The sequence below is a fragment of the Methylobacterium sp. Leaf112 genome (genome assembly GCF_001423295.1).
Lineage (GTDB): Bacteria > Pseudomonadota > Alphaproteobacteria > Rhizobiales > Beijerinckiaceae > Methylobacterium.
The window spans coordinates 1-95,323 of the sequence record NZ_LMNG01000011.1; the positions used below are offsets into that span (position 1 = coordinate 1).

Consider the following 95,323-nt stretch of genomic DNA (forward strand, 5'->3'; position numbering starts at 1 on the left):
GGCCGCCGCCGATGAACAGGCTTCTACGGGCCCATAGCCCAACCGTCAACGGCCAAATGACCGAACGATGCGATTTTCGCGACAGATCAACGACACCCTGCCCAAAGGCCCTTTGACGCCTCTCAATGGGCATTTAGAACGGTCAGGGTGCGGCGCCGCCCGCGCAATTCATCCAACAAACTCGCGGTCACGGAAACGCAAAACGGGGGCGCCACGGCTTGAACCGTAGCGCCCCCACCTGCCGTTCGAATCTTCATCCAGGCTGGACGAACTTCGATTGCTCGATCAGCAATCGTTGCCTTGCTGAGCCGCCGTGGGCTTGCCCTCGGCCTGCTTGGCGACATCGCTCGGTGACGTGGCCGTGTTCGAACCGGCGTTGTTCATCGCCCCAACCGTTCCGGGGGACTCGGCCTTTGCGCCCGGGCTAACGTTGCCTGTGCTGGCGCCATCGACCTTCGAGCTTTTCTCCGAGGCGGCGGATTTGCCGGCCGTGCCAGTGGCGCACGGCGCCGCGAAGACCGCGGTGGACGACAGCATCAGGAGAGCGGCAGCGCCAGCGAACTTGGTCGAACGTAGCATGTGTTCCTCCAAAACGTTTCTTGTGAAGCTGAAACGTCGTGCTGTGTGACTGGTTCCTGAGGAAGTTCTGAGAAGAAGTGGATTTTCGTGGTGCACTGCAGTATCCGCCAGTCATTGGAGGATGGCTCGACCGCAGGGGATACGGAGAAGCGCTGTTTTCGGTGGCGGAACCTGCCGCATATGCCCTTTTACCCAAATTCGAATTTTTGACTGGGACGTTCGCCATTGGTGTCCGCCATCGTACGTCCGTCCGAAGAAGCACCTTGGATCAGTCCCCTTGCGGACGGGAGTCCAGCGTGTCCGCCTACCGGGGCTGATCCGAAGTCAGGGATCGTTCAGACAAACTATGGATAAGGCTCACCTACTCGGATTCCAGCGGACCGGATCGCCAACGTGACTGCAGCGACCTCCAAGCACTCGTTTGACACTTTGATCGGGCCCGCGACCGGTCTCGATCCCATTCGCCGGCAACTTGGCGCTACTCAGCCGAAAAGCTCCGTGCTCGGCCGAACCATAGCAAAACCCTCGCTTCACGCCGGGTTCGCACCTTCTTCGAGCAGGGATGTCGCGAACCCCGTCAAGATCGCGATCATCGCGCATCTCAAGTACCCCATCGCCCAGCCCTTCTCGGGCGGCTTGGAGATGCATACGCATTTCCTCGCAAGTGCCTTGCGGGCGCGCGGACACCAAGTGACGCTCTTTGCCTCCGAGGGCTCGCAGGCGGATCTCGGCCTCGTGGCTGTCTGTGCGCCAACGGGCAGCACCTTCGACGAGGCGTCCTCGGCTCGAATCGACCTCCTCGAGGCTCACGCCTACGACCGCATCATGGATGCGGTCGCAAAAGGCGGCTTCGATATCGTCCACAACAACAGTCTGCATCCCCTGCCGTTGCTGCGTGCCCGCGAGGTCGCGGCGCCCATGGTCACGGCGCTGCACACGCCGCCCTTCGAGCCCTTCGTGCAGGGCGTGGTCGCGCGCGCGCATGACATGACGTTCGCCGCCGTTTCCAAATCCCTGGCCGAGGAGTGGTGCGCCGTGCTTCCGCGCCCGCTCGTCATCGGCAACGGTATCGATCTCGAAGCCTTCGCGTTCAATGCCCAGCCGGCGGGCCCGCCGCACGCCATCTGGACCGGACGCATCGTGCCCGAGAAGGGGCCGCATCTCGCCATCGATGCCGCGCGTGCGGCCGGCCTGCCTCTCGTCTTCGCGGGGCCGCAGAGTGATCCGGCCTACTGGGACAGCATGATCGCTCCGCGCCTCGGAGCGGACGTGACCTATCTCGGACACCTTTCGCATGCCGACCTCGCCCGGCGGGTCGGAGAGGCCCACGTCACCCTGTGCAGCCCCCGCTGGGAGGAGCCGTTCGGCCTGGTGGTGGCGGAATCGCTGGCATGCGGCACGCCCGTGGCGGCCTTCGGGCGCGGTGCGATTCCGGATATCCTCGACGCGTCCTGCGGCGTGCTGGCACGTGCCGACGACGTCGCCGACCTCGGCCGGGCGGTCTCCGAGGCTGTCGGGCTTGAACGTCTTGCGTGCCGTCGCCGGGCCGAGCACCTCTTCGATGCCAACGTGATGACGGATCGCTACGAGACGCTCTACCGTGCGGAGATGCGTCACGCCGCGCCGACGGTCCTGCACGCCCGCGCGCTCGGCGAGGCTTGAGCCGGTGATGCGCGATCACGGGGCCCTCGCGCGGGCCGTCGTTTGCGTGCCCGCCCGCAACGAGGCCGGCACCCTGCCTCGGCTGATCCGGTCCCTCGACGCCCAGGCCGGGGCCGGTCCCGACGCGCCGTTGCGGGTCGTGGTTCTCGCCAACAACTGCACCGACGACACCGTATCGATTCTGTCGGCCCTTGCAGGCGAGGGTAGCTGCGCGAACCTGCGGTTGCGGGTCGTGGAGGCACGGATCGCGCCCCGCGACGCGCATGTCGGCACCGCCCGGCGCATGGCGTTGGAAGCCGGTGTCGTCTGGCTGCGCGAGGAAGGTGTCGAAGACGGCGTTCTCCTAAGCACCGATGCGGATGCGGTGGCCCCGACCGACTGGGCGCTTGCCAACCTGCGGGCCCTCGACGGCGCCGACCTCGTCGGTGGTCGCTTGGTGATCGATCCGGAAATCGAACGACCCGATCCGGCCCTGAGCGATCTCCATGCCCGGATCGAGCGCTACTGGAGCGGGGTGCGGGCCCTAGAGGACATCCTCGATCCGCCGTCGCACGACCCCGCGCCGCGCCACGGCGACCATGTCGCGGCGAGCCTCGCCCTGCGCGTCGATCTGTACGAATCCGTCGGCGGGCTACCAGCCATCGCCTGTGGTGAAGACAACGCACTCGTCAGCCGCGTCCGCCGCGTCGGCGGGAGGGTGCGCCACTGCCCAGCCGTGTCGATCGGGGTGTCCGATCGTGCCACCGGGCGCGTCGAGGGCGGCATGGCGACGGAAATGCTCCGTCGTGCCCGGATCGCCGAAGGCCAGGGGAGCTACCGGTTGCCGCCCGCCGCCCATTGGCGCGCGCTCATCGAGCGCCGCCGCGACTGGCGCCTCGCCTGGGAGACCGGCCCCGACTGGCCCGCTGCCCTGCGCCGGCTCGGCATCGCGGAAGGCACCATCGACGCGATGGCCGCCGAGATCGCGGCCGAACCGTGCTCCAACGCCATCGCGTTCGTCGAGCGACTCGCTGCGCGGATCGGCGAGCCCGGGCCGGAGCCTGAGGCGCAGCCGCTCGACGACGTTCTCTCCGACCTCGAAACGCTTCGGCGAGAACTTGGTGCGCAACGGGCCGACGGAGCGGCGATGGCGCCGGCCGCATGAATCGGCGGCCCATCGGCTATTACGTCCACCACCAGGGCGCGGGGCACGCAACGCGGGCGCGCCTCATCGCGCGGACCCTCGCCCGGCCCTGTACCCTGATTGGGACGTTCGACGGGGCCGACCCCGGGGTCGACTCGTTCATCGATCTGCCCGACGATCGCATCGCCGCTGGCTTCGACGGTCGCGACAATGCGGCGACCCGGCCCATGGCCCTGCATTACGCGCCGTTGGGCGTCGATGGACTCCGCGACCGCATGGCCCAGATTGCCGCTTGGGTCGCGTCGGCCGATCCTGTTCTGATGATCGTCGACGTCTCTGCGGAAGTGGCCTTGTTCTCCAGACTTCTCTCGGTGCCGACCCTGGTAGTGCGGCTGCCCGGCGACCGCACGGACCCGCCCCATCTCGAGGCGTTTCGCAGTGCCGAACGCCTGCTCGCGTTCTTTCCTCGCGCGCTCGACGGTGCAGCGAACCCCGAATGGGTCCGATCCAAGACCGCGTATGTCGGCTATTTGAGCGCCGCTCCGAAAGCGGATCCCATCGGGGAAGACGGCTCGATCGTCGTCGTCTACGGGCGCGGTGGAGCGGGTGGATCGTTCGCCGATCTCGCCGCCGCGGCCCGCGCGGTGCCGGAGCGCCAGTGGCAGGTGGTCGGCCCGGTCACCGACGAGGGCGGTGAGTGCCCGGAGAACCTCCGTCTGCACGGATGGATCCCGGATATCGGACCGTACCTCGACAGCGCGGCCCTGGTCATCGGGACAGGCGGCGATGGCGTCGTCTCGGGTGTCGTGGCACGGGGCAAGCGCTTCGTCTGCATTCCCGAGCCTCGCGCGTTCGACGAGCAGGCCGCCACCGCGCGGGCGCTTCAGGCGCATGGGGCGGCGATTCATCGGGCGGACTGGCCGCCCCCCGGGGATTGGCCGGCCTTGGTTCGGGCTGGTCTGGCACTCGATCCGGCGCTCATGACGTCTCTCGACCAGCCCGACGCCCTGACGCGGGCCGCACGCCTGATCGGAGATTTCGCCGACAGGCTTGATCCGCAGTCCAGCGCACCGAAGTCCGTCGGCCCAGGCGTGGCGCCATATTCGAACGGACGACGCGCGTGACATCCCCGCTCCAGCCCCGAACCGTCGCGCGGTGCCCACTCGACGGGGTCGCGGCGGCGGCGGGAACCGTCGGCGAACTCTGCGCCGGTCCGGCCATTGGTATCCGATACCATGAGTTCGCCGCACCGTACGATCAGGTAGTGCAACCCCTGTGTTGGCTCGGACCGGGCGACCGCGCGACGTATGACCTCCACACCGCCTCGGTCCCCCCCGTCCGGCTGTACCGCATGGGGGGCGGCACGCACATCTTCGGCAAGGGGCTCCTTGTCCGCGACGACGCGCTGATCGAACTCGACCGCTATGGGTTCCACGAACTCGGACGCTTCGACTATCCGTTCAACGCCGGGTTCCTCCAACTCGACGGAACGATGGCCCGCATCGCGCCGCCTGCGCGGGTGCGGGTCATCGACGAACCCTGCATCCTTCTCTCACAGGGCGGTGAAGCGGTTTGGGGACATTGGCTCCTGGACCTCTGGCCACGGCTGATCATGGCTCTTTCGGCGCCCATGCGGGTGCGGATCATTCTTGATGCCGATGTCGCGCCATGGGTCGCGGGGATGCTGCGAAACGCGGGGATCGGTCCCGATCGCGTCATCTGGCACGACAAGGGCCGCGAAACCCTCCTCGCAGACGACGTCTACGTGCCTGGCTTCCTGCGCTGGCGCAGCGCGGTCTCGCCCTGGGTCAACTTGGCTTGGAATCTGTTCCCCGCTGCGCCCGGAGCGGGACCGCAGCGCCTCTACGTCAGCCGGACCCGAACCGGTGCGGGGTCGTCGTTGAGCAACGCCGCCGAGATCGAAGCCATGGCCGTGCGGCGCGGCTACACGTTGGTCCACCCCGAATCCCTTCCCCTCGATCGACAGGTAGCCCTGTTCGCGGGAGCGACCCACGTCGTTGGCGAGGCCGGATCGGCTCTGCACAATACAGCGTTCAGCCCTGCCGGAACACGCGTCGGCGTGATGCTGTCGCCCACCGGCTTCATTCGCATTCTGCAAGCGGGTATCGGCCATGTCCGGGCGCAGCCGACGGGCTTCGCGTTCGGAGACCCTGCCGGCGACGCCCGTCGGATCACCATGCCGGGTGCCCTCGCAACCGAGCTGCTCGATGCCATGGATGCGGTTTCCTGAATCGACGCCCCGACGAAGAATTCCCATCGCCCATCGGCACCATCGCCACGCTCGCGGCGTTTGGTCGAACTTGGCCTTGACCGGTCTGGAGTTGCGGAGGCGCGGGCGTGGCGGGATCGGCTTGGATATGGGCTCTCAAGGGAGCCGGCTGGTTCCTCGTGGCTTCCACCCTCATCCCGTTCATCCGCAGCGACGCAGGGTTCATCCGGACCTTCGACTTCCCGCGCCTTCAGGTGGCGGTGGCCAGCGTCCCGATCCTCATCCTGCTCCTTATCTTTGCCCGTGACAGAACCGGGTTGGCCTTGTTCGCCGCACTCCTCGCCTGCTTCGCCTACCAGGCCTACCGGATCTTCCCGTTCACGCCCCTGCACGCACCACAGGCCGTGGCCGCGACGGCGGCGACCTGCCGCCAAGAAGCCGAGGTCTCGCTTCTGGTCGCCAACGTCCTGCAGGACAACACCGATCACCAGAGCCTGCTGCGCCTCGTGGACCGGCACGATCCCGACCTCCTGCTCGTCCTGGAGACCGATGCGCGCTGGCGTGACGCGCTCATTTCCCTCAGAGCGCGCTATCCGAGCGTCATCGAGCAGCCTCAGCCCAACACCTACGGGCTTTTGTTCTACGCCAAGCTCCCGCTCGAAAACCCGCAGGTGCGGTTCCTGCTCCAAGACGACGTGCCGTCGATCCGCACCGTCGTGGTCCTCCCGTCTGGCGAGCGCTTCACCCTGTTCGGCGTGCACCCGCGCCCTCCCCATCCGGGTCACAGCTCCGCTCCGCGGGACGCCGAGCTTGTCATGGTCGCCCGCGAGGTGCGGGATTTGGACGGGCCGGCAGTGGTGGCCGGCGACCTCAACGACGTCGCCTGGTCGCGTACCACCACCCTGTTCCAGAAGATCAGCGGCCTCCTCGATCCGCGGATCGGACGGGGCCTGTACCCGACCTTCAACGCCAAATGGCCCCTGCTGCGCTGGCCCCTCGACCACATCTTCTTCAGCGACGATTTCCTTCTCGGACGCCTGGAGCGGCTGCCGTATATCGGCTCGGACCATTTCCCGATCCTGATCTCCCTGTGCCGCACTGCGGTCGCGCCGAGGGTGCAGGACGCGCCCGAGGCGACCGCCTCGGACATGGAAGCAGGGCGCGAGGCCATCGAGGCCGTGAAGTAGGTCGCGGCGGCTTGATCTCCCCGACCACATCGGTGATGCCGAAGCCCGTCTCCCACCGATCCACGAGGACCACATGAACCTCGAAGCGTTCCTCGCCGCCGCCGGGCGCCTGCCCGTCGCCTCCCTCGACACCATTCTCGGAGAGGCGGGCTCGCAGAAGGGACTGGTGGTGGTCGCTCCCCATCCCGACGACGAGAGCCTCGGATGCGGCGGACTCATCGCGGAGGCCTGCCGCCTCGGCCGCGCCGTGCGTCTCGTCGTCGTCACCGACGGGTGCGGCTCGCACACCCACTCCGCCATGTATCCGCCCGAGCGTCTCCGGACGCTGCGCGAGGACGAGACCCGCACGGCCGTGGCCGAACTCGGCCTCGCCCCGGAATATGTGCGCTTCCTGCGTCTGCCCGATGCGCATGCGCCGAGTGCCGGCCCGGAGGCGGAGGCCGCCGCCGCCGCGATTTTGGATGACGCCGCATCTTGCAACGCCGGCGCCCTGTTCGTCACCTGGGGTCACGATCCGCATTGCGACCACAAAGCCTCGGCTGCCATCGTCGCCCTGGCCCAGGTCCAGCGGCCGGCCCTGCCGGCCTATGCCTATCCGGTCTGGGGGTTCACCCTGCCGCCGGAGACCGAGGTGGGCGACCCCCCCGAGGGCTACCGCCTCGACATCGCCGCGCATCTCCCGGCGAAGGCCAGGGCGGTGGCCGCCCACCGCTCGCAGACCACGGACCTTATCGCCGACGATCCCACGGGGTTTCGCCTCGCGCCCGACATGCTGGCCAATTTCGCGAAACCGCACGAGATCTTTCTGCGAATGGGTCCGGTGGTCTCCGAGGCATCCCCATCGTGAGCGCCAGCGTCGTCACCTTGAACAAGGGCCGGGATGCCCATCTCGCCCGCCTCCTCGAAGGCCTGGCGCGCGGAACGCCGCCTGCCGAATGCGTGGTGGTGGAGATGGGGGCGGAGCCCCCTCCCCTGCCGGATTACGGGTTTCCCGTCCGCCGCATCGTCCTCGGCGCCGACGGGCTCCCCCTGGCGCGGGCCCGCAACGCCGGACGGCGGGTCGCGTCGGGCGATCATCTCGTCTACCTCGACGTCGATTGCATCCCGTCCCCGGATCTCGTCGAGAGCCTCGACGCCGATCTGGCCGAGGCCGATGGTTTGATCTGCTGCGAAGTCCGCTACCTCCCATTCGGGGCTGTCTCGGACGGCTGGACACCGGCCGGCCTGCATGCGGCCGGACAACCGCATCCGGTCCGGGTGTTTCCCGAGGCGGGGCGGGAACCGACGAACAATCCGGGCCTGTTCTGGTCCCTTGCCTTCGGTGTGCGTACGGCCACCTTCGACCGCCTCGGGGGATTCGACGAGGCCTTCGACGGCTACGGTGCGGAGGACACCGACCTCGCTTTCCGCGCCGCTGCCGCCGGGGTGCCGGTGCTGCTGACGGCGCGCGGCGAAGCCTACCACCAGCACCACCTCGCCTGCGACCCGCCCCTTCAGCACTTCGACAGCATCGTCCGCAACGCCCGTCGCTTCCATGCCCGCCACGGCCTTTGGCCCATGGACGGCTGGCTCGACGCCTTCGCCCGCCTCGGCCACGTTTCGGCGACCTGGCGCGACGATGACCTGACTGTCCTGCGCGCACCCTTTCACGCCGAGGTCGCGGCGGTACGGGTGGCGTCGGAGGATCCGTTCTGAAAGGCCTTCGAAGGTCCTGATGAACCGGGCCGACGTCGTTTCGCATCGGCGGCGCAGGACGGGGCGACGAACGTCATCCACCCACAAGCGTCGCCATTGTTCCGCTTCGCCGACCTGCTAGGGACGCTTTCTGCCGCGCCGTCGAACGCCGGCCGCCAGGAGACCCGTCGTGCCGTCTGCCGTTCCCAACACCGTCATCGCGATTCCAGTCCGCAACGAGGCCGAACGGATCGAGGCTTGCCTGCGGGCCATCGACGCTCAAACGGGACTCGCACCCGGCAGCCTCGCACTCGTGCTGTTCCTCAACAACTGCACGGACGGGACGGAGGCCATCGTCGAAGCCCTGCGGCCGAGCCTGTCGCTGCCGATGCGGGTCAGCCACGTCACGTATGCGCAAGCCCATGCCGGATGGGCCCGACGCGAAGCCATGAACGCCGCCGTCGATTGGATCGGGGCGGCATCCGGCGGCGCCATTCTGTCCACGGATGCCGACAGCCGGGTCCCGCCGGATTGGGTCCTGCGCAATCTCGCCGCATTACGGGCCGGAGCCGATGCGGTCGCGGGGCGGATCGAACTCGATGCCGACGAGGCCGCGTTGCTGCCGCCCTCCCTGCATGAACGCGGCCGCCTGGAGGATGCCTACAGCGCCGTCCTGACGGAGATCGAGGCGCGGATCGACCCCGATCCCCACGACCCTTGGCCGTGCCACCGTACGACCATCGGGGCCACCCTGGCGGTGACCCGGGAAGCCTACGTGGCCGTGGGCGGCATGCCCGCCATCGCGCTCGGCGAGGACGGTGCCTTCGTCGCCGCCCTGCTGCGGCAGGGCTACCACGTGCGGCATGCCCCCGAGGTGGTGGTGACCGTGTCCGGCCGCCTCGTCGGCCGGGCGCCCGGCGGCGTCGCCGACACCATTCGGGCCCGCTGCGAGAAGCCCGAGAGCCTGTGTGACGCCCGCCTCGAGGCGGTGCCGCACGCGGTGTTCCGCTACCTGTGCCGACGGCACCTGCGGCGGCTGCACGGCGAGGGACGCCTTAAGGGGACGCGGGGTTGGGCGCGCTTCCTCAAGATTTCAGAGACGGATGCCGTCCGCATCGCCGCCCTGCCGCTTCCCGGCCTCGCCGTGGCCGAGGCCGAGCGGGTGAGTCCGCGCCTCGTCTACCGGCCGCTGGGGCCGTTCGAACTGGCGCACCACACTCGACTCGCCCGCCTTGCGCTGGTGCCGATCCGGGCGCTGACCCGGATCGCCAACCGCCGCGTCACCACCCCGCCGCCACGGCCCGTTGCGGTGGGGTTGGAGGCACCCTAGCGGCCCTTGAGGAACGCCTCGGCCGTACGCAGGCTCAGCGCCATGATGGTCAGGGCCGGGTTCGCCGCGAGCGAACTCGGAAAGGTCGACCCGTCGCTGATCCAGAGGTTCGGCACCTCGAAGCTGCGCCCGAACGGATCCACGACGGCCGTGTCGCCGTCCCGGCCCATGCGGCAGGTGCCGAGGGTGTGGGCCACCCGCTCCAGGACCCAGATGTCGCTGGCCCCGGCCGCTTCCCAGATCGCCTTCATGGTCCGGGTGGCGTGGGCGTTGAGACGGTGCTCGTTGGTGCCGTAACCGAAGCTGATCTGCGCCTTCGGCACCCCGAACGCGTCGACCTCACCCGACAAAGTGAGCACATTGGCATCGCACGGCAGGGTCTCGCCGTTGATCCCGATCCCCGCGAAGTGGTTGTAGCGGCCGAGGTAGTCGGTCAGGGCCCGACCCCAGAGACCGCGGCCCCGCGCCACGGAATTGCCGAAGGTCAGCGGCAGGACACCGAGGCTCTGCATGAGGTAGCCGCCCGCGAAATCGGCATCCGCTGGCCGCACCATGTCCTCGCTGATGAGGGAGGACGGATAGCCCCGGTTCATCCGGACCTCGCCATCGAAGGTGCCCCAGACCTGGGTCGCGACGTGCCCCATGTAGTTGCGCCCGACCTGACCGCTGCCGTTGGCGAGGCCAAGATGCAGTAGGAGTCGGGGGCTCTCCACAGCACCGGCACACAGAAACACCGCCGCGCATCGTTGCCGATGGTCCGTTCCATCCTTGCGGTACGTCACGGCCGTGATGCGTCCCATCCCATCGTGCTCCGTTCCATGGACGCGGCACAGGGAACGGATCTCGGCACCGTGCGCAACGGCCAGGGGCAGGTAGGTCACGTCCATGCTGGTCTTGGCGCCGTTGCGGCAGCCCTGGTGGCAGAAGCCGCAATTGATACAGGCGTTTCGGGTCCCCCCGCCCTCCTGGGCGAAGTCCCTCGACACCACGGCCGCCGGCGCATCCGTGGCGCGAATGCCCAACCCCTCGCAGGCCTGAGCCATGATTCCGGCCGGACCATTGCGTGGAACCGGACCCAGCGGGTAGCGCCGCTCTGAATCCCACGGGTAGGCCTGCGGTCCCGAAACTCCGATGAAGCTCTCAACCCGCTCGTAGAACGGACGCAGGTCCTCGTAGTCGAGCGGCCAGTCGACGCCCTCTCCAGTCTCCGTGAAGAGCTTCAGGTCACGCTGGTCCGCCCGGGGTGTGAACGCCCCCCAATGCAAGGTCGAGCCTCCGACCCCGGTACCGCTGTTGTTGGCCCCGAACGCCTCAGGCGTGGAGCCGCCGCTCAGTCGTTCGTCCGTCCAATAGATCTCGTCGGCCAAGGTTTCGTCGAAAGCGAACCGGGACGGATCGAAGTTCGGCCCCGCCTCTAGGGCGACCACCTTCAGGCCCGCCGCGGCCAGTCTGGCGAGGAGGGGGGCTCCGCCGGCGCCGGTCCCGATCACAACGGCATCGACAGCATCGTCGAGGGCGTAGCGGCGCATGGAATCGAGATTCATCGAGCCTCTCCCGCCTGGGCCACGGGTTCCCAAGATTCGCGGGCATCGATCCCGAATTCCACGAAACCGGGAAGACGCGCGGCGTCGTCTCCACCGGCGCCGATGCCGCTGAAACCCAGACGCGCCAGGGACGCGGGATGAGCGAGGTAGGTGCGCACTACGTCGCCACGCAGATCTTCGAACCACAGCTTCATTTGTGCGGCATCGAGCTCACTGCCGACGATCGGCAGCTGCGCATCGGCAACGGCTGCCACCAGCGAATCCTGCACCGAACCCGGAAGGGCGAGGAAACCGACGGCATGAGCAGCGTAAGCCGCCGCATCGATGGTCCGTAGGGCGGCCGCGTATGCCTTCGGGTCGGCCGGCAATGCGGCGAAGCGCCAGCCGTCGCCCGAGCCCGACGCCAGACGTGCCTCGATGCGAGCACCGATATCCATGGCGGTCCGCCCGTCTTGCGGCAGCACACGATCGACGATCGCGCGCAGACTTGCGAGTTCGAGGGCATTCAGCACCTCTGGACGGTAGGCCGGATCGTCGGGCTCGGCCCGTGCTACGAGAGCTTCCCGGAGCCGGTTGTTGACGCGCGGCGACGCGATGAGGTCTGCGTAGGAGGCGGGCACAGGCACTGCGCCAGGCGAGGCCTCGACAGGACGGACCATCTCCTTGCGGATCAGATCCGCCACGGCATGCGGCCGTTCTAGGGGCAGCAGGTGCCCGGCCCCCTGAAGTACGACGTGCCGAGCGTCGGCGAGATGGGGAATCATCAGGCAGATCTGTGCGGCCGCTCCGAGATCGCTGTCCTCCGAGCCGCTCAGAACCAGAGCAGGCGTTCGTAGAACACCGATGCAGGCACACCAGTCCTCGCGGCTCCCCGCTTCGAGCCAAGCCGTCCAAGCCCCGGGATCGGCACGCAGCACATCCGCCACCGCTTGTGCCCGGTCCGAGGCCTTCAAAGGGGCGCCGACGTTCTGGTCGATGAAGTCGCCCGCCTCGGCCTGCCGCGTACGCTCATCCGCAGAAATCCAGGCGATCATCGCCTGCCGCTTCTCGTCGGACATCGGCTCGGGACTCGGCGGTGAGCCTGCCAGAAGTATGAGGCCGCTAAGGCCCGCCAGACGATCGTCTCCGTCCTCCGCCCGGCGCGCCAGGGCGAGAGCCACCTTGGCGCCCATGCTATGGCCGGCGATCCACCAGCGCGCCGGCAAGAACTCGGAGATCCGCCCGGCGATGTGGTCGGCCATGGCCTCCACGGATGTGCCGGAGACGCTAGAGGCGTCGCCGAAGCCTGGGAGGTCGAACGGGATGCACGTCGCGGCCTCGCCGAGGCTCGCGGTCATCTCTCCCCATTCGCGCGAGGAGCCGCCTAAGAAGTGTAGGCAGAAAAGGGTGGTCGGTGGATCGAGGGAGGCGTGCAACATCGCATCGACATCGCCTCTTACAGCGCCGCTTCAAGCGAGCGCACCCGCGACCCCTCGCTGCACCCCAGCGGTTTAATCCCGGCTTCTGGCGAAAAGTCCCCCTGCGGAGAGTGTGCGCGACTGTCCGACGCTGGGCGGAAATTCGAGGTCCGGGGTCGTGTCTCGGCGAGCGAGTTGGCTTACCTTCTCGGCCATGACGAAGAACACTGCTCCGTTGCCCGATCCACGCCCGACCCGCGAATATCCGGACGACGATCCCTACCTTTGGCTCGAGGAGGTGGATGGCGAGAACGCGTTGGCCTGGGTGGAGACCCGGAATGCCGAGACCCTGGCACTCTACGCCGACGCCTCCTTCGCCCGAGACAGCGACACGGCGCGAGATCTGATGGACCGCCCCGATCGTATCGCGATGGTGCGCCGGCGCGGTGAGCAGCTCTACAATTTCTGGAAGGACGCCGAGCATCCGCGTGGCTTGTGGCGCCGCGCGGACGAGAGCGGCTACCGCGCCGGGACCCCGGAATGGGATGTCGTCCTCGATCTCGACACCCTGGCGGCCAGCGAGGGCGAAGATTGGGTCTGGGCCGGTGCCGACCTTCTTCCCGTATCGCGCGACCGGGTGCTGTTGAAGCTCAGTCGGGGCGGTGGCGACGCGACGGTCCTGCGCGAATTCGACCTGACCGAACGGTCCTTCGTCGCGGATGGGTTCATTCTCCCCGAAGCCAAGGGCGGTGCGACGTGGCTCGACCGCGACACGCTGCTGCTGTCGAGTGCCCTGGGCGACGGCATGGCGACCCGTGCGGGCTATCCCCGGACCGTCCGCCTGTGGGCGCGCGGCACGGACCCGCTTGCCGCGCGCATTCTTTTCGAAAGCGCACCGGAGAACATGGGTGTGTGGGCCGGCGTCGAGCGACCGCCGACGGGCGAGCGCATCGTCATCGCCGAGCGTACCGGCTTCTTCGACGGTTTTCTCCACCTGGCCGACCGCGAAGGCGTCGAGATCCGCCTCGATGTTCCATCGGACGCCGAGATTCACCTGCATCATGATGGGCTCGCCGTGCAGCCCCGCACGGCCTGGAGCGTCGGCGGGCGGACCTATGGACCCGATACGGTCCTGGCCATCGCCCTGTCCGACTTTCTCGCCGGAGCGCGCGACTTCACCGTGCTGTGGGAGCCGAGTGAACGGCGCGCGCTGCAGGATGTGTTCTGGTCCGGGGACCGCCTCGTCATCGGCGCACTCGATAATCTGAGCCCCCGCTTCAGCGTCTGCGAGCGAAGCGCCGCGGGTTGGACCGAAAGGCCCATACCCGGCGTGCCCGCCATCGGAACCGTCTCGGTGTGGCCCCTCGACGCCGATCCGGACGACGCGGACGGCGAACTGAGCGCCCTGATGCAGGACCCGGTGACGCCGCCGACCCTCCTGGCGATCCCACCTGCCTTGTCGACCCCGACCGTTCTGCGCACGACGCCGGCGACCTTCGATGCCGCCGGACTGCGGGTGACGCGGCACGAGGCGATCTCGGCCGACGGAACCCGAATCCCCTACGTCCAGACCGGACCGGTGGGCGAGACGGGGGATGCGCCCGTTCACCTGACGGCCTACGGCGGCTTCAAGGTCTCGATTCTGCCGACCTATCAGGCGGTTATGGGGAAGCTGTGGCTCGAGCCGGGCGGTACCTGCGTGAGCGCGAACATCCGCGGTGGTGGTGAATTCGGGACTGCGTGGCATGAAGCCGGCCGGCGCGAAGGCAAGGCGCTGGCCCATGACGATTTCGCCGCCGTCGCCGCGGATCTCGTCGCGCGCGGCGTCACCCGGCCCCACCGCATCGCCGCCGAGGGGGGATCGAACGGCGGCCTCCTCATCGCCAACATGCTGACGCGCTACCCCGAGCGCTTCGGTGCCCTGTTCTGTACCATCCCGCTCATCGACATGCGCCGCTACACCAAGCTGCTCGCCGGCGCGAGCTGGATCGCGGAGTACGGCGACCCCGACGATCCCACGGACTGGTCGTTCCTCCAAGGCATCTCGGCCTATCATGCGGCACGCGCCGGAGAGCCCTACCCGCCGATCCTCATCGCCACGAGCCGGCGGGACGACCGGGTCCATCCGGGGCACGCCCGCAAGATGGCGGCAAAGCTCCAGGCCCTCGGCTACGGTGCCGCGTTCTACGAGCCCGCCGCCGGCGGCCACGGCTACGGCAACGACAGCACCCAGGCCGCCACCTTCATGGCGCTCGGCATAAACTTCCTGCGCCGATCCATCGGGTGGAACCCGAACCCGGTCTAAGCGGGCGGACTCCGGGCTTCCCAGCGGGAAGCCCGGGATGCGCGATCACTGACCGTCGATGCGGCTGCCGAGCAGAGCGATGGCCTTCTGGTAGACGGTGGCGGCGTTCCAGCCTTGGATCGCCGCGAAGTTCGGCTCGCCCGGCTGATAGCCGGCGCCGCGCTGCCAACCATGCGCCTTGAGGAAATTCGCCGTTGCGTTCAAGGCGTTGGGGATGCTGTCGAGGCTACCGCCCGTACCGTAGTTGAGAACGCTTTTCGGCAGGAACTGAGTGTGGCCGACCTCGCCATGGGCGGCCCCCCGGGTACCGGCCGTGAGGATGCCGCGATCGACGAGGGTGAGGGCGGCGTTGAGCTGATCGGTGAAGAAGGCCGAGCGGCGGCAATCGTAGGCGAGGGTCGCCACGGCCGACAGGGTGTTGATGTTTCCCCGGACCGCACCGAACCCCGTCTCCATGCCCCAGATCGCCAGGAGCGGACCGGCGGGCACGCCGTAGCGCTGCTCGATGGAGGCGAACAGGGCCGCGTTCTGCTGCTTGAGGGCGCGGCCGCGGGAGACGATGGCGGGGCCGCCGCGCTTGGCCAGGAACTGGTCGAGGCTGAGCTTGAAGCTCTTCTGGCCGCGATCGGCCGAGATGGTCGCCGTGGAGTAGGATGTTCCCATCAGCGCCGCGAGACTTTCCGCGCTGGCGCGGCCCCGGGCTTCGTCGGCGAATTCGCGCTTCCAGGATTCGAAGCCGGACGCCGAGTTTCCGCAGGTCGCCGCCTGGGCTTGACCGACAAAACTAAGGAGGGCGACGGCGCAGGCCGCACCGGAAAACGTCATGTACCCGCGTCTCGACATTCGACAACTCCTAAAACGACCTTGGGCTCCGACGAGCCGGTTCGGGCACCGCTCGGCCATTGGACGATGTCAACTCCAAGGCACCGGGACACCTCGACCGTTCGGATCGGGCGTTTTCTCGCGATAGTGACAGGGAAGGCTCCCCGGCACGGACCGGCGCATGCCGTTCCGGCCCCTGCGGCGTGGAACGGCGCAGGGCCGAATGGAACGGTGGCGCGCTCCGTCACACCACGGGCTGCGCCGGTCTGCGCACCGGGCGGTCAGTACATCGGCACGCCACCCGTCACCGGCACGAGGGCACCGCTCATGTAGCTGCCCTCGCGGGAGGCGAGGAGCACGTAGGCGGGGGCGAGTTCGGCCGGCTGGCCGGCGCGGCCGAGCGGCGTGTCGGCACCGAGCGACGCGATCTCGTCCGGCCCCTTCACGATGGGCTGGATCGGCGTCCAGACCGGGCCGGGGGCGACGCAGTTCACCCGGATGCCCTGGGGCGCGAGGAGGTTCGACAGGCCGATGGTCAGGCTGGCGATGGCGCCCTTGGTGGCCGCGTAGATCAGCATCGACTTCGTGGCGACCTTGGCCTGCTGGCTCGTGGAATTCACGATGGCGCCGCCCGGCTTCATGTGCGGCACGGCGGCCTGGGCGAGGTACATCATCGCGAACACGTTGGCCCGGAACGAGCCCTCGATGTCGGCCTCCGTCAGATCGTCCAGACCTTCGTTGACCACCTGGGCGGCGGCGTTGTTCACCAGGATGTCGAGGCGGCCGTACTCCGCGACCGTCCGGGCGACGAGGGCACGGCAATAGGCGGGATCGCGCAGGTCGCCCGGGACGAGGATCGCGCGGCGGCCGGACTTGCGCACCCAGGCGGCGGTGTCCTCGGCGTCGGACTGCTCGACGGGCAGGTAGGCGATGGCGACGTCGGCGCCCTCCCGGGCATACGCGATGGCGACCGCGCGGCCGATGCCGGAATCGCCGCCGGTGATGAGGGCGACCCGGTCGGTGAGGAGGCCCTTGCCGACGTAGCTCGTCTCGCCGTGGTCGGGCGTCGGGTCCATCTTCGTGGTGAGGCCGGGACGCTCCTGCTGCTGGTCGCCGGGAAATGGCGGCCGGGGGCCGGCTTCGCGCGGGTCGGGATTGGTGCCGGGCTGCATGGTATCGGGCTGCATGATGGGTCCGGTGCTTTCCGCTGGCGGGGGCGCTTCGGACGGCCCCCTGTCGCGCGGCCATGTAGGGCGCGCCGCGCGCCGCACCCTGTGACGCAGGGACTTACGGAACGCAGGCACTCACGCGCCGCAGGGACCCGTCGAACGGAAACACCCCGGCCGCGTTGAGACGCATGCTTGACCGTAAGAGAACCCCGGCCCGGACCCGCGACACCCGGCTGCTGCCGGGGGAGGCCGCCGACATCGCCCTCGGCGTCGGCCTCGCCACGGCCAAGGACCATCGGGCGGTCCGCACCCTCGGGAGCCTGAGCGAAGTCGGCGCCTGGGAGGTGCTGTTCGCGGTCTCGGCCGCGACCTGGGCCGTGGGCGCTGCGCGCGGCGACGCCCGGCTGGCGGCGACGGGCCGGCACATGCTCGGGGCGGGCCTCCTGGCGAGCCTGACGAAGACCACCCTCAAGCGCCTCGTCCATCGCACCCGGCCGAACGTCCTGATGGAGGAGAACACCTATGCCCGCGGCTGGCTCGGCCCCAACGACGGGCCGTGGCAATCCTTCCCGTCGGGACATGCGGCGGTGAGCGTCGCGGTGGCGCGCGCCGTTGCCCGGGCGTGTCCGGAGGCGGGCGGCGCGGTCCAGGCGGGGGCCGGCCTCATCGTGGTGGCGCAGGTGTTGCGCGGGGCGCATTATCCGGCCGACGTGGCGGTCGGCGCCCTGATCGGGCTCGCCGCCGAGGCCGCCGTGAACCGCGTCGCCGGACCCGTGACCGACGGCCCTCGACCTCCGGCGCCATCCCGGTAAGGGATTTGCCTGAGGGACTCGCCTGAGAATTTGCCCGTGCACGCGCCCGAGAAGAGGACTGGCCCATGAGAGATTTCGCCCGGCCCGGGCGTTCCCCGGTCCATGCCGGTGCGGCCGCCGTCGCGACCTCGCACCCCCTCGCCTCCCTGGTGGCCGTCGAGACCCTTCGGGCCGGGGGCAATGCCGTCGACGCCGCCATCGCGGCGGTGGCGGTGCAATGCGTCGTCGATCCGCTGATGACCGGCATCGGCGGCGACTGCTTCGCCCTGTACGCCCCGAAGGGCGCCTCCGTCCCCATCGCCCTCAACGGCTCGGGCCGCAGCCCGGCGGCGGCGCACGATGCGTGGTACCTCGAGCAAGGCGTCACCATCGAGCCCACCTCCCCCCATGCGGTGACGGTGCCGGGCGCCGTCGCCGCCTGGAGCCGCCTGCTCGCCGATCACGGCACGCGCGACCTCGCCGCGCTGCTGCGGCCGGCCATCGCCTACGCGGAGGATGGCTACCCGGTGCAGCCCCGCGTCGCCTTCGACTGGGCCCGCAACGCCGCGCGGGTCGCCGCCGATCCGGTCTCGGCCGCGCTCTTCCTGCCCGGCGGCGCGGCGCCGGAGGCGGGCACGCGCATGCGCAACCCGCGCCTCGCCGCCACCCTGCGGCGCATCGCCGGGGACGGCGCGCGCGGTTTCTACGAAGGCCCCGTGGCCCGCGACATGGTCGACCGCCTGCGGGCTTTGGGCGGCCTCCACACCCTGGAGGATTTCGCCGCCGCCGCGCCTGAGATCGTCACCCCGATCACCACGCGCTATCGCGGCTACGACGTGTACGAATGCCCGCCGAGCGGCCAGGGCCTCGCCGTGCTGATGATGCTCAACATGCTCGGCGCCGACGACGTCGGTGCCCTGTCCGAGCTCGACCGGGTCCACCTCTTCGCCGAGGCGTGCAAGCAGGCCTATCACCACCGCGATGCCCTGTTCGCCGATCCGGTGCTCGCCGCCGTGCCGGTGGATCACCTGCTTTCTCAGGCGTGGCACGCGCGGGCGCGGGGCGCCATCAGCATGGGCCGGGCGCAAAGTCCCGTGATCTGGCCCGAGATCGCCCACACCGACACGATTTACCTCTGCGTGGTCGACCGCGACGGCAACGCCATCTCGCTCATCAACTCGATCTTCCAGCCCTTCGGCACCGGCATCACCGCGCCGGAGAGCGGCGTGCTCCTGCACAATCGCGGCCTGTCCTTCCGGGTCGAGCCCGGCCACCCCAACACCATCGGGCCGAAGAAGCGCCCCATGCACACCATCATCCCGGGCCTGCTCATGCGCGACGGCCGCGCGGTGGCGCCGTTCGGCGTCATGGGCGGGCATTACCAGGCCATGGGCCACGTCGAGCTGCTCACCGGCCTCCTCGACCGCGGCCTCGACGTGCAGGAGGCCTTGGACGCGCCCCGCAGCTTCGCCTACGGCGGCGGCCTCGAACTCGAGCCCGGCTTCGGCCCCGGCCTCGCGGCGGGCCTCGCCGCCCGCGGCCACACCCCACTCGCCGCGGCCCAGCCCATCGGCGGCGGCCAGATCATCTGGATCGACCACGCCGCCGGCACCCTCACGGCGGGCTCCGACCCCCGCAAGGATGGCTGCGCGCTGGGGTATTGAACGGGGCAGCGCCGCGAAGATCGCCGCCGGGTCGATCGACGCCGTCCGGTCTCCCGCGGGGAAATCACGCGGGACCAGCGGCCGGGCGCCGGACCCGTGAGATCGCCCGCGCCCTTGAAACGGTGCCGCGCGGTCATCGCGACAACCACAACCCGGCGTACTTCAACGTCGCTCCGTGGATTGGCCACCCATCCTCGTCGGTCACCAGCACGGCGATCGTCCGGCGGTCGCCGTCGCGCGGAATTTCGTCGTGCGCGATCGACGGGAAGCGATTATGGGCGGCCAGACGGATTGCGGCGAATGTCCTCACAGACCGTACCGGTATCGTCGTCTTGGATATCCAAGTCTACGCGAAGTTCCAATGAGCGATGCAACATGACACGATTCGACCACGACATCCAAGCATGAGAACTGGGAAGCGCTGGTATTGAGAGTGTCGAGTTTCACCATTCGAAGCATCGTCGTCCGGATCGCATGATCTGGCGGCGGTCCCGGCGTCTCACGCGTCCTGGCGCGCACCGACCCGTTCAAGGTGCAGGTAGTTGGGATTGAACAACGCCAACCGCTCCAGTCCCGGCCGATTGAGGATGGGCAACCGGCGCCCTTTCAGCGTCAGGAGTCCGCGCTGTCGCAACGTCTGCAAGGTCCGGTTGACGTGCACGGGTGTCAGGCCGGTGACCTCGGCGAGGTCCGATTGAGTCAGGGGCATGTCGTAGCTGGCGTCCTGCGTCTGCCCGATGCCGCGCAGGCGATGGAACAATTCGCAGAATAGATGGGCCAGCCGCTCCAGGGCGTCGCGTCCGCCGAGGTTGAGGATCCATTCCCGCTGGGTCCCCGCATTCACCAGCGATTCCCTCCATAAGGCCCGCGTCACCTGCGGCGTGCGGACATCATGGCCTCGAACGCCGCCGGCGCGATCTCGATCAGCGTCACGGCGGTGAGCGTGCCGATCGAGTGGTCCATCTCGGACAGCACGAAGACGTTGTGGTCACACAGGTCGCCGGGCAGAAAGAAAGCCACGATCTGGCGGCAGCCATCCGGAAGCTGCTTATAGCGGCAGGCCCAACCCGAAAGGACCAGGCGCACGACCCGTGGGTCTTCACCCTCGCGGATGATGTCCGACCTGGGCTCGTAGTGAAGCATTCGCCCGTCGGTCAGAGCAAGAAGCGCACGGCGCTCTTCGTCGTCCAAGTGCTCGAACTGTTCCAGCTTGACGATAAGCGGATGGGTCATCGTCCGGTCCTTCGTTCCCGGGTGAGATCCGGGTGCCAAACCGAACACGATGTCGCATCTAACCTATGTGTGATCGGCTCACACCACTTTACGTTAGAAGTTCCGCCCTTTCGGATACGATCCATACGGTTTGGCCGCCGTGATCCCGCCCGCGCCTCGACCCCAGGTCCGCTTCCGCGCGCCCACCTGCACACACCGCGCGGCCTCGCGCCGGATGCGGATGGAGCCGACTTGTCCCATCGCGACCAGGCCTACCTGTGGGCTTCCGCTGCGATTCCCGGCAGAACCGCGCCATTCGCGCGCGAGGGGATCGGTTCATTGCTCTGCGGTTTCGTCCTCGCCGATGCGGTCGGCGCTTCGCTCGTGGAAGTCCCGTCCACCGCGCGATCGCGGAACCCATGCGTATCGCCCCTGGCTGGCCTGAACGCACGGACTTCGCCAAGCCGCCGGACTTCGCCAAGCCGCCGGACTTCGCCAAGCCGCCGGACTTCGCCAAGCCGCCGGACTTCGCCAAGCCGCCGGACCTCACCAAGCCGCACGGACAGGTCTGCGTTCGGGTGACAGCACCGAAGCGATTCGTACGGCGCGCGGACTGGCACAGCCGTCACGCGCTCTCATCGCACGGTCGCGATTGCCGTGATGCCCGCTGAGTTCGCGGTTTTCCCCGCGATCGAGCGCGCGGCGACCCAGCCTTCCGCGCGATCGATCCGATGGATGTCTATCGGATTACCGTGTTCGCCGAGGTGATCTCGTGTCGATCCCCCAGGACGTTACGACCCGAAGCGACCACGTGAATGACATCCTGTTCGATGCATTCACGCCGTGCGCGAAGCTCCAGATCCCTCAGATGTGAGATGAGGGCTTCTCGCACGGGACCGATCCTGGGCGATGGCCGCCCCGACCCTGCACGTCACGTCTTCCGCCAGTGGTCCAATACATCGTCGGTGCGGAAGACATGCCCGGCATCGCGATACCTGTATTCCAGACGGACGACCTCGTCGGCTGTGATCGGGGGAACATCAAGAACCGACGAGATCGACTGGATGATCTCCAGCCCCATAAGGCTATGGAAAGCCATGATGGTCCGAAATCACCTGGGTTAGACTCCGCGCACCAATCCACGGCTGTGGTATGCGCAACGAATATGTTCGTGATCCGAAATGCGGTCGAGAAGGTGAAAGTTTTCGATTGATTGCGAATACCAGAAAGATGATGAATTTCGCATTGTATAGCCCTGCGCACCGCGAAGTACGGGTGTCGATCACGTTCGGAAACGTTTGGTCGGGGCATCACCCGTTAACCCTGCTTTCGTCTCTCCCCGGTACAAGGGGTCGGCCGCTAAAATCCGCTTTCAACATCAAAGAGTTATGTCAGTGACCATTCTTACGTCGATACGGGGCAAATTGATTGCCTGCTTCTCCGTCATGCTTGCGCTGATCTGCGCCCTGGCGGGCTTGGCCTACTTCCAGATCGAGACCATCAACCGGGCGGCGACGGAGATGCGGGCGACGCGGCTTCCGGCAACACAGGCGCTCGGCGGAATCCAGGCCGCGACCCTGCGGATCCGCGTCAACGGCAATCGCGTGCTCTCGGCGCGCACGGCGCAGCAGAAGACCGAGGCCCTGAGCGCGATCCAGCAGCGCCTGGCCGAACTCGACGGCGTCCGGTCGCGCTATGCTGGCCTGATCCAGGCCCCGGCGACGCGCGACCTGTACGCGAGCTTCGAGCGCCAATGGGCGGCCTATCTCGCGCAGCAGACCGAAGGGTTCCGCCTCGCAGAGCGCGGCGACGTCGAAGCCGCGCAGGAGCAGTACAATTCCACCCTGTCCGACGCCATCCGGGCCATCGTCGCCACCCTGAACAAGCTCGTCGAGTCCGAGATGTCGGCGGCGGCCGCGAGCGGCGTCGAGGCCCAGACCGCCTACGAGACCGCGCGGACGCAGATGCTCGGCTTCCTCGTCGGCGCGGCGATCCTCGCCCTCGGCGCCGTGGTGATGCTGGTCCTGTCGATCAGCCGCCCCCTCGGCCGCATGACGGCCGCGATGGGTCGGCTCGCCGGTGGCGACGCCGCGACGGAGATCCCGGCCGTCGGGCGGCGCGACGAGATCGGCGCCATGGCGGGCGCCGTGCAGGTCTTCAAGGACAACATGCTCCGCGCCCGCGCCCTGGAAGCCGAGACCGCGCAGGCACGCCTCGATGCCGAGGCGCAGCGCAAGGCCGGCATGCGCCAGATGGCCGACGCCTTCGAGCACGCCGTCGGGGGCATCGTCGGGATGGTCTCGTCCTCGGCCACCGAGCTTCAGGCGACGGCCCAGACCATGACCGTCACGGCGTCGGAGACGGCGAACCAATCGACGACGGTCGCGGTCGCGGCCGGCGAGGCCGCCGCCAACGTCCAGACCGTGGCGGCCGCCGCCGAGGAGCTCGGCTCCTCGGTGCAGGAGATCGGGCGCCAGGTCTCCGGCTCCTCCGGCCTCGCCCAGATGGCGGTGGGCGAAGCGGACCAGACCATGCAGCTCGTCCAGGCCCTGAGCCAGGCCTCGGCCCGGATCGGCGACATGGTCGGGTTGATCGCCAACATCGCGAGCCAGACCAACCTGCTCGCCCTCAACGCCACCATCGAGGCGGCCCGCGCCGGCGAGGCCGGGCGGGGCTTCGCCGTCGTCGCCACGGAGGTGAAGGAGCTCGCCTCCCAGACCGCGCGGGCCACGGAGGAGATCGGCAGCCAGATCACCCAGATCCAGGGGGTGACGGGCCAGGCGGTGGCGGCCATCGGCTCCATCACCACGCGCATCCGCGAGATCAACGAGGTCGCCGCCTCCATCGCGGCCGCCGTCGAGGAACAGGGTGCCGCGACGCAGGAGATCGTGCGCAACGTCGCCCAGGCCTCCACGGGCACGAGCGAGGTCACGCACAACATCGCCGGCGTGGCGCGCGCCTCCGAGGAGACCGGGGCGGCGGCGAGCCAGGTTCTGTCGGCGGCCTCCGAACTCTCGCGCCAGTCCGAACACCTCGACGCCGAGGTGGCCCGCTTCCTCGGCACCGTACGGACCGCCTGACCCGGGCGCGACCGCGGGACGGTCGATCGGCGCCCGGAGCGATCTGTGACATCCGGGCGACAGGGGGCGCTCGACGCGTGGGCGGACCGGACGAAACACGGCGGTCGGCCCGTCAACTCTACCGAGGGCTCGTTCGGCCGCGGCGCATTCCGTGCCGCGGACGGCCCCGAAGAGGCGACGAATGATCGGCAGAATCCGCAAGGCCGCCCGCCGGCTCGGAACGGCCCATCTGCGACGGACGGCACGGTCCGGCAGCGCGGCGCTCGTCGCGGGCGTCCTCGGTCTCGGTTCCGGCGCCGCCGAGGCCGCATCCGCGGCGCAGCCCGGCCAGACCGTCGGCCTTCCCGTCGGGGCGCAGTTGCCCGTCGGCCTCTACTTCGTGAACACCTCGAGCTTCGGCGTGCGGGATACGCGCCCCGTCGGTTCCGAATCCAACATCAACCTGCCGACTTTCCTATGGGCGACGCCCTGGAGCCTGTTCGGCGCCCGGCTGAACCTCGCGGTGATCCAGCCCGTGGTGGCGGCGAGCGCGCGCGGCGCGCCCTACCAAAGCGGCATCGGCGTGCCGCTGATGGCCGCCCAGCTCGCCTGGAAGCTCTCCGACAATTTCGGCGTCAGCTACCTGTTCGGCGGCTACCACCCCGTCGAGACCCGGTTCGTGATCCAGAACGCCTCGCTGAGCCACCGCTTCGCCGCGACCTATTCGGGCGACGGCTGGAATCTCACGGCGAACCTGCTCTATGGCATCTATCTCGACCCGATCTCGCCCCAGGGCGGGGTCTATCCGGACTATCTCAACCTCGATCTCACGGCGACGAAGAAGTTCGGCAAGTGGGAGATCGGCCCCGTGGCCTTCGGCTCGTCCGACCTGCCGACGCGCTTTCCCGGCTATCGGCGTCAGGGCCAGATCGCGGTGGGCGGGCTCGTCGGGTACAATTTTGGGCCCGTGAACCTGCAGGCCTACGTCACGCAGGACGTGGTCGAGCGCTATTACGGCGGGCGGGAGACCCGCGGCTGGCTGCGCGTCATCGTGCCGATCTACAAGGAAGCCACGAACTCGGCCGCCCCCTCCCCCTCGGTCACCGGCCCGGCCAGCCTCGCCCGGCGCTGATCCTCGGCTTTCCGTCCAGCGGGAGGGATCGGGCCCCGCAACGGGGCATCGGGCACCGCCACGGGGCATCGTGCCCCGCAACGGGGCATCGGCCCGATCGAGGCCCTCGACTTTTCGGGATCGATCGGGCGAAACCGTCTCTGCACGCCTCAAGAGGGGGGCGCGGGGATCGAAGGGCGAGCGGCCGGGGGCCGCGCCGCGCGCAGTCCCGCGTGGAGAAGACACCGATGATCATCTGGTCCGGCTGGGGCGTCCTCAGCGCCCTCATCGCCGCTATCGCCTTCGCGGGCGGCGTGCTTCTCGATCTCCAGTTGCCCAGGGTCGGCATCCCCGCGCCCACCGGCCTCGTGCTGGCGTGGCTGGTCGGAGCGAGCGCGAACTGGGTCCTGGGCAAGCGCCTCAACGGCCGGCCCGGCCGGGAGATGATCGACGCACGCACGGGGCAGCGCGTCCTGCTGGTCCGAAAGCACACCCTGTTCTGGATACCGATGCAGTACTACTCGATCCCGATGCTGGTACTCGGCGCCCTGGTGGTGGTCGGCCTCGTCCTCCGGACGCCACCGGCCTGATGCGCCCGGCGGTCACGGCCGCCCGGCGCAATCCGCGCGGCCGCCGTTCGAGCAGGAAGACGCGGTCCGCATCGTCCGGCGGAGCGAAACGCCCCGGCCGCGCGGCATCGGCGACGGAGGGACAGGCGGCATCGGGGCGGAAGCCGCCCGGCGCCCTCTTCACATTTCGGCACCCGACGACGTACCGCGCATGGCCGCCATCGGCGAAGTTCTCCGCCCGGGCGCCAGCAGGAGCGGAACGAGAATCGCAAGACGCAGGCGATCGGGTCTCACAGGGTGAACACCGCGACCCAGACCCGGCGCCGCCCCGGGCCCGCGGGGCCGACGACGACTTTCCGGCTGCGCCGGCCCGGGATCAGGGTCTCGCCGCCGGCACTGCCCTCCGGCCAGGCGGCGGGCCATCCCGGGAGGCCCGTCCCCAGGATGAGCAGGCCTCGATCGAGACCGGGCGCGAGACCGTCGGGCACGAGCCGGGCCGCGACGGCGTCCGCCTCCGCCGCCGGCGCGTCGAAGCCGAGGCGCATCAGCCGGTCGATCCCCGCCTCGTTCACCGCGTGGAGGTCGCGGTGGCCGGGCGGCAGGGCGACGCCGAGGAACGCCTCGATCTCCGGAACCGTGGGCGGGCGCTCGGGTGCGCAAGCCCCCGGACCGATCGCCAGGAGAATGCCGAACAGCGCGGCTGGGAGACCCCGAAGAATCACGGCCGCCGCCGGTAGACGCCCCGGAAGGTGACGTTGGCGCCGCCGCAGGCGAGGTTGTCGTCGACGACGAGCCAGGGGCCGAGGCGCCGCAGCCACACCTTGCAGGTGTACGCGTCGGCCGTCTCCACCGGCACGCTGCCGCCCTCGCCCATGGCGAAGCGCGCGGCGTCGCCCGCCGGGGTGACCTCGCCCTCGATCTCGCCGGTATGGACGCCGCCGCGCCGCATCCGCTCGGGGTCGCCCATGCCCCAGGTGGCGTCGCCCTTCACCGCGACGGTCCCGGGTTTGACGCCGGCCGCGAGGCGGATCTCGGCCTCCGCCCGCGTCCAGGTGCCGAACCAGCCCTCCGGGGTGAGGGCACCTGCGGGTTCGTCGGCGACGGCCGCGGCGGGCAGCCACCCGGTCCGGTCGACCCCGTCCCGGGCACCCGGGTAGGTGGCGCAGACATGGGACCCGCGCCGATCCGTCAGGATCACGCCGTCGCCGGCCACCAGATAGGCCCGCTCGCGGCAGGCCGCCCCCGCCTCGGGACAGCCGTCCTGAGCCAGCCCGTCCTTGAGGAAAGCGGTCCGGCCCGCGGCGGTGATGCGCCCGAGGGCCGGGGCCGGACCTTCGGAGAGCGCCGGAACCCGCCGGCATTCGTTGGAATCCGCCCGCGCTTCGTCCGCCGGGACCGCGAGGCCGGCCAGCAGCAGGACGAGGCAGACAGGAACCCGGGCTCCAAACCCAGCCATCCGCGTGCGCCGCACCATTCTGGAGGTCATCCCGTCACTCCGCTCGGACGATAGCTCGGGCGCTCGCAAGACGCTGCGCCCGCGTCCGGCCCCTATCACGCCGCGTGCCGAGGCGTCATGCGGCCGGTCCCGACCGGGCGAACCATCGAACCGCTGCGCCGTCAGGGTCGGGTCGCGTCATGGCCCGGGCCCAGCGAGAAACCGTCATCGGACCGGACTGTTCGCCAGCGGGATCGGGGCCTCGCCCACCGGAAGGCCTGCGCCCCGCCCGGACCGGAACGACCTCCGGGCTCAAGCCATGCTCACCGGACAATGCTGGTGTTAGAAATGTGATATACCAATTTGCGCTGCACCATGGCATAGAAGCGCTGCAACATCACCCGAGGGGACCCGCCATGCTCACCACCGTCATCATCTCGACCGTCAGCCTCATCGCCCTTCAGGTTCTCCTCGTCGTCAAGGCCGCCGATCGCCTGTCGCCCGAGACCGGCACCCGCAGCACCGCCGATCACGCCGCCGCAGCCACCACCGCCGGCCGTTTCGCCGGGATCGCCTGAAAACTCAGACGACACGAAGCCCTACTCGGCGGCGATCCCCACGGGGGCGCCGATGGCGCCGGATCGCGACAGGGCGAGGCATTCGGCGGTCGAGTAGCCCAGCACATCGCGAAGAATCTCGTCCGTGTGCTCGCCCAGAAGCGGCGAGCGCGTCACCTCCGTCGGACTCGCCGAGAGCTTGATGGGATTGCCGACGGTGAGGTACGGCCCCCGCGTCGGGTGATCGACCTCCACCACGGTGCCGGCGGCGCGCAGGCCCGGATCCTCCGCGATCTCCTTCATGGAGAGGATCGGCCCGCACGGGATGTGCAGGGCGTTGAGGATCTCCATGGCCTCGAACTTGGTCTTGGCCATGGTCCAGGCCTCGATGCGGGTGAAGATCTCGTTCAGGTGCGGCAAGCGGGCCTTGGCCGTCGCGTAGTCCGGGTGGGTCTTCCAGTCCGGTTCGCCGATGACGTCGCAGATCTTTTCCCAGACCGGCCCCTGCGTGATGAAGTAGAGGTACGCGTTGGGATCGGTCTCCCAACCCTTGCACTTCAGGATGCGCCCCGGCTGGCCGCCCCCGGAATCGTTGCCGGCCCGCGGCACGGCATCGCCGAACGGGATGCCCTCCCCGAACTGACTGTATTCCCGCAGGGGCCCGCGCTCGAGGCGCTGCTGATCGCGCAGCTTGACCCGGCACAGGTTGAGCACCGAATCCTGCATGGCGCAGTCCACCCGCTGGCCGAGGCCCGAATGGGTGCGCTGGTACAGGGCGGTGACGATGCCCAGCGCCAGATGCAGGCCCGTGCCGGAATCGCCGATCTGCGCCCCCGTCACCATGGGCGTCCCCGTGCGGAACCCCGTGGTCGAAGCCGCGCCGCCGACGCACTGGGCGACGTTCTCGTAGACCTTGCACTCCGAGTAAGACCCCGGCCCGAACCCCTTCACGGAGGCGAGAATCATGCGCGGGTTGGCGGCGTGGATCGTCTCCCAGGTCAGGCCCATGCGAGCGAGCGCGCCCGGCGCGAAGTTCTCCACCAACACGTCGCACTCGGCCACCAGCCGCCACAGCACCTCGACGCCCTCGGGCGTCTTGGTGTCGAGAGTGATGGAGCGCTTGTTGTGGTTCAGCATGGTGAAGTACAGGCTGTCCACGTCGGGCAGATCCTGAAGCTGATCGCGCGTCGCATCCCCGGCTCCGGGCCGCTCCACCTTGATCACGTCCGCGCCGAACCAGGCCAGCAACTGCGTGCAGGTCGGCCCCGACTGGACATGGGTGAAGTCGAGGATTTTTACGTTTTCGAGCGCTTTCATGGTCTCACCGGGTGATTGAGGCGACATGACGCCGGACGCTGATCCATCGACTCGGGTCGCTTGATCGCGGAGGGCCGATCAATCCGAGGGGACGGCCCTCACACAGCCTACGGGTGACTCGCGTCCGCTCTGCTGAAAGGAGAGGGACAGGGTGAGGTGTGCGAACTCTCCGAAAAGGTCCCACACCTACCCCAACCCTCTCCTTCCAAGAGAGGGAGCGCGTCGCGCTTCACGTCGAAACGCGAAGGCTCACGCCGAGCGGATCAGGCCGGCTTCTTGCGGACCGTGCTCTGCGGGTTGAGGCTGCCGATGTTGCCGCTCTCGGTGCCGGCGGCCGGGTCGATGACCGCGTTGATGAGGGTCGGACGGCCGGAATCCATGGCGGCGTTGACGGCCTGGGACAGCTCGTCCGGCGTCGTCGCGTGGACACCGACGCCCCCGAAGGCCTCCATCATCCGGTCGTAGCGCGAATCCGCCACGAAGACCGTGGTGGCCGGATCGCGACCCGTCGGGTCGATGTCGGTGCCGCGATAGATGCCGTTGTTGTTGAACACCACGATGCAGATCGGCAGGTTGTACCGGCAGATGGTCTCGACCTCCATGCCGGAGAAGCCGAAGGCCGAGTCGCCCTCCACCGCCAGCACCGGGTGGCCGGTCTCGACGGCCGCCGCGATGGCGTAGCCCATGCCGATGCCCATGATGCCCCAGGTGCCGACATCGAGGCGCTTGCGCGGCTTGTGCATGTCGATGATCCCGCGGGCGAGATCGAGGGTGTTGGCGCCCTCGTTGACCAGGATCGCATCGGGCCGCTGCTGGATGATGGTCTTGAGCGCACCCAAGGCTCCGTGAAAATCCATCGGCGCCGCGTTCTTGCGCAGCTTGCCCGCCATCTTGGCGAGGTTTTCGTCGCGCTTGGCCGCGATGGCGTCGGTCCAGGCGGCGGGCGGGGCCGCCCAGCCCTGGCCCATGCCGTCCAGGAGGGCGGCGACGCAGGAGGCGATGTCGCCGACCACGGGCGCGACGATCTCGACGTTGGAATCCATTTCCCGGGGCTCGATGTCGATCTGGATGAACTTCTTCGAGCCGGGAGCCCCCCAGGTCTTGCCCTTGCCGTGGGACAGCAGCCAGTTGAGCCGCGCGCCGACGAGAAGGACGACGTCGGCCTCCTTCAGGACGAGGGAGCGCGCCGCGCCCGCCGACTGGGCGTGGGTGTCGGGGAGCAGGCCCTTGGCCATGCTCATGGGCACGTAGGGAATGCCGCTGCGCTCGACGAGGTCGCGGATCGCGTCGTCGGCCTGCGCGTAGGCGGCGCCCTTGCCGAGCACGATGAGGGGGCGCTTGGCTTGTCTGAGCACGTCGAGGGCGCGCTTGATGGCGTCGGGGGCGGGCAGCTGCGCCGGGGCCGGGTCGATGACCTTGACGAGGGACTTGGCGCCGGCCTCCGCGTCCATGGTCTGGCTGAAGAGCTTGGCCGGAAGGTCGAGGTAGACGCCGCCGGGCCGGCCGGACACGGCGGCCCGGATGGCGCGCGCGACCGCGATGCCGATATCGGCGGCGTGCAGCACGCGGAAGGCGGCCTTGCACAGGGGCTTGGCGATGGCGAGCTGGTCCATCTCCTCGTAATCGCCCTGTTGCAGGTCGACGATCTCGCGCTCGGACGAGCCCGAGATCAGGATCATCGGGAAGCAATTGGTGGTGGCGTTGGCCAGCGCCGTCAGGCCGTTGAGGAAGCCGGGGGCCGAGACCGTGAGGCAGATGCCGGGCTTCTGCGTGAGGAAGCCCGCGATGGCGGCGGCGTTGCCCGCGTGCTGCTCGTGGCGGAACGAGATGACCCGCATGCCGGCGGCCTGAGCGAGGCGGCCGAGATCGGTGATCGGGATGCCCGGCACACCGTAGATGGTGTTGATGTCGTTGAGCTTCAGGGCGTCGATGACGAGGTGGAACCCGTCCGTGATCTCGGGCTCGACGGCGGCGTGATCCTCGACGATGCGCTGGGCTAAGGCGGACATGGTTTCCTCCTGGAGTTGTTCTTGGGTTCGTCTTCCGGCGACCGGACGGACGGGTCCGGCCGCGGTCACGCGAGCCCGCACACCGCGCCGGCGACGCGGCGAGGGACGGGATCGGGACACCGATGGCGTCGGCGTCGGGTGTGGAAAGCGTCTGGCGCGACGGATTGCGGCGTTGCTGTTTGCCAGTTCACAAACGTTGGCATACCAAATACCAGTCGTCAAGCAACGCGGGTCGCGAACCTTGCCTGGCGGTCGGGTCGCCGGTAGTCCGAAGGGCTCGGCGGCCGTCCGGGCGTGATCGCCGCGCCGCGGGGCTGGTCGGGCGACCGATTCGGTTCCGGGCGACGGCGATCGTGATTCGGCTTGGGATCGCGCGCCCCGCCTCCGCTCAAATCCTTGTCTGACAAGGCCAAATTTGGCATGGTCGAGGCAGAGCCGGCCCGGTCGAGGGCATCACTTCCACACCTTCCGGGGCGAAGATGGTCAGTTCCGACATGTTCGAAGTCAAACCCATCGCCGCAACGTCGAGCTTGCGCGCGCTGGCCTACGATGCGCTGAAAGAAGCCATCACCAACATGAACATCTACGACCAGAAGGAGGAGGTGCGCCTCGACGAGCGCAAGCTGTCCCTCAACCTCGGGGTCAGTCGCACCCCCGTGCGCGAGGCGCTGACGGTACTCGAGCAGGAGGGCTTCGTGCGCTTCGAATCGCGGCGCGGCGTGTTCGTGATCAAGAAGACGAAGCGTGAGATCGTGGCGATGATTCAGGCCTGGTCGGCCCTGGAGAGCATGGCCGCCCGCCTCGCCTGCACCCGGGCGACGGACGAGCAGCTCGCCTGCCTGCGCGAGCACTTCCCCGAATTCTACGAGGGTCGCCCGTCGGATCATCTCGACGAATATTCGGACGCGAACATCCGCTTCCACCAGAAGATCATCTCGCTCGGTCAGTGCGACGTGATCCGGGACATCACCAGCAACCTGCTGATGCACGTGCGCGGCATCCGCAACGCGGCCCTGCGCCAGGGCGACCGCGCCGCCAACTCCATCAAGGAGCACGTTGCGATCATCCAGGCCCTGGAGGCCCGCGACGCCGACCTGTCCGAGCGCCTCGTGCGCGAGCATGGCCTCGGCCTCGCCCGTCACGTCGAGATCTACGGCGACTACCTCGACTGAGGGTCGGGATTCCGCGCAGACCTACTGCCAGTACCGGTCGTTCGTCCGCGCGATGGCGCGGCCGAGGCTGAGCAGGAGCAGGTTGGCGGCCTCGACCACCTCCGGCGGGGCATCGAACTTCAGCGCGTGCTTGAGCGAGATGGCGAGATCCGCCGCCTGCGCCAGGGAATCCGCCTGGGTCGGGGCCGTGCCGAGGACGTAGCGCTCGCCGCCGTCGCGCATCTCTGTGATGTCGATGAGGATGCCGTGCGACCGCTCCGGCCGGCCTGCGGAATCGTGGTAGGTCCGGCCTCGGCTGAGCAGCCAGCGGACCGAGCCGTCGGCCTGGAACACCCGGTACTCGGCCAGGACCACGCCGCCGGCGCGCACGGCCCGGAGCATGTGCTCCATGAGCCAGGTCATGTCGCCCGGATGGACGAGGGCGAGGGCGCCGGGGCCGCTGAGCTCGCACCCGGCGAGCTCGGGCTTGCCCGTCAGCAACCGCGCCGCGCCCTCGTCGTAGGTGACGACGCCGCGGGCATGGTCCCAACCCCAGGTCCCGACGACGCACGCCGCATCGAGGACGGCACGCAATCCGTCGAGATCGGTCGGTTCGTTGGTTGTCGTCACGTCCATGGAATGGCTTTCGATCGCGGCGACCCGTCCCGCCGCCGCGACAACATGGAAAACCACGCGTTGCGCGACCGCAATCATGGACGCGACACTGAAATCGCACCAAACGCACGTCGCCGTATCGACAGGAATAGGCTGTCGGACCGTTACCACGTGCAACCATGGCCGGTCGTTAACCCCGGGTGGGGTTCCGATATGTGCCAGGGGCATGGCGCTTACACGGCATGCCGATCGTAGGGACAGTAAGGAAAGAACGCAGGGCGCCGGGCGGCGCTGCCATCCCGGCGCCCGGCATCGATGGGCGATCGGGCGTCCCACTCCCTGAAACCGTCGACCCCGGAGCGTTCAGGCGACGCGGGCCTCTTCGATTTCGTCGAGGCGCAGCTGGTAGAGGTCGCCCCACAGGATCCCGGCCTTCTCGTACCAGGCCGGATCGAAGAACAGCTTGGCGCAGAACTCGCTGTCCCAGATGCTGACGACGATAACCCGTGCATCGACAACCTTCACGTGCCGGCTGACGAGCCCGCGCGTGATGCCCACGGACGGGCACATGTCCATGCTCGTCATCCCGTACTGGTTCTCGCCGCTGAAGATCACGGGACATTCGAGGATCGCGAGATACCGCATGGTGTTCCCCTTGGAGCGGGCCGACGTGCCCGCATGGTGCCCTGGCCCCCTTCGGGGCGGTGCCGTCTCGATCGCGGTCCGGCCTCACCGATCCGTGATCCGCCCGATCGTTTTGTATTCAATCCGATGTCGGGTCAACACGGATTGCACGAAACCGGTTGTCTTACGCTGGCGACTGTCATTGGTGCAGCGCAAGACTTCTTCGGCCCTGCGGCAAGGCCATGAAATCTTTCGGAAGAGCTTGGCGGTCCGCACGAAAACCGGCCGACTGGAGAAGACGGCCTGCCCGGCCGACACGATCTGCCCCGGGAGAAGCGGTTCGCCTATGGGGCGGCGCATCCTTTCGTCCGGTCGGGCGGGACCGCGAGGCAATCCCAGATGGTCTCGATACCGCGCAGGGCGAAACCGTCCATCACCGCGACCTGATCGGTGCGGTGCGCGCAGAACGCCGCGAGACGCTCCTGCGGGCCGGCGCCCACCGCCACCGTGGCGAAATCGGTCTTCGCCAGGGTCCACACCAGGGCGTCGAACACATCGATACCGTGGGTCGTCACCGCCCGGAACAGGTCCCGTTCCGTCAGGAGGCCGATGATGGCGCCCTCGGCCGCGCGCCGCCCGTCGATCACCACAAGGGCCTCGGTGCCGGGGCGCGCCAGGAGGCGCATGGCATCGCGCACGGTCCGGTCCATGCAAATGTACTGGAGGGCCGCGCCGCGACCGTTCGAATCGCTGATATCCACGGCCGCGAATCCTCCGCCGGGCTGCTTCGACCCCACTGGTATGCACAATACCTGTGCCGATAGCCACATATTTTCGCAGCAGGGGATGAAACCAGCACCATCGTTCCGGTTTCGACAGCCAAAGGCGCGGGCCGGAATGCGCGCGTCCGCCGGATCCGAAACGGCATGCGCTCGGCGCATCTCGAATACCGTTTTTTACTGGGGCCTGCGAGCCGCACATAGATGTAGCGATGTAATTCGCAGTGGTCGCAAGACATGGTGCGGCGCAAAATCGAATTTTGTCGCGCCTACTCTTGACGGCGCCGACCGGTCGCGCAACCCTGGTATTCCAAATACCAGACGGCGTCGGGACAGGCGTCCGGACTGCGCGGCCAAGATCCAGGGTCGTCCCAGGGTCCTCGGCGCAGCCCCAAATCACCAGAACATCAATCGGGAGGATCGTCATGACCAGGGTAGAACCAAGTAAGGTCGAACGCGTCGGCGATGGATATCGCTGGGGCCAGCTCGTGATCGGCGTCATCTGCATGGTGATGATCGCCAACCTCCAGTACGGCTGGACGTTCTTCGTCCCCGACATCCAGAAGAAGTTCGGCTTCGACCGCGCCGCGATCCAGTGGGCCTTCACCCTGTTCGTGCTGTTCGAGACCTGGCTCGTCCCCGTCGAGGGCTGGTTCGTCGACAAGTACGGCCCGCGCGTCGTNCGCCGCGATCCAGTGGGCCTTCACCCTGTTCGTGCTGTTCGAGACCTGGCTCGTCCCCGTCGAGGGCTGGTTCGTCGACAAGTACGGCCCGCGCGTCGTGGTCCTGTTCGGCGGCCTGCTCTGCGGTATCGGCTGGGTGATCAACTCCTACGCCGAGACCCTGAACATGTTCTACCTCGGCCAAGTGGTGGCCGGCATCGGTGCAGGCGCCGTCTACGGCACCTGCGTCGGCTCGGCCCTGAAGTGGTTCCCGGACAAGCGGGGTCTGGCCGCCGGCATCATCGCCGCCGGCTTCGGCGCCGGCTCTGCCCTCACCGTCGCGCCGATCCAGTGGATGATCGCCGACCATGGCTTCCAGGCCGCGTTCTTCAACTTCGGCATCGGCCAGGGCCTCGTCGTCATGGTGCTGGCGTTCTTCTTCACCTCGCCGAAGAAAGGCCAGGTTCCCGAAGCCGTCGCCAACACGAACATCATCCAGACCCGGCGCAACTACACCCCGGGCGAGGTCGCACGCCAGCCGATCTTCTGGCTGATGTACTTCATGTTCGTCATCGTGGGTGCCGGCGGCCTGATGATCACCGCCAACCTCAAGCCCATCGCGGCCGACATCGGCGTCGACAAGGTGCCCGTCACGATCATGGGCATCACCATGGTGGCCATCACCTTCGCGGCCACCATCGACCGGGTGCTCAACGGCCTGACCCGCCCGTTCTTCGGCTGGGTGTCGGACAAGATCGGCCGCGAGAACACCATGTTCATCGCCTTCGCCATGGAAGGCTTCGGCATCTACATGCTCTACCTCTGGGGTCACGACCCCCTGTGGTTCGTGCTGCTCTCGGGGTTCGTGTTCTTCGCCTGGGGTGAGATCTACTCGCTGTTCCCCTCGACCTGCACCGACACCTTCGGCACCAAGTTCGCCGCCACCAATGCCGGCCTGCTCTACACCGCCAAGGGCACGGCGGCCCTGCTGGTGCCGGTGGCCAACTACCTGCAGCAGAGCACGGGAAGCTGGGACGGGGTGTTCCTCGTCGCCGCCGGCGCCAACGTCCTCGCCTCGCTGCTGGCCATCGCCGTGCTGAAGCCCTGGCGCAAGCGGGTCGTGGCCCAGGCGCAGATCGCCCCCGAGACCGTCCAGGCCCCGCGCATCGTCACAGCCTGACGCCCCTCGAACCCTCCACATGCGGGGCCGGACATCCGTCCGGCCCCGCATCCGTTCCGGGAGAGCCACCATGCAGCACACCCCAGAATGGCGCCGGATGAACACGGCCCCGCAGGACGTCGACCGGGTCTGGCTCAGGCACCGCACCCTCGGCATCGTCCTCGCCGAGGGCCGGGCCGGACGCTGGTACGCGCCGAACGCCGCCCGCCAGATCTGGCGCTGGCACCGCTGCGAGGCGGCGCCGGATCCGTTCGAGGGCTGGCTTCCGTTCGACGCCCTGACGCCGACGCCGGCAGCGATCGCACCGTCCGTGCCTGCGGCCGCGATTCCCCTGCCCGCGCAGAAGGGTCCGTCGGCCATGGCGCGATGAGCGCCGATGCGTTGCACCGGGCGGGCTCACCGTATCGGTCACCGGCCCCGCGCCCGTCAGGACCCCGCGTCCGCTAGGACCGCGCGTCCACTAGGGCGCCGCGATCGCCGCAAGCGCCGTGTGCCCGTCGACCACCACGCCGCGCGGCCACACATCCCAATCGGCGTCGCCGGTGATCGCCTCGGCGAGACGTCGCTTATAGACGTGGCGCGGCACCTCCTCGGCGCCGAACTGCAGCAGGTGGTCGGTAACGAACTGGGTGTCGGCAAGGCGGTAGCCCCCGGTCCGTAAGCGGGCGACGAGGTGGACCAGGGCGACTTTCGAGGCGTCCCGCACGGTGTGGAACATGCTTTCGCCGAAGAACGCCGCCCCGAGGGAGACCCCGTAGAGTCCGCCGACGAGGCGGCCCTCGGCATAGACCTCCACCGTGTGGGCGTGGCCGGCGTCGAAGAGCGCGCCGTAGAGGTCGCGGATGCGGGCGTTGATCCAGGTGCGCGCGGCATCCCGGCGCGGGGCGGCGCATCCGGCGATCACCGCGTCGAAATCGTGGTCGACCCGGACTTCGAAGGCATCCGACCGCACGGTGCGGGCGAGGCGCTTGGCGACGTGAAAGCCGTCGAGGGGCAGGATGCCCCGCGCCTTCGGCTCGACCCAGTAGATCGCCGGATCGTCGGCATCCTCCGCCATGGGAAAGATGCCCGCCGCGTAGGCCTTGAGCAGGATCTCGGGCGTGATGTCCACGCGGTCCGCGTCATGCATGGAAAAGACTTTGCATGGAGGAGACTTTGGCGTGGTGCGCGCCGGAATGCCAGGGTGAAGGCGGGCTCCGAACGCGGAACGGCGGAGCCGGGAGGCTCCGCCGCTGGACGAATCGGGTCCGGGTCCGCCGATCAGAACTCCGGGCCGCCCGAGGTCGTGCCGAGGTTCGGCACCGTGCGGTTGATCTGCTCGGCGTTGCCGCCCTTGGCCGAGTCGACGATGATCGCCTCGCTGTTCGAGGGGAGCGGACGGGCACCGACGCTGCCCGTCGCGTCGAGGTCGACGAGGCCGGTCTCGGGATTGCGATAGGCGCCGTAGACGGACGGGTTGTCGATGGGGCCGCGCGTGGTGTTTCCGGCCTGCGGCACGGCGCGCTCCGGCTGGCCGACATTGCCGGAGGGGGACTGGGCCAGGGCGCCGGTCACGGACAGGGCAAAAGCAGCGACGGCGAGGGTCACGGAACGCATGGGTGTCTTTCGGGATGCTATGGTGTGTCCGGTTGGCGCGGGGCCGATGGCCCTGGCTGGGAAACTGTCTGTCTCCCGTCCGGTGTGGGTAGAGAAGTCGATTGTGCGCAATCGGTTCCGGCGAATTATTTGCTGGCAAAATGCCGCATCGCGTGGCCCTGGCGCCCTTGCCGTGGCCGCCCAATGCAGGGGGATTCTGGAGCCTTCACCATCCGCAATGAGCGGAAAGCGGCAGGTATCGGGTCCGCATAGCCACGCGACCGGACCCAAACTGGGGATTTCTTTCCTTATCAATTGATCGTGATGGTGACGGCGCGTGCCCGAACACCGTCTCGGATTGCGCATGAAAAAAGGCCGGCCCCATGGGGAGCCGGCCAATGACGGACGGTTCGGTTTCGCGAGCCGGGTGTCACACCCGGCTCGCCGCGGGGCGGTCTATTGGGCCGGACCGCCGGACGTGCTGCCGGTGTTCGGCGCCCTGCGGGTCGGGTCCGATGCGTTGCCCCCCTTGGCCGAGTCGACGGAGCCCGCGCCGGGGGACATGCCGCCCTCGCCCACCGGCGTCGACCCGGTCCGGGTCGGGGCCATGTCGCGGGTCGAGGGCTTGTCGATGGGGCCGCCGGCGGTGTTGCCCGCCTGCGGAATGCCGCGCTCGGGCTGGCCGACATTGCCGGACGAGGATTGCGCCAGGGCGGGGGTGGCGAGGAGGGCGGTGGCGATTAGAACGTAAGAGAGGCGCATGGACGTTTCCTCGGCGGAGGCAAGGGAGAGGATCGCGCCGGAGGTGAGGCGGACCAGCCCTGGTCGGCGACCGGCCTCGGCGGCACGATGTCACGGGTGAACGAAGATCGACCCCGCGCCGTTCCCGCCACGGTTGCTCGTTCCGATGCGAAACCGAAGATTTATGGCTCGTCGAGGCCCCCGGCCGCCAGGAAGTTCTCCAGCCAGTGGATATCATAGGCGCCGTTCTGCACATCGGCGTTGCGCACCAGGGTGCGGAACAGCGGCAGGGTGGTGTCGACGCCATCCACCACGAACTCGTCCAGGGCGCGGCGCAGGCGCATCAGGCACTCGTTGCGGGTGCGCCCGTGCACGATGAGCTTGCCGATGAGCGAGTCGTAGTGCGGCGGGATGCGGTAGCCCTGGAACACCGCCGAATCGACCCGCACGCCGAGGCCGCCCGGCGGGTGGAAGTAGGTGATGAGGCCGGGGGACGGCCGGAAGGTCGCCGGGTGCTCGGCGTTGATCCGGCACTCGATGGCGTGCCCCGACACGCTGATCTCGTCCTGTGTCACCGACAGCGGCAGACCGGCGGCGACGCGGATCTGCTCGTTCACGAGGTCGATCCCGGTGATCATCTCGGTGACCGGATGCTCGACCTGGATGCGGGTGTTCATCTCGATGAAGTAGAACTGGCCGTCCTCGTAGAGGAACTCCACCGTGCCGGCGCCGAGGTATTTCAGCTCCTGCATGGCCCGGGCGCAGATGCCGCCGATCTCGGCCCGCATGGCCTCGTTGAGGGCGGGCGAGCCGCCCTCCTCCCACACCTTCTGGTGACGCCGCTGCAGCGAACAGTCGCGCTCGGCCAGATGCACGGCGTTGCCCCGCCCGTCGCCCAGCACCTGAACCTCGATGTGGCGCGGCTTCTCGAGATACTTCTCGAGGTAGACCGCATCGTCGCCGAAGGCGGCCTTGGCCTCCTGGCGGGCCATCCCCAAGGCCTGTTCGAGGTCGGCCTCGGAGCGCGCCACCTTCATGCCGCGGCCGCCGCCACCGGAGGATGCCTTGACCAGCACCGGATAGCCGATCTCGGCCGCGATGCGCTTGGCCTCCACGGGGTCCTCGACTCCGCCCTCGGAGCCCGGCACGCACGGGATGCCGAGGCGTTTCGCCGTGCGCTTGGCCTCGATCTTGTCGCCCATGATGCGGATGTGCTCGGCTTTCGGGCCGATGAATCCGATCTCGTGATGGGCCAGGACTTCGGCGAAGCGCGCGTTCTCCGACAGGAAGCCGTAGCCGGGGTGCACCGCGTCCGCGCCGGTGATCTCGCAGGCGGCGATGATGGACGGGATGTTGAGGTAGCTGTCGCGGGCGGCCGGGGGGCCGATGCACACGCTCTCGTCGGCGAGCCGCACGTGCATGGCGTCGGCATCGGCCGTGGAATGGACGGCGACGGTCGCGATCCCGAGTTCCTTGGCCGCGCGCAGGATGCGCAGGGCGATCTCGCCGCGATTGGCGATCAGGATCTTGTCGAACATGGTGCCTCGCGCCTCACTCGATGACGAGGAGGGGTTCGCCGAACTCGACGGGCTGGCCGTCCTCGACGAAGACGGCCGTGACGGTGCCGGCGCGGGGGGCCACGATCTCGTTGAAGGTCTTCATGGCCTCGATGAGGAGAACCTTCTCGCCGGCCTCCACCTTGGAGCCGACATCGACGAACACCTTGGCGTCCGGCGACGGGCGGCGATAGGCGGTGCCGACCATGGGCGAGGGCACGGCGCCGGGATGGCCCGCACCCGCCCGGGTGCGCTCGGGCACGGCGCCCGGCCCGGCCGCCGGCGGGGGCGGCGGAGCCACGGCGGCGAGCGCCGGGGCGGGGGCCGCCACCTGGACGTGGACCGGCTCGATGCGGCGAGCGACGCGGATGCGCAGGTCACCCTTCTCGACCTCGATCTCGGTGAGATCCGTCTCGGTGATGAGCTTGGCGAGCTCGCGCACGAGCTCCGGATCGAAGGGATCGTTCTTGGACATCGGCTCCTTGGGCATCGGCTCGGTCGTCGTCAGGCTGGATCGTGTCGTATCGGGAGACGCGGTCTCCCGGGTTCGGGGCGCTTCGCGGCTCGGGGGCCCCTCAGCAGCCGGCGTGGCCGCACTGGCGCACATCGGCGATGACCTTGCGGATCGGATCGACGCCGACGGCGCCCGGAATCACCTCGTCGCCGATGATGAAGGCCGGGGTGCCGGAGAGGCCGAGCTTGTCGCCGAGGCTGACGTTCTCGGAGAGCGCCGCCTTGACCTCGGGGCCCTGCGCGTCCTTGGCGAGGCGCGCCGTGTCGAGGCCCATTTCCTTGGCGACGGCGATCGCGCGCTCGCCCGTCACCCGGCCCTTGGTCTCCAGGAGCTTGACGTGGAACTCGAACATCCGGTCGGCCTTGAGCTGCTGCTTGGCCGCCAGCGCCAGCTTGCTCGCCTCGAGGGATTCTGCGCCCAGCACGGGGAAGTCGCGCAGCACCACGCGCAGCTTCGGATCGGACTTGACCAGGGCCTGGATGTCGCCGAGCGCCTTGCGGCAATAGCCGCAATTGTAGTCGAAGAACTCCACCACGGTGATGTCGCCCGCAGGATTCCCGACGACGACGCCGTGGGGCGAATTGGTGAGGGTGTCGCGGGATTCCTTCAGGGCGGCGGCCTGCGCCAGCTTCTGGGTCTCCTGCGCGCGCTTCTCGCCCTCGGCGATGGCCTCCTGCAGCACGTCCGGATTCTTGACGAGGTAATCCTTGACGATGGCCTCGATGGCCTGGCGCTGGGTGTCGGAGAACACCGGGGCGGCCGAGGTCGCGGCCGTCGCCGCCGGGGCAGTCGCCGCCGGCGCGGACTGCGGGGCGGCCTGGGCCCACGCGGCGGAGGCGCTGAACAGCATGGCGGAGGTGAGTAGGGACCGGAGCAGGGGCATGCGTCCTCGCGGAGGGGACCGGATGAAAACGCCACCGGCCGTAAGATGATCGTGCACGATGGGCGTGCGTCTATCGGCGGGGTTAGGCGTTTTCGCGGCGGCCGGTCAATCTCGGTCGCGGGCCCCGAGCAGTTTCCGTCCAGCCTGATCGGCTCTACGGAGGTGCGATGACGGTTTCGCCAACGCCCCTCCCCGCGTCTTCCATCGCCGCATCGCCTCTGCTGCCATCGCGGCGCGCCGCCCGCGTCGCACCGTTCCTCGCCATGGACGTGATGGCCGCCGCCGCCGCCCGCGAGGCCCGGGGCGACGGCGTGGTCCACATGGAGGTCGGCCAGCCCTCGGCCCCCGCCCCGCGCGCCGTGATCGCGGCGGCGCAAGCGGCGCTGGCCGGCGGCGCCCTGCCGTACACCCAGGCGCTGGGCCTGCCGGCGCTGCGCGCCCGCATCGCCCGGCACTATGCCGACACCCACGGCCTCGACGTGGCGCCCGGGCGCATCGTCGTCACCACGGGTTCGTCGGCGGGGTTCATCCTGGCCTTCCTCGGCCTGTTCGACGCCGGCGCCCGAATCGCCGTGCCGCTGCCCGGGTATCCGGCCTATCGCAGCATCCTGCATGCCCTCGACCTCGTGCCCGCCCCCCTGCCCCTCCGGCAGGCGGACCGCTACGCCCCGACGAGCGAGGGCCTGCGCGCGCTCCACGCGGAAACGCCGCTCTCCGGCGTGCTGGTGATGAGCCCGGCCAACCCCTCCGGCACGGTCATCGAACCCGCGCGCCTCGCCGAACTCTGCGCCACGGCCCGCGCCCTGGGGCTGCGTTTCATCTCGGACGAGATCTATCACGGCCTCGCCTACGGCGTGCCGACGGACACGGCGCTGCGCTACGAGCCCGACGCCGTCGTGATCAACTCGTTCTCGAAGACCTGGTGCATGACCGGCTGGCGCATCGGCTGGATGGTGGTGCCCGAATGGCTGGTGCGCCCGGTGGAACGCCTGGCCCAGAACCTGTTCATCTCCGCGCCCTACCTGTCCCAGGTGGCGGCTATCGCGGCGTTCGACGCCGTGGACGAGGTGGAGGCCGTACGGGCCGGCTACGCCGCCAACCGGGCCCTGCTGCTCGATGCGTTTCCGGGCCTCGGCCTCGGCCGCACCCACCCGGCCGACGGGGCGTTCTACCTCTACGCCGACGTTTCGAACCTCACCGACGACGCGGCCGGGTTCTGCCGGCGGATGCTCGACGAGGCCGGCGTCGCCGCGACGCCGGGCCTCGACTTCGACGGCGTCGACGGCGGCCACCACGTCCGGTTCTCCTTCGCCGGCTCGCATGCGGATTGCGCCGACGCCGTGCGACGCCTGCGGACGTGGCTGCGCTGAAACCTCTGGCCCTCTTCCTGCATGGCCCGGTGGGCTGTCAGGCGTACACCGGTAACGATCCGGCGGGCGCGTGAAACCCTGCACCGACAAAACACGGCGCTGCCTTGCCACCCGGTACCGGGCTCTGCATCCTGCCGGGAGATTTGGCGGCGTCTGGTTTCGGATAAGTCTCCGGCGCAACACTTATTGATCGACGCCCGTGCAACGATAGAGAGTTGCCGGCGGTTTTCGTCTTACCCCCTATTTCGACAAGTCCGGTTCGGGCTTGCACTGGAGCAGTGCCGCCATCATGAAGATCCGGACCGGTTACGCCATCACGTACGAGACGTTTCAGCCGACGCCGATGATGTTCCTGCTGAGCGTACACCCGTCGCGGGCGGGCGATATCCTGACGCCCGAGGTGATGACGTTCGATCCGCCGGTGGATGCGCACCAGTATCTCGACGCCTTCGGCAACGTCACCACCCGCATCCTGGCGCCGGCCGGCCGGATCACCGTGGCGACGGATTTCCTCGTGCACGATTCCGGGGAGCTCGATCCCGTGGTGCCGGACGCGAGGCAGCATCCGGTGCAGGACCTGCCGGACGAGGCCATGCGGTTCCTCCTCGGCAGCCGCTACTGCGACACGGACAAGCTGTCGAACATCGCATGGGAGCTGTTCGGTGCCGGGCCGGAGGGCTGGGGCCGGGTTCAGGCCGTGTGCGACTTCGTCAACCGCCACATCAAGTTTAACTACCAGGACGCCGACGCAACCCGCTCGGCCCACGACGCCTACACCCAGCAGCGCGGCGTCTGCCGCGACTACGCGCATCTGGCCGTCGCGTTCTGCCGCTGCCTCAACATTCCGGCGCGCTACTGTACGGGCTACCTCGGCGATATCGGCGTGCCCGTGGTGCCGCCGCCGGATTTCTCCGCCTGGTTCGAGGTCTATCTCGGCGGCGCCTGGCACACGTTCGACGCGCGCAACAACCGCCGCCGTATCGGCCGCATCGTCATCGCCCGGGGCCGCGACGCCACGGACGTGGCCATCTCGACGAGCTTCGCCACGGCACTGCTCCTGAGCTTCGATGTCCACACGGACGAGGTCTTAGAAGAGGGAGAGGCTCCGACGCCGATCCTCACCGCCGAGGAGGCCGCCGCCGTGACGGGCAAAACGGCGGATCGGCCGAAGACGGCCGCCGTGCCGAACAAGACGCCGGAGACGGCGGTCGTGCCGCCCAAAACGCCGGAGGCGGCGGTCGCGCCGGTCAAGACGCCGGAGACGGCCGTGGTTCCGACCGAGGCCGCGACCGTGAACACGCCAAAGGCCACGGCCGGCCTGACCAAGGTCGCCTGAGCGGCCGGCGCCACCCGTGTCGGAAAGCGGCCTCACCTACGCCATCGGCGACATCCACGGATGCGCCGATGCCCTGCGGCGCCTGCTCGCGGCCATCGACCGGCACCGGGCCGGCGCCCCGCGCCGCCTCGTCTTCCTCGGCGACTACATCGACCGCGGGCCGGACAGTGCCGGGGTCGTCGCGACCCTGCGCGCCCTTCAGGCCGCCGAGCCCAAGGCCGTCACCTGCCTCATGGGCAACCACGAGAACCTGATGCTGGCCGCCTATCGCGACGGGTTCGGGAGCGCGCCCTGGCTCGAGAACGGCGGGGTCGCGACCCTGCGCTCCTTCGGCACCCGCGATCCGCAGGCCCTGCCCCACGACGTGCTGAACTGGATGTCGGCCCTGCCGACGGTCTGGGAGGATGCGCGCCGCTACTACGTCCATGCGGGCTTCCGCCCCGGCCGGCCCGGCATCGATCCGGACGAACCGACCCGGCTGTGGATCCGCGAGCCGTTCCTGTCGGCGGACTATGATTTCGGCCGCCACGTCGTCCACGGCCACACGCCGCAAATGGACGGCCGACCGGACCTGCGCCCGCACCGGACCAACCTCGACACGGCCTGCGTCTTCGGCGCCACCCTCACGGCGGGGGTGTTCTCGGACGGTCAGGATGGACCGGTGGAGATTCTCCAGGTGGACGCGCAGGTGGCCGCGGAGGTGTGACTCAGCCGCGCTCGGCCGCCTTCGATCCGGCGGGCTTCGCCTTGTCCGAGGCCTTGATGGCTTTCCAGGCGTTCGGCTGGGCGACGAAGGCGCGTAGGGCCACGGTGTTGGCGGCGGCTTCCTCGGGCGAAAGGTCCTGGCGGGACACGGCTTCGGCGTCCGTGAACTTGCCCTTCAGGCCGTAGACCAGGGCGAGGTTCTGGCGCACCCGGGCATCGGCCCGGGGCTGGGCGGCGGCGCGCTGCAGGGTGGCCTCGGCCTCGTCGAGGCGCTTGGCCAGAGCGTAGGACAGGCCGAGATTCGACAGGATCACCGGATCGTCCGGCTGGATCCTGAGGGCGGCCTCGTACAGGCCCTGCGCCCGGGCGTGGTCGCCGAGCTGGTCGGCGACGGCGCCCTGGGCCGACAGCACGCGCCAGTCGGGCTGGGCCGCCGTATGGGCGTTCTGGAGGACCTCCGCGGCCTCGGTGAAGCGGCCGACCTCGGCTAGGCTCTTGCCGTAGGCGGCGAGCACCGCCGTGTTCTTCGGGTTGCGCAGGGCGATCTGCTGGAGCACCGCCACGGCCTGGGGCCGCTGGTCCGTCGCCCGCAGGGCTTGGGCGTAGCGCAGGGCCAGGGGAACGTCGTTGGGATCTGCGGTGTAGCGCTCGCCCATGGCGTCGACCTCGCGGCGGGACACCACGTTGGCGGGCGCGCGGCCGAGGCGCGGCAGGGAGAGACCGCCGAGGGAGCCGGTGGTCTCGGGGCCGTCCTGGCGGGTGCAGGCGCTGGACAGGAGCGCCAGAGCGGCGATCCCCGCGAGGCGCCGAAGCGTCCGTGCCGATGCCAAACGCGGCCTGACCATTGCGCGACTCCGCCTCAACCTTGCCCGCCGGCCGTTGCTTCACGGGGCCGGTCTCCGGGTGATAGACCGTTAACCCTAAGCAGCGGTTAATCCCGCCCCACGGCCGAGGAGCCCGAGCCCTGACCTCCCTGTTCGCCCCCGACTCCAACCACGCCTCCGCCATTCCCATCACCGGCGTCGGGTCGTCGGACTGGCCCCGGATCGAGGCCGCCCTGGATCCGCGCGAGGCGGCCTACGCCCGAGCGACGGGCTTCACGCCGAAGGCCGGCCGCATCGCCCTGCTGCCGGGGCCCGACGGCACCCTGGCGCGGGTGCTGTTCGGCCTCGGCGCAGCGAACCCGGCCCGCGAACGGCTCCTCGCCGGGACCTTGGCCGGCGCGCTTCCGCCCGGCACCTACCGCCTGGAGGGCACCGGCTTCGACGGCACGGAAGCCGCACTGGCGTGGCTGCTCGGCGGCTACCGCTTCACCCGCTACCGTGCGGCCGTTCCCGCCGGAGAAGCCGTTCCGGCCGGCGGGTCCGTTCCAAACGGCCCCGCCCTGCCCCGCCTCGTCGCCCCCGAGGGCGTCGATGCCGAGGCGGTCTCCCGCATCGCCGCCGCCGTGGCGCTCGGGCGCGACCTCGTCAACACCCCGGCCAACGACCTCGGACCCGCCGAGATCGAGGCGGCCGCGCGCGCGCTGGCCGAACGGCACGGCGCCGCCGTCACGGTGGTGTCGGGCGACGATCTCGCGCGCGATTTCCCCCTCGTGCACGCCGTCGGGGCCGCCTCGCCCCGCGCGCCGCGCCTCATCGACCTGACCTGGGGCGATGCCGCCGCCCCCCGCGTCACCCTGGTCGGCAAGGGCGTCGCCTTCGACACCGGCGGTCTCGACATCAAGCCGTCCGCCGGCATGCTGCTGATGAAGAAGGACATGGGCGGGGCCGCCGCGGCGCTGGCCGCCGCCGCTATGGTGATGGGGGCGCATATGCCCGTGCGCCTGCGCGTCCTCATCCCGGCCGTGGAGAATTCCGTCTCGGGCGCGGCCTTCCGGCCCGGCGACGTGCTGCGCAGCCGCGCCGGCCTCACCGTCGAGATCGGCAACACCGACGCGGAAGGGCGCCTCATCCTCGCCGACGCCCTGGCCCTGGCCGATGCCGAGGCCCCCGACCTGCTCATCGACTTCGCCACCCTGACGGGGGCGGCCCGCGTGGCCCTGGGCCCGGATCTGCCGGCGTTCTTCACGGAGGACGACGCCCTGGCCGAGGCCGTCGCGGCGGCGGGCCGGACGGCGTTCGACCCGGTGTGGCGCCTGCCCCTGCATGCCCCCTATGCGGGTCTGCTCGACTCGAAGATCGCCGACCTCAACAACGCCCCCGGCGGCCCCTTCGCGGGGGCCATCACGGCCGCGCTGTTCCTGCGCCGCTTCGCGCCCGCCACCCGGGCGCACGTCCATTTCGACCTGTACGGCTGGAATCCTTCGACCAAGCCCGGTCGTCCCGAGGGCGGCGAGGTACAGACAGCGCGGCTCGTCTATGCCCTTCTGGCGCAGCGTTATCCGGCCGGGACATAGGATTGAACCAACGCATCCTGGGGCCACGCCGCAGAACCCGAGATCGGGAAACACACCGCTCGTCCGATTGACGATGCCGGGTTCCGGGGGCGCGTACGGGAGCCTGGAACGATCCCGGTGCGGGGTCGGCTCCCAGGCTCGGACCAGAGCCCGTATGGATCGAGCGGGACACCGGGACGCGACGCCGCTCCGGCGGATGCGGCCGGCATCGTTTCTCCGGGGATCACGCCGCCGTGGCCGCCTTCTCCGCGTCGTACGCCTTGCGCACGAGGGCGGCGCCGTAGGTGCGTTCCAGGCGCCGCACGGTGAAGTGGGCCCGCGCCATGGCCTGGAAGTGGTCCATGAACGCGGCGTTGACGGCAGCCCCCCCGACGGCGCCGAGGATCGGCACGGCCTGGGCGGCGGCCTTCTGGGAGACGACGATCCCGAAGCGGGCGGCGATCTGCGCCGAGAACCGGATGAGGGCCGGGGCAGCCTCGTCGAGGAGGGCACGGTTGCCGGCGTAGCGCGCCGCCTCCGCCATGGTCTTGGCCAGCGCCGCGCGCACGGCGAAGTAGCCGCTCTCGGAGAGGGGGGTCTCGGCCCCGCGGGTCCCCAGGGCGAACACCTGCACGCAGGCGAGGGCGTTCTCCGGCTCGGCCAGATCCTCGCCCTCCTCGCGGGCGATCCCCGCGATGGACCGCAGCATCAGGGTGGTGGACAGCGGCAGTTCCACCGCCAGCGTCGCGAGCCCGAAGGCCCCGCCGACGGCGCCCGACATCGCCGCCATGGCCTTGTGGGCGAAGTCGCTCGATGGCAGCAGGCGGCCGAGGCGCGTCCCCGCCCCCACGGGGGCCTCCGCGATCGCCTCGACGAGACTCGTGCCGTCGGCCGGCAGCACGGTCTTCTCCGGCAGGGTCGCGAGGGCGACCCGCAGGGCGGTGTGCATGGCGCTCTCGGTCGCCCGCGACACGACCCCGGTCACCGCCTCCGGTAGGGCGCGGCCGATGGCGTCGAGGGGCGCGCCGGCGGCGGCCGAGAGACGCGCGGCGAGGCCGGGATTCTCCAGGGTTCGCACCGCCCGGCGTAGGGCGGCGACGTCCGCGTCGCTCAGGGTGGCGTCCTGGGTGGCCGGGGTGGCCGCGCTCGTGTCGTCGATGAGGAAGATGTTGCTCACGTCTGCGGTCTCATGCGGGGGCCGGGCGCCGGGACGGCGGATGGATCGGAAGGAGCAAGCCCGGTGCCGCGCGGATGGTTCCCGCCCCGAGCGTCGGGCAGGTCTTCCGGCCCGGCCGGGTCGGCCAGCGCCGCGGGATTCGCGGCGGCCTCGGCCGCGATCCCGGCTGCCTTTGCGGCACTGCGCTCGCCGGCCCGTCCGACGAACAGGCACAGCACCACCACGGGGATGCCCACCGCCGCCGTGATGGCGAAGAACACCGGGTAGCCGTAGGCGGCGACGATGTAGCCGGAGGTGCCGGCCACGAGCTTGCCTGGCAGGGCGTAGAGCGAGGAGAACAGGGCGTACTGGGTCGCGGCGAAGCCCGGTGCGGTGAGGCTCGACATGTAGGCGATGAGGGCCATGCCCGCGAAGGAGCCGCAGAAATTGTCGATGGAGATCGCCGCCGTCAGGCGCCAGACCTCCGGCCCGCCGAAGGACAGCCACGAGAAGGCGAGGTTTGAGGCCGCGCCCAGGAAGGCGCCGACCACGAGGGTCGGGAACAGGCCGAAACGCTGCATCGCCCAGCCGCCGACGAAGGCGCCGGCGATGCCGACCCAGATGCCGTAGAGCTTCGATACGGCGCCGATCTCCGTGAGGGTGAAACCGACCTGGAAGTAGAGCGGGCTCGCCATCACGCCGGAGATGAAGTCCGGCATCCGGTAGAGCGCCACGAGGACGAGGATCGCCCACAGGCCGGGCCCGAGGCGCGCGTGCAGTTCGGCGAGGGGCTCCAGCACCGCGCCCCTGAAGCTCCAGACCTTGGCCGGACGGCCGGCAGCCGCCTCGACGGCGGCGGCGGCGCGGGCCTCGTCCCCCGTGCGGTCGAAGGCGGGGGCGAGGAGCGCGGCCACGAGCCCGACGAGCATCAGGGCCGCCATGAGCAGGTAGGCGGCGCGCCAGCCGTAGGCGGCGGCGAGGAACAGGGCGCCGGCCCCCGCCGACATGAGGCCGAAGCGGTAGCCGAGGTTCGAGGTGGCGGCGAGAACGCCCTGGAGATCCGTGCCGGCGGCGTCGATGCGCCAGCCGTCGATGACCACGTCCTGCGTGGCGGCGCAGAATGCCAGGAGGAAGGCCCCCAGCCCGAGGAGCGCGAGGCTGGTGGCGGGGTCGGCGAAGGCCATCAGGGCGAGGGCGGCGGCGACGGCGCCTTGCGTCGTCACCATCCAGGCGCGCCGGCGCCCGAGGCGGCGGGTCAGCCCCGGCACGTCGAACCGGTCGATGAGCGGCGCCCACAGGAACTTCAGGGTGTAGGGGAGCGCGACGTAGCTGAAGAGCCCGATGGCCTTGATGTCGACGCCCGAATAGGCGAGCCGCGTCGAGAAGGTGCCGAGCACGAGAAGGAGCGGCAGGCCCGACGAGAAGCCCAGGGCCAGCATCAGCGGAATACGCGGATCGCGGGCGAAATCGCGCAGGCGCGGCGCGTGACGCACTCGGCTTGCAGCCATGGAATGGAACTCCTCTCAAGCCCGGCGCTTACTTCCGGCAACCGGAGCGGACGGTGGCCGAGGGCCGGCCGTTTCTCGTCGCGACCGCTCGGGCCGCGATCCTCCGACCGATCTCAGAAATGGCCGATAACTTGTTAACAGCGTGCGTCCAAACTGCGTACATGCGGGACGGGGCCTTTCGGGACTCGGTCTCGCGGGACTGGGCCTTGCATCGCGTCGGACCGGTCGGCTGCACGCCGACCGTCGACTGCGCGGCGCCGCGCCTTACCGGGATGGCCCATGTGACGAACCGCCCCTCCCCGCGTTCCGAAGGCGGTCGGTACCGGCCATGACGGATACGGCTCATCAGGCGGTGCCGGCGGCCCTCGCGCAAACGACCCTCGCCTCGGCCTTCTCCGAGAGTCCGACGCCGATGGTCCTCACGGAAGTGCGGGGCGGCGCCCATCCCATCGTCTGGGCCAATGCGGCGTTCCTCGCCCTCACGGGCTACGCCTGGCACGAGCTCGAAGGCCGCAACTGCCGGATGCTGCAGGGGCCGCTGACCGACCGCGAGACCGTGGCGCGCATCTCCGCGGCCGTCGCGGAGGGCCGCAGCTTCGAGGCCGAACTCGTGAACTACCGCAAGGACGGCACCTCGTTCTGGAACGGCATGACCCTGTCGCCCGTGCGCGACGCCACCGGCGCCGTCACGCACTACTACTCGGCACAGGCCGACATGACCGGCAAGCACAGCCTCGAAGTCGCGATGACGCTCGCCAACATCGACCTCGAGCGCCGCGTGTCCGAGCAGACGGCGGACCTGCGCGCCACCCTGGAGCAGAAGACCGCCCTGCTCCACGAGGTCGACCACCGGGTGAAGAACAACCTCCAGGTGATCTCGTCACTGATGCTGCTCAAGGCCCGGCGCACCCCCGAGGGCGAGGCGCGCGACGCCCTCAACGGCATGGCCGAGCGCATCGGCGCCCTCTCGACGGTCCACCGCATGCTCTACTCGGCCGGGGACGTGACCCGGTTCGACCTGCGCGAATTCGCCGACGATTTCCTGGGCGACCTCGTCGCCGGCCTCGACGGCGAGCGCACGGCGGTGAGCGCCGCCATCGATTCCGTGGCGGTGTCGGCCGCCATGGCGGCGCCCCTGGCGCTGATGCTGCACGAACTCGCCACCAACGCCGTGCGCCACGCCTTCCCGGACAACCGCGCCGGGCGGGTGAGCATCACGGCGCGACGCCGGGACGGCGCCCTGCACATGCTGATCGAGGACGACGGCGTCGGCCTCGCCGCCGCGATCCCGAACCCGGCGGGCTTCGGCCGTTCCCTCGTGGAAATGGTCGTGCGGCAGCTGCGCGGAACCATCGCGTGGAGCGAGACGACACCCGGGACCCGGGTCGAGATCAGCGTGCCCCTCGACGCCATCTCCCTGCGCGAGGCGGCCGACACCACCGCCGAGGAGTTGCCGCAATGGGCCAAGTGACTGCGGGCGTGGGCGGGGCGGCACCGTGCCTGCGCATCCTGGTGGTCGAGGACGAAGTGCTCATCGCCCTCGAACTCGAATGCCTGCTCGAGGATCTCGGCCACGTCACCGTCGGCGTCGCCGGCTCGTCCCAGGAAGCCATCGCGCTGGGCCTCTCGACCCACCCGGACGTGGCGCTGGTGGACATCCACCTCATCGACGGCCCCACGGGCGTCGCCGTGGCCCGGGCGCTCAGCGCCGACCCGCGCACCACGGTGGTGTTCATGACCGCCAACGCCAAGCGCATTCCAGACGATTTCGCCGGCGCCGTCGGGGTGATCGCCAAGCCCTATTCCGAGCGGGTGGTGGCGGGCGCGCTCCGCTACGTCGCCGAATGCCGCGCCGGCCACGCCGCGAGCCTGGAAGGCCTCGACGGGTTCCGGCTCGCCGCCGATGGCTGGGAACGGCTGCATCCCTGAGGGGAATTGTCACGACAACGCGACGGTTCTCCGGAACCCGGCAGCCCTTCGGGACCCCGCGTTCTTAGGGACGATGATCCGCCCATCGAGCGTAGCGCAGGGCACCGTAGCCAAGGACAAGTGCTGCGACGGGCACGATGGCAAGGGCGATGAAATCGAGACCGCTCATCACATCAACTCCCCGAGGTATCGGCGTGCGGAGACATGTAGGGCCCCGCTGGCGATCCAGCAAACCACCGAAATGCCAACGATCGCCCATAAGGGGATCACGGGCGTGGTGTTGGTGTACAGGACGGCAAAAATCGGAGCCAAACCTCCGACCGTAAAAACCGATCCGGCGACGGCATTGACGTATCCGGCCGTTAGCTTCGCGCGCTCGTTCGCAATGAGAAGCGTCCGTGTACTGGGTTTGGCCGCGAAGAGAACCCGATCCATGTCTTGGCTGCTCCAACATCCAGGGACACCCAACGCACGCCCAGGAGGCGGAGTCGGCTGTCGCACAGCCTCCATCTGACAGATGCAACCATGAGTATCAATCGTTTATCTAACCCTAGGTTTCATAGATCCCGCGCCGCCTTCAGCCGGTACAGCGCCTCCAAGGCCTCGCGCGGGGTGAGCGCATCGGGGTCGATGTCGTCGAGCACGCGGCGCAGGCCATCCTCGCATTCCGGGGGGGCTTCCTCCAGCGGCGGCGGCGAGAGGGCGGCGAACAGCGGCAGGTCGTCGATGCGCGGGCGCGTCGGGCGCTCGCGCTCGGACTTCTCCAGGTTCTTCAGGATGGCGCCCGCCCGCGCGATCACCCCCGGCGGCAACCCGGCGAGGCGCGCGACCTGGAGCCCGTAGGAGCGGTCGGCCACACCCGGCACCACCTCGTGCAGGAACACCACGGTGCCCCGGTGCTCGGCGACCTTAAGGGTGGCGTTGTCGAGGTGCGACAGGCGCTGGCCCAGAGCGGTCAACTCGTGGAAATGGGTGGCGAACAGGGCGCGGCAGGCGTTCTTCTCGTGCAGGTGTTCGAGGCAGGCCCACGCGATGGAGAGGCCGTCGAAGGTCGCGGTGCCGCGCCCGATCTCGTCGAGGATCACCAGGGAGCGCCGGGTCGCCTGGTTCAGGATGGCGGCGGTCTCCACCATCTCGACCATGAAGGTCGATTGCCCGCGCGCCAGGTCGTCGGCCGCCCCGACGCGGGAGAACAGCCGGTCGACGAGGCCGAGCTGGGCGCTCGCCGCCGGCACGAAGGCGCCGATCTGCGCCAGCACGGCGATGAGGGCGTTCTGGCGCAGGAAGGTCGACTTGCCGCCCATGTTCGGGCCGGTGATGAGGCGGATGCGGCCGCGCCCCTCCCCCGACAGGTCGCAGTCGTTGGCGATGAACGGCTCGCCGGAGAGCCTGAGCGCCGCCTCGACCACGGGGTGGCGCCCGCCCGTGACGGAAAAGCCGTAGCCGTCGTCCACCACCGGGCGGCGCCAGTCGCGCTCCACGGCGAGGTCGGCGTGGGAGGCGGACACATCGAGGGCGGCCAGGGCCTCGGCCACGGACGCGATGGCGGCGGCCTGGGCGAGGGTCTCGCCCGACAGCGCGTCGAACACCGCCGTTTCGAGCCGCAGGGCCCGGTCGGAGGCGCCGGAGATGCGGCCTTCGAGGTCGCCGAGCTCGACGCTGGTGAAGCGCATGGCATCCACCATGGTCTGGCGGTGGATGAATGTCTCGCGCATCGCGCCCTTGAGGCAGCCCTCGCCCACCGCCTGCGGCACCTCGATGTAGTAGCCGAGCATGTTGTTGTGCTTGATCCGCAGGGTCCGGCAGCCGGTCTCCTCGGCGTAGCGCGCCTGCAGGGCCGCGATGACCTTTCGCGAGTCCTGGCCGAGCACCCGGGCCTCGTCGATCTCCGGCGAGTACCCTTCGCGGACGAAGCCGCCATCCGCGCGCTTGAGCGGCAGGTCGTCGGCCAGCGCCGCGGCGAGGTGCGCCACGAGGCCGGCATCGACCTGGGACAGCCCGGTTCCGAGGGCGGCGAGGTCGTCCGGCAGACCGTCGAGGGCGGCGAGGTGCGCGGCCAGGCCCTTCGCGGCGTCGAGGCCGTCGCGGAGCGCCGCGAGATCGCGCGGGCCGCCGCGCCCGAGGCCGAGGCGCGACAGGGCGCGGGCGAGGTCCGGCGCCCGCGCCAGGATCTCGCGGAACGTTTTTCGCGAGACGCCCTGCTCGCAGAGCCAGGCGACGGCGGCGTGGCGGCGGCGAATGGCGGCGAGGTCCGTGAGGGGACCGGCGAGGTGCTCGGCCAGCAGCCGCGCGCCGCTCGCCGAGACCGTGCGGTCGATGGCGTCGAGCAGGCTGCCCCGGCGCTCGCCCGACAGCGTGCGGGTGAGTTCGAGATTGGCCCGGGTCGACGCGTCGATGGCGAGGGTGGCGCCGCAGGCCTCGCGGGTCGGGGGCGACAGGGTCGGGCGCGCGCCGATCTGGGTGCGCTCGATGTAGAGCAGGGCCGCGCCCGCCGCCGCGAGCTCGGCCCGGCCGAACTGGCCGAATCCCTCCAGCGTCGAGACACCGAACTGCGCCTTGATCCGTCGCTCGGCACCGGCCGGCTCCAGCTCCGCCTGGGCCAGCGGCGTAACGGGAGCGGGAATCTCGCGCCACAGGCGGGCCAGCGCCGGATCGGCGTGGATGGTCTCCGACAGGACGATCTCGCGCGGCTCGTGCCGGGCGATGGCCGAGGCGAGTTCCGACGCCGGCACTTCGCTCACGGCGAAGCGCCCCGTCGAGATGTCGAGGGCGGCGAGCCCGTAGGTGTACGCGGCCTGATCCTTGGCGGACTCCGATTTGGCGGCCCCGCCCTTGTTGCGGCCGATGGCGAGCAGGACGTTGGCGCGGGCCGGATCCAGGAGGCGGTCCTCCGTGATGGTGCCGGGGGTGACGAGGCGCACCACCTCGCGCCGGACGACGGATTTGGGCCCGCGCTTCTTCGCCTCCGCCGGATCCTCGGTCTGTGCGCAGACGGCGACGCGGTGTCCCAGCGCGATGAGGCGGCTGAGGTAGTCGTCGGAGCGCTCCACCGGCACGCCGCACATGGGGATGTCGGCCCCGCCGTGCTTGCCGCGCTTCGTCAGGACGATCCCCAGGGCCCGGGACGCGATCTCGGCGTCCTCGAAGAACAACTCGTAGAAATCCCCCATCCGGTAGAACAGCAGGCAGTCGGTGTTGGCGGCCTTGATCTCGATGTACTGCGCCATCATCGGCGTCGCGCCGGCGGTGTCGAGGACCGCCGCGCTGGTGGTGTAGTCCGACGGGGCGGAGCCGGTCTTCGGCATCGAACGGGCGGGGCGCTGCTGCATGGCCTGTGACATGGCGCCAGCCTAGCAGACCCGGGCGTTCCTGATCAGCGCGGCCCGTCGCATCGGCTGGGGAGAAGCGCCGAACTCGGGCCGTTGCGCGCGACAGGTACGGCCCAACGAAAAAAGGCCGGCGCTCGCGCACCGGCCCTTCTGTCCGACCGGATCGGTCGGCGGTGTTCGGGGCGCTCAGTAGCGCGGGCCGCCCGTGGTCTGACCCTTCTGCTGCATGAAGCCCGGCTGCTGCGGGTTGCGCGCGTTCGGGTTGCTGCTCATGCGCGAGGCCGGACGGCGGTGCATCCGGTGACCATGGCCCATGCCGCGGTAGCGCATGCCCTGGTAGTGGCGGTGACGGCTCGCGACCTGCTCCACCGACTGGTCGCCGGCGACGATCGGGGCGCCGACCGGCATGGCCGGGGCAGCGGAGGCGGCGGTCATTCCGAAGGCGCCGAGCAGGGTGCTGGCAGCGAGTGCGATGGCGATCTTGGTCATTCGGTTCGTCTTTCGTCCATGCGCCGGGTGGGCGTCGGGGCATAAAGTCGCCGCTCAAGATTCCGTTCCGCGGAAACGTCGCAATAAACGACGGCAACGGCCTGAAACGACTGACATTTTCGTTAAGCTGAACGGGATTAAGCCGGCCTGTCCGGACCGATGTGCCGAAACGAGCGACGCGGCACCGTGCCGCGAACGGCCCGCCGCGCCGACGGACTTCGGCCGATCTGCGATTCGACGATGCAAGTCCCGATCAGGATCGCATGCAGATCGAGCGATGTCGAAACGGGTCCAAACGACTTCGCGTCTTCGCTCGGGGCTTCAATAACAATGACCGAACAATATCTACGTCACTGCGCAGGAACGATCAGGTCCAATATTTCGACAAATACGCAAGTCTTTCAAATCTGTGCAAAAAATTGTGATTGAGGGCGGGATATTTTTCGTTCCAACTCCAGCAATAGACCGAATTATTACTGTCTATCAGACCCGCCGAAGAGTCCGGTTGTTGGACCCGTCACGGCGGATCGGACGCCGGATCATACGATCTTAAAGAGTTTCCTCCTACGGTCGATCCAAGCCGGGGCTCCGATGCGGCGGGCGTTTCGTCCCTCCACCGAACCCGCGATCACGCTTCGGACGCTTGCCATGCTCACAACGATTCAAGGCCGCCTCGTCACGCTTCTCACGGTGATGGGCCTGCTCCTGCTCGGGGCGACGGCGATGGGCAACCTCGCCCTGCATTGGAGCCAGCAGAGCTTTCGCTCGGTCTTCGACGATCGCGTCGTCTGCCTGCGGCAGTTCAGCCTGATCCGGGACGCCTACGACGACCTCGTCGTCGCTTCGCGCGAGGCGAGGGACGGGCTCATCGCCGCTCCGGCCGCCAAGGCGCGGATCGAACGGGATCTGGCGAGCATCCGTACCCAGGCCTCGGCCTACCTGGCGACCTACCTGGCACCCGACGAGAAGCCCCTCGCGTCGGCCCTGCAGGACCGGATCGCCGGCAACGAGACCGTCGTCGCCGAACTCCTCCGGCGCATCACCGGTGGCGCGCAAGGGGAACTCGCCACCGCCCACGCGACCCTGCTGGCGAACGTGGAAGCCACGAACCAGACGCTCGCGGCACTGACGGCGTTCCAGGTCCGGGAGGCGGAAGCCGAGTACGGTCGCGCCACGGCGCTCTCGGGCTGGTCGCGCCTGGCCTTGCTCACCGCTTTGGCCCTCGCGGCCGTTGCCATCGCGTACGGCGTCTACACGGTTCTGGTCCAGGTCTCCCGCCCCTTGCACCGCATGACCGGCACCATGGCGCGCCTCGCCGGGGGCGACCTCACCGCCGCCATCGACGGAGCCGACCGCCGGGACGAGATCGGCGCCATGGCCAAGGCCGTGGGCGTGTTCAAGCAGGCGCTCATCGCCAAGCTCGACGCGGACCGCGCGGCCGAGGTCGAGAATGCCGCCAAGATGCGCCGCACCCGGGTACTCGACGAGGCGACGCAGGCGTTCCGCAACCAAATCACCCAGCTGACCCAAGGCCTGTCCTCCGCCGCCACCGAGATGGAGGCCACCGCCCAGGCCATGAGCCGCACGGCGGACGAGGCCGCCGGCCAGTCCCTGAGCGTCGCCTCCGCGGCCGAACAGACCTCCGCGAACGTCCAGACCGTGGCGGCCGCGAGCGAGGAGATGTCGGCGTCCATCGGCGAGATCACCGTTCAGGTCGCGCGCTCCAGCGACATGGCGGAGCGCGCGGCGGCGGATGCGGCCGCCACCAGCACCATCGTGCTCGGCCTCGCGGAGGGGGCCGAGAAGATCGGCGCCGTCGTCGGACTGATCTCCGGCATCGCGGCGCAGACGAACCTGCTCGCCCTCAACGCCACCATCGAGGCGGCGCGGGCCGGCGAGGCCGGCCGGGGCTTCGCCGTCGTCGCCGGCGAGGTCAAGGAACTGGCGGCGCAGACCGCGCGGGCGACGGAGACGATCTCCGTCCAGGTCACCACCATCCAGGGCGAGACCCGACAGGCCGTCGCCGCCATCCGGGCCATCGAGGCGACCATCGTCGAATTGCGCAGCATCGCCGTCGGCGTCGCGGCGGCCATGGAGGAGCAGGGCGCGGCCACCCAGGAAATCGTCCGCAACGTGACCCAGGCCGCGCAGGGCACGCAATCCGTCACCGTCAGCATCGGCGGCGTCACCCGGGCGGCGGCGGAGACAGGTGCGGCGGCCTCTCAGGTCCTGGCCGCGGCCTCGGACCTGTCCCGCCAGTCCGAGCGGTTGAGCGGCGAAGTCTCGGGCTTCCTCGAGACCGTCCAGGCCGCCTGAGGCGCGCCGCGCAGGCATTGCGGCCGGCCCCGCTTGCGGCCGCGGCCGGTTCGCGGCACCAGGGCAGCCGATGCAACCTGCGCGCCCTCGCACCGATATGTCCTTCGCGGTTCTGCCCATCGAGGCGGTCCTGCCCGCCCTCGCGGCGGCGCTGGCTTCCCGCGCCTCGTGCGTGCTCGTGGCCCCGCCCGGCGCCGGCAAGACCACCCGCGTCCCCCTCGCGCTCCTCGACGCCCCATGGCTCGCGGGCCGAAAGATCATCCTGCTGGAGCCGCGCCGCCTCGCCGCCCGGGGCGCGGCCGAACGAATGGCGCGCACCCTCGGCGAGCGCGTCGGCGACACCATCGGCCTGCGCGTGCGCCTCGGCTCGAAGATCTCCGCCCGCACCCGCATCGAGGTGGTCACCGAGGGCGTCTTCACCCGGATGATCCTCGACGATCCAGGACTCTCAGGGATCGGCGCCGTGCTGTTCGACGAGTTCCACGAGCGCTCCCTCGACGCCGATCTCGGCCTGGCCCTGGCGCTCGATGCCCAGGGCGCCCTGCGCGAGGATCTGCGCATCCTCGTGATGTCGGCGACCCTCGACGGCGCGCGGGTGGCGCGGCTCTTGTCCGACGCGCCCGTGATCGAATCGGAGGGGCGCGCCTTTCCCGTCGACACCCGCCACGTCGAGCGTGACCCCAACCGGCGCATCGAGGAGGTGATGGCCGACACGGTGCTGCGGGCCCTGCGCGCCGATCCGGGCTCCGTCCTCGCGTTCCTCCCGGGCCAGGGCGAGATCCGCCGGGTCGCGACCCTCCTGGCCGACCGGGTCGGGGAGGACACCGACATCGCCCCCCTGTACGGCGCCCTGACGCCGGCCGAGCAGGACCGCGCCATCGCCCCCGCGGCACCGGGGCGGCGCAAAGTGGTGCTCGCCACCAGCATCGCCGAGACCTCCCTCACCATCGAGGGCGTACGCATCGTCGTGGATTCCGGCCTGTCGCGGGTGCCGGTCTACGAGCCCGGCCTCGGGCTGACCCGCCTCGTCACCGCCCGGGCCTCGCGCGCTTCCGTCGACCAGCGCCGGGGCCGCGCCGGCCGCACGGAACCGGGCGTGTGCCACCGCCTGTGGTCGGAGGCCGCGACCAACGCCCTCGAGCCGTTCGGACGCCCCGAGATCCTGGCCGCCGACCTCGCGGGCCTGCTCCTCGATTGCGCCGCCTGGGGTGTCGCCGACCCGACCACCCTCGGCTTCCTCGACACGCCGCCCGCCCCGGCACTGGCGGAAGCCCGCGCCATGCTCTCCGACCTCGCCGCCCTCGACGGCGATGGCCGCCTCACCCCCATGGGGCAGGCGCTCCGTGCCCTCCCCCTGCCCCCGCGCCTCGCCCGGATGGTGGTGGCGGCCGCCGCCCACGGACGGGCGCGCGAGGCGGCCGACCTCGCCGCCGTGCTGGTGGAGCGCGGGCTCGGCGGCGACGCCGTCGATCTGGGCGACCGGGTCGAGCGCTACGGCCGGGATCGCGGGCCCCGCGCCGGGGACATGCGCCGCCTCGCCCAAGGCTGGGCGAAGCAGGCCGGGACCTTCGCCGCCGAGGCCACGACCGCCTCCGCCGTCGATTTCTCCGAGCCCGGCCCCCTCCTGGCGCTGGCCTATCCCGACCGGGTGGCGCGGGCGCGGGGCCGCGACGGCGAGTTCGTCATGGCCAACGGCCGCGCCGGACGCCTCGATCCCGCCCTGGCGCTCGCCCGCGCACCGTTCCTCGTCGTGGCCGACATCACCGGCACCGCCGCGCAAAGCCGCATCCTCGCCGCCGCCCCCATCGGCCTCGACGCCCTCGAGGCGCTGTTCCCCGAGCGCATCGCCAGCACCGATCAGGTCACCTTCGACCGGAGCGCGCGCGCCCTGCGCGCCCGGGGGCTCCGGCGCCTCGGCACGCTGGTGCTGGGCGAGCGCATCCGGCCGGTGCCCCCCGATGAAGAATCCGCTGCCATCCTGGCCCGGGGTGTGGCCGAACTCGGGCTCGCCGCCTTGCCCTGGACGCCGGCCCTGTCGCAATGGCTCGCCCGCCTGCGCTTCCTGCGCGCGGCCGATTCAGCCTGGCCCGACCTGTCGGACGAGGCCCTCACGGCAACCATCGAGGCGTGGCTCGCGCCCGAGATCGTCGGGCGCCTCGGAGTCGATGCGATCACTCCGGACGATCTTGGCCGGGCGCTGCACGCTCTGCTGCCGTGGGACCTGCGCGCCCGCCTCGACACGGAAGCCCCGACCCATGTCGCGGTGCCGACGGGCTCGCGCATCGCCCTCGACTACGACGCCGAGGGCGGCCCGGTCCTGGCGGTGCGGGTGCAGGAGCTGTTCGGCCTGGAGCGCCACCCGTCCATCGCGGGCGGGCGCATTCCCCTGGTGCTGCACCTGCTCTCGCCGGCCTCGCGGCCGATCCAGATCACACGGGACCTGCCGGGCTTCTGGCGCGGCTCGTGGAGCGCCGTGCGCGCCGAGATGCGCGGGCGCTATCCCCGCCACCCCTGGCCGGAGGACCCCGTGGCCGAGCCGCCGACCCGGCGGGTGAAGCCGCGCGGCACATGAGGTTCTTCGGAATTCTCGCGCGTGCCTTCGATCCGCGCGGCCGCATGTCGGCGGGCGCTTACCGGCGCGTCTTCGTCCGGACGATCCTGTACGGGGCGGGCCTGCTTTGCCTCGCCATCTGGCTCGCCGGCCTCGGGGGCCGTGCGGCGGCGATCCTCACGGCGGCCACACTGCCCGTCGTCGGCCTCGCCATGCTCGCCGCCACCGCCCGGCGCCTGCACGACCGCGACCGTTCCGCCGGGTGGCTCGTCCCCTGGGGCCTCGCCCAGGCCGTCGGCTTCGCCCCCCTCAACCGGATGGTCGACACCACCCCGCTCCTCGTCATCGCCCTGCTGCTGGCGATGCTCGGATTCTCGGCCTGGTTTTTCGTCGAGACGCTCATGCGGCGCGGCTCCTCCGGCGCCAACCGCTTCGGGCCGCCGGACGATGCGGGTTAGGGCGCAAGCTGAGGGTCTCACCCCCCTACGCGGTGCGCGTAGGGTGACGGAACGCGGGCGCTCGTTTTTCGCGAGCGACGGCATTCCCCCTATCTCGCGGGCAGCGCGGGTCCCCTCCCCTTTCTGGAGGGGGAGTCCGGTCACGTCCCTTTCAGACGCCTCGCGGCGTGCGAAATCCAATGGTAGGCGGATGCGTGACCGAGGTAGCCTGGACGTGATGAGAGGACGCCAAGCCGTGACGAGGGGGCCGATCGTAGGCGGCTCACTGCCTGCGCCTCTTCAAGCAGTCCCGCCCAGCACGGCGCCGAGATAGACCTCCTCGACCTCGCAGAACGGCACCCCGTCCGGCGTCGCGAGGAGCGCCGCGATGGAGAACAGCGGCGCCGCGGCGGACGGCGGCGCGGCGGCGGCGTAGAGGGTACGGACCGCCAGGGTCCGGCGCATCGGCGCCAGGGCGTGGACCACCCGCCCGAACGGCACGTCCGTCTCCGCCAGGGCGTGGTTCATCGCCGGGGTCAGCCGGGCCGCGACGTACCAGTTGTCGGCGATCGAGAGCACGTGCGGGCCGCAGACGAGGCGCACCCGGCGATGGCGCGAGGGCGCGTCACCCGTCAGGGCGAGGCGGTGGCGCTGCGCGTCCGTGGGAGCGGTCTCGGGTCCGGGCAGGCGCTCCGCTCTGAGTTCGGCCCGCGACAGGCCACGGGCGGCGCACCACGCTTCAAGCACGGCGGTGGCGCTGGGTCCGGCGCGGAGGCGTTCGGTGAGGGTGGCGATCAGCGCAACGTGTGCCGGCAGCGTCATGAACGGGGGCGGCTCGGCATGGAACTCAATCGGGGCGATGCGGTGCCGGGGGCGGATCGCCCGGCTCACACCCGTGCCGTCCCGTCACGGCCGAACCGAAGACGCACATGACTCCGATGGAAAAAGCTGGCTGACGACGGACCGGACTGGTGGAGCCTAACGGGATCGAACCGATGACCTCTTCCATGCCATGGAAGCGCTCTCCCAGCTGAGCTAAGGCCCCACATCGTCTAGTCTGGTCGTCCGGGTTCAGGTTCATGGGAAACCTGATTGGTGGAGCCTAACGGGATCGAACCGATGACCTCTTCCATGCCATGGAAGCGCTCTCCCAGCTGAGCTAAGGCCCCACTTTGGTGCCACCGAACCCAACCCTGCGGTTGGTTTCGTGGGCGTTTCGACCGGCCTCCGCGGTGGCGGCCGGCGATGGCGGTTCTATATTCGGCCCCCGCTTGGGCCTCAACCCCCTTTCTCGCCGGCCGGCAAAGTTTTTTCCCGGCCGGTGCAGAAGTGGGGTCAGCTCTCTTCGTCGTTCTCGATGTCGCCGTCGATGAGATCGGCCACGTCGTCGTCGCCGGCATCCTCCTCCTCGAGGAAGGTGTCGTCGCTGTCCGCCGAATCGGAATCGCTGTCGTCCGTGGTGGTGTCGGTGTCTTCCTCGGCCGCCTCGACCTCGTCGAGGGAGACGATCTCGGGACCGCCCTTCTCGGCGTCGGTGTCCTCGTCGTCATCCGCCGGCACGGCGGCGGCGCGGGCGGCGAGCGCCGGGGCGGCGACGCGGCTGCTGGAGGCGATGGCCTGATAGATCGTCCCGCATTTCGGGCAGGTCGCCGGATCCTTATCGAGGTCGTAGAACTTGGCGCCGCAGCTCATGCATTGACGCTTCAAGCCGAGTTCCGGTCTGGCCACGGGCGAACCTCTAGATACACTTTTCGGGGAGGGGCCCCGTTAGTCGCGTGCAACGCGTCTGTCAAATACTGGCGTGGTCCTGCGGCGCGGTGCGGTTTTCCTGTCGCGATTCCCACGACGCCGGACGGCTCGGATGACGCGGCCCCGCCTGCGTGATAACCGGCCTGTCCATGAGCCGGATCGTCGATCCCGGCACCCGTGCGGCGGAGGGCGCCGATCCGGCCCCGGATCGGCCCCGAAGCCCCTGACGCCGAAAAGTCCTGTCCCCGTGTCACACGACCTTCCGCCCCAGCCCCTCACCGCCACGGCGGGCCTCGCCCTCCAGGGCTCCCTGCGCCCGCCGGGCGACAAGTCGATCTCCCACCGGGCGATGATCCTCGGCCTCCTCAGCATCGGCGAGACCCGGGTCGAGGGTCTGCTCGAAGGCGACGACGTCCTGCGCACCGCCGCCGCGGCGGAAGCCCTCGGCGCCACCGTCGAGCGCCTCGGCGAGGGCCGCTGGCGCATCGTCGGCGTCGGCCTCGGCGGCCTCACCGACCCGGCGGACGTGCTCGATTTCGGCAATGCCGGCACGGGCTCGCGCCTGATGATGGGTGTCGTCGGCGGCCAGCCCGTGACGGCGACGTTCGACGGCGACGCCTCCCTGCGCAAGCGCCCCATGCGCCGCATCCTCGATCCCCTGGTGCGCATGGGGACGGACGTCGTGAGCGAACGGGAGGGCGGGCGCGTGCCCCTCACCCTGCGGGGCCCGCGCGAGGCCATTCCCATCACGTACGAGACGCCGGTGGCCTCGGCGCAGATCAAGTCGGCGGTGCTCCTCGCCGGCCTCAACGCGCCCGGCATCACCACGGTGATCGAGGCGGCCGCCACCCGCGACCACACCGAGCGGATGCTGCGCCTGTTCGGCGCCCACGTGGAGGTCACGGCCCACGGTCCGGAGGGCCACGGCCGCACCATCGCGCTGACCGGCCAGCCCACCTTGCGCGGCACCGACGTGGTGGTGCCGGCCGATCCGTCCTCGGCGGCGTTCCCCCTTGTGGCGGCCCTCATCGTGCCGGGCTCGGAGGTCGTCATCGAGGGCGTGATGATGAACCCCCTCCGCACGGGCCTCATCACCACCCTGCTGGAGATGGGCGCCGACATCGAACGCCTGCGCGAGCGCGACGAGGGCGGCGAGACCGTGGCGGACCTGCGGGTGCGCGCGAGCCGCCTGACCGGCGTCGACGTACCGCCCGAGCGGGCGCCCGCGATGATCGACGAGTACCCGATCCTGGCGGTGGCCGCCGCTTTCGCCGAGGGCACCACCCGGATGAACGGCCTGCACGAGCTGCGGGTGAAGGAATCCGACCGCCTCGCGGCGGTGGCGGACGGCCTGAGCGCCAACGGCATCGCGTACGTCATCGAGGGCGACGACCTCGTGGTGCACGGCGACGGGAGCCCCCCGAAGGGCGGCGGCACCGTGGCGACCCACCTCGATCACCGCATCGCCATGGCGTTCCTCGTCCTCGGGCTCGCCACGCGCGAGCCCGTGACGGTGGATGACGGCGCCATGATCGCCACGAGCTTCCCGAGCTTCCTGCCGACCATGCAGGCACTCGGCGGACGGATCGCGTCATGAGCGACTTTCACGTGGGTGATATCCCCCTCGTCATCGCCATCGACGGCCCGGCGGCCTCCGGCAAAGGCACGCTGGCCAAGCGCATCGCCGCCCATTACGGCCTGCCCCACCTCGACACCGGCCTCCTCTACCGGGCGGTGGCGCTGACCGTGATCGACGCCGGCTACAAGCTCGACGACCACCAGGCCGCCGCGCGGGCCGCCGCCAGCCTCATCGCCGACCGCCTCGCGGATCCGCGCCTGCGCGAGCGCGCCATGGGCGAGGCCGCTTCGCGAATCTCCTCCGTGCCGGCGGTGCGCTCGGCGCTCCTCGCCTGGCAGCAGCGCTTCGCCGGCAACGCCGCCGGCGCGGTCCTCGACGGGCGCGACATCGGCACGGTGGTGTGCCCCCACGCGCGGGTGAAGCTGTTCATCACGGCGGCCCCCGAGGAGCGGGCACGCCGTCGCCACCTCGAACTCCAGCGCCGGGGCGAGACCACGAGCGTCGGGGCGATCCTCGCCGACATCGTCGCCCGCGACGCCCGCGACGCCCAGCGCTCCACCGCCCCCCTCAAGGCGGCGGCCGACGCCGTGCTCCTCGACACCACGGACCTCGACCCCGACGCCGCCTTCGCGGCGGCCCGCGACGTGATCGACCGCGCCCGGCCCCATTGAGGCGGGTCGCTATCGGCTGGGGGATGAAGTGGATCGGAGCGCGACGTGCCCTCGTCCCGCTGTCGTGAAGCGGAGGATCCGGTCAGTGGCAATGCCTTGCGTATCGCGCGAATGGCGCAAGTCCTCCTCTCCTTCCAGGAGAGGGGGTACCGTCATGCGCTATGCCCGCCGGATGCGGCTTTCGAAGACGTCGCAAACCGGTGTGTGATTTCGGAGCCGGCAAGGAACGCGCACGCGCGCTGTCCCCCCACCTTATCGGAGCCGTACCGGGGATCGGGTGATCCATCCGGCCCCCGGACTTCCTGAAAGGCCCCCTCAGCGCGCGGCGAAGTCCGCGAACGCGTCGTCCTTGGCCAGCCGCAGCAGGTTCTGCCCATAGGCGGTCTTGGCGAACAGGTTGCCGCGCGCGATGAGCTGCTCCTTGTCGATGAAGCCCTGGAGGTAGGCGATCTCCTCCAGGCAGGCGACCTGCAGGCCCTGGCGGTGCTGCAGGGTGCGGACGAACTCGGCCGCCTCCAGCAGGCTGTCGTGGGTGCCGGTGTCGAGCCAGGCGTAGCCGCGCGACATCCGCTCGACATGGAGCTGGCCGCGTTCGAGATAGGCCTGGTTGACGCTCGTGATCTCGAGTTCGCCGCGCGGCGACGGGGTCACGGCGGCGGCGATGTCGAGGACCTGGTTGTCGTAGAAGTACAGGCCGGTCACCGCCCAGGGGCTCTCGGGCTGGGTCGGCTTCTCGACGAGGCGCAAGGGGCGCCCCTCCTTGTCGAGGGTGACGACGCCGTAGGCCGCCGGATTGTCGACGTGGTAGGCGAACACCGTGGCGCCCGACGTGCGGGTGCGGGCGCGGGCGAGCAGCTCGCTCATGCCGTTGCCGAAGAACAGGTTGTCGCCGAGCACCAGGGCGACGTCGTCGGTTCCGACGAAGTCGCGGCCGATGACGAAGGCCTGGGCCAGGCCCTCGGGGCGCGGCTGGATCGCGTAGGAGAACTGCAGGCCGAACTGCTCGCCGGTGCCGAACAGGCGCTTGTAGTTGTCGAGGTGCTCAGGGCTGGAGATGATCAGGATCTCGCGGATGCCGGCGAGCATCAGCACCGAGACCGGGTAGTAGATCATCGGCTTGTCGTAGACCGGCAGCAGCTGCTTGTTGATCGACAGGGTGGCCGGGTGCAGGCGCGTGCCCGATCCGCCGGCGAGGACGATGCCCTTCATGCCCGTGTCTCCGTCTGGGTGTGGGCCGGCCCGATGAGCCGGTCGAGGATGTCGTCCAGGGCCTCGCCCCAGGGCCGCGGCGCGATGCCGTAGGCCGCGTCAAGGCTCGCCGTCGACAGGCGGGAATTGGCTGGGCGCCGGGCCGGCGTCGGGTAGGCGCTCGTCGGAATGCCGGTGACCGGGATCGACCGGCCGCCGCGCGCGGCCGAGCCCGCCACGATGGCTTGCGCGAAGCCGCGCCAAGTGGTCGAGCCGGCATTGACGCAGTGGAACGTGCCCGTCGGTGCGTCGGGCTCGGCGGCGAGCCGCAGGGCGATGCGGGCGCAGGTTTGCGCCAGATCCGTCGCCGAGGTCGGGCAGCCGTGCTGGTCGTCCACCACGGTGAGCGCGTCGCGCTCGGCCGAGAGCCGCAGCATGGTCTTCACGAAGTTGCCCCGGTGCGGGCTCACCACCCAGGCCGTGCGCAGGATGACGTGGCGCGGGTTGGCCGTGCGCACCGCCATCTCGCCAGCCGCCTTGCTGGCGCCGTAGACGCTGCGCGGGTTCACGGGGGCGTCGGGCAGGTAATCCCCCTCCCCTTCCCCGTCGAAGACGTAATCCGTCGAGACGTGGACGAGGGGGATGCCGCGCGCCCGCGTCGCGGCGGCGAGGATCGCCGGCGCGAGGGCGTTGAGGCGCCAAGCCGCGACCACGTCGGCTTCGGCCTTGTCCACGGCGGTGTAGGCCGCCGTGTTGATCACGGCCGCGTAGGTTTTCGTATCGAAGACGCGGGCCACCGCATCCGCATCGGTGATGTCGAGGGCTGCGCGGTCAGGCGCGTCGACCCGCACGCCGTCCGGCCAAGCATGGGCCCGCAGCTCGGTGCCGACCTGACCGGCGCCGCCGAGGATCAGGATATCCACTTAGGAGGCCTTCGTCGCGGACGCCTGCGCGCCGCCGAGGCCGAGGCGCTCGCCGCTGTAGCGGCCCTCACGGATCGGGCGCCACCACGCCTCGTTGTCGAGGTACCACTTCACGGTCTCTTCGAGCGCCGTCTCGAAGTTCTTCGTCGGCGCCCACGCGACCTCGGCCTCCGCCTTCGACGGGTCGATGGCGTAGCGGCGGTCGTGGCCCGGACGGTCGGCCACGTAGGTGATCAGGCGGTCGTGCGGGGCGTGCTCGGGGCGCAGGCGGTCGAAGGCGGCGCACAGCCCCTTCACCACCGCGAGGTTGTTGCGCACGGAGCGCCCGCCGAGCAGGTAGGTCTCGCCGAGCCGGCCGTTCTTCAGCACCGCCACGAGGCCCTTGGCGTGGTCCTCGACGTGGATCCAGTCGCGCTCGTTCAACCCGTCGCCGTAGACGGGGAGGTTCTTCCCCTCCAGCGCATTGAGGATCATCAGCGGGATGAGCTTCTCGGGGAAGTGCCGCGGCCCGTAATTGTTCGAGCAGTTCGTGATGAGCACCGGCAGGCCATAGGTCTCGTGCCAGGCGCGGGCGAGATGGTCGGAGGCCGCTTTCGAGGCCGAGTAGGGCGAGCGCGGGTCGTAGCGGCTCTCCTCGGTGAAGAACCCGTCGGGCGGGAGCGAGCCGTAGACCTCGTCCGTGGAGACGTGGAGGAAGCGGAACGCCGCCTTCGCGTCGCCGGAGAGTCCGTCCCAGTAGGTGCGGGCGCCGTCGAGCATCACCTGGGTGCCGACCACGTTGGTGCGGATGAACGCGCCCGGATCGGTGATGGAGCGGTCGACATGGCTCTCGGCGGCCAGATGCATCACCGCGTCGGGCTTGAACTCGGCATAGAGCGCGTGGACGGCCGAAGGATCGCAAATGTCGGCCTCGGCGAAGCGATGGCGGGAGTCCTCGGCCAGGGGCTGCAGGGAGATCGGGTTCGCCGCATAGGTCAGGGCGTCGAGGGTGAGGACGTCGTGCCCGAGATCCTGAACCAGATGCAGGACGAGGGCGGAACCGATGAAGCCGCAGCCGCCGGTGACCAGGATGCGCATGCGTGTCTTCTCCCTCGAACCCTTGGTATCAAATGTTCAGAACGCGGCGCCGAGATCCGCGAAACGCGGGGCGGCGCGGTCCTTGTCCGACAGCACGGCGCCGGCCTCGTCCACGGGCCAGGCGATGGCGAGATCGGGGTCGTTCCAGACGAGGTTGCGGTCGTGCGCCGCGCTGTAATAGGCGCTGACCTTGTAGGCCACCATGGTGTCCGGCTCCAGGGTGCAGAAGCCGTGGGCGAAGCCGGCCGGCACGTAGAGCTGCTCGCCGCCCTTCGCGTCGAGGGTCACGGCGACGTGGCGGCCGTAGGTCGGGCTGTCGCGGCGCAGATCCACGGCGACGTCGAGGATCGAGCCCGCCAGCACCCGCACTAGCTTGGCCTGCGCCGCCGGGGCGAGCTGGAAGTGAAGGCCCCGCACGGTGCCGACCTGGGCCGAGAACGACTGGTTGTCCTGCACGAACGCCACGTCGATCCCGCCGGCCGCGAGGGTATCGACACGAAAGGTCTCCGAGAACCAGCCCCGGTCGTCGCCGAAGCGGTTGGGAACGACGCGCTTGACCGCCGCGATCTCCGTCTCGATCACCCGCATGGTGGATTGATCCCTGGGAACACCCGAAAATTCGAACCGTCTAGGCCGGGGTTCTCGCCGGGTTGTCAAGGCTGAGACACGACTTGGCGGCCCTGCCGGGCGCCTTCGGGGGTCGTTTGGGGCGTCGCTCGGGGGGGCACTCGGGCGGTCGCTTGCGGCGGTCGTGGACCGTGCGCTATGCCGCCCGACCGCGCGGGACACTTCAGGGAGACAGCGCATATGATCACGCAGAATCGGACGGCCCGCGCCCTCGCGGGCACCCTCCTGCTCCTCGGGCTCGCCGGCCCGGCCGCCGCCGAGAAGGGTCCCGACGCCACCGGCCTGTGGCTGACGGAGACGGGCGGCTCCAAGGTCCGCATCGCCCGCTGCGGCCAGGGCTATTGCGGCACCCTCGCCAGCGTCTCCGGCCCCGGCCTCGACGCCCAGAACCCCGACGTGTCCCTGCGGACCCGCAGCCTCATCGGCGTGCGGATCATGACCGCCGACCGGGCCAAGGGCGACGGTTACGAAGGCTCGCTCTACAACCCCAAGGACGGCAAGACCTACGCCGGCAGCCTCGTCCTCAAGGGCCCGGACGTCGTCGAGGTCCAGGGCTGCGTCCTGAGCGTCTTGTGCAAGAGCCAGACCTGGAAGCGGGTGAACTGAGGCGATCGGGGGCGATTCCATGCGGTTGGCGGGAAAGACCTGCGTCGTCACGGGCGCCGCCCGGGGCATCGGGCGGGCGATCGCGGAGGCGTTCGGGCGCGAGGGCGCGACCGTTATCGCGACGGATGCGGACGCGGCGGCCCTCGCCGACCTGGAAGCCGCCCTCGGCTGCCGGACCTTCCCCCTCGACGTACGGTCGGAGGAGGCCTGGGACGCCCTGGAGCGGTTCGCCCCCGCCGTCGACGTGGTGGTGAACAACGCCGGCGTCACGGGGTTCGAGGACGGGATGGTCGCGCACGATCCCGAACACGCCACCCTCGCCGACTGGCGCGCGGTCCACGCGGTCAACCTCGACGGCACCTTTCTCGGCTGCCGCTACGCCATCCGGGCCATGAAGGCGCGGAGCGCAGGCTCCATCGTCAATATCGCCTCGCGCTCCGGCCTCGTCGGCATCCCTGGGGCCGCCGCCTACGCGTCCTCGAAGGCCGCCATCCGCAACCACACCAAGACCGTGGCGCTCTATTGCGCCCAGCAGGGCTGGACCATCCGCTGCAACGCGATCCATCCGGCCGCGATCCTCACCGGAATGTGGGAGCCGATGCTCGGCACCGGACCCGACCGGCAGGCCCGGATGGACGCCCTCGTTGCCGACACGCCCCTGCGCCGGTTCGGCCGCCCCGACGAGGTCGCGGCTGTCGCTTTGATGCTCGCCTCCGACGAGGCCACCTACATCACCGGCGCGGACATCACCCTCGACGGCGGCCTTCTGGCCGGATCGGCGGCGGTGCCGGGCTAGGGGGGCGCCGAGCCGTCCCCGCACGCTTCCCGGCGGAAGGGTCCGGCCCATCGCGTCGAACGGCCGGACCGTGGGACGCCTCGCCGAAGGTCTTTACCATTCGGTTTTCCAGCACCGATCTGTACATGAGCGACAGAGCATCGCTCTCCAGCGTGAAGGCCTTGTTCGGTTTCGGTAACGCCCTCGTCGCGTGCGAACAGAAGCTCGCGCAAGGCTTCGAGCATATCCAGCAGGTGATCGACCGGGAGTACGGCGCCGGGATGGGCGACCGCGTGTCCCGGGATATCGGCCGGACGCAGACCCGCGATCTCAGCGGCGGCATCAAGCGCTCCGATCTCGGCCTCATCGGACGGACTGCGGACCGGCTCACGCAGAACATGCTCAATGCAGCGCTCACGGACCGCAACATCGGCGGACTGCAGGGCCACCGGCCCGACTACGATAAGATGCCGGCGTTCTTCGACGCGCATTTCGCGGTGGCGACCGACCCCAAATTCCGGGGAAGTACGCTGCGGAATCGAACGTCGAGGTTTACGGGAGCGCGCTCGCCAGGAACGTGCTGAACCGCGTCGGGCAGAACGGAACGATCAGCCAGTCCGATTTCGACGACCTGTCCAAGGCGTTCGGACCCTACGACAAGAGTTTCAATCCCACCATGCCGGATTGTCCGGCGCCCTCGCCGCTCGGCGGGCATCTGGTCGGGCCGGCGAACGAGGCGCGCCTGAACGAACTGACGCAGGCGGTCTGTGAGCGTTTCTGCAAGCTGACGCCTGCTCTTGCCGTCAATTTGCGCAGCCAGCAATTCTCCAAGATCCAGACGACGTTTGCGCAAGCGAACACCTCCGCGAACCGCATCACCGCGACGACCGGGCCGTCCAGGGTCTCGACGCACCGCACCCGCGGATCCGGCCGATCCGAGACTCGGGTCAGAAGTCGACGCCGAAGCGGACCCGTAGGTTGTGACGGGCGAACTGGGTGAGGTTGAAGGCGCGGTCGGCGAAGTCGGGGGCGCGGTCGTGGCCGGAGACCTGGGCGGAGTAGGCGACGGTCAGGAAGCCCTTTTCCCTGACCTGCACGTGCAGCACAGGGCCGACGAAAACCGCTCGCCCGAGGAACCGGTTCAGGAACGACCCGTCATAGGCACGCATGACCCGGATTTCGGGGCCGAGGAAGACGCTGTTCGTCGCCCGCGCCATCAGCGTTCCCGACAGGGAGAGGGTCGAGGATCGGTCGGTGTCGCCGGAGCCCTTGAGGCGCGCGACGGAGGGATCGTAGATCACGTTCGCACCGGCCCACAGCTTACCCGGAATCAGGCGCGCATCCGCCATGAGCCGGGTGTCCATGCTGAACACGTCGGCGCCCTGCCCCTCGATGGGCGTCACCCGCGAATACAGCGGCTCCGCCTGCAGGGCGATGCCGAACGGATGGTCGTCCGTCCGCTTGAGAAACTGATACTTGAACTCCAGTGAGCCGCCGTTGACGAGGCCGAAGGTCTTGTCCGGCACGCCGACGATGTTGCGGCTGTCCCGCGCGTCGAATTGCAGGCCGGGCTCGATGCTGAAATCGTCGGTCGGATCGTACTGGTAGCTGACGATGGGTTCGCTGGCGCGATAGGCCGACGAGCCCGGCCCCGCCCGGCGCTTGCTGAAGCGGCCGATCGCGTCGACCACCACCTCCTGCTCGCCGGCCTTGCCGGTGTCGGTTCCTTCCGTGAAGCCGAACAGGTTCTCGGTGTCGATCGTGTCGGGCGCGCTGCCCGTGCCCGCCTCCTGGTAGTCTTTGCCGGACGCGGACGGAATCGGTCCGGCCAGGGCGGATCCGGCGACGAGGAGGACCGAGAGCCGGGCCGCCCGGCGGACGCGATGCCAGGCTTGCCGAATGGGAACGGGTCGTGACGGGAGCATCCCGCACGCTATCCTGCCGCGTCGCGTCCTGGCTGGTGCGCGAAAGCCACACAGGCCTTCGTCCCTCGCGTGCGGTCGGACGGCGCTGGATTAAAACACTTCCGGCCGCATCGCCCGGTTGTGTCCTGCGTCACGGCTTCGCCGATGCAGCAGGATCAGGCCACCGGCCAGACCCAGCAACGTGAGGCCGATGGCGGCCTGAAAGGCCTGCCAGATCCGTGGCGTGTAGATCCCCTGTGCCGCGTCGAATCCGTAGCACAGCAGCCGGACGCGATCGCCGAGCGTGCCGATCCGGCCTTCTCCCGCCTCCACGAGGGCGAGGCGCAGGCTGTCCGCCGTCACGGTGAGGCTCGACAGGACGCGCGACACCCGCCCGTCGCCGGTCAGCGACACGAAGGCGGCCGGGTGGACGATGGCGCCGTGCACGGTATCGGGCACCGACGTGTAGCCGATCGCTTCGGTCAAGCGCGCGACCGCCTCGGGCGGCCCCGTCACGGTGGTGACCGCCTCGGCCAGCGCCCCGTCGATGCCGGCCGTCACGGACGTCCGGGCCTCGTCGCGCGGACCGAGGCCGATGACGACGAGCCGGACATCCCGGCCTGGGCGCAGGCCGGTTCCCATCAGAGCCCCGGACAGGATCGCGAGGGTCGGCGCGCAGATCACCCGGCAGTTCGGGTCGATGGGCACCAGGAGGGTCGGGCGGCCGTCGAGGGCGGCGGCGACCGTGACGGCTTGGCCCCCATCGGTCCGGAGTTCGAGGTCCAGCGGCACTCGAGCCCCTGGGGGCGGCGCGAGGCCGACGCGCGCGAGGTCGAGCCGGGTGAGGTCCGCCGAGGCCGGCGACGGGAAGGCCGGTGCCGCCACGACCAGGGTGGCGAGACAGGGCCGGATGGCTCGGGATACCCGCGAGCGGACCCCAGGCTGCGGGCGCCGCATCATCCTTCCGCCAACCGGGCGAACACGTCCGCGAGGGTGAGGGTGAACAGGATCGCCAGCCAGAACAGACCGCAGGCCGCGGTGAGCCGGTCGAGGGCATTCGCCGTATCGAGGCGCATGAACGGCACCGCGACGAGGAGCGCCTGGGTGCCGGCGATGCCGAACGCGAGGGCGGCGTTCCAGGGGCCGAGGGGTCGGTAGGCCAGCAGGACCGAGACGGCGAGGAGCGCGACGAGGCCGAGCCAGACCGGTACGGTGCGCAGGAGAATGGAGCGGAGGGTGGGGGCCTCGCTCATCCGGCGCGCCCCACGAGGTAGAGGGCGGGGTAGAGGACGATCCACACCATGTCGACGAAGCCCCAGTACAGCAGCGCCACCTCGACCTGCGGACTCGTGGCGAGGAAGTCCGGCGCGCGCCAGCCCTTCCACGCCAGCCGCGTCACCAGGCCGATGCCGATGGCGAGGTGGATTCCGTGCACCGCCGTGGCGAACCAGTAGAAGCCGAAGAACAGCTGCGTCGGCCGGTCCGCGAGCTTGAAGCCCGGTCCGGGCACCAGATTTTCCCGGATGTCCTCGCGGTATTCGAAGCCCTTCACGATCAGGAAAGCGAGGCCGAGGCCCGCCGTGAGCAAGAGGCAGACGAGGACCAGACGGCGCAGGGCCGGCACCTCCGCGGCCCGCGCGGCGATGGCCGCGAGCAAACCGCTCGTCAGCAGCAGGGCGGTGTTCGCCGTCCCGTAGACGATGTTGGTCTCGCGCGCCGCCGCCGCGACCGCCTCGGGATGCTCGGCCCTGAGGGCGGCGTAGAACAGGAACAGCGCCCCGAAAAACAGGACTTCGCTGGCGATGAAGATCCACATGCCGAAGGAGGCCCCGGCCCGCTGCCGCGCGAGGGCGTCGGCGGGCGCGAAACCGAGGTCGTGCCAAGGTTCGCGCAACGACGGGGCAGACTCGCGCAGCAAGGGGGCAGGTTCGCGCAGCGGAGGAGACGGCTCGCGCAGCGCGGGGGAGGGCTCGCCGGTCGCCGTCATGCCTGGGATTCCTGCGTCGGCAGATGCGGCTGGTCCTGCGTCGGCGGGCTCCCGGCCGGGTGGTAATCGTAGGGCGGCCCGAGGACGGCGACACGGCCGAGGAAGTTGTCGCGGGGCGGCGGCGACGTGGTCCGCCATTCGAGGCCGGTGGCGTTCCATGGGTCGTTGCGGGCGCGGGCGCCGAAGAACACCGACCAGGTGAGGTAGCCCAGCGGCATCAGGTAGGCGACGGCGAGGACGGCCGCGCCCGAGGACGAGAGCACGTTCCAGACCTGGAATTCCGGCGGATAGACGTGGTAGCGCCGCGGCATGCCGAGATACCCGGCGATGAATTGCGGGAAGAACGTCAGGTTGAAGCCGAAGAACATCAGGATCGCGGCGAACTTCGCCCAGGTCTCCGGGTACATCCGCCCGGTGATCTTCGGCCACCACAGGTGCAGCCCGGCGAAGTAGGCCGACACCGAGGCGCCGACCATGATGTAGTGGAAGTGGGCGACGACGAAGTAAGTGTCCTGCACGTGCACGTCGATGGGGATCGAGGCGAGGAACAGGCCCGTCAGGCCCCCCACCGTGAACAGGCCGAGGAAGCCGAGGGCGTAGAGCATCGGCGATTCGAAGCCGATCTGGCCGCGATACAGGGTGGCGGTCCAGTTGAAGACCTTGATGGCCGACGGCACGGCGACGATGAACGACAGGAACGAGAACAGCAGCGCCGCGTAGGGCGACATGCCCGAGGTGAACATGTGATGGCCCCAGGTGAAGAAGCCGATCACCGCGATGGCCACCAGGGCGTAGACCATGAAGGTGTAGCCGAAGACGACCCGCCGCGAGAAGCAGGTGATCACCTCGGAGATCACCCCCATCGCCGGCAGGATCATGATGTACACCGCCGGGTGCGAGTAGAACCAGAACAGGTGCTGGAACAGGATCGGGTCGCCGCCCCGTGCCGGATCGAAGATCGGCAGGCCGAAGGCCCGCTCGGCAAGCACGAGGAGCAGCGTGAGGGCGAGGACCGGCGTCGCCAGGACGAAGATCAGGCTCGTGGTGTACATGGCCCACACGAACAGCGGCAGGCGGAACCAGGTCATGCCGGGCGCCCGCAGCAGGTGCACGGTGGCGATGAAGTTGACGCCCGTGGCGATGGTCGAGAACCCGGCGACGAACACGCCGAGCACCGCCACGGAGACGGCGGTGTCGGAGAACACCGTCGCGTAGGGGACGTAGAAGGTCCACCCCGTGTCGATCCCGCCCGCCAGCACGGCGACGGCGGCCAGGAGCCCGCCGCCGAGGTTGAGGTACCAGCTCACGAGGTTGAGTTTGGGAAACGCGAGGTCGCGGGCGCCGATCATCAGCGGCAGGAGGAAGTTGCCGAAGGTGGTGGGGATCGACGGGATGAGGAAGAACCACACCATGATCACGCCGTGGAGCGTGAACAGCTTGTTGTAGGTGTCCGACCCGACGAAATCGGCTTCCGGCGTGAACAGTTCGAGGCGCACGGCCGTGGCCGCCGCGCCGCCGAGGAAGAAGAACAGCGTGATCGACAGGCCGTACAGGATGGCGATGCGCTTGTGGTCGGTGGTGGTCAGCCACGAACCGAGGGTGTGGCCGGCCGCGAGGTAGCTCTCCGGCAGGCCCAGCGCGAGCTCGTCCGGGTCCGCCAGGGCCGTGGGGCTTTGAGCGATGTGGGGGCTCATCTGCGCGCTCGCGGACGGGGAGGGCGGGGATCGACGACGGGGCGGGTCACGGGCCCACCGCCGGTCCGGCGGGGGCCGGCGTGTCCGCGACGGGCGCGCCCGGCACCATGGCGGGGCTGCGCTCGCGGGCGGACCCCGGCACGCGGGAGGAGAGCGGCGGCACGCCGGGGCTGCGCACGGTGCGGGGGCCGGCCCCGAGGGCGCGGAGATAGGCGGTGAGTTCCTGCACCTCTCCGTCCGTCAGTAGGCCCGCGTAGCTCGGCATGATCGGCGCGTAACCGGCGGCGATGTCGCGCGCGGGCTGGAGGATCGAATCGCGGATATAGGCCGCATCCACCGTGACGGTGCGACCGCCTTCGAGGGGAATGGTCTTGCCCCAGAGGCCGGCGAGGTCCGGCGCGTGGATCGTGGAGCCCGGTGCGTGGCACCCGGCGCAGCCGCGCTCGGTGAACAGGCGCTCGCCCGCATGGGCGAGGTCGTCGCCCTCGGGCTGGGCCGAGAGCCACGCCGCGTAATCCTGCGGCTCCATCACGATGACGCGGCCGAGCATGCGCGAGTGGTCGGTGCCGCAGAACTCCGTGCACATGAGGTGGAAGGTGCCGGTCTTGGTGGCCTGGAACCAGGTCTCGGTCTGGCGGCCCGGCACGGCGTCGCGCTTCAGGCGGAAGGCCGGGATGTAGAACGAATGGATCACGTCCTGCGAGGTCAGCATCAGCCGCACGGGCGCGCCCACGGGCACGTGCAGCTCGTTGATCTCGCGGGCGCCGTTGGAGGCCTGCGTCTTCCACATCCACTGGTTGGCGACGACGTGGATCTCGATGGCGTCCTTCGGTGGAGTGTAGGCGCCGATCTCGGCCGAGGCCGCCCACCAGAAGATGAACAGGAACACGAACAGGGTGGCGGCGGTCCAGCCGATCTCGAACTCGCGCGACACGACGCTCGGCAGGGCGCCGCGATCGGCCTTCGAGCCGCGCCGGAACCGGATCGCGAAGGTGACGACGAGGCCGACCACCACGAGGACGATGGCGGCCGAGATCACCGTCAGGCCGAAGAAGATCGCGTCGACCTTGGCGGCCTGCGTCGAGGCGGCTTCGGGCATGAGCCACGCGGGCACGAAACGCTGCATCATGGGGCGCCCCCGCCGGCGGGACCGGACGCCGCGGCGGCGCCGGGGCTCCCCCGTGGCGCCGGGAGCGCGCTGACCGCGCCGCCGCGGCTTCCGAGGCTGGGCCAGCGTTCGGGCTGGACCGGCGCGGCGTAGGCGGTCGTGCCCCGATCGGCGAGGCGGCGCATGGCCTCCCCGATGGGCATCCGGGCGATGCCGCGGTCGCGGTCGACCCACCCGTAGCCCTCCAGCCGGTGACGCTGATCGGCGAGGAACCGCGCGAGGTCGCCGCCGGGATTCTGCTGGAGCTGCGGCCCGGGAAACGCGCGGGGGGCCTGAGCGACCGGTCCCGGCACCTCGCTCCGGTAGTACAGCCACAGGCCGGCCAGCGACGCCCCGACGAACACCACGATGCCGAGGCCCGTGAGCAGCACCGGCTTCAGGGCGATGCCCGGCGCCTCGAGGCCGGGATCGGCGTGATCCGCGACGTCGTCGTGGATGCGGTCGCGCGACGGCTCAGGCATGGGCTCAGGCATGGGCTCAGGCATGCCGGCTCTCCGGCGCGGAGGCGTCGGCGAAGGTGCGCGCGGTGAATCGCGCGGCGCGGCGCGACAGCAGGGCCAGAACGGCGAGGCCCGCGAGCCCGGCCGCCGCGGCGGCACCGGCCCCGTCGCCGTAGGCCGGCAGGAGCGTCCAGGCGAGGTGGAGGGCGAGGCCCACGAGGACGAGGACGCCCACCGCCCGCAACAGGGCCGCGCTGCGGCGCACGGCAGAAAAGAGCAGCATCCCGAACGGGACGAGGCCGCCGGCCACGAAGGCGGCGAGCAGCACCGCCCGCCAGGTGCCCTCGCCACGCTTCAGGTACCACGCGGCCTTCGACGGCAGGTCGCCGTACCACGCCACCACGTAGGCCATCAGGCCCATGTAGAGGACGCCCAGGAGGGTCGCGAGAATGAGCTGGGCGAGGTCGCCCGTCCGCTGTCCGTCGCGGCCGGGCACGCCCACCAGGGCCGCCCACGCGAGGGCGGCGAGCATCTGGTGCAGAGCGATGTCGGCGGCGAACGCGGAGGAGACGTAGGCAGGCTCGACGGACAGGATCCAGTCCACGGCGACGAGGCTGAGGCTGAACCCGTAGAAGGCGAGGCCGAGGCCGGCCACCAGCCGGGTGCAGCGCCCCGTTAGGACCAGGAGGGCGAGGCCCGACCAGCCCGCGAGCGCGAGGCCGGCCCGCAGATCGAACGCCGCCGGATTGAGGTAGAGGCGCGCGACATCCGCCTTCACGCGCCCCGGATCGGCCGCCCAGGGGTAGAGGGCCGGCAGGGTAGCGGCGATGCCGAGGAACGTCAGGGCGGCCAGGGGCACCAGGGCGGTGGCGGGCCGCAGGGCGGGAGCGAGAGCGTCGCCCCACCGGCCGCCCGTGACGGCGTGGATCATCACCCAGACGAGGCTGCCGACGGGGATCATGCTCCAGACGATCCAGGCGAGGAGCCAGCCCCGCGCCAGGGCGTCGGCGATCGACGGCGCGCCCGTCATGGCAGCGCCTCCGCGAGACCCGGCACGTCGGCGACGCGGGCGCCCTGACCGAGTTGCAGGGCGCGGATATAGGCGGCGATGGCCCAGCGATCCCGCGGCTCGACGCGGGCGGCGTAGGAATACATCACGCCGTAGCCCTCGGTGATCACGGCGACGAGGTAGCCCGCCGGCGCCGCCCGCAGGCGGTCCTCGTGGAAGGAGGGCGGGGCGGGAAAGCCGCGCTGGACGATCATTCCGTCGCCGTGGCCGGTATAGCCGTGGCAGGGCGTACAGATGGCGTCGTAGCGCGCCCGGCCCCGCCGCAGCAGGGCGGCGTCGACGGGGGGCGCATCGCGCAAGGCCGCCTCGGCCGCGAGATCGCCCTGCGCCACGGTGCCGTCCGGGGGTGTCCGGGCCTCGGCACCGTCGGCGAACAGGGCCGCCTTGCCGTAGACCCGATAGCGCTTCTGGACCCGCATCGACTGGTCGTCGCAGGCCACGAGCGGCAGCAGGAGCGCGAGGACGCCGAGTCCCACGCGGAGCGGGCGGCGCGCGTCTCGGGACCGCCTCATGAGTGCATCTCCGACACCAAGCGGGCGCCCGCCCCTTCGAGCAGCACGCGGAGGGCGCGCGGATCGTCCTTCGGGGCGATGAGGAGCAGGAAGCGGTCCTGGCTCGCCCGCTCGAATTGCGGCATCGCGTGCAGCGGATGGTGCAGGCGCGGCAGGCCGCAGGCGGACAGCATGGCGACGAAGCCCGCCAGGGCGGCGGCGAGGATTCCGACCTCGAACGGCACGAGGAGGAAGACCGGCCAGGAATGCAGGGGCCGCCCGCCGGAATTCAGCGGGTAGGCGTGGACCGCGCTGTACCATTGCAGGGCGTACATCAGCCCCGCCGCGCCGAAGCCCGCCATCGCCATGGCGGGCCGGACCCATCGGCGCGTGGGCGCGAACAATCCGGCAAGATCCTCCACGGGGAAGGGCGTGAAGGCGTCGACGGGGCTGTGGCCGTCGGCATGGCCGAGGCGGGTCGCCCGCAGTAAGGCCTCGGCCGTCTCGAACTCGGCGAGGAGGTGGGGGCGGGACCCGCTCATGCGGCGCCCGCGCGGTGGCTGAGCTGGCGGACCTCGTGCATCGACACGAGGGGCAGCAGGCGCGCCAGGACGAGGAAGCCGAGGACGAACAACCCGAGGGGGCCGAATAGGATCGCGAGGTCGTAGAGGCTGATCTGGTAGGTCCGCCACAGGCTGACGGCGTAGCCGCGCGCGAGGGTGTTCCAGACGATGAGGATGCGCTCGAGCCACATCCCGACGTTGATCAGGATCGCGAGGGCGGCGAGGGCCCACAGGTCGACCCGCACGGCGGGGAACCACAGGGCCTGCGGGGCGAGGCAGTTGCAGAACAGCAGCGCGGCGTAGAGCCAGCGGTAATCGCCGGTGAAGAAATAGCCCACCACCGTCCTGTCGGCGTGCTCGCCGCCGTACCAGGCCATGAACCACTCGGTGGCGTAGGAGAACGTCATCACGATGCTGGCGAACAGCATCACCTTCGCCATGGCGTCGAAATGCGCCCGCGTGATCATCGCCTGGAGGTTCAGGCCCCAGCGAATGGCGATGGCCAGCACCACCACCATGGCGAAGCCCGAATACATCGCCCCGACGACGAAGTAGGGCGGGAAGAGGCTCTCCTGCCAGCCGGGCATCAGGCTCGCGGCGAAGTCGAGGCCGACGATGGAATGGACCGAGCAGACGAGGGGGATCGCCAGGGCCGCCATGGTCATGTGGAAGGTCTCGTAGACCTGCCAGTGCCGGGCCGAGCCGCGCCAGCCGAGCGCCAGGGCGCCGTAGATCACCTGGCCCGGCCGCGTGGTGGCCCGATCGCGCAGGGTGGCGAGGTCGGGCAGCAGGCCGGTGAACCAGAAGACGAGGGAGAACAGCAGGTAGCTGAGGATCGCCCAGAAATCCCAGACCAGGGCCGAGCGCCATTGTGGCCACAGGTCCATGGTGTTCGGGTAGGGCGCCAGCCAATAGGCGTAGAGCGGTCGGCCGAGGTGGATGATCGGGAACAGGCCCGCGATGGCGGCGGCCAGCAGGGTCATGGCCTCGGCGAAGCGGTTGATGGAGGCGCGCCAGTGCTGGCGCGTCAGCAGCAGCATCGAGGAGATCAGCGTTCCGGCGTTGCCGATGCCGATCCACCAGACGTAATTCGCGATGGAGACGCCCCACACCACCGTGGTGTTCACGCCCGACAGGCCGATGCCCACGGTGAGCACCGCCCCGATGGCGAAGAGCGTCAGCAGCACGAAGGGCAGGACGCAGAGCAAGGCGACGAACCACGCCTTGCCGGGACCGCGCTTCTGGATCGGATCGGCGACGGCGGCCGTGATCTCGGCGTCGCCGAGGCGCGCGGGCGCGATCCAGCTTTGGTGCTGCCCAACCCCGCTCACGTGTGGTCCTCCGCCCAATCGGGATTCGGCGCGCGCAGATTGGCCAGGTAGGTGGTGCGCGGGCGGGTGTTGAGCTCTTCCAGCAGCGCGTAGTGGCGCGGGTCCGCCCGCAGGGCCGAGACCGGGTTGCCCGGCCGGGCGAGGTCGCTGAAGGTGATCGCACGGGTGGGGCAGGCCGATTGGCAGGCGGTGACCACGTCGTTCATGGCGCGGCCGTCCCGCTCGGCCCCCTGCCGCTCCGTGGCGATGCGCTGGACGCAGTAGGTGCATTTCTCCATGACGCCGCGCGCCCGCACGGTGACGTTGGGGTTGCGCTGCGCCCGGATCGGCTCGGCGTCGAGGTTGGCGTATTCCTGACCGTCGGCGTAGCCGAAGAAGTTGAAGCGGCGGACCTTGTAGGGGCAGTTCGCCTGACAGAAGCGGGTGCCGACGCAGCGGTTGTAGACCTGCAGGTTCAGGCCCTCGCCATCATGCACCGAGGCCGCCACCGGGCAGACCGGCTCGCATGGCGCGTGCTCGCAATGCATGCACGGCACGGGCTGGAACCCGGCCTTCACCGCCTCGGGCGTGCCGGCATCGTAGAGGTCGATGCGCAGCCAGTGCATCATCCGGCCCCGCGCGATCTCCTCCGGGCCGACCACCGGGACGTTGTTCTCCGACTGGCAGGCGACCACGCAGGCGTTGCAGCCGATGCAGGCATTCGTGTCGATGGCCATGGCCCAGGCATGGCCATCGGCATCCCCGGTCCAGGCCTCGATGAGCGACGGCTGGTCGGCGCCGATTCCCTTCGGCGTGGCGGTCGCGAGGTCGGCGAGATCGATTTGCCGGAAGAGCTTCGCGGTCTCGCCCTCGACCTGCACGTAATTCTGCGTCCGCAGCACCGCGCCGGTGCGGCCCGTGGCGGCGAGGTCGACGGGCGTGACGAGCCAGCGCTCGGCCCGGGACACGAGGCGGTAGGCATCCGCCCCGATGCCGTTGCCGATGGCCCCGGCGCGAGCGCGGCCGGACCCGAGGGTGAGCACGCCGACGCCGTCGGCCACGCCGGATTCGACGGCGACGGGCACCTCGACGGTCCGCCCCGGCACGCTCAGGCGCACCACGTCGCCGGCCCCGACGCCCCGCCGGTCCGCCTCGCCGCGCGACAGGGCGAGGGCGTTGCCCCAGACCTGCTTCGAGATCGGCTTCGGGCATTCCTGAAGCCAGGCGTTGTTGGAAAACCGCCCGTCCCACAGGCACGGATCGGGGCGCAGTTCGACGGTGAAGCCGGCCCCCATCCGGGGCGGCAAGCTCGGCGGCGCGGAATCCGCCACCGTGATCGCCGCCGCCGCGCTGCCGGCGATCACACCGTCGTGCAGGCTCTGGCGCCACCATGCCTCGAACGCCGCCGCCTCGCGGGCCGGCCGGCTTTCGCGCCAAGTCTCGCTCCAGGTCTCGTGCCAAGTCTCGCGCACGAGGTCGTAGCCCGACCGGGCCGGGGACTCGCCGAACAAGGCCACGATCTCGTGGATCGAGCGGGCGCCGTAGAGGGGCCGGATCAGGGGCTGGACCAGACTGGCGGTGCCGTCGACGGCGCGCAGGTCGGACCAGCCCTCGAGTTCGTGGGCCAGCGGCAGGTGCCAGTGGGTGGCGCCGGCCGTCTCGTCCCCGTGTGTGCCCGCATGGACGCTGAACGCCGCCCGGCCGATCCGGGAGCCGAGATCGAGGTCGGGGCCGCCGGTGAGGACCGGATTGCAATCGAGGATCGCGAGGCCTTCGACGGTCCCGGAATCGAGGGCGGCCGCGAGGGCGGTGAGCCCCGCGGGGGTACGCCCGTCCATGCGGTCCGGGGGCTCGATGACGTCCACGGGGGCGTCGAGGCGGGCGTTGATCCAATGCGCGAGGGCGTGATGCTCCGGCGCCAGAGCCGGACCGACGAGGACGAGGGCGCGGCCGCGATGCGCCGTCAAGTCGGCCGCGACGGCTTCGGCGAAGCGCCGGACCGCCTCGCTCGCGTCGGGCGCCGGCAATCCGGCCCCGAGGGCGTTGGCGCAGGCGACGAGCAGTGCGGCCTGTGCGTGCGGCGGCAGCGCGCGGCGCGCATCGGCCTTGATCCCCGTCTGCGTCAGGGCGGATTCGGCGACGTAGAGCCGGCCGAACCGGCCCGGGTCGCGGCGGCGCTCGGCGAAACCGGAGGCCAAGCGGATCTGATCCGGGCCGGGCCCGAGGGGATCGGCCCCGACGCACAGGACTACTTCGGCGCGGTCGAGCCGGGGCAGCACCCTCAAGGAGCGGCCGAAGGCCCGTACGGTGCCGCGCGTCGCGTGGGTGTCGTCCACCGGTTCGTGGACGTGCCACACGGCGTCCGGCATCGCCCGCAGGAGGGACGCGATCTGGCGCAGGAGGGTCGGCGAGGTGACCCGCCCGGTGAGGAGGTGAAAGCCGGCGCCGTTGCGGCTGCGCGCCCGCGCCAGGGGCCCGGCCAGGGCGCGCTCGAACATCTCCCAGGAGGCGATGCCGCTCTTGTGCTCCGTCACCGTGCGCGAACGGTCGGGATCGTAGAGGTCGAGGATCGCGGCCTCGGCGAAGACGTCCGTAGCGCCGCGGCTCGCCGGATGGAGCGGATTGCCCTCGATCTTGATGGGGCGCCCGTCCACCGCGATGGCGTGGACGCCGCGGGCGAAGCCGCCGAGCGACAGGCTCGTCGCGTAGCGCACGGGCACGCCGGGCAGCAGGCGCTCCGGCATCCGCACGTAGGGCACGATCTCCTCGGACGGTTTCGTACACCCGCCCGCCGCCAGGGCGATGCCGGCGCCGAGGAGGGTCAGGGCCTCGCGCCGCGAGGTGAGGGGCTCGCGCCGCGAGGGCGGGCCTAGCGGTGGCATAGGGAGCATTCGCTGAGACGCTCGGGCGAGCGGATGTGGTATTCCTTCAGCCGCTGCTCCCCGAGGGCGGCCTGATCGGCGGGCGCGGTCCAGGCCGTGTCGAAGACCGCATCGCGGGCGCGCAGGTTCGGGGCCGGATCGCGGTGGCAGTCGAGGCACCAGCCCATGGTGAGGGGGGCCGCCTGCCGGACGAGCTTCATCGTCTGGATCTCGCCGTGGCAGGTGGTGCAGCCGACACCCTTGGCGACATGCACGGCGTGATTGAAGTAGACGTAGCCCGGCAGAGTGTGGACGCGGCGCCAGCGCAGGGGGCGCCCTTCGGCGAGACTGGTGCGCACGGGGGCCAGCATCGGCGCATTGGTCCAGATCTGCGAGTGGCAGGACATGCAGGTGTCCGTGGGCGGAATGCCCGCGAAGGCCGCCTTCTCCACGGCGGTGTGGCAGTAGCGGCAATCGAGGCCGAGGCCGCCGACGTGATGCGCGTGGCTGAACGGCACCGGCTGCTCGCGGGTGACGCCCTGCCCCGTGACGTAGGGGGAGCGCCAGACCGCATAGGCGCCCCCGACGGCGAAGACCGGGACCGTGGCGAGCGACGCGAGGACGAAGCGGACGACCGTGTCGGCCCCCGGACGAAAAATCTGCACCATCCCTCGCACGTACCCCGTGCCACGGCACCCGACGCCTTCAAGACGCGCAAGACAAAACCGTTCGCGAACCATGACGACAGGGTCGAAAACAGAGTGTGCCGAGGCACTGCGCCATCGCCAACCAAGACCCAACGCAGCCTTCGGTCTACAACATGGGTTATATCTCGCGAACGAGGGTAGGCTTTACCACTTCGTCAGCTTGGATGCGCCCCGAGTTATTTCTCCGAGTGAGCCGTTCCTTTCACGCAACTTGCCCAGACCCGAATGGCCGACGTGGAGCACGCGAATGTCCGACGACGAGACGACGGCTCACTATGACGGTCCGGCCGGCGGCTGGGGTTCCGTACGCGGCATCACCGAGATCTTCGGCCGGGAATGGGCGACGCCGCTGGCGACCGAGACCCTGTTCCGCCAGAACAAGCCCAAGGGCTTCATGTGCGTGTCGTGTTCCTGGGCGAAGCCCGCGGACTACCACCCGTTCGAGTTCTGCGAGAACGGCGCCAAGGCGACCCTGTGGGAGCTCACCTCCCTGCGCTGCACGCCCGATTTCTTCGCCGAGCACACGGTGACGGAACTCCGTACCTGGACGGATTACGAACTCGAACAGCAGGGCCGCCTGACGCATCCGATGCGCTACGACCCCGCGACCGACACCTACGTGCCCTGCGGTTGGGACGAGGCGTTCGCCGAGATCGGCGCCGAGTTGAAGCGCCTCGCTCCGAAATCCGTGGTGTTCTATTCCTCGGGCCGCGCAAGCCTGGAAACAGCGTATCTCTACGGGCTGCTGGCCCGGCTCTACGGCTGCAACAACCTGCCCGACAGCTCGAACATGTGCCACGAGACCACCTCGGTGGCCCTCAAGCAGACCATCGGCGCCAGCGTCGGCACGGTGGTGTTCGACGATCTCCAGAACTGCGACGCGATGTTCTTCTTCGGACAGAACACCGGGTCGAACTCCCCGCGCTTCCTCCATCCCCTGCAGGAGGCGGCCAAGCGCGGCGTCGAGATCGTGACCTTCAATCCCGTCCGCGAACGGGGCCTGGAGTTCTTCACCAATCCGCAGAGCCCGGTGGAGATGCTGACCGGGAAGGAAACCCGCATCAGCTCGCAGTACCATCAGGTCCGGCCCGGCGGGGACATCGCGGTGCTGATGGGCCTGTGCAAGCACGTCTTCGCCGCCGACGACGCCGCGAAGGAACGGGGCGAACGCGTCCTCGACGTCGATTTCATCCAGCAGCACACGACGGGCCTCGACGCGTTCAAGGCGAAGGTCCGGGCGACGCCCTGGGACGAGATCGAGCACGAATCCGGCCTGTCGCGCGCGGCCATTGAGGGCGCGGCCGAGGTCTACGTCAAGGCCGACCGGGTGATCGGCATCTACGGCATGGGCCTGACGCAACACAGGAACGGGTTCGAGAACGTCGCGCTGTTCGTCAACCTGCTGCTGCTGAAGGGCAATATCGGGCGCGACGGCGCCGGCATCTCGCCCGTGCGCGGCCATTCCAACGTCCAGGGTCAGCGCACCGTCGGCATCTCGGAGAAGTCCGAACTGGTGCCCCTCGACAAGCTCGCCGAGCAGTTCGGCTTCGAACCGCCGCGCGACAAGGGCGTGAACACCGTCGAGGCCTGCGAGGGTATCCTGTCCGGCGGGATCCGCAGCTTCATTGGGCTCGGGGGCAACTTCGTCCACGCCATCCCGGAGCGGGACCTGATGGAGGCGGCCTGGACGAAGATGCGCCTCACGGTGCAGGTCGCGACGAAGCTCAACCGGTCGCATCTCGTCAACGGCGAGATCGCCTACCTGCTGCCGTGCAGGGGCCGGACCGAGGAGGACCGGCAGGCCACCGGCCCGCAGGCGGTCAGCATGGAGGATACGTTCAGCTGCATCTCAGGGTCCCTCGGCCGCCGCACGCCCGCGAGCCCGCACCTGAAATCCGAGGTCGACATCGTGGCGGGAATCGCCAAGGCGACCCTGGCGCCGAACCCGAAGGTGACCTGGGACGCGTGGGTCGGGGATTACGGCCTGATCCGGGATGCGATCGAGCGAACCTACGGACCCGAGTTCCGCGACTTCAACGAACGCCTCTGGACCCCGGGCGGTTTCTATCGGGGCAATTCGGCCCGCGAGCGCATCTGGAAGACCGAGACGAAGCGAGCGGCCTTTACGACGCCGAAGCAGAGGAACGCCGTGGGCTTCTCCGAAGCCCCGGGACGCTATCGCCTGATCACCCTGCGCTCGAACGACCAGTTCAACACCACCATCTACGGCTATAGCGACCGCATGCGCGGCATCGAGGGCACGCGCGACGTGCTCCTGGTCAATCCGGATGAGATGGCCCGGGCGAACCTGCGCGAGGGACAGGTGGTCGCCCTCGTCAGCGATGCGCAGGACGGCATCGAGCGGACGGTCTACGGCCTGAAGGTCGTGCCGTTCTCTCTGCCGGATGGCTGCCTCGGGGCCTACTACCCCGAGATGAATCCGTTGATGCCGCTGTCTCACCACGACGGGCCGTCGAAGACCCCGGCGGCGAAATCGGTCCCCGTCCGCATTCGGATCACCGATGCCGACGGGCCGGTGACCGAGCGGCTGGAGCCGACGGGGCACGCCACTTCGGCTTGATCGGGCGAGGGCGGGGTCCGCACGGCGGTGATCGTGCACCGAACCACGCCGGTGCGAAGGGTCAGGCGATGCGGGCGATGTCCGCCCGGCTCTGCGCCTCCACGGGTCCGTCATGGCCGGGCAGCCCATCGGCCTGGAGCTGCCACATCCGCGCGAACACGCCGCCGGCCCCGCGCAGGGCGGCGGGGCTGCCGTCCTCGACCACGCGGCCCTGGTCGATCACGAGGATGCGGTCGAACCCCGTCAAGGTGGAGAGGCGATGCGCGACGGCGACCACCGTGCGCCGACGCATGATCCGCACCAGGGCGGCCTGCACCGCCATCTCGGATTCGGTGTCGAGGGCGGAGGTCGCCTCGTCGAGGAGGATGATCGGTGCATCCTTGAGGAAGGCGCGGGCGATACCGATCCGCTGGCGCTGCCCCCCCGACAGCTTGGCACCGCGCTCGCCCACGACGGTTTCGTAGCCGTCGGGGAGTCGGCGGACGAACCCGTCGCAGGCCGCCGCCCGCGCGGCCGCGAACACCGCCGCGTCGTCGGCCTCGGGTCTTGCGAAGCGGATGTTCTCCAGCACGCTGCGATGCAGGAGGCTGATCTCCTGGGGCACCACCGCGAGGGCGTCGCGCAGGGAATCCTGGCGCACGGACGCGATGGGCACGCCGTCGATGAGGATGGTGCCGTGCTGGACGTCGTGAAGTCGTTGCAGGAGCTGGACCAGGGTCGACTTACCGGCGCCCGATGGCCCGACGATGCCGACCTACTGGCCGGCCGGGATCGTGAGGGTGACGCCGTCGAGGACGCGCCGTCCCGCCCCGTACGCGAAGGCGACGTCACGCAATTCGATGCGGCCGCCGCCGCAGACGAGGTCCGGCGCGCCCGGCGCATCCGGCACCGTCCGCGGCTGGGCGATGACCGCGAGGGTCTCCTCGACGAAGCCGAATTGCTGGGCCACGTCCACGAGGGAGAGAGCCATGTCCTTGGAGCTGTGCAGGATGCGCAGGGTCAGGCTCGCCACCACCACCACCTCGCCGGGGCTGGCCTGCCCGCTTCTCCACAACATCACCGCCCAGGTCAGGATGCCGGCGGCCATCGCCCAGAGGGCGAGGTCGTGGAGGAGCCGGGCCACCTCGAGGTACATCCAGCTCCGGCGCTGCGCCGTCGCCTCGGCCTCGAACCCGGTGCGCAGGCGCAGCCATTCGCGGCGGCGGGCCGAGAAGGCCTTCACCGTCCACATGTTGGTGATGGTGTCGACGAGGTCGCCCGCCACCTTGGCCGCTTCGCCCGAATAGGCGCGGTGGAGGGGGCGGCCGCGCTCCCCGAACACGATCAGGCCCAGGGTGACGCCGATGACGAAGACCAGGAGGGCGGCGGTGAGCCGGCCGTCGATGGTCGCGAAGATGATCACCGCGCCGCCGACATCCACCACCGGCGGAATGATGCGCCACACCAGGGTGTTGATGAGGGCGCCGAAATTGCCGGCCGTGGCGGTGATGCGCTGGCCGAGGGAGCCCGCGCGGTTCTCCGCGAAGTAGCGCATCGACTGCGCGCTGAGTTCGTCGAAAAGTTCGAGGCGCAGGCCGACCCCGACGCCCACGGTGGTGCGGCAGGCGAGCCACCCCGTGAGCCGCGCGAGCACGCCCTCGGCGGCGATGAGGCCGAGGAACAGCAGCAGCACCGCCGTGACGGCCGAGGCGGCGTCGGCCGGCCGGGTCATGGCGTCGACGAACTGCTTCAGGACGTATTGCTGTCCGACGCCGCAGGCGGAGGCCGCGACCACGAGGGTGAACAGCGATCCGAAATGCCAGCGCCAGCACAGCAGGTGGTGCCGGATGAACCGGCCGGGACCGGACAGGTGCGGAGCGACCAGGGGACCATCCTTCATGCGGCGCCTGGAGCCTGCGCGAACAGAGTCTGCTGGCGTCGGAGTTCCGCGGCGAAATCCGGATCGCAGAACCGTCGTCCGTCTCGGTCGGGTGCGGACAACAGGCCCACCGCGCAGGGGCGCCCGTCGTCCCACCCGGGATAATCGAGAATCGGATAGAGGCAGATCCCCGCGACCGGGACGCCGCCGCGGCGCGCGGCCAGAACCTCGCCGCAGACGTAGTGCAGCCACGCCGCCCGGGCCGTGCCTTCGGCGCCCGTCTCCGCCACCAGGAGCGGACGCTCGTAACGGCCATGAACCTCCGCCAGCATGTGGCGCAGGGGTCGGTAGGCATGGTGGCCGAGGGGGATCGTTCCCCCGTCATGGACCCACTGGTTGTCCGGGTAGAAGTTCACCCCGACGACATCGAGGCAATCGGGACCGCCGCCGAGCTCTGGGCAGAGGCGCCCGCTCACCATGTCGAGGGCCTCGTACTGCACCGTCCGGTAGGCCTCGGCGGCGGGCACGTCCTCCGGGCTGCCGGCGACGACGTGGATCAGGGGTTCGGCATCGAGGAAGCGCGCGTCCGGCACCGCGGTGCGGATCGCCCGCGTCGCGGCGACGGAGGCGCGCACGAGCTGGCGCTTGAGCTCCGGCCCCCGCTCGAGGGCGAGGGGCGCCATGCGGCCGACATCGCCCCCGGCCCAGGCCCAGTAGGAAATCTCGTTGACGGTGCAGAAGGCGGGCGCGCCGTCCGTCTCGGCGGCCACGATCCGGGCGGCCTCGGCGGCGAACGCGGCAAAGCGTACGGGGAAGGCCTCGGACCAGATGTCGAGGTCGTCGGGCCAACCGTAATGGCAGAGGTCCCAGATCACCCGCTGACCGCTGGCGCGGGCCGCCCGCAGCATCGGCAGGGCGCTCGACCAGTCGTACACCCGGGGCGCGACCTCGATCCGGTGCCAGCGCAGGCCGTCGCGGACGCCACCGAGCCCGAGGGCCCGCAGGGCCGCGTAATCGGCCGCCGCCCAGGTGTCGTGACCCGTCGCGGCGATGAGGTCGAGGCGCTGCCCGTCGCGGCGGCGATGGGTCGAGCATTCGAACCCGCCGAGGAACGGCGTCGGGCTGAGCGCGCCGGCGTCCCGGGTCACCGGGCCTGGAACGGCGCCGCCTTGGGTACCAGTCATTCCGCGGCCTGCCGCACGGCTAGGGGGGACGCCGCCGCGACGGCATCGCGAAAACGCTGCAGGGCGCTCGCCCGCGTCGGCATGAGCAGGCCGCGCGTGCTCGTGAGCGCGCGGTTGATCCGCAGGATCCCGGATCCGACGGCCGTCGGCGAATGCCCCGCGACACCGTGCGCGATCTCCGCGAGGGCTGCGTCCCGGTCCACCGCCCCACGGTTGACGAGGTGCCACGGCCCGGACACGTCGTCGATGAGAAGATCCAGCGCCGCATGGGCGAGGTCCGGCAGATAGCTGACGGACAGGAGCTCGGGCTGGCCGGGAGGCGTCTCCGTCCCCTCTCCGTGCGCGTCGCGGAGCGGCACGGCTGCGAAAGCGGGGTCGGGCGCATCGAAGACGAGGCCGGGGCGGACGATCAGTGCCCGTGGATGCCGTGATCGGATCCGTGCCTCGGACGCCGCGACGCCGTGCGCGTAGGGGCCGTCGGGCCTGACGGGATCCGCCTCGTCGGCGGGTCGGCCGAGGCTGCCGTCGAAGACGCGATCGCTGGAGAACGTCAGGAGCGGGAGGCCCGCGCGGGCGCAGGCCGCGGCGATGCGGCCCGCCCGGTCGGCGCAGACCGGGCGGGCCGCGCCGGAATCCTCCCGGCCCGCCGCATCGGCGTCGAGGCCGGCGGCGTCGATGATCGCCCAGGCCGCATGCCGGGCGATGAGGGCGTCGAGGGTCGGGTCCTCCTCCGACGCGCCGGCCGGCACCGTCACCCGGTGCAACCCCCGGTCCTGGCAGATCCGGACCAGGCCCTGTGCGAGGCGGCCATCCACAGCGAGGATCAGGAGCGGACGGGCGCGGTCCGGGCGCATCGCCACCGCGCCCGCTTGCCGCCGGTAGAACCGGACCGGCCGGTGCCACCAGCCCGGCGAATCGAGGACCGGATGGTCGTAGCGTCCGGTGGTCGCGAGGGCGCGCACGGCCGTCGCCAGGGCGGTCGCGCGGGGCTTCGGTGCCCGAATGTCGAAGGCGCCGGGCTCGTAGATCCCCGCGCGGTCGACGAGCAGGCTGTTCCAATCCACCGCGCCCATGAGCGACCACACGGTCACGGCTTCCACCGGCACGCCCCGGTCGCGCAGTGCCGTGGCGGCGTTCCACACCTCCGCCAGCCAGCGCAGCTGCTCGTCACGGCTGCAGCCGTGGTGCACCTCGGTGACGGCGACGGGAATGCGGTAGCGCTCCCACACCTCGGTGAGGCGGGCGGCGGGACCCGTGGCGCCCTCGGGAAGGGCGACCCGCACGGCCTCCACGTCGGCGTAACGCTGGCGGCCGTTGCCGCCCCGCGAGGCTGCCGGATAGGCCCGCAGGCGGCCATCGAGATAGCGCTCGCTCGTGAGGTAGTGGTTGACCCCGATGAGGCCGGGCGCTCCCTCCCCCGTGGCGAGCAGGGCCAGATCCGCCGCCGGAACGCCATGATCGATCAGGCGCTCGTACCAGGGATGGGCCGGATCCACCCGGCCGCACAGGAGATCGAGGCTGAGCCAGCGTCGCGCGTTCTCGTAGGCCGCCTGGCCCGCGAGGGCCGGCGTGCTGAACGTCCGTCCGATGTCCTCGGTCTGGACGAGGCGCGCCGCGGGGATCAGCCGGCGGATCGCCCGCATGGCCAGGAGAGTCGCCTTGCATTGGTTGACCGCCATGCGCAGGAACGCGGCCTCGCTGCGCGCGTGGGGATACCAATGGCCGTAGAGGCCGGCGAACCGCGCCGTGGTCAGCGGTTCGTTGACCGGCGTGAACTGGCGCAGCCAGGGGTAGCGACGGGCGACCCGATCGGCATACGCGGCGAACAGCCGTGGCAGGTCAGGATCGAGGAGACCGGTGCCGAACGGTCCGCTGCCGTGGTGGAGCAGGCCGACGATGGGAACGATGCCGAGGCGCCGAAGCCTGTTCAAACGCGCATCCTGCCACGACCAATCCGGCGTCGCCGAAACCTCCGGCGCGACGCTCTCCCACAGGAGCGGATAACGCAGGGCGCGGATGCCGAGCCGTGCGACGGCGTCGAGATCCGCGCTGCGCCAGCGATGACCGGTCTCGCGCACCTGATCCCGGAATCGGTCTCCGATCCGCGCGACGGTGCATTCGAAGCCGCCCCAGAGTTCGAGTGGCGCGCCGCCGGCGCTCACGAACCGACCCACCGCGAACCGGGCGGCCGCTGTTCCGACTTCGCACCGATCATCGTCTACCGCCCGAAATCGTAATCAGACTCCATCTCGTAATACTGACCATGAATACCGCCGCAATCTTTAACCTATGAGAACGACAGGGTTCGGCAGCGAAAATATCAACGCTTTATCGATCCCGAATTGTACGAGACCTGTTCTCGGGTGATCGCCCAACGACCTCGTAGAGGGGACGCGAAACGTGAAGCAGGAATCTGGACTTTCGCCCGATCCGGTCGGCGTGTCGGATCTCATGGTTCTGAATACTCCTCCCACTTTTGGGTATCGAAGTCCTGCTCCGGAATATCGCAAATCCACCGCGGAACAGCACGGTGATCCATCGTCCCGTCCACGCCCTCTGCTTGTGTGCTTCTCTCATCTGCGCTGGAACTTCGTCCGTCAGCGCCCGCAGCACCTTCTCACCCGCGCCGCGAAGTGGTTCGACGTCCTTTTCATCGAGGAGCCGGTCTTCGAGGCGGGCGGTACGGCGCGGCTGAAACGCGAGGGCGTCGGCCCGTCCCTCGAAGTGCTCGTTCCCATCGTCGATCCCGCCGACACGCAGTCCCTTGCGCAGGTCCTTCACGGCCTCGTCGCACGGGAACTGGATGGCTCCCGTCATCGCACGCGGGTGTTCTGGTACTATACGCCGGCCGCCCTCGCCTTTACGCAGACGCTGCACCGCGACCTGACGATCTACGACAACATGGACGAGCTGTCGGCCTTCCGGGGTGCCTCGGACGCCTTGGTCTCGCAGGAACGGACGCTGCTGGCCACCGCCGACCTCGTCTTCACCGGTGGCTACAGTCTTTACGCCGCCAAGCGCGATGCCCATCCCGACATCCACTGCTTCCCGTCCTCCGTTGAAACCGCGCATTTCGCCCGTGCCCGCCATGGCACGACCCCGGACCCGGCGGACCAGGCCGCCCTGGCCCGGCCGCGCCTCGGGTTCTTCGGCGTGGTCGACGAGCGGTTCGACGCCGACTTCCTCGCCCAATTCGCCGATCTTCGGCCGGAGTGGCAGTTCGTCATCCTCGGTCCCGTCGTGAAGATCGATCCGGCCGAACTACCCAAGCGGCCCAACATCCATTGGCTCGGACCGAAACTCTACGACGATCTCCCGGACTACTTGGCGCATTGGGATCTCGGGCTGATGTCGTTCGCCGTGAACGCCGCGACGCGGTTCATCAGCCCGACGAAGACGCCGGAATTTCTCGCCGCCGGCCTGCCTGTGATCTCGACGCCCATCGTCGACGTGGTGCGCGGGTACGGCGAGGCCGGCCTCGTCGAAATCGCCGACACGCCGGGCACCGCCGCCCTCGCGGCCGAAGCCCTGATGGCGCGTGCACGGGCGCCGTGGCTCGCCCGTGTCGACGCCCGCCTCGCCGGCGATTCCTGGGATCGAACCTGGGCCGACATGGAGGCGCGGATGATGGCGGTCCTCGGCGAACCGATGTCGGATTCGCCGCGTCCGGTGATGCGCGAGACCGTCTGATCCCCTCCCGTCCGCGATGGGGCCGTCCGCTGCGCGCCCTCCCCGCGGCCCGAACAGTCGAGGTTCGAGACCGATGTACGATTGGCTGATCGTCGGAGCCGGTTTTGCCGGCAGCGTGCTCGCCGAGCGCCTCGCGCGCGAGCGGGGCGAGCGAATCCTCGTGGTCGACCGGCGCGATCACATCGGCGGCAACGCCTACGACTGTCTCAACGCCGACGGATTGTTGATCCACCGCTACGGGCCGCACATCTTCCACACCAACGCACAGGCGGTGTTCGCGTACCTGTCCGACTTCACGGCCTGGCGGCCCTACGAGCACCGGGTCCTCGCCGAGGTCAACGGCCAGCGCGTGCCGATCCCGATCAACCTCGACACGATCAACCGGCTGTACGGACTGTCTCTGACGTCCCCCGAGCTCGAAGCTTGGTTCGCCGCCCGGGCGGAGCCCGTCGAGGAGATCCGAACCGCCGAGGACGTCGTCGTCTCGACGGTGGGCCGCGAACTCTACGAGCTGTTCTTTCGCGACTACACCCGCAAGCAATGGGGCCGTGATCCCTCCGAGCTCGACCGGTCGGTGACCGCTCGGGTTCCGACCCGGACCGACCGGGACGACCGTTATTTCACCGATCGCTATCAGGCGATGCCGAAGCACGGCTACACGGCGATGTTCGCCGCAATGCTCGACCATCCCAACATCACGCTGGCGCTCGGCACCGACTTCCGCAGCCTCGGTCCCACCGCACGGGCGCGGCGCACCATCTTCACCGGTCCGATCGAAACCTACTTCGACACCTGCTACGGCCCCCTGCCCTATCGCAGCCTGCGCTTCGAACACGTCACACGCGACGTCGCGTGGCACCAGCCGGTGGGCGTGGTCAACTATCCGCAGACGGAGGCCTACACTCGGGTCACCGAATACAAGCACCTCACCGGGCAGACGCATCCGCGCACGGCCCTCACCTACGAGTATCCGTCCGCCGAGGGCGAGCCCTACTACCCGATCCCGTGCGCCGCGCATCAGGCGCTCTACAAGCGCTATGAGCAACGCGCCCGCGACGAGCGGAATGTCTGGTTCGTCGGCCGGCTCGCCACCTATCGCTACTACAACATGGACCAGATCGTCGGACAGGCGCTCGCGACGTTCCGGCGGATCGACGCGGAGATTCCCCGGCGGGATGGACGGGTGCGCGCGCCGGCCGTCGATCGGACCACCTCCGAACTGGCGTGAGACCCATGGCCGAGCGGGCGCCCTCCCGGCCTCCGGCGACGACGGAGCGGCCGCTGGGCGAGCGGGACCGGGCGGCGATACGGGAGGATTTCGCCGAGGGTCCGCTGACTGGTGAGGAGCGGCGTTTCGCCGATCTTCTCGCGTGGGAGGCGCAGGCCCGCGCGGACGGTGCCGATCCCAGGACCCTCGCGGCCCTCGCGAAAGCGCGCCGTGCCGCCGGCCGCGCCTGCCACCCTGCGGGGCTTGCCAACGACCCTGCGGGGCTTGCCAACGACGGCGCCGGGGCCCGCACCGCGGCGCGGCGTCCGACCGCCGCCATCCCGGCGGACCGGTGCGCCACCCGGACCAGGGGGTGAGCGATGCCGTCGCGATCAGCCGGCACCTGCCGGTGGCGCGATGCAGTCGCGCCGACGCCTTCGAGGGTGCAGCGGACACGGCCCACCGCTCGCGATCCGGACATGGACGCACCGCAGCTCGCTCGCTGCGCGGATGCTACGCCCGGCCTGGGTGCCCACGATCCCGAGCGAACGCGCCGGAAGCGGCCGTATCGGCGACGGCGCCACCGGGATGGTGGTCGGTGTGGCGCGATTTGCCGCCGCCCATGCGGATCGGCACCCGGGCTCGGCATCACAGTGCGGAGCTTGCCGTCGTGGCGAGGCGGTGCGTGATCCAGTCCTGGGCGGCGTCGAGGCTGGCGAAGGTCGGCGGGTTCGGATGGTCGACGCGGCCGAATCCGGCTTCGAGGAACCACCGGCCGGCGTCCGACCCGTGCTGCTCGCACAGGTGAACCAGGATCGCCACGAGGAACCCATCGTCGAACACGAGATGGCTCTCGGTATCGTTGCTGCCCGTCGCGACCTGCAC

The 95,323-nt window shown here is 70.0% G+C and carries 87 protein-coding genes, 2 tRNA genes and 4 pseudogenes; 39 read left to right on the top strand and 54 right to left on the bottom strand.

The features are described 5' to 3' along the window. Positions 1-285: 285 nt before the first annotated feature. Positions 286-579, bottom strand: coding sequence for a hypothetical protein (locus tag ASF52_RS06330; protein ID WP_056169414.1), 294 nt, complete (start codon positions 577-579; stop codon positions 286-288). Between the two features lie 582 nt (positions 580-1,161). On the opposite strand from ASF52_RS06330, the gene ASF52_RS06335 reads away from it, so the two are divergent. From ASF52_RS06335 to ASF52_RS06370, 8 genes are all read left to right on the top strand, one after another. Then, positions 1,162-2,241, top strand: coding sequence for a glycosyltransferase family 4 protein (locus ASF52_RS06335; protein ID WP_056169617.1), 1,080 nt, complete (start codon positions 1,162-1,164; stop codon positions 2,239-2,241). Between the two features lie 7 nt (positions 2,242-2,248). Next, the gene (locus ASF52_RS06340) at positions 2,249-3,385 is read left to right on the top strand and encodes a glycosyltransferase (protein WP_056169417.1); all 1,137 of its coding nucleotides are present in this window, start codon (positions 2,249-2,251) and stop codon (positions 3,383-3,385) included. Beyond that, entirely contained in the window at positions 3,382-4,488 is a 1,107-nt protein-coding gene (locus ASF52_RS06345) for a glycosyltransferase (RefSeq protein ID WP_056169419.1), read from the top strand. The genes ASF52_RS06340 and ASF52_RS06345 overlap by 4 nt, the downstream gene beginning before the upstream one ends. Next, entirely contained in the window at positions 4,485-5,615 is a 1,131-nt protein-coding gene (locus tag ASF52_RS06350) for a glycosyltransferase family 61 protein (RefSeq protein ID WP_156629985.1), read from the top strand. The genes ASF52_RS06345 and ASF52_RS06350 overlap by 4 nt, the downstream gene beginning before the upstream one ends. Before the next feature lie 158 nt (positions 5,616-5,773). Next, positions 5,774-6,781, top strand: a complete 1,008-nt coding sequence (locus tag ASF52_RS06355) for an endonuclease/exonuclease/phosphatase family protein (RefSeq protein WP_244473722.1) — start codon at positions 5,774-5,776, stop codon at positions 6,779-6,781. 73 nt (positions 6,782-6,854) lie between these two features. After that, positions 6,855-7,628, top strand: a complete 774-nt coding sequence (locus tag ASF52_RS06360; RefSeq protein WP_056169429.1) for a PIG-L deacetylase family protein — start codon at positions 6,855-6,857, stop codon at positions 7,626-7,628. Beyond that, complete coding sequence (locus ASF52_RS06365) at positions 7,622-8,476, top strand: glycosyltransferase family 2 protein (RefSeq protein WP_056169620.1); 855 nt, start codon at positions 7,622-7,624, stop codon at positions 8,474-8,476. Before ASF52_RS06360 ends, ASF52_RS06365 begins: the two co-directional genes overlap by 7 nt. Positions 8,477-8,645: 169 nt before the next feature. Then, positions 8,646-9,785: a glycosyltransferase gene (locus tag ASF52_RS06370; RefSeq protein ID WP_244473723.1), complete on the top strand. Its 1,140-nt coding sequence runs from the start codon at positions 8,646-8,648 to the stop codon at positions 9,783-9,785. On the opposite strand, the gene ASF52_RS06375 is transcribed toward ASF52_RS06370, so the two are convergent. Together ASF52_RS06375 and ASF52_RS06380 are read right to left on the bottom strand one after the other, a co-directional pair. Then, the gene (locus tag ASF52_RS06375) at positions 9,782-11,329 is read right to left on the bottom strand and encodes a GMC family oxidoreductase (protein WP_056169437.1); all 1,548 of its coding nucleotides are present in this window, start codon (positions 11,327-11,329) and stop codon (positions 9,782-9,784) included. The two genes, ASF52_RS06370 and ASF52_RS06375, sit on opposite strands and share 4 nt — an antisense overlap. Then, a complete protein-coding gene (locus ASF52_RS06380; RefSeq protein ID WP_056169440.1) occupies positions 11,326-12,747 on the bottom strand; it encodes an alpha/beta hydrolase in 1,422 nt (473 codons plus the stop codon). The genes ASF52_RS06375 and ASF52_RS06380 overlap by 4 nt, the downstream gene beginning before the upstream one ends. A gap of 193 nt (positions 12,748-12,940) precedes the next feature. Here ASF52_RS06380 and ASF52_RS06385 point away from each other — a divergent pair, with 193 nt between their 5' ends. Beyond that, positions 12,941-15,031 (top strand): prolyl oligopeptidase family serine peptidase, encoded by a 2,091-nt coding sequence (locus ASF52_RS06385; protein ID WP_056169443.1) that lies wholly within the window; start codon positions 12,941-12,943, stop codon positions 15,029-15,031. 45 nt (positions 15,032-15,076) lie between these two features. Here the strand turns inward: ASF52_RS06385 and ASF52_RS06390 are convergent, their stop codons facing one another. Together ASF52_RS06390 and ASF52_RS06395 are read right to left on the bottom strand one after the other, a co-directional pair. Beyond that, the gene (locus tag ASF52_RS06390; RefSeq protein WP_056169446.1) at positions 15,077-15,856 is read right to left on the bottom strand and encodes a lytic murein transglycosylase; all 780 of its coding nucleotides are present in this window, start codon (positions 15,854-15,856) and stop codon (positions 15,077-15,079) included. A gap of 278 nt (positions 15,857-16,134) precedes the next feature. Continuing rightward, positions 16,135-17,040 (bottom strand): SDR family oxidoreductase, encoded by a 906-nt coding sequence (locus tag ASF52_RS06395; protein ID WP_274533781.1) that lies wholly within the window; start codon positions 17,038-17,040, stop codon positions 16,135-16,137. 170 nt (positions 17,041-17,210) lie between these two features. Between ASF52_RS06395 and ASF52_RS06400 the strand changes: the two genes are divergently transcribed. Then, positions 17,211-17,834 carry a phosphatase PAP2 family protein gene (locus ASF52_RS06400; protein ID WP_056169449.1) on the top strand — a complete coding sequence of 208 codons (624 nt, stop codon included), beginning with the start codon at positions 17,211-17,213 and terminating at the stop codon, positions 17,832-17,834. 65 nt (positions 17,835-17,899) lie between these two features. Next, positions 17,900-19,477 (top strand): gamma-glutamyltransferase family protein, encoded by a 1,578-nt coding sequence (locus tag ASF52_RS06405; protein ID WP_056169452.1) that lies wholly within the window; start codon positions 17,900-17,902, stop codon positions 19,475-19,477. 133 nt (positions 19,478-19,610) lie between these two features. On the opposite strand, the gene ASF52_RS22460 is transcribed toward ASF52_RS06405, so the two are convergent. The 3 genes from ASF52_RS22460 to ASF52_RS23605 all read right to left on the bottom strand — a co-directional run bounded on the left by ASF52_RS22460 (position 19,611) and on the right by ASF52_RS23605 (position 20,710). Continuing rightward, the gene (locus ASF52_RS22460) at positions 19,611-19,787 is read right to left on the bottom strand and encodes a DUF6894 family protein (RefSeq protein WP_156629986.1); all 177 of its coding nucleotides are present in this window, start codon (positions 19,785-19,787) and stop codon (positions 19,611-19,613) included. A 189-nt stretch (positions 19,788-19,976) separates the two neighbouring features. Continuing rightward, a complete protein-coding gene (locus ASF52_RS23600; RefSeq protein ID WP_338011703.1) occupies positions 19,977-20,321 on the bottom strand; it encodes a Crp/Fnr family transcriptional regulator in 345 nt (114 codons plus the stop codon). Positions 20,322-20,347: 26 nt separating this feature from the next. Then, positions 20,348-20,710, bottom strand: a complete 363-nt coding sequence (locus ASF52_RS23605; RefSeq protein ID WP_338011704.1) for a Crp/Fnr family transcriptional regulator — start codon at positions 20,708-20,710, stop codon at positions 20,348-20,350. 398 nt (positions 20,711-21,108) lie between these two features. On the opposite strand from ASF52_RS23605, the gene ASF52_RS06415 reads away from it, so the two are divergent. The 4 genes from ASF52_RS06415 to ASF52_RS06430 all read left to right on the top strand — a co-directional run bounded on the left by ASF52_RS06415 (position 21,109) and on the right by ASF52_RS06430 (position 25,449). Next, entirely contained in the window at positions 21,109-21,360 is a 252-nt protein-coding gene (locus ASF52_RS06415; RefSeq protein ID WP_056169455.1) for a hypothetical protein, read from the top strand. 717 nt (positions 21,361-22,077) lie between these two features. Continuing rightward, the gene (locus tag ASF52_RS06420) at positions 22,078-23,769 is read left to right on the top strand and encodes a methyl-accepting chemotaxis protein (RefSeq protein ID WP_056169458.1); all 1,692 of its coding nucleotides are present in this window, start codon (positions 22,078-22,080) and stop codon (positions 23,767-23,769) included. A 181-nt stretch (positions 23,770-23,950) separates the two neighbouring features. After that, on the top strand, positions 23,951-24,880 hold the full coding sequence (locus ASF52_RS06425; RefSeq protein WP_082515218.1) for a transporter: 930 nt from the start codon (positions 23,951-23,953) through the stop codon (positions 24,878-24,880). Between the two features lie 227 nt (positions 24,881-25,107). After that, a complete protein-coding gene (locus ASF52_RS06430; protein ID WP_056169465.1) occupies positions 25,108-25,449 on the top strand; it encodes a hypothetical protein in 342 nt (113 codons plus the stop codon). Positions 25,450-25,718: 269 nt separating this feature from the next. Here the strand turns inward: ASF52_RS06430 and ASF52_RS06435 are convergent, their stop codons facing one another. Both ASF52_RS06435 and ASF52_RS06440 read right to left on the bottom strand, forming a co-directional pair. Then, positions 25,719-26,150, bottom strand: coding sequence for a hypothetical protein (locus tag ASF52_RS06435; RefSeq protein WP_056169469.1), 432 nt, complete (start codon positions 26,148-26,150; stop codon positions 25,719-25,721). Then, positions 26,147-26,914 (bottom strand): hypothetical protein, encoded by a 768-nt coding sequence (locus ASF52_RS06440; RefSeq protein WP_244473725.1) that lies wholly within the window; start codon positions 26,912-26,914, stop codon positions 26,147-26,149. Before ASF52_RS06440 ends, ASF52_RS06435 begins: the two co-directional genes overlap by 4 nt. 365 nt (positions 26,915-27,279) lie before the next feature. On the opposite strand from ASF52_RS06440, the gene ASF52_RS22465 reads away from it, so the two are divergent. Continuing rightward, positions 27,280-27,441, top strand: coding sequence for a hypothetical protein (locus ASF52_RS22465; RefSeq protein WP_156368987.1), 162 nt, complete (start codon positions 27,280-27,282; stop codon positions 27,439-27,441). Positions 27,442-27,462: 21 nt separating this feature from the next. Here ASF52_RS22465 and frc read toward each other — a convergent pair whose 3' ends face one another. Both frc and oxc read right to left on the bottom strand, forming a co-directional pair. Then, positions 27,463-28,737: a formyl-CoA transferase gene (gene frc / locus ASF52_RS06445; protein ID WP_056169472.1), complete on the bottom strand. Its 1,275-nt coding sequence runs from the start codon at positions 28,735-28,737 to the stop codon at positions 27,463-27,465. Between the two features lie 263 nt (positions 28,738-29,000). Beyond that, entirely contained in the window at positions 29,001-30,746 is a 1,746-nt protein-coding gene (gene oxc, locus ASF52_RS06450; RefSeq protein ID WP_056169474.1) for an oxalyl-CoA decarboxylase, read from the bottom strand. A gap of 494 nt (positions 30,747-31,240) precedes the next feature. On the opposite strand from oxc, the gene ASF52_RS06455 reads away from it, so the two are divergent. Then, the gene (locus tag ASF52_RS06455) at positions 31,241-31,918 is read left to right on the top strand and encodes a GntR family transcriptional regulator (protein ID WP_443136659.1); all 678 of its coding nucleotides are present in this window, start codon (positions 31,241-31,243) and stop codon (positions 31,916-31,918) included. Positions 31,919-31,939: 21 nt separating this feature from the next. Here the strand turns inward: ASF52_RS06455 and ASF52_RS06460 are convergent, their stop codons facing one another. From ASF52_RS06460 to ASF52_RS06470, 3 genes are all read right to left on the bottom strand, one after another. Continuing rightward, positions 31,940-32,533, bottom strand: a complete 594-nt coding sequence (locus ASF52_RS06460) for a PAS domain-containing protein (protein ID WP_056169480.1) — start codon at positions 32,531-32,533, stop codon at positions 31,940-31,942. A 342-nt stretch (positions 32,534-32,875) separates the two neighbouring features. Continuing rightward, positions 32,876-33,157, bottom strand: a complete 282-nt coding sequence (locus ASF52_RS06465) for a hypothetical protein (RefSeq protein WP_056169483.1) — start codon at positions 33,155-33,157, stop codon at positions 32,876-32,878. 323 nt (positions 33,158-33,480) lie between these two features. Continuing rightward, a complete protein-coding gene (locus tag ASF52_RS06470) occupies positions 33,481-33,897 on the bottom strand; it encodes a CBS domain-containing protein (RefSeq protein ID WP_244473726.1) in 417 nt (138 codons plus the stop codon). Positions 33,898-34,340: 443 nt separating this feature from the next. On the opposite strand from ASF52_RS06470, the pseudogene ASF52_RS23140 reads away from it, so the two are divergent. From ASF52_RS23140 to ASF52_RS06480, 3 genes and pseudogenes are all read left to right on the top strand, one after another. Then, positions 34,341-34,499 (top strand): annotated as a pseudogene (locus tag ASF52_RS23140) (oxalate/formate MFS antiporter); the annotation flags it as partial. 99 nt (positions 34,500-34,598) lie between these two features. Next, positions 34,599-35,757 (top strand): annotated as a pseudogene (oxlT, locus tag ASF52_RS06475) (oxalate/formate MFS antiporter); the annotation flags it as partial. A 70-nt stretch (positions 35,758-35,827) separates the two neighbouring features. Next, complete coding sequence (locus ASF52_RS06480; protein ID WP_156368944.1) at positions 35,828-36,127, top strand: hypothetical protein; 300 nt, start codon at positions 35,828-35,830, stop codon at positions 36,125-36,127. A 90-nt stretch (positions 36,128-36,217) separates the two neighbouring features. Here the strand turns inward: ASF52_RS06480 and aat are convergent, their stop codons facing one another. The 6 genes from aat to ASF52_RS06510 form a co-directional block, all read right to left on the bottom strand. Then, positions 36,218-36,886, bottom strand: coding sequence for a leucyl/phenylalanyl-tRNA--protein transferase (gene aat, locus ASF52_RS06485; RefSeq protein WP_056169488.1), 669 nt, complete (start codon positions 36,884-36,886; stop codon positions 36,218-36,220). Positions 36,887-37,017: 131 nt separating this feature from the next. After that, positions 37,018-37,353: a hypothetical protein gene (locus tag ASF52_RS06490; RefSeq protein ID WP_056169490.1), complete on the bottom strand. Its 336-nt coding sequence runs from the start codon at positions 37,351-37,353 to the stop codon at positions 37,018-37,020. Between the two features lie 435 nt (positions 37,354-37,788). Beyond that, positions 37,789-38,094: a hypothetical protein gene (locus ASF52_RS06495; RefSeq protein WP_056169495.1), complete on the bottom strand. Its 306-nt coding sequence runs from the start codon at positions 38,092-38,094 to the stop codon at positions 37,789-37,791. 161 nt (positions 38,095-38,255) lie between these two features. After that, a complete protein-coding gene (gene accC / locus ASF52_RS06500; protein WP_056169498.1) occupies positions 38,256-39,611 on the bottom strand; it encodes an acetyl-CoA carboxylase biotin carboxylase subunit in 1,356 nt (451 codons plus the stop codon). Between the two features lie 13 nt (positions 39,612-39,624). Then, positions 39,625-40,104: an acetyl-CoA carboxylase biotin carboxyl carrier protein gene (gene accB, locus ASF52_RS06505; protein ID WP_056169636.1), complete on the bottom strand. Its 480-nt coding sequence runs from the start codon at positions 40,102-40,104 to the stop codon at positions 39,625-39,627. Between the two features lie 100 nt (positions 40,105-40,204). Next, positions 40,205-41,026: a DsbA family protein gene (locus ASF52_RS06510; RefSeq protein ID WP_056169501.1), complete on the bottom strand. Its 822-nt coding sequence runs from the start codon at positions 41,024-41,026 to the stop codon at positions 40,205-40,207. Positions 41,027-41,193: 167 nt separating this feature from the next. On the opposite strand from ASF52_RS06510, the gene ASF52_RS06515 reads away from it, so the two are divergent. The 3 genes and pseudogenes from ASF52_RS06515 to ASF52_RS06525 all read left to right on the top strand — a co-directional run bounded on the left by ASF52_RS06515 (position 41,194) and on the right by ASF52_RS06525 (position 44,438). Then, positions 41,194-42,396, top strand: coding sequence for a pyridoxal phosphate-dependent aminotransferase (locus tag ASF52_RS06515; protein ID WP_200937383.1), 1,203 nt, complete (start codon positions 41,194-41,196; stop codon positions 42,394-42,396). A 289-nt stretch (positions 42,397-42,685) separates the two neighbouring features. Continuing rightward, positions 42,686-43,495: pseudogene (locus ASF52_RS06520) on the top strand (transglutaminase-like domain-containing protein); the annotation flags it as partial. A 253-nt stretch (positions 43,496-43,748) separates the two neighbouring features. Next, a complete protein-coding gene (locus ASF52_RS06525; RefSeq protein WP_056169504.1) occupies positions 43,749-44,438 on the top strand; it encodes a metallophosphoesterase family protein in 690 nt (229 codons plus the stop codon). Between the two features lies 1 nt (position 44,439). On the opposite strand, the gene ASF52_RS06530 is transcribed toward ASF52_RS06525, so the two are convergent. Continuing rightward, entirely contained in the window at positions 44,440-45,282 is an 843-nt protein-coding gene (locus ASF52_RS06530) for a tetratricopeptide repeat protein (RefSeq protein ID WP_056169507.1), read from the bottom strand. A 119-nt stretch (positions 45,283-45,401) separates the two neighbouring features. Here ASF52_RS06530 and ASF52_RS06535 point away from each other — a divergent pair, with 119 nt between their 5' ends. Then, positions 45,402-46,835: a leucyl aminopeptidase family protein gene (locus ASF52_RS06535; protein ID WP_056169508.1), complete on the top strand. Its 1,434-nt coding sequence runs from the start codon at positions 45,402-45,404 to the stop codon at positions 46,833-46,835. Positions 46,836-47,058: 223 nt separating this feature from the next. On the opposite strand, the gene ASF52_RS06540 is transcribed toward ASF52_RS06535, so the two are convergent. After that, complete coding sequence (locus ASF52_RS06540; protein ID WP_244473731.1) at positions 47,059-47,982, bottom strand: EcsC family protein; 924 nt, start codon at positions 47,980-47,982, stop codon at positions 47,059-47,061. 5 nt (positions 47,983-47,987) lie between these two features. Then, positions 47,988-49,478 carry an AmpG family muropeptide MFS transporter gene (locus ASF52_RS06545; protein ID WP_056169514.1) on the bottom strand — a complete coding sequence of 497 codons (1,491 nt, stop codon included), beginning with the start codon at positions 49,476-49,478 and terminating at the stop codon, positions 47,988-47,990. 328 nt (positions 49,479-49,806) lie between these two features. Between ASF52_RS06545 and ASF52_RS06550 the strand changes: the two genes are divergently transcribed. Both ASF52_RS06550 and ASF52_RS06555 read left to right on the top strand, forming a co-directional pair. Then, positions 49,807-50,949, top strand: coding sequence for a histidine kinase dimerization/phosphoacceptor domain -containing protein (locus tag ASF52_RS06550; protein WP_056169517.1), 1,143 nt, complete (start codon positions 49,807-49,809; stop codon positions 50,947-50,949). Then, complete coding sequence (locus tag ASF52_RS06555; protein ID WP_056169520.1) at positions 50,937-51,407, top strand: response regulator; 471 nt, start codon at positions 50,937-50,939, stop codon at positions 51,405-51,407. The genes ASF52_RS06550 and ASF52_RS06555 overlap by 13 nt, the downstream gene beginning before the upstream one ends. 168 nt (positions 51,408-51,575) lie before the next feature. Here ASF52_RS06555 and ASF52_RS06560 read toward each other — a convergent pair whose 3' ends face one another. From ASF52_RS06560 to ASF52_RS06570, 3 genes are all read right to left on the bottom strand, one after another. After that, complete coding sequence (locus ASF52_RS06560) at positions 51,576-51,842, bottom strand: hypothetical protein (RefSeq protein WP_056169523.1); 267 nt, start codon at positions 51,840-51,842, stop codon at positions 51,576-51,578. 122 nt (positions 51,843-51,964) lie between these two features. Beyond that, on the bottom strand, positions 51,965-54,712 hold the full coding sequence (mutS, locus tag ASF52_RS06565; protein WP_056169642.1) for a DNA mismatch repair protein MutS: 2,748 nt from the start codon (positions 54,710-54,712) through the stop codon (positions 51,965-51,967). 210 nt (positions 54,713-54,922) lie between these two features. Next, positions 54,923-55,225 carry a hypothetical protein gene (locus ASF52_RS06570; RefSeq protein WP_056169526.1) on the bottom strand — a complete coding sequence of 101 codons (303 nt, stop codon included), beginning with the start codon at positions 55,223-55,225 and terminating at the stop codon, positions 54,923-54,925. Positions 55,226-55,873: 648 nt separating this feature from the next. On the opposite strand from ASF52_RS06570, the gene ASF52_RS06575 reads away from it, so the two are divergent. The 3 genes from ASF52_RS06575 to ASF52_RS06585 all read left to right on the top strand — a co-directional run bounded on the left by ASF52_RS06575 (position 55,874) and on the right by ASF52_RS06585 (position 60,550). After that, positions 55,874-57,541, top strand: a complete 1,668-nt coding sequence (locus ASF52_RS06575; RefSeq protein WP_056169645.1) for a methyl-accepting chemotaxis protein — start codon at positions 55,874-55,876, stop codon at positions 57,539-57,541. 97 nt (positions 57,542-57,638) lie between these two features. Continuing rightward, positions 57,639-60,113, top strand: coding sequence for an ATP-dependent helicase HrpB (hrpB, locus tag ASF52_RS06580; protein WP_056169528.1), 2,475 nt, complete (start codon positions 57,639-57,641; stop codon positions 60,111-60,113). After that, positions 60,110-60,550 (top strand): DUF805 domain-containing protein, encoded by a 441-nt coding sequence (locus ASF52_RS06585; protein ID WP_056169531.1) that lies wholly within the window; start codon positions 60,110-60,112, stop codon positions 60,548-60,550. Before hrpB ends, ASF52_RS06585 begins: the two co-directional genes overlap by 4 nt. Before the next feature lie 279 nt (positions 60,551-60,829). Here the strand turns inward: ASF52_RS06585 and ASF52_RS06590 are convergent, their stop codons facing one another. The 4 genes from ASF52_RS06590 to ASF52_RS06605 all read right to left on the bottom strand — a co-directional run bounded on the left by ASF52_RS06590 (position 60,830) and on the right by ASF52_RS06605 (position 62,257). Next, the gene (locus tag ASF52_RS06590) at positions 60,830-61,351 is read right to left on the bottom strand and encodes a hypothetical protein (protein ID WP_056169534.1); all 522 of its coding nucleotides are present in this window, start codon (positions 61,349-61,351) and stop codon (positions 60,830-60,832) included. A gap of 147 nt (positions 61,352-61,498) precedes the next feature. After that, positions 61,499-61,574, bottom strand: a tRNA-Ala gene (locus ASF52_RS06595). 48 nt (positions 61,575-61,622) lie between these two features. After that, positions 61,623-61,698: transfer RNA gene (locus tag ASF52_RS06600), tRNA-Ala, on the bottom strand. Between the two features lie 166 nt (positions 61,699-61,864). Further along, positions 61,865-62,257, bottom strand: coding sequence for a TIGR02300 family protein (locus ASF52_RS06605; RefSeq protein ID WP_082478868.1), 393 nt, complete (start codon positions 62,255-62,257; stop codon positions 61,865-61,867). Between the two features lie 268 nt (positions 62,258-62,525). Here ASF52_RS06605 and aroA point away from each other — a divergent pair, with 268 nt between their 5' ends. Together aroA and cmk are read left to right on the top strand one after the other, a co-directional pair. Next, entirely contained in the window at positions 62,526-63,875 is a 1,350-nt protein-coding gene (gene aroA / locus ASF52_RS06610; protein ID WP_056169540.1) for a 3-phosphoshikimate 1-carboxyvinyltransferase, read from the top strand. Continuing rightward, on the top strand, positions 63,872-64,528 hold the full coding sequence (gene cmk, locus ASF52_RS06615) for a (d)CMP kinase (protein ID WP_056169543.1): 657 nt from the start codon (positions 63,872-63,874) through the stop codon (positions 64,526-64,528). The genes aroA and cmk overlap by 4 nt, the downstream gene beginning before the upstream one ends. A gap of 315 nt (positions 64,529-64,843) precedes the next feature. Here cmk and rfbA read toward each other — a convergent pair whose 3' ends face one another. The 4 genes from rfbA to rfbC are packed head-to-tail and all read right to left on the bottom strand — an operon-like array spanning position 64,844 to position 68,304. After that, positions 64,844-65,737, bottom strand: coding sequence for a glucose-1-phosphate thymidylyltransferase RfbA (gene rfbA, locus ASF52_RS06620; RefSeq protein ID WP_056169545.1), 894 nt, complete (start codon positions 65,735-65,737; stop codon positions 64,844-64,846). After that, positions 65,734-66,639: a dTDP-4-dehydrorhamnose reductase gene (gene rfbD / locus ASF52_RS06625; RefSeq protein WP_056169548.1), complete on the bottom strand. Its 906-nt coding sequence runs from the start codon at positions 66,637-66,639 to the stop codon at positions 65,734-65,736. The genes rfbA and rfbD overlap by 4 nt, the downstream gene beginning before the upstream one ends. Continuing rightward, positions 66,640-67,716: a dTDP-glucose 4,6-dehydratase gene (gene rfbB, locus ASF52_RS06630; protein ID WP_056169553.1), complete on the bottom strand. Its 1,077-nt coding sequence runs from the start codon at positions 67,714-67,716 to the stop codon at positions 66,640-66,642. It lies immediately after the preceding gene. Positions 67,717-67,752: 36 nt separating this feature from the next. Next, positions 67,753-68,304, bottom strand: a complete 552-nt coding sequence (rfbC, locus tag ASF52_RS06635) for a dTDP-4-dehydrorhamnose 3,5-epimerase (protein ID WP_056169555.1) — start codon at positions 68,302-68,304, stop codon at positions 67,753-67,755. 219 nt (positions 68,305-68,523) lie between these two features. On the opposite strand from rfbC, the gene ASF52_RS06640 reads away from it, so the two are divergent. The 4 genes from ASF52_RS06640 (at position 68,524) to ASF52_RS22470 (ending at position 70,724) form a co-directional block, all read left to right on the top strand. Further along, the gene (locus ASF52_RS06640) at positions 68,524-68,949 is read left to right on the top strand and encodes a DUF2147 domain-containing protein (RefSeq protein ID WP_056169558.1); all 426 of its coding nucleotides are present in this window, start codon (positions 68,524-68,526) and stop codon (positions 68,947-68,949) included. Positions 68,950-68,968: 19 nt separating this feature from the next. Beyond that, a complete protein-coding gene (locus ASF52_RS06645; protein ID WP_056169561.1) occupies positions 68,969-69,745 on the top strand; it encodes an SDR family NAD(P)-dependent oxidoreductase in 777 nt (258 codons plus the stop codon). Positions 69,746-69,897: 152 nt separating this feature from the next. Further along, positions 69,898-70,308, top strand: coding sequence for a hypothetical protein (locus tag ASF52_RS06650; RefSeq protein WP_056169566.1), 411 nt, complete (start codon positions 69,898-69,900; stop codon positions 70,306-70,308). Beyond that, positions 70,302-70,724 carry a hypothetical protein gene (locus ASF52_RS22470; RefSeq protein WP_156629987.1) on the top strand — a complete coding sequence of 141 codons (423 nt, stop codon included), beginning with the start codon at positions 70,302-70,304 and terminating at the stop codon, positions 70,722-70,724. The genes ASF52_RS06650 and ASF52_RS22470 overlap by 7 nt, the downstream gene beginning before the upstream one ends. On the opposite strand, the gene ASF52_RS06660 is transcribed toward ASF52_RS22470, so the two are convergent. From ASF52_RS06660 to ASF52_RS06720, 13 genes are all read right to left on the bottom strand, one after another. After that, entirely contained in the window at positions 70,672-71,649 is a 978-nt protein-coding gene (locus ASF52_RS06660; protein WP_056169571.1) for a hypothetical protein, read from the bottom strand. The genes ASF52_RS22470 and ASF52_RS06660 overlap by 53 nt on opposite strands. Positions 71,650-71,739: 90 nt before the next feature. After that, positions 71,740-72,585: a hypothetical protein gene (locus ASF52_RS06665; RefSeq protein WP_056169575.1), complete on the bottom strand. Its 846-nt coding sequence runs from the start codon at positions 72,583-72,585 to the stop codon at positions 71,740-71,742. Further along, on the bottom strand, positions 72,585-72,881 hold the full coding sequence (locus tag ASF52_RS06670) for a cytochrome C oxidase subunit IV family protein (RefSeq protein WP_056169578.1): 297 nt from the start codon (positions 72,879-72,881) through the stop codon (positions 72,585-72,587). The genes ASF52_RS06665 and ASF52_RS06670 overlap by 1 nt, the downstream gene beginning before the upstream one ends. Beyond that, positions 72,878-73,615, bottom strand: a complete 738-nt coding sequence (locus tag ASF52_RS06675) for a cytochrome c oxidase subunit 3 (protein ID WP_082515221.1) — start codon at positions 73,613-73,615, stop codon at positions 72,878-72,880. The genes ASF52_RS06670 and ASF52_RS06675 overlap by 4 nt, the downstream gene beginning before the upstream one ends. Further along, on the bottom strand, positions 73,612-75,309 hold the full coding sequence (gene ctaD, locus ASF52_RS06680; RefSeq protein ID WP_056169581.1) for a cytochrome c oxidase subunit I: 1,698 nt from the start codon (positions 75,307-75,309) through the stop codon (positions 73,612-73,614). The genes ASF52_RS06675 and ctaD overlap by 4 nt, the downstream gene beginning before the upstream one ends. 46 nt (positions 75,310-75,355) lie before the next feature. Further along, positions 75,356-76,435, bottom strand: coding sequence for a cytochrome c oxidase subunit II (coxB, locus tag ASF52_RS06685; RefSeq protein ID WP_443136660.1), 1,080 nt, complete (start codon positions 76,433-76,435; stop codon positions 75,356-75,358). Beyond that, positions 76,435-76,962: a hypothetical protein gene (locus ASF52_RS06690; protein WP_244473727.1), complete on the bottom strand. Its 528-nt coding sequence runs from the start codon at positions 76,960-76,962 to the stop codon at positions 76,435-76,437. The genes coxB and ASF52_RS06690 overlap by 1 nt, the downstream gene beginning before the upstream one ends. Continuing rightward, positions 76,955-77,929 carry a hypothetical protein gene (locus ASF52_RS06695; RefSeq protein WP_056169650.1) on the bottom strand — a complete coding sequence of 325 codons (975 nt, stop codon included), beginning with the start codon at positions 77,927-77,929 and terminating at the stop codon, positions 76,955-76,957. Before ASF52_RS06695 ends, ASF52_RS06690 begins: the two co-directional genes overlap by 8 nt. Positions 77,930-77,943: 14 nt before the next feature. Beyond that, positions 77,944-78,498 (bottom strand): c-type cytochrome, encoded by a 555-nt coding sequence (locus ASF52_RS06700; RefSeq protein ID WP_056169588.1) that lies wholly within the window; start codon positions 78,496-78,498, stop codon positions 77,944-77,946. Continuing rightward, positions 78,495-79,019: a DUF3341 domain-containing protein gene (locus tag ASF52_RS06705; RefSeq protein WP_056169591.1), complete on the bottom strand. Its 525-nt coding sequence runs from the start codon at positions 79,017-79,019 to the stop codon at positions 78,495-78,497. Before ASF52_RS06705 ends, ASF52_RS06700 begins: the two co-directional genes overlap by 4 nt. Further along, entirely contained in the window at positions 79,016-80,371 is a 1,356-nt protein-coding gene (gene nrfD / locus ASF52_RS06710) for an NrfD/PsrC family molybdoenzyme membrane anchor subunit (RefSeq protein WP_056169594.1), read from the bottom strand. Before nrfD ends, ASF52_RS06705 begins: the two co-directional genes overlap by 4 nt. Further along, entirely contained in the window at positions 80,368-83,232 is a 2,865-nt protein-coding gene (locus ASF52_RS06715; RefSeq protein WP_056169597.1) for a 4Fe-4S dicluster domain-containing protein, read from the bottom strand. The genes nrfD and ASF52_RS06715 overlap by 4 nt, the downstream gene beginning before the upstream one ends. After that, positions 83,220-83,879, bottom strand: a complete 660-nt coding sequence (locus ASF52_RS06720) for a cytochrome c3 family protein (protein ID WP_056169600.1) — start codon at positions 83,877-83,879, stop codon at positions 83,220-83,222. The genes ASF52_RS06715 and ASF52_RS06720 overlap by 13 nt, the downstream gene beginning before the upstream one ends. 286 nt (positions 83,880-84,165) lie before the next feature. Between ASF52_RS06720 and ASF52_RS06725 the strand changes: the two genes are divergently transcribed. After that, positions 84,166-86,499, top strand: coding sequence for an FdhF/YdeP family oxidoreductase (locus tag ASF52_RS06725; RefSeq protein ID WP_056169602.1), 2,334 nt, complete (start codon positions 84,166-84,168; stop codon positions 86,497-86,499). 61 nt (positions 86,500-86,560) lie between these two features. On the opposite strand, the gene ASF52_RS23145 is transcribed toward ASF52_RS06725, so the two are convergent. The 5 genes and pseudogenes from ASF52_RS23145 to ASF52_RS23440 all read right to left on the bottom strand — a co-directional run. Beyond that, positions 86,561-87,247: an ABC transporter ATP-binding protein gene (locus tag ASF52_RS23145; protein ID WP_274533782.1), complete on the bottom strand. Its 687-nt coding sequence runs from the start codon at positions 87,245-87,247 to the stop codon at positions 86,561-86,563. A 6-nt stretch (positions 87,248-87,253) separates the two neighbouring features. Continuing rightward, positions 87,254-88,378, bottom strand: coding sequence for an ABC transporter transmembrane domain-containing protein (locus tag ASF52_RS23150; protein WP_244473728.1), 1,125 nt, complete (start codon positions 88,376-88,378; stop codon positions 87,254-87,256). Continuing rightward, the gene (locus ASF52_RS22855; protein WP_056169605.1) at positions 88,375-89,541 is read right to left on the bottom strand and encodes a hypothetical protein; all 1,167 of its coding nucleotides are present in this window, start codon (positions 89,539-89,541) and stop codon (positions 88,375-88,377) included. Before ASF52_RS22855 ends, ASF52_RS23150 begins: the two co-directional genes overlap by 4 nt. Continuing rightward, positions 89,538-90,395 carry a sugar nucleotide-binding protein gene (locus tag ASF52_RS23435; RefSeq protein WP_274533783.1) on the bottom strand — a complete coding sequence of 286 codons (858 nt, stop codon included), beginning with the start codon at positions 90,393-90,395 and terminating at the stop codon, positions 89,538-89,540. Before ASF52_RS23435 ends, ASF52_RS22855 begins: the two co-directional genes overlap by 4 nt. A gap of 180 nt (positions 90,396-90,575) precedes the next feature. Then, positions 90,576-91,727: pseudogene (locus ASF52_RS23440) on the bottom strand (family 1 glycosylhydrolase); the annotation flags it as partial. 376 nt (positions 91,728-92,103) lie between these two features. On the opposite strand from ASF52_RS23440, the gene ASF52_RS06745 reads away from it, so the two are divergent. From ASF52_RS06745 to ASF52_RS22480, 3 genes are all read left to right on the top strand, one after another. Continuing rightward, positions 92,104-93,231: a glycosyltransferase gene (locus tag ASF52_RS06745; protein WP_244473729.1), complete on the top strand. Its 1,128-nt coding sequence runs from the start codon at positions 92,104-92,106 to the stop codon at positions 93,229-93,231. 73 nt (positions 93,232-93,304) lie between these two features. Continuing rightward, positions 93,305-94,459 carry a UDP-galactopyranose mutase gene (gene glf / locus ASF52_RS06750; RefSeq protein WP_056169608.1) on the top strand — a complete coding sequence of 385 codons (1,155 nt, stop codon included), beginning with the start codon at positions 93,305-93,307 and terminating at the stop codon, positions 94,457-94,459. Continuing rightward, a complete protein-coding gene (locus ASF52_RS22480) occupies positions 94,456-94,815 on the top strand; it encodes a hypothetical protein (RefSeq protein ID WP_156629989.1) in 360 nt (119 codons plus the stop codon). The genes glf and ASF52_RS22480 overlap by 4 nt, the downstream gene beginning before the upstream one ends. A 271-nt stretch (positions 94,816-95,086) precedes the next feature. Here the strand turns inward: ASF52_RS22480 and ASF52_RS22860 are convergent. Then, on the bottom strand, positions 95,087-95,323 hold a 237-nt coding region (locus ASF52_RS22860; RefSeq protein ID WP_082515222.1), incomplete at its 5' end, for a hypothetical protein.

Coding starts and splice junctions, on each gene's coding strand:
- ASF52_RS06330 (WP_056169414.1), bottom strand. CDS start 579: ATGCTACGTTCGACCAAGTTCGCTGGCGCTGCCGCTCTCCTGATGCTG.
- ASF52_RS06340 (WP_056169417.1), top strand. CDS start 2,249: ATGCGCGATCACGGGGCCCTCGCGCGGGCCGTCGTTTGCGTGCCCGCC.
- ASF52_RS06345 (WP_056169419.1), top strand. CDS start 3,382: ATGAATCGGCGGCCCATCGGCTATTACGTCCACCACCAGGGCGCGGGG.
- ASF52_RS06360 (WP_056169429.1), top strand. CDS start 6,855: ATGAACCTCGAAGCGTTCCTCGCCGCCGCCGGGCGCCTGCCCGTCGCC.
- ASF52_RS06375 (WP_056169437.1), bottom strand. CDS start 11,329: ATGAATCTCGATTCCATGCGCCGCTACGCCCTCGACGATGCTGTCGAT.
- ASF52_RS06380 (WP_056169440.1), bottom strand. CDS start 12,747: ATGTTGCACGCCTCCCTCGATCCACCGACCACCCTTTTCTGCCTACAC.
- ASF52_RS06385 (WP_056169443.1), top strand. CDS start 12,941: ATGACGAAGAACACTGCTCCGTTGCCCGATCCACGCCCGACCCGCGAA.
- ASF52_RS06390 (WP_056169446.1), bottom strand. CDS start 15,856: ATGACGTTTTCCGGTGCGGCCTGCGCCGTCGCCCTCCTTAGTTTTGTC.
- ASF52_RS06395 (WP_274533781.1), bottom strand. CDS start 17,040: ATGCAGCCCGATACCATGCAGCCCGGCACCAATCCCGACCCGCGCGAA.
- ASF52_RS06400 (WP_056169449.1), top strand. CDS start 17,211: ATGCTTGACCGTAAGAGAACCCCGGCCCGGACCCGCGACACCCGGCTG.
- ASF52_RS06405 (WP_056169452.1), top strand. CDS start 17,900: ATGAGAGATTTCGCCCGGCCCGGGCGTTCCCCGGTCCATGCCGGTGCG.
- ASF52_RS23605 (WP_338011704.1), bottom strand. CDS start 20,710: ATGACCCATCCGCTTATCGTCAAGCTGGAACAGTTCGAGCACTTGGAC.
- ASF52_RS06415 (WP_056169455.1), top strand. CDS start 21,109: ATGCGTATCGCCCCTGGCTGGCCTGAACGCACGGACTTCGCCAAGCCG.
- ASF52_RS06420 (WP_056169458.1), top strand. CDS start 22,078: ATGTCAGTGACCATTCTTACGTCGATACGGGGCAAATTGATTGCCTGC.
- ASF52_RS06425 (WP_082515218.1), top strand. CDS start 23,951: ATGATCGGCAGAATCCGCAAGGCCGCCCGCCGGCTCGGAACGGCCCAT.
- ASF52_RS06430 (WP_056169465.1), top strand. CDS start 25,108: ATGATCATCTGGTCCGGCTGGGGCGTCCTCAGCGCCCTCATCGCCGCT.
- ASF52_RS06440 (WP_244473725.1), bottom strand. CDS start 26,914: ATGACCTCCAGAATGGTGCGGCGCACGCGGATGGCTGGGTTTGGAGCC.
- ASF52_RS22465 (WP_156368987.1), top strand. CDS start 27,280: ATGCTCACCACCGTCATCATCTCGACCGTCAGCCTCATCGCCCTTCAG.
- frc (WP_056169472.1), bottom strand. CDS start 28,737: ATGAAAGCGCTCGAAAACGTAAAAATCCTCGACTTCACCCATGTCCAG.
- oxc (WP_056169474.1), bottom strand. CDS start 30,746: ATGTCCGCCTTAGCCCAGCGCATCGTCGAGGATCACGCCGCCGTCGAG.
- ASF52_RS06455 (WP_443136659.1), top strand. CDS start 31,241: ATGTTCGAAGTCAAACCCATCGCCGCAACGTCGAGCTTGCGCGCGCTG.
- ASF52_RS06460 (WP_056169480.1), bottom strand. CDS start 32,533: ATGGACGTGACGACAACCAACGAACCGACCGATCTCGACGGATTGCGT.
- ASF52_RS06465 (WP_056169483.1), bottom strand. CDS start 33,157: ATGCGGTATCTCGCGATCCTCGAATGTCCCGTGATCTTCAGCGGCGAG.
- ASF52_RS06480 (WP_156368944.1), top strand. CDS start 35,828: ATGCAGCACACCCCAGAATGGCGCCGGATGAACACGGCCCCGCAGGAC.
- aat (WP_056169488.1), bottom strand. CDS start 36,886: ATGCATGACGCGGACCGCGTGGACATCACGCCCGAGATCCTGCTCAAG.
- ASF52_RS06490 (WP_056169490.1), bottom strand. CDS start 37,353: ATGCGTTCCGTGACCCTCGCCGTCGCTGCTTTTGCCCTGTCCGTGACC.
- ASF52_RS06495 (WP_056169495.1), bottom strand. CDS start 38,094: ATGCGCCTCTCTTACGTTCTAATCGCCACCGCCCTCCTCGCCACCCCC.
- accC (WP_056169498.1), bottom strand. CDS start 39,611: ATGTTCGACAAGATCCTGATCGCCAATCGCGGCGAGATCGCCCTGCGC.
- accB (WP_056169636.1), bottom strand. CDS start 40,104: ATGTCCAAGAACGATCCCTTCGATCCGGAGCTCGTGCGCGAGCTCGCC.
- ASF52_RS06510 (WP_056169501.1), bottom strand. CDS start 41,026: ATGCCCCTGCTCCGGTCCCTACTCACCTCCGCCATGCTGTTCAGCGCC.
- ASF52_RS06515 (WP_200937383.1), top strand. CDS start 41,194: ATGACGGTTTCGCCAACGCCCCTCCCCGCGTCTTCCATCGCCGCATCG.
- ASF52_RS06530 (WP_056169507.1), bottom strand. CDS start 45,282: ATGGTCAGGCCGCGTTTGGCATCGGCACGGACGCTTCGGCGCCTCGCG.
- ASF52_RS06545 (WP_056169514.1), bottom strand. CDS start 49,478: ATGGCTGCAAGCCGAGTGCGTCACGCGCCGCGCCTGCGCGATTTCGCC.
- ASF52_RS06550 (WP_056169517.1), top strand. CDS start 49,807: ATGACGGATACGGCTCATCAGGCGGTGCCGGCGGCCCTCGCGCAAACG.
- ASF52_RS06555 (WP_056169520.1), top strand. CDS start 50,937: ATGGGCCAAGTGACTGCGGGCGTGGGCGGGGCGGCACCGTGCCTGCGC.
- ASF52_RS06560 (WP_056169523.1), bottom strand. CDS start 51,842: ATGGATCGGGTTCTCTTCGCGGCCAAACCCAGTACACGGACGCTTCTC.
- mutS (WP_056169642.1), bottom strand. CDS start 54,712: ATGCCGAAGACCGGCTCCGCCCCGTCGGACTACACCACCAGCGCGGCG.
- ASF52_RS06570 (WP_056169526.1), bottom strand. CDS start 55,225: ATGACCAAGATCGCCATCGCACTCGCTGCCAGCACCCTGCTCGGCGCC.
- ASF52_RS06575 (WP_056169645.1), top strand. CDS start 55,874: ATGCTCACAACGATTCAAGGCCGCCTCGTCACGCTTCTCACGGTGATG.
- hrpB (WP_056169528.1), top strand. CDS start 57,639: ATGTCCTTCGCGGTTCTGCCCATCGAGGCGGTCCTGCCCGCCCTCGCG.
- ASF52_RS06585 (WP_056169531.1), top strand. CDS start 60,110: ATGAGGTTCTTCGGAATTCTCGCGCGTGCCTTCGATCCGCGCGGCCGC.
- ASF52_RS06590 (WP_056169534.1), bottom strand. CDS start 61,351: ATGACGCTGCCGGCACACGTTGCGCTGATCGCCACCCTCACCGAACGC.
- cmk (WP_056169543.1), top strand. CDS start 63,872: ATGAGCGACTTTCACGTGGGTGATATCCCCCTCGTCATCGCCATCGAC.
- rfbA (WP_056169545.1), bottom strand. CDS start 65,737: ATGAAGGGCATCGTCCTCGCCGGCGGATCGGGCACGCGCCTGCACCCG.
- rfbB (WP_056169553.1), bottom strand. CDS start 67,716: ATGCGCATCCTGGTCACCGGCGGCTGCGGCTTCATCGGTTCCGCCCTC.
- rfbC (WP_056169555.1), bottom strand. CDS start 68,304: ATGCGGGTGATCGAGACGGAGATCGCGGCGGTCAAGCGCGTCGTTCCC.
- ASF52_RS06640 (WP_056169558.1), top strand. CDS start 68,524: ATGATCACGCAGAATCGGACGGCCCGCGCCCTCGCGGGCACCCTCCTG.
- ASF52_RS06645 (WP_056169561.1), top strand. CDS start 68,969: ATGCGGTTGGCGGGAAAGACCTGCGTCGTCACGGGCGCCGCCCGGGGC.
- ASF52_RS06660 (WP_056169571.1), bottom strand. CDS start 71,649: ATGCTCCCGTCACGACCCGTTCCCATTCGGCAAGCCTGGCATCGCGTC.
- ASF52_RS06665 (WP_056169575.1), bottom strand. CDS start 72,585: ATGCGGCGCCCGCAGCCTGGGGTCCGCTCGCGGGTATCCCGAGCCATC.
- ASF52_RS06670 (WP_056169578.1), bottom strand. CDS start 72,881: ATGAGCGAGGCCCCCACCCTCCGCTCCATTCTCCTGCGCACCGTACCG.
- ASF52_RS06675 (WP_082515221.1), bottom strand. CDS start 73,615: ATGACGGCGACCGGCGAGCCCTCCCCCGCGCTGCGCGAGCCGTCTCCT.
- ctaD (WP_056169581.1), bottom strand. CDS start 75,309: ATGAGCCCCCACATCGCTCAAAGCCCCACGGCCCTGGCGGACCCGGAC.
- coxB (WP_443136660.1), bottom strand. CDS start 76,435: ATGCAGCGTTTCGTGCCCGCGTGGCTCATGCCCGAAGCCGCCTCGACG.
- ASF52_RS06690 (WP_244473727.1), bottom strand. CDS start 76,962: ATGCCTGAGCCCATGCCTGAGCCCATGCCTGAGCCGTCGCGCGACCGC.
- ASF52_RS06700 (WP_056169588.1), bottom strand. CDS start 78,498: ATGAGGCGGTCCCGAGACGCGCGCCGCCCGCTCCGCGTGGGACTCGGC.
- ASF52_RS06705 (WP_056169591.1), bottom strand. CDS start 79,019: ATGAGCGGGTCCCGCCCCCACCTCCTCGCCGAGTTCGAGACGGCCGAG.
- ASF52_RS06715 (WP_056169597.1), bottom strand. CDS start 83,232: ATGCCACCGCTAGGCCCGCCCTCGCGGCGCGAGCCCCTCACCTCGCGG.
- ASF52_RS06720 (WP_056169600.1), bottom strand. CDS start 83,879: ATGGTGCAGATTTTTCGTCCGGGGGCCGACACGGTCGTCCGCTTCGTC.
- ASF52_RS06725 (WP_056169602.1), top strand. CDS start 84,166: ATGTCCGACGACGAGACGACGGCTCACTATGACGGTCCGGCCGGCGGC.
- ASF52_RS23150 (WP_244473728.1), bottom strand. CDS start 88,378: ATGAAGGATGGTCCCCTGGTCGCTCCGCACCTGTCCGGTCCCGGCCGG.
- ASF52_RS22855 (WP_056169605.1), bottom strand. CDS start 89,541: ATGACTGGTACCCAAGGCGGCGCCGTTCCAGGCCCGGTGACCCGGGAC.
- ASF52_RS23435 (WP_274533783.1), bottom strand. CDS start 90,395: ATGCGCCCGGACCGCGCCCGTCCGCTCCTGATCCTCGCTGTGGATGGC.
- glf (WP_056169608.1), top strand. CDS start 93,305: ATGTACGATTGGCTGATCGTCGGAGCCGGTTTTGCCGGCAGCGTGCTC.